At 50.2% G+C, this 115,343-nt stretch carries 81 protein-coding genes and 4 tRNA genes (1 of these 85 running past the window's edge); 45 read left to right on the forward strand and 40 right to left on the reverse strand.

All coding sequences use genetic code 11. The features are described from left to right. Nucleotides 1-17 precede the first annotated feature (17 nt). From EHT25_RS00845 to EHT25_RS00865, 5 genes are all read left to right on the forward strand, one after another. Nucleotides 18-8,219 carry a T9SS type B sorting domain-containing protein gene (locus EHT25_RS00845; RefSeq protein WP_124869215.1) on the forward strand — a complete coding sequence of 2,734 codons (8,202 nt, stop codon included), beginning with the start codon at nt 18-20 and terminating at the stop codon, nt 8,217-8,219. A gap of 4 nt (nt 8,220-8,223) precedes the next feature. Beyond that, entirely contained in the window at nt 8,224-9,213 is a 990-nt protein-coding gene (locus EHT25_RS00850; protein ID WP_124869218.1) for a PorP/SprF family type IX secretion system membrane protein, read from the forward strand. 151 nt (nt 9,214-9,364) lie between these two features. Next, nucleotides 9,365-11,728, forward strand: a complete 2,364-nt coding sequence (locus EHT25_RS00855; protein WP_124869221.1) for an OmpA family protein — start codon at nt 9,365-9,367, stop codon at nt 11,726-11,728. A gap of 39 nt (nt 11,729-11,767) precedes the next feature. Continuing rightward, entirely contained in the window at nt 11,768-12,688 is a 921-nt protein-coding gene (locus tag EHT25_RS00860; RefSeq protein WP_124869224.1) for a PorP/SprF family type IX secretion system membrane protein, read from the forward strand. Between the two features lie 106 nt (nt 12,689-12,794). Beyond that, on the forward strand, nt 12,795-13,667 hold the full coding sequence (locus EHT25_RS00865; RefSeq protein ID WP_124869227.1) for a glycosyltransferase family protein: 873 nt from the start codon (nt 12,795-12,797) through the stop codon (nt 13,665-13,667). A 5-nt stretch (nt 13,668-13,672) separates the two neighbouring features. Here the strand turns inward: EHT25_RS00865 and EHT25_RS00870 are convergent, their stop codons facing one another. Further along, a complete protein-coding gene (locus EHT25_RS00870; RefSeq protein ID WP_124869230.1) occupies nt 13,673-14,152 on the reverse strand; it encodes a low affinity iron permease family protein in 480 nt (159 codons plus the stop codon). Between the two features lie 120 nt (nt 14,153-14,272). Here EHT25_RS00870 and EHT25_RS00875 point away from each other — a divergent pair, with 120 nt between their 5' ends. Continuing rightward, nucleotides 14,273-16,135, forward strand: a complete 1,863-nt coding sequence (locus EHT25_RS00875) for an ABC transporter ATP-binding protein (RefSeq protein WP_124869233.1) — start codon at nt 14,273-14,275, stop codon at nt 16,133-16,135. Between the two features lies 1 nt (nt 16,136). Here the strand turns inward: EHT25_RS00875 and EHT25_RS00880 are convergent, their stop codons facing one another. From EHT25_RS00880 to EHT25_RS00895, 4 genes are all read right to left on the reverse strand, one after another. Further along, nucleotides 16,137-16,748, reverse strand: coding sequence for a Uma2 family endonuclease (locus tag EHT25_RS00880; protein ID WP_124869236.1), 612 nt, complete (start codon nt 16,746-16,748; stop codon nt 16,137-16,139). Between the two features lie 72 nt (nt 16,749-16,820). Further along, nucleotides 16,821-18,032 carry a chromate efflux transporter gene (chrA, locus tag EHT25_RS00885; RefSeq protein ID WP_124869239.1) on the reverse strand — a complete coding sequence of 404 codons (1,212 nt, stop codon included), beginning with the start codon at nt 18,030-18,032 and terminating at the stop codon, nt 16,821-16,823. Between the two features lie 104 nt (nt 18,033-18,136). Continuing rightward, nucleotides 18,137-19,093 (reverse strand): isopenicillin N synthase family dioxygenase, encoded by a 957-nt coding sequence (locus tag EHT25_RS00890; protein WP_124869242.1) that lies wholly within the window; start codon nt 19,091-19,093, stop codon nt 18,137-18,139. A 136-nt stretch (nt 19,094-19,229) separates the two neighbouring features. Beyond that, complete coding sequence (locus tag EHT25_RS00895; RefSeq protein ID WP_124869245.1) at nt 19,230-19,940, reverse strand: superoxide dismutase; 711 nt, start codon at nt 19,938-19,940, stop codon at nt 19,230-19,232. Between the two features lie 201 nt (nt 19,941-20,141). Between EHT25_RS00895 and EHT25_RS00900 the strand changes: the two genes are divergently transcribed. After that, nucleotides 20,142-21,107, forward strand: a complete 966-nt coding sequence (locus tag EHT25_RS00900) for a c-type cytochrome (protein ID WP_229311391.1) — start codon at nt 20,142-20,144, stop codon at nt 21,105-21,107. Between the two features lie 16 nt (nt 21,108-21,123). On the opposite strand, the gene recR is transcribed toward EHT25_RS00900, so the two are convergent. Together recR and EHT25_RS00910 are read right to left on the reverse strand one after the other, a co-directional pair. Next, nucleotides 21,124-21,735, reverse strand: a complete 612-nt coding sequence (recR, locus tag EHT25_RS00905) for a recombination mediator RecR (protein WP_124869248.1) — start codon at nt 21,733-21,735, stop codon at nt 21,124-21,126. An 82-nt stretch (nt 21,736-21,817) separates the two neighbouring features. After that, nucleotides 21,818-22,096 carry an ATP-dependent Clp protease adaptor ClpS gene (locus EHT25_RS00910; RefSeq protein ID WP_124869251.1) on the reverse strand — a complete coding sequence of 93 codons (279 nt, stop codon included), beginning with the start codon at nt 22,094-22,096 and terminating at the stop codon, nt 21,818-21,820. 134 nt (nt 22,097-22,230) lie between these two features. Here EHT25_RS00910 and EHT25_RS00915 point away from each other — a divergent pair, with 134 nt between their 5' ends. Beyond that, nucleotides 22,231-23,694, forward strand: a complete 1,464-nt coding sequence (locus EHT25_RS00915; RefSeq protein ID WP_124869255.1) for a sodium:solute symporter — start codon at nt 22,231-22,233, stop codon at nt 23,692-23,694. A gap of 79 nt (nt 23,695-23,773) precedes the next feature. On the opposite strand, the gene EHT25_RS00920 is transcribed toward EHT25_RS00915, so the two are convergent. After that, nucleotides 23,774-25,120, reverse strand: a complete 1,347-nt coding sequence (locus EHT25_RS00920; protein WP_124869258.1) for a D-arabinono-1,4-lactone oxidase — start codon at nt 25,118-25,120, stop codon at nt 23,774-23,776. 259 nt (nt 25,121-25,379) lie between these two features. Between EHT25_RS00920 and EHT25_RS00925 the strand changes: the two genes are divergently transcribed. The 8 genes from EHT25_RS00925 (at nt 25,380) to EHT25_RS00960 (ending at nt 37,464) form a co-directional block, all read left to right on the forward strand. Beyond that, complete coding sequence (locus EHT25_RS00925; protein ID WP_124869261.1) at nt 25,380-25,562, forward strand: hypothetical protein; 183 nt, start codon at nt 25,380-25,382, stop codon at nt 25,560-25,562. Nucleotides 25,563-25,669: 107 nt separating this feature from the next. After that, nucleotides 25,670-25,951, forward strand: coding sequence for a hypothetical protein (locus tag EHT25_RS00930; protein WP_124869265.1), 282 nt, complete (start codon nt 25,670-25,672; stop codon nt 25,949-25,951). A 536-nt stretch (nt 25,952-26,487) separates the two neighbouring features. Next, complete coding sequence (locus EHT25_RS00935; protein WP_124869268.1) at nt 26,488-26,904, forward strand: helix-turn-helix domain-containing protein; 417 nt, start codon at nt 26,488-26,490, stop codon at nt 26,902-26,904. 545 nt (nt 26,905-27,449) lie between these two features. Then, nucleotides 27,450-28,649 carry a PQQ-dependent sugar dehydrogenase gene (locus EHT25_RS00940; RefSeq protein WP_124869271.1) on the forward strand — a complete coding sequence of 400 codons (1,200 nt, stop codon included), beginning with the start codon at nt 27,450-27,452 and terminating at the stop codon, nt 28,647-28,649. A gap of 350 nt (nt 28,650-28,999) precedes the next feature. Then, nucleotides 29,000-29,203, forward strand: coding sequence for a hypothetical protein (locus EHT25_RS00945; protein ID WP_124869274.1), 204 nt, complete (start codon nt 29,000-29,002; stop codon nt 29,201-29,203). Between the two features lie 310 nt (nt 29,204-29,513). Beyond that, a complete protein-coding gene (locus EHT25_RS00950; RefSeq protein ID WP_124869277.1) occupies nt 29,514-33,524 on the forward strand; it encodes a hybrid sensor histidine kinase/response regulator transcription factor in 4,011 nt (1,336 codons plus the stop codon). A 182-nt stretch (nt 33,525-33,706) separates the two neighbouring features. Then, nucleotides 33,707-36,658 carry an FG-GAP-like repeat-containing protein gene (locus tag EHT25_RS00955; protein WP_124869279.1) on the forward strand — a complete coding sequence of 984 codons (2,952 nt, stop codon included), beginning with the start codon at nt 33,707-33,709 and terminating at the stop codon, nt 36,656-36,658. Between the two features lie 35 nt (nt 36,659-36,693). Beyond that, entirely contained in the window at nt 36,694-37,464 is a 771-nt protein-coding gene (locus EHT25_RS00960) for a hypothetical protein (RefSeq protein ID WP_124869282.1), read from the forward strand. Between the two features lie 14 nt (nt 37,465-37,478). On the opposite strand, the gene EHT25_RS00965 is transcribed toward EHT25_RS00960, so the two are convergent. The 3 genes from EHT25_RS00965 to hflX form a co-directional block, all read right to left on the reverse strand. Next, nucleotides 37,479-38,003: an Arm DNA-binding domain-containing protein gene (locus EHT25_RS00965; protein ID WP_185731247.1), complete on the reverse strand. Its 525-nt coding sequence runs from the start codon at nt 38,001-38,003 to the stop codon at nt 37,479-37,481. Further along, nucleotides 37,995-38,066, reverse strand: a tRNA-Arg gene (locus EHT25_RS00970). The genes EHT25_RS00965 and EHT25_RS00970 overlap by 9 nt, the downstream gene beginning before the upstream one ends. A 76-nt stretch (nt 38,067-38,142) precedes the next feature. Beyond that, the gene (hflX, locus tag EHT25_RS00975) at nt 38,143-39,411 is read right to left on the reverse strand and encodes a GTPase HflX (protein WP_124869290.1); all 1,269 of its coding nucleotides are present in this window, start codon (nt 39,409-39,411) and stop codon (nt 38,143-38,145) included. Nucleotides 39,412-39,858: 447 nt separating this feature from the next. Between hflX and EHT25_RS00980 the strand changes: the two genes are divergently transcribed. Further along, the gene (locus EHT25_RS00980; protein WP_124869294.1) at nt 39,859-41,244 is read left to right on the forward strand and encodes an MATE family efflux transporter; all 1,386 of its coding nucleotides are present in this window, start codon (nt 39,859-39,861) and stop codon (nt 41,242-41,244) included. 255 nt (nt 41,245-41,499) lie between these two features. After that, on the forward strand, nt 41,500-44,961 hold the full coding sequence (locus tag EHT25_RS00985; protein WP_124869297.1) for a pyruvate carboxylase: 3,462 nt from the start codon (nt 41,500-41,502) through the stop codon (nt 44,959-44,961). A 31-nt stretch (nt 44,962-44,992) separates the two neighbouring features. On the opposite strand, the gene EHT25_RS00990 is transcribed toward EHT25_RS00985, so the two are convergent. The 3 genes from EHT25_RS00990 to EHT25_RS01000 all read right to left on the reverse strand — a co-directional run bounded on the left by EHT25_RS00990 (nt 44,993) and on the right by EHT25_RS01000 (nt 46,662). Continuing rightward, nucleotides 44,993-45,271 (reverse strand): Rdx family protein, encoded by a 279-nt coding sequence (locus EHT25_RS00990; RefSeq protein WP_124869300.1) that lies wholly within the window; start codon nt 45,269-45,271, stop codon nt 44,993-44,995. Nucleotides 45,272-45,288: 17 nt separating this feature from the next. Further along, a complete protein-coding gene (locus tag EHT25_RS00995) occupies nt 45,289-46,008 on the reverse strand; it encodes a sterol desaturase family protein (protein ID WP_124869303.1) in 720 nt (239 codons plus the stop codon). 87 nt (nt 46,009-46,095) lie between these two features. Then, nucleotides 46,096-46,662, reverse strand: a complete 567-nt coding sequence (locus EHT25_RS01000) for a Crp/Fnr family transcriptional regulator (RefSeq protein ID WP_124869305.1) — start codon at nt 46,660-46,662, stop codon at nt 46,096-46,098. Between the two features lie 114 nt (nt 46,663-46,776). On the opposite strand from EHT25_RS01000, the gene EHT25_RS01005 reads away from it, so the two are divergent. The 3 genes from EHT25_RS01005 (at nt 46,777) to EHT25_RS01015 (ending at nt 49,299) form a co-directional block, all read left to right on the forward strand. Beyond that, the gene (locus tag EHT25_RS01005; RefSeq protein ID WP_124869308.1) at nt 46,777-47,685 is read left to right on the forward strand and encodes a helix-turn-helix domain-containing protein; all 909 of its coding nucleotides are present in this window, start codon (nt 46,777-46,779) and stop codon (nt 47,683-47,685) included. A 79-nt stretch (nt 47,686-47,764) separates the two neighbouring features. Then, nucleotides 47,765-48,679 (forward strand): oxidoreductase, encoded by a 915-nt coding sequence (locus EHT25_RS01010; protein ID WP_124869311.1) that lies wholly within the window; start codon nt 47,765-47,767, stop codon nt 48,677-48,679. A 224-nt stretch (nt 48,680-48,903) separates the two neighbouring features. After that, nucleotides 48,904-49,299, forward strand: coding sequence for a DUF4870 domain-containing protein (locus tag EHT25_RS01015; protein WP_124869314.1), 396 nt, complete (start codon nt 48,904-48,906; stop codon nt 49,297-49,299). A gap of 34 nt (nt 49,300-49,333) precedes the next feature. Here the strand turns inward: EHT25_RS01015 and EHT25_RS01020 are convergent, their stop codons facing one another. The 7 genes from EHT25_RS01020 to tamL form a co-directional block, all read right to left on the reverse strand. Then, entirely contained in the window at nt 49,334-49,921 is a 588-nt protein-coding gene (locus EHT25_RS01020; protein WP_124869317.1) for a hypothetical protein, read from the reverse strand. Between the two features lie 171 nt (nt 49,922-50,092). Then, nucleotides 50,093-50,464, reverse strand: a complete 372-nt coding sequence (secG, locus tag EHT25_RS01025; protein ID WP_124869321.1) for a preprotein translocase subunit SecG — start codon at nt 50,462-50,464, stop codon at nt 50,093-50,095. Nucleotides 50,465-50,519: 55 nt separating this feature from the next. Beyond that, complete coding sequence (locus tag EHT25_RS01030; RefSeq protein WP_124869326.1) at nt 50,520-51,395, reverse strand: DUF8458 domain-containing protein; 876 nt, start codon at nt 51,393-51,395, stop codon at nt 50,520-50,522. A gap of 128 nt (nt 51,396-51,523) precedes the next feature. Next, complete coding sequence (locus tag EHT25_RS01035; RefSeq protein WP_229311392.1) at nt 51,524-52,048, reverse strand: LptE family protein; 525 nt, start codon at nt 52,046-52,048, stop codon at nt 51,524-51,526. Nucleotides 52,049-52,088: 40 nt separating this feature from the next. After that, nucleotides 52,089-53,390, reverse strand: coding sequence for a sigma-54 interaction domain-containing protein (locus EHT25_RS01040; RefSeq protein ID WP_124869332.1), 1,302 nt, complete (start codon nt 53,388-53,390; stop codon nt 52,089-52,091). A gap of 22 nt (nt 53,391-53,412) precedes the next feature. Then, complete coding sequence (gene miaB, locus EHT25_RS01045) at nt 53,413-54,837, reverse strand: tRNA (N6-isopentenyl adenosine(37)-C2)-methylthiotransferase MiaB (RefSeq protein WP_124869336.1); 1,425 nt, start codon at nt 54,835-54,837, stop codon at nt 53,413-53,415. A 215-nt stretch (nt 54,838-55,052) separates the two neighbouring features. Continuing rightward, entirely contained in the window at nt 55,053-57,716 is a 2,664-nt protein-coding gene (tamL, locus tag EHT25_RS01050) for a translocation and assembly module lipoprotein TamL (RefSeq protein ID WP_229311393.1), read from the reverse strand. On the opposite strand from tamL, the gene EHT25_RS01055 reads away from it, so the two are divergent. From EHT25_RS01055 to EHT25_RS01080, 6 genes are all read left to right on the forward strand, one after another. Next, nucleotides 57,715-58,479: a TrmH family RNA methyltransferase gene (locus EHT25_RS01055; protein WP_124869339.1), complete on the forward strand. Its 765-nt coding sequence runs from the start codon at nt 57,715-57,717 to the stop codon at nt 58,477-58,479. The genes tamL and EHT25_RS01055 overlap by 2 nt on opposite strands. A gap of 180 nt (nt 58,480-58,659) precedes the next feature. Continuing rightward, a complete protein-coding gene (locus EHT25_RS01060) occupies nt 58,660-61,890 on the forward strand; it encodes a ligand-binding sensor domain-containing protein (RefSeq protein ID WP_124869342.1) in 3,231 nt (1,076 codons plus the stop codon). Nucleotides 61,891-62,013: 123 nt separating this feature from the next. After that, the gene (locus tag EHT25_RS01065) at nt 62,014-62,664 is read left to right on the forward strand and encodes a response regulator (protein ID WP_124869346.1); all 651 of its coding nucleotides are present in this window, start codon (nt 62,014-62,016) and stop codon (nt 62,662-62,664) included. Between the two features lie 288 nt (nt 62,665-62,952). Beyond that, nucleotides 62,953-66,153, forward strand: a complete 3,201-nt coding sequence (locus EHT25_RS01070) for a SusC/RagA family TonB-linked outer membrane protein (RefSeq protein ID WP_124869348.1) — start codon at nt 62,953-62,955, stop codon at nt 66,151-66,153. 23 nt (nt 66,154-66,176) lie between these two features. Further along, nucleotides 66,177-67,718 carry a SusD/RagB family nutrient-binding outer membrane lipoprotein gene (locus EHT25_RS01075; RefSeq protein WP_124869351.1) on the forward strand — a complete coding sequence of 514 codons (1,542 nt, stop codon included), beginning with the start codon at nt 66,177-66,179 and terminating at the stop codon, nt 67,716-67,718. A 231-nt stretch (nt 67,719-67,949) separates the two neighbouring features. Then, nucleotides 67,950-68,393, forward strand: coding sequence for a hypothetical protein (locus tag EHT25_RS01080; protein WP_124869354.1), 444 nt, complete (start codon nt 67,950-67,952; stop codon nt 68,391-68,393). 117 nt (nt 68,394-68,510) lie between these two features. Here the strand turns inward: EHT25_RS01080 and EHT25_RS01085 are convergent, their stop codons facing one another. The 6 genes from EHT25_RS01085 to gltB form a co-directional block, all read right to left on the reverse strand. Continuing rightward, nucleotides 68,511-69,383 (reverse strand): YybH family protein, encoded by an 873-nt coding sequence (locus tag EHT25_RS01085; protein WP_124869357.1) that lies wholly within the window; start codon nt 69,381-69,383, stop codon nt 68,511-68,513. A 1-nt stretch (nt 69,384) separates the two neighbouring features. Continuing rightward, the gene (locus EHT25_RS01090; protein ID WP_124869360.1) at nt 69,385-70,170 is read right to left on the reverse strand and encodes a queuosine precursor transporter; all 786 of its coding nucleotides are present in this window, start codon (nt 70,168-70,170) and stop codon (nt 69,385-69,387) included. Between the two features lie 122 nt (nt 70,171-70,292). Next, nucleotides 70,293-71,504, reverse strand: a complete 1,212-nt coding sequence (locus EHT25_RS01095; RefSeq protein WP_124869363.1) for a pyridoxal phosphate-dependent aminotransferase — start codon at nt 71,502-71,504, stop codon at nt 70,293-70,295. A gap of 58 nt (nt 71,505-71,562) precedes the next feature. After that, the gene (locus EHT25_RS01100) at nt 71,563-73,380 is read right to left on the reverse strand and encodes an RNA-directed DNA polymerase (protein WP_124869365.1); all 1,818 of its coding nucleotides are present in this window, start codon (nt 73,378-73,380) and stop codon (nt 71,563-71,565) included. 87 nt (nt 73,381-73,467) lie between these two features. Further along, on the reverse strand, nt 73,468-74,955 hold the full coding sequence (locus tag EHT25_RS01105) for a glutamate synthase subunit beta (protein WP_124869367.1): 1,488 nt from the start codon (nt 74,953-74,955) through the stop codon (nt 73,468-73,470). Nucleotides 74,956-75,053: 98 nt separating this feature from the next. Next, on the reverse strand, nt 75,054-79,625 hold the full coding sequence (gene gltB / locus EHT25_RS01110) for a glutamate synthase large subunit (protein WP_124869370.1): 4,572 nt from the start codon (nt 79,623-79,625) through the stop codon (nt 75,054-75,056). Between the two features lie 36 nt (nt 79,626-79,661). Here gltB and EHT25_RS01115 point away from each other — a divergent pair, with 36 nt between their 5' ends. Beyond that, on the forward strand, nt 79,662-79,868 hold the full coding sequence (locus tag EHT25_RS01115; RefSeq protein WP_124869373.1) for a hypothetical protein: 207 nt from the start codon (nt 79,662-79,664) through the stop codon (nt 79,866-79,868). Between the two features lie 348 nt (nt 79,869-80,216). Here EHT25_RS01115 and EHT25_RS01120 read toward each other — a convergent pair whose 3' ends face one another. The 4 genes from EHT25_RS01120 to EHT25_RS01135 all read right to left on the reverse strand — a co-directional run bounded on the left by EHT25_RS01120 (nt 80,217) and on the right by EHT25_RS01135 (nt 83,557). Continuing rightward, nucleotides 80,217-81,083, reverse strand: coding sequence for an alpha/beta fold hydrolase (locus tag EHT25_RS01120; protein ID WP_124869376.1), 867 nt, complete (start codon nt 81,081-81,083; stop codon nt 80,217-80,219). A gap of 29 nt (nt 81,084-81,112) precedes the next feature. Next, entirely contained in the window at nt 81,113-81,352 is a 240-nt protein-coding gene (locus EHT25_RS32890) for a hypothetical protein (RefSeq protein WP_124869379.1), read from the reverse strand. Continuing rightward, the gene (locus EHT25_RS01130) at nt 81,353-81,703 is read right to left on the reverse strand and encodes a hypothetical protein (RefSeq protein ID WP_124869382.1); all 351 of its coding nucleotides are present in this window, start codon (nt 81,701-81,703) and stop codon (nt 81,353-81,355) included. A 453-nt stretch (nt 81,704-82,156) separates the two neighbouring features. After that, entirely contained in the window at nt 82,157-83,557 is a 1,401-nt protein-coding gene (locus EHT25_RS01135; RefSeq protein WP_124869385.1) for a sensor histidine kinase, read from the reverse strand. A gap of 321 nt (nt 83,558-83,878) precedes the next feature. Between EHT25_RS01135 and EHT25_RS01140 the strand changes: the two genes are divergently transcribed. The 3 genes from EHT25_RS01140 (at nt 83,879) to EHT25_RS01150 (ending at nt 91,342) form a co-directional block, all read left to right on the forward strand. Further along, entirely contained in the window at nt 83,879-87,442 is a 3,564-nt protein-coding gene (locus EHT25_RS01140; RefSeq protein ID WP_124869388.1) for a carboxypeptidase-like regulatory domain-containing protein, read from the forward strand. Nucleotides 87,443-87,722: 280 nt separating this feature from the next. Beyond that, nucleotides 87,723-90,158, forward strand: coding sequence for a TonB-dependent receptor (locus tag EHT25_RS01145; protein WP_124869390.1), 2,436 nt, complete (start codon nt 87,723-87,725; stop codon nt 90,156-90,158). A 221-nt stretch (nt 90,159-90,379) separates the two neighbouring features. Beyond that, nucleotides 90,380-91,342, forward strand: a complete 963-nt coding sequence (locus EHT25_RS01150) for an amidohydrolase family protein (protein WP_124869393.1) — start codon at nt 90,380-90,382, stop codon at nt 91,340-91,342. A 211-nt stretch (nt 91,343-91,553) separates the two neighbouring features. Here EHT25_RS01150 and EHT25_RS01155 read toward each other — a convergent pair whose 3' ends face one another. Next, on the reverse strand, nt 91,554-93,818 hold the full coding sequence (locus tag EHT25_RS01155) for a mechanosensitive ion channel family protein (RefSeq protein ID WP_185731249.1): 2,265 nt from the start codon (nt 93,816-93,818) through the stop codon (nt 91,554-91,556). A 706-nt stretch (nt 93,819-94,524) separates the two neighbouring features. Here EHT25_RS01155 and EHT25_RS33405 point away from each other — a divergent pair. Genes EHT25_RS33405 through EHT25_RS01170 form a run of 4 tightly spaced genes read left to right on the forward strand, consistent with a single transcriptional unit; the run spans nt 94,525 to nt 99,004 of the window. After that, entirely contained in the window at nt 94,525-94,758 is a 234-nt protein-coding gene (locus tag EHT25_RS33405) for a sulfatase-like hydrolase/transferase (RefSeq protein WP_374756153.1), read from the forward strand. Next, nucleotides 94,734-95,213 carry a sulfatase-like hydrolase/transferase gene (locus EHT25_RS32895; RefSeq protein WP_229311395.1) on the forward strand — a complete coding sequence of 160 codons (480 nt, stop codon included), beginning with the start codon at nt 94,734-94,736 and terminating at the stop codon, nt 95,211-95,213. The genes EHT25_RS33405 and EHT25_RS32895 overlap by 25 nt, the downstream gene beginning before the upstream one ends. 52 nt (nt 95,214-95,265) lie before the next feature. Then, a complete protein-coding gene (locus EHT25_RS01165) occupies nt 95,266-95,721 on the forward strand; it encodes an FAD-binding oxidoreductase (protein ID WP_124869399.1) in 456 nt (151 codons plus the stop codon). Nucleotides 95,722-95,752: 31 nt separating this feature from the next. Continuing rightward, nucleotides 95,753-99,004 (forward strand): M4 family metallopeptidase, encoded by a 3,252-nt coding sequence (locus EHT25_RS01170; RefSeq protein ID WP_124869402.1) that lies wholly within the window; start codon nt 95,753-95,755, stop codon nt 99,002-99,004. Between the two features lie 89 nt (nt 99,005-99,093). Here the strand turns inward: EHT25_RS01170 and EHT25_RS01175 are convergent, their stop codons facing one another. After that, nucleotides 99,094-100,005, reverse strand: coding sequence for a ribonuclease Z (locus tag EHT25_RS01175; RefSeq protein WP_124869405.1), 912 nt, complete (start codon nt 100,003-100,005; stop codon nt 99,094-99,096). A gap of 57 nt (nt 100,006-100,062) precedes the next feature. Between EHT25_RS01175 and deoC the strand changes: the two genes are divergently transcribed. From deoC to EHT25_RS01190, 3 genes are all read left to right on the forward strand, one after another. Further along, complete coding sequence (deoC, locus tag EHT25_RS01180) at nt 100,063-100,830, forward strand: deoxyribose-phosphate aldolase (protein ID WP_124869409.1); 768 nt, start codon at nt 100,063-100,065, stop codon at nt 100,828-100,830. Nucleotides 100,831-100,954: 124 nt separating this feature from the next. After that, a complete protein-coding gene (locus EHT25_RS01185; RefSeq protein ID WP_124869412.1) occupies nt 100,955-101,869 on the forward strand; it encodes a sugar phosphate isomerase/epimerase family protein in 915 nt (304 codons plus the stop codon). A gap of 121 nt (nt 101,870-101,990) precedes the next feature. Further along, on the forward strand, nt 101,991-103,013 hold the full coding sequence (locus tag EHT25_RS01190; RefSeq protein ID WP_124869415.1) for a Gfo/Idh/MocA family protein: 1,023 nt from the start codon (nt 101,991-101,993) through the stop codon (nt 103,011-103,013). 64 nt (nt 103,014-103,077) lie between these two features. Here the strand turns inward: EHT25_RS01190 and EHT25_RS01195 are convergent, their stop codons facing one another. The 5 genes from EHT25_RS01195 to EHT25_RS01215 all read right to left on the reverse strand — a co-directional run bounded on the left by EHT25_RS01195 (nt 103,078) and on the right by EHT25_RS01215 (nt 107,589). Next, entirely contained in the window at nt 103,078-103,485 is a 408-nt protein-coding gene (locus EHT25_RS01195) for an STAS domain-containing protein (protein WP_124869419.1), read from the reverse strand. Between the two features lie 27 nt (nt 103,486-103,512). After that, nucleotides 103,513-104,466 (reverse strand): phosphoribosylaminoimidazolesuccinocarboxamide synthase, encoded by a 954-nt coding sequence (locus EHT25_RS01200; protein ID WP_124869422.1) that lies wholly within the window; start codon nt 104,464-104,466, stop codon nt 103,513-103,515. 108 nt (nt 104,467-104,574) lie between these two features. After that, nucleotides 104,575-105,750, reverse strand: a complete 1,176-nt coding sequence (locus EHT25_RS01205) for a thiolase family protein (RefSeq protein ID WP_124869426.1) — start codon at nt 105,748-105,750, stop codon at nt 104,575-104,577. 110 nt (nt 105,751-105,860) lie between these two features. Next, nucleotides 105,861-106,568, reverse strand: coding sequence for a tetratricopeptide repeat protein (locus EHT25_RS01210; protein WP_124869429.1), 708 nt, complete (start codon nt 106,566-106,568; stop codon nt 105,861-105,863). Nucleotides 106,569-106,626: 58 nt separating this feature from the next. Continuing rightward, nucleotides 106,627-107,589, reverse strand: coding sequence for a VWA domain-containing protein (locus tag EHT25_RS01215; RefSeq protein ID WP_124869432.1), 963 nt, complete (start codon nt 107,587-107,589; stop codon nt 106,627-106,629). A gap of 205 nt (nt 107,590-107,794) precedes the next feature. On the opposite strand from EHT25_RS01215, the gene EHT25_RS01220 reads away from it, so the two are divergent. Further along, a tRNA-Ser gene (locus EHT25_RS01220) sits at nt 107,795-107,881 on the forward strand. A gap of 340 nt (nt 107,882-108,221) precedes the next feature. Here EHT25_RS01220 and EHT25_RS01230 read toward each other — a convergent pair. Further along, a complete protein-coding gene (locus EHT25_RS01230; RefSeq protein ID WP_124869436.1) occupies nt 108,222-109,883 on the reverse strand; it encodes a YceI family protein in 1,662 nt (553 codons plus the stop codon). A 776-nt stretch (nt 109,884-110,659) separates the two neighbouring features. Here EHT25_RS01230 and EHT25_RS01235 point away from each other — a divergent pair. The 6 genes from EHT25_RS01235 (at nt 110,660) to EHT25_RS01255 (ending at nt 115,024) form a co-directional block, all read left to right on the forward strand. After that, nucleotides 110,660-110,733 (forward strand) — tRNA-Pro (locus tag EHT25_RS01235). Between the two features lie 369 nt (nt 110,734-111,102). Beyond that, nucleotides 111,103-111,176: transfer RNA gene (locus EHT25_RS01240), tRNA-Arg, on the forward strand. 128 nt (nt 111,177-111,304) lie between these two features. Continuing rightward, nucleotides 111,305-111,541 (forward strand): hypothetical protein, encoded by a 237-nt coding sequence (locus tag EHT25_RS01245; protein ID WP_124869439.1) that lies wholly within the window; start codon nt 111,305-111,307, stop codon nt 111,539-111,541. Between the two features lie 432 nt (nt 111,542-111,973). Continuing rightward, a complete protein-coding gene (locus EHT25_RS32900) occupies nt 111,974-112,120 on the forward strand; it encodes a hypothetical protein (RefSeq protein WP_221622230.1) in 147 nt (48 codons plus the stop codon). Nucleotides 112,121-112,848: 728 nt separating this feature from the next. Then, entirely contained in the window at nt 112,849-113,286 is a 438-nt protein-coding gene (locus EHT25_RS01250) for a hypothetical protein (protein WP_124869442.1), read from the forward strand. Nucleotides 113,287-113,482: 196 nt separating this feature from the next. Then, entirely contained in the window at nt 113,483-115,024 is a 1,542-nt protein-coding gene (locus EHT25_RS01255; RefSeq protein ID WP_124869445.1) for a sensor histidine kinase, read from the forward strand. Between the two features lie 18 nt (nt 115,025-115,042). On the opposite strand, the gene EHT25_RS01260 is transcribed toward EHT25_RS01255, so the two are convergent. Continuing rightward, nucleotides 115,043-115,343 carry the 3' portion of a DUF3037 domain-containing protein gene (locus EHT25_RS01260; RefSeq protein WP_124869447.1) on the reverse strand. It continues 80 nt past the right edge of the window, so the window shows 301 of its 381 coding nt (coding positions 81-381); the start codon falls outside the window, past its right edge; its stop codon occupies nt 115,043-115,045.

A 115,343-nucleotide genomic window follows, 5' to 3' on the forward strand; every position in this document is an offset into this window, starting at 1 on the left:
GCGAGGGGGGCTGTAGTGTGACCAAAACGATCAGTGTGGTGGTCAACCCCTTGCCGGTGGTGAGCAATGTGTCGGCCAGCACGCTGTGCAGCAGTGGGGTGGCGTCGATCCAGCTGACATCCTCGGGGGGTGGCAGCTATGGGTGGAAGGGTCCCAATGGCTACAGCAGCACTCTTCAGAACCCGGTGCTTGCCAATGCCACGAGCTTGAATAGTGGCAGTTATACGGTGGTGGTGACCAACGCCAGCGGGTGCAGTGCCGTGCAGGTAGTGGCGGTGAATGTAGGCACCTGTGGGGTGGGGTGTACTCTGAATGCGAGTGTGGTGTCCTCGGTGAGTGCGGTGTGTGCGGGGGGCAGTGTGACGCTGACGGCCACCCCCTCGGGGAATGTAGGCAGTGTAACGTATCAGTGGAGTGGTCCTAACCTGAGTGGCACCAGCGGCAGCAGTGTGACGGCGGGCAGTCTGAGCACGACCAGCACGTTTACGGTGGTGGTCAGCGAGGGGAGCTGTAGTGTGACCAAAACGATCAGTGTGGTGGTCAACCCCTTGCCGGTGGTGAGCAATGTGTCGGCCAGCACGCTGTGCAGCAGTGGGGTGGCGTCGATCCAGCTGACATCCTCGGGGGGGGGCAGCTATGGGTGGAAGGGTCCCAATGGCTACAGCAGCACTCTTCAGAACCCGGTGATCAGTAATGCCACGAGCTTGAATAGTGGCAGTTATACGGTGGTGGTGACCAACGCCAGCGGGTGCAGTGCCGTGCAGGTAGTGGCGGTGAATGTAGGCACCTGTGGGGTGGGGTGTACTCTGAATGCGAGTGTGGTATCCTCAGTGAGTGCGGTGTGTGCGGGAGGCAGTGTGACGCTGACGGCCACCCCCTCGGGCAATACCGGAGCGGTGAGTTATCAATGGAGTGGTCCTAACCTGAGTGGCACCAGCGGCAGCAGTGTCACGGCGGGCAGTCTGAGCACGACCAGCACGTTTACGGTGGTGGTCAGCGAGGGGAGCTGTAGTGTGACCAAAACGATCAGTGTGGTGGTCAACCCCTTGCCGGTGGTGAGCAATGTATCGGCCAGCACGCTGTGCAGCAGTGGGGTAGCGTCGATCCAGCTGACATCCTCGGGAGGGGGCAGCTATGGGTGGAAGGGCCCCAATGGCTACAGCAGCACTCTTCAGAACCCGGTGCTTGCCAATGCCACGAGCTTGAATAGTGGCAGTTATACGGTGGTGGTGACCAACGCCAGCGGGTGCAGTACGGCTCAGACGACCAGTGTGAATGTGGGGGTTTGTGGGGTGGGGTGTAATCTGAACGCAAGTGTGGTATCCTCGGTGAGTGCGGTGTGTGCGGGAGGCAGTGTGACGCTGACGGCCACCCCCTCGGGGAATGTAGGCAGTGTAACGTATCAGTGGAGTGGTCCTAACCTGAGTGGCACCAGCGGCAGCAGTGTCACGGCGGGCAGTCTGAGCACGACCAGCACGTTCACGGTGGTGGTCAGCGAGGGAGGCTGTAGTGTGACCAAAACGATCAGTGTGGTGGTCAACCCCTTACCGGTGGTGGTGGTTGAAACAACTACAAATCCAACCACCTGTTCCGATAGCAAGGATGGCAGTATTGTTCTTGGAAGTCTTATACCGGATCAGTCTTATGAAATCAGTTATCGTCGAAACAATGGAGAGGTCATAAATCAAACCACCAATGTTGAAGCAAATGGTCAGATTACACTAACCGCGCTTTCATCCGGTTCATATAGTATCACAGTCACTTCGGGTTCATGTAGTGGTAATCCGGTTACTGCAACATTGACAGCCCCTGGTGGGCCAGAAAAACCGCAGCTATCGGTTTCTCCATCCGCAACATCTTGTATTGGAGAAACAATTACCCTGACGGCTAAGGGCGCAGTTGGAGCCACTTTCCACTGGACAGGCGCGGGATTGTCAGAACAAACCGGTTCTGTAGTAACAGTCAAGCCGACTGCCGTGGCTAGCCAATTCTATTCGGTAACGCAAACTGTGAATGGCTGTACGAGTTCGGAATCGGCCAGTGTAATGATAACGGGAGTACAATGTACGACCTGTTCTGCAGAACCGCCGATCCTCTCCTGTACAATAACCGATATCTGTCCAGGTGACGCCGTGGAGTTAACGGCATCGGATTGCGCCGGAATTATTGTTTGGTCTACTAATGCAACCGGACAAAGCATCGTGGTGACTCCCGTTGTTTCGACCACCTATACCGCACAATGTAAATTGGCCAACTGTATTAGCGCACCTTCAAAACCGATTGTCATTAAAGTATCCGATCCAAAACCGCCGACCATCATCGCCAACAGTGCCGACGTCTGCATCGGTGGTACAGTGAGTTTAACAGCTACCGGGTGTGAAGGAAAAATAATCTGGTCAACGGGGGCTACGGGTTCTATTCTTACGGTTACGCCCCAAGGCTCAACCACCTATTATGCAAACTGTCGTATCCATAATTGCATCAGCGGACCGTCTCAGGGTATAACCATTCGAACGGGTCCGATTCCTACGCCCCAGGTTTCGAGTACCAATAATACAATATGTCCGGGCGGCAACAGTACACTGACAGTTTCGACTTGCTCAGGCCAACCTCTTTGGTCGACGGGTGAAACGACGGCAAGCATTGTCGTATCTCCCTCGGAAACAACTTCCTATACCGTTGTTTGTAAACAAGGCGCATGCCTGAGTCCGGTATCGAACCCATATACCATTACAGTCGTGAAACCTCAACCACCTCAGGTTGATAGCAATGCTGACGTGGTCTGTCTGGGTGGATCGGTTCAATTGACGGCAATGGGTTGTTCGGGAACGGTTATCTGGACGCACGGAGCTACGGGTTCAAGCGTTACGGTATCGCCAACCGCGAATACAACGTATCGCGCAACTTGTGTCGTGAACAGTTGTACGAGCGATCCTTCTCAACCGCTTTCTGTAACCGTTGTAAATCCGGCGGCCCCGATTGTTAAATCTACAAAAACGTTGATTTGTGCGGGCGAGCCCGTTACATTGACAGCTGAAGGGTGTGGAAGTGGACAGGTCGTCTGGTCGACCGGAGCGACGGGGAATAGCCTGACGGTAATGCCTGGATCGACGACCGATTATACGGCGCAATGCAGGGAATACAATTGTACCAGCGTAGCTTCCAATAAAATTACCGTCAATGTTACGAACAGCAATGCACCAACACCAACGGTTGTTGCATCGGCTACGTCAATTTGCAAAGATCAACCTGTGACGTTAACCGCAACGGGTTGCGGAGCCGGTATCGTGGTCTGGTCGACGGGTGCGACGGGTAGCAGTCTGGTTGTGAATCCAACCCAGACAACGGAATACCATGCCGCCTGTAAAATGAACGAGCAATGCCACGGCAATCCGGCAAAAGTGACGGTTCAGGTCAATACGCCACCAACCCCGTCAATCCGGGTGTGCAAATGTACGGACGGTCATATTTGTCTGGGCGATGAGATTCGGTTGACGGTAGCGGGTTGTTCGGGTATTCCACAGTGGTCGAACGGAGCCAACTCAACGAGTATTCTGGTTTCGCCAGCGGAGACGACGGTTTATACCGTAACGTGTCAAAATAATCTCTGTACCAGCGCGCCCTCAGAGGCTTATACTGTAGTTGTTAGTACTCCGACTCCGCCGGTTGTTTGGGCGTCGAAAACCGAGATCGAACCGGGAGAAACCGTGACCTTATCGGCAACGGGTTGCACAGGAGGTCAGATTATCTGGTCGACGGGAGCGACAGGCAGCAGTATTGAAGTAAGCCCGACTACAACAACGAGCTATTACGCCCACTGTAAAATTAAAGGGTGTCTGAGTGATCCAACACCGGTTATTGTCAGGATCAAGGGCGAATGCAATGTGCCGGTTCCTGTCGTATCAGCCTCAACATCAGTCGTGTGTTCTGGCGGTTCAGCAACGTTGCAGGCTACCGGGTGTACAGGCGGTACCGTAGTCTGGTCAAATGGAGCCACCGGAAGTAGGATTGTGATCACCAACATCACCGGAAACCGGCCTTACACAGCGACTTGTATCGTAAGCGATGTGTGTGCAAGTAGAGCTTCTGCACCGATCAGCGTATCGGTCATCACGCTCAATCCGCCAACCGTCGCTGCCGACAAACAGGTATTATGTCCCGGTGAAACGGCTCAGTTGACTGCCGTTGGTTGTCCGGGTATGATCACCTGGTCGACCGGCGAAACCGGAACCAACATTTCGATTAAACCAGTTGTGACAACTGACTATTGGGCAACCTGCTCCCTCGGGGATTGCATCAGTGAAAAATCACCGCTCAGCACAGTAAAAATTGGTAGCCCGGTTTCACCAACGATTACGGCCAGCATGACCACCGTCTGTTTCGGTAGCCCCGTTACATTGACTGCCGCCGGTTGTGATGGGTATGTAATCTGGTCAAATAATCAGGTAGGTCCGGAAATCATCATTACCCCGGCGCTGTCGGCTACCTATTCCGCAGTGTGCTGTACTTCAAGCGCCTGTAAGAGTGGTAAATCGAACGATGTGGTTGTAAAGGTTTATCCCAAAGTGAAAAAACCGCTGGTGGTCAATATCACGAATGAATGTCCCTTTGCCACAGCCGATCTGACCAAAGCGTTGAGTAGTTCGGTTGCTCTTACGGGCAGTGTATTTGAATTTTATACCAGTTCAGTTCCCAATTCGGCCCAGAAAGTAGCCAATCCCAAATCCGTTGAAGCCGGAACTTATTACGTAGTTGAAAAAACGGCAACGGGTTGTTACAGTCTGTCCAGCCAGATTATGGTCGTCATTATTAATTGTAATGATGTGATATTGTGTACAACCAATCCAGCAACTGTGTCGGCTGGTCCGGATGCGACCATTTGCGCGGCAAAAGATTACAAACTGAACGGAAGCATTGGCGGAGCTGCTACCAGCGCAGTCTGGACCAGCAGTGGAACAGGAACGTTTGATAATGCTTCATTGCTGGATGCAACCTATAAACCTTCACTGGCTGATGTTCAGGCCGGATTTGTTCACCTGACGTTTACCACGAACGATCCGGACGGAAACGGGCCCTGCAAGGCTGCGCAGGCAAGTTTGAAACTAACCATCGAAGGCATAAAAATTCAGCCGACGATCGGACAGGTCAACCCGGTCTTGTGTCATGGTGATTCGGTGGTGTTGAGTGCGTTACCGGATGGGTACAAATATCTCTGGAACACGAAGGCGACAGCGCAGCGCATTCTGGTAAAAACCACTGGTTTGTATTCAGTTCAACTGGTCGATGAAAAAGGATGTACCTCGATTGCTTCGGAAGCCCTTGCCGTAACGGTCAAGAACCCGATTGAATCGCCGATTGCCCCGATGATGGCCCGCAATGCCTGCCCGGCTCATACTGTCGATTTGACAAAACTGATTGAAAACGATCCGTTTACGCCCGGTGGTGTGTTTGAATTCCACATTGAAGACAATCCGGCTTCACCGATTGTCATGCGGCCGGATTCGGTGGGACATGGTATGTTCTTTGCCTTTGAACGGAGCGGTTCGGGCTGCTACAGTCCTTCAACCATGATCGATGTGGCCATCTTTGATTGTGACAAGGATACCTGCCAGTCAGATTTGTATGTGACTTATTCGGTGGATAAGAAGAATCCGAAAGTAGGTGATACCATTACATTCAGCGTAAAACTGGGGAACAAAGGCGAGTGTACGGCGACTCACAGTGATATTCGGATTATTCTGCCGTCGGGGCTGGAATTAGTATCGCCGGGTAATCTGATAGTCGATGCGCACGGACACCTGGGGGCCTGGATTACCACCCTTGCCAAAAATGAGGAAATATCCTACTATTATACGGCGCGGGTCCTGACCAAAGGACCGATCGTCAATCTGGTAGAAATAACGTACCTCGATCAGACCGATCCGATTTTGTCGAACAACAAAGCCACAGTTACGATCGAAGACAGTACGGTAACGCAATCGATGATGGTCGGGGTGGCGAAAGCACTCAAAGGCGTCCGGCACAAGGAAGAAAGCCTGTTTGAGTTTACCTACGACATTGCCTTAACCAATTACAGTGACCAGGATGCGACCGATGTGCAGGTTTCGGACGATGTGCAGTCGGTGTTTGACCCCCACGTCATCGAGTCAGTTTCGACATCGGTAGGGAAGGCATCAACCCTGAAATTAAATCCGGGCTATTCGGGCTGGGTTGGGAATATCCAGTTGCTTACGGCCGGAAGTGTTTTAAAAGCCGGTATGACGGAACACATTCTGCTGAAGGTCAATGTCCGACTGCATCCGGATGGCAGCCTCACGAAGACGTTCAATAACCAGGCTTATTTGCTGGCTACATTGAATGGTTTGGCAATCAATGATGCCTCGACAAATGGTAGTAAGCCTGATCCGGACAACGACGGTAATCCAAACAACAACAGCGAGCCAACTCCGGCTAAATTCGACTCCGCGCCACCTTCGGAAATTGGTGTCGCCCTGGCAGTAGCGAAGATTGAAGAAAAAGCCGACAGCAGCTACAACGTCACCTTGCAGGTAACGGTTAAAAATTACGGGAAAACCGATCTGAAACAGGTTCAGTTATCGGATAGCCTGGTGGCGGGTCTGGTGGCACCGGTTGCTTACAGCGTTGTCAGTGCACCGGTTGTTGGAACGAACAGCACGCTGAAACCGAATCCCAACTACAACGGAAGCGATTTATCAAGCCTGCTGGATGGCGCCAACAGCTCGTTGGCGGTCGGTGCATCGGATACGGTTTTGGTGACGATCAATGTCAAACCAAACAGCCAGCCCGGGCCTTTCTATACGCAGGTAATCGGAACGGGTATCCACAATGACACCCTTGTGACCGATCTATCGAATAACGGTTTCAACCCGGCTCCGCTGGGCAGCATACCGACCGGTTTCCGATTCGATTTGCCGCCGTCGCTGCTGGGTGTGGCCAAATCGATCAGCAAGCTGGAAGATCTGGGACTGGGGGTATACAACGTTACGTATACAATTAAGGTGAGCAACCTCGGTTCTGATGACCTGAAACAGGTTCAGGTGATGGATAATCTGACTGATACCTTTGGAAACGATGTGTTGATTGGCCCGAACAAACCCGTGTTGACGGCTGATGCCGGTTTGACGGTTGATACGACCTACACAGGCCAGGGTATGCTGACCAATCTGCTGATTGATTCCCTAAGTACCTTGCCCAAATACACCTCACGGAATATCAATCTGACCGTTCGGGTCGATGTACGCAACAGTTCGAAAACCGTCTTCCAGAATAGTGCGATCGGTACGGCCATGACGCTGGATGGCAGTACGATGTTGACCGATACATCGACGGCTGGTTCCAATGTCGATCCGGACAATGACCTCGATCCCCGGAATAACAGCACTCCAACGGGTGTAACGCTGCTTGGTTTGCCGGTGAAACCAAACATTGGGGTGGCTATGGCCGTGAAAGACACGGCTCGCCAGGCGGATGGCAGCTACAACGTGACCTATCAGGTGATTGTTAAAAACTACGGTTTGACCGACTTCTCGAATGTCCAGTTGACCGACAAACTGGCGGAGGTATTCAATGCCACGACGGGGGCCAGCTTTAGCCTGAATGGTACACCGGTTATTTCGGCCGGAAGTCAGCTTCAGATCAGCCCGACGTATAACGGAGATACTGATCCGGAATTACTGGCTGCGGGAAGCAGACTGGCAGCCGGGAAAAGTGACACTTTGGTGCTAACGCTGAATGTGAAAACCGATGGTCGGACCACGCCGTATCTCAGTACCCTGTACGCAAAAGCCACCGCGGGTTCCGATACGGTCAGCGATGTGTCGACGGATGGTTTTGAACCGGATCTGAACGGAAATAACGATCCGACCGAATCCGATGAAAGCGTCGCGACGCCCCTCAGCTTCAACCGAAATGCCGACGACGTAATCATACCGGAAGGGTTCTCGCCCAACGGAGATAACATCAATGATTTATTTATCATCCGTAATACGGGCGGTGCCACAGTAATGCTGGAAGTATTCAATCGGTGGGGAAATACGGTTTACCGCAACCACGATTACAGGAACGACTGGGACGGTACCACCAACACCGGCGTGCGAATCGGTTCCAGTTCCAAAGGACTGCCCGATGGTACTTATTTCTACATCGTCGAGTTGAGCGACGGTCGCAAGTTTATTCGATACATGACAATTAATCGCTAAAAAAATGATACGGAGCAGTACCAGAAAGTTTGGAAAAGTAGCGTTGCTGCTGATCGGGTTGGTCGGTGGGGGACGGGCCTGGGCGCAGCAGGATCACATGTTCTCGCAGTATATGTTCAATATGATGGCGATGAATCCGGCGTATGCCGGAAGTCGGGATGTGCTGAGCATGACGGCTTTGTACCGAAATCAATGGGGCGGTATCGAAGGAGCACCGCAGACCACCACATTTACCATTGACATGCCCGTCAACCGGGAGCGGATCGGGCTTGGGTTGCAACTGTTCAACGACCGGATCGGCGAGTACAATACGACGGGGGCGTATGCTTCCTATGCCTTTCGGATCAAAGTGGGAAGCCGTTCCACGTTGGGGTTGGGCCTGCAGGCCGGCGCCAGCAGTTTCCAGGCCGATCTGCTCAAAGTTCGAACGGATCAGGGCGGTGATCCGGCTTTTTCGCAGAACATTTCCAAAATCCTGCCCAATTTCGGAACCGGTATTTACCTGAGCAACGACAAAACCTACATTGGCATTTCGGTGCCGCAGTTGATCAAGAACAAACTTACTGACTATGACTCGGGCGTTCAACGGGCCACACAACGGCGCCATGCCTACGCGATGGCAGGTTTTGTGGTGCGATTAAGTCCGGTTTTGAAATTGAAACCTTCGACACTGGTGAAATACGTGGAAGGCGCACCCCTGGGAATCGACGGAAATCTAAATTTGTGGATCGCCGATCGGATAGCGGTCGGCGTTTCCTACCGACGTAATCAGTTTAACAGTTACGAAAGTGCCCTGATGAATGGAAAAGTGTACGATCAGGATGCCATTGTCGGCATTGTGGAGGTCCAGTTGTCGGATCAGATTCGTTTGGGTTATGCGTATGATCAGATGCTGAACAAATTGCAGACATTCAAACTGCCATCCCACGAAATCATGCTTCGCTATGAACTGGGCTTTGGTAAAAACAAGATTCTGACACCCCGCTACTTCTGAGTTGTATCGAGAAAACCGTTCCGGTCCGGGGTTAGAAATCCCGGCTCATCGACTGTGGATTTTACCGCGGTTGGTAACGTGATCAGGACCGGTTTTTTGTCGGATCGGGAGAAATCCTGATTCACCATCATCCCAAAATTAAGCCCGAAATATGCGTTACCTATTGTGTTGTCTGGTCATTTTTTTTGCCGGGTTAGCGATGGCGCAATCTATGCTTAAACAGGCGGATCGGCAATTCGATGTTCTGGCTTTCAGCAACGCCATCGACCTGTATGAACAGGCCCTGAACCACACCAAATTATCGGATGAAGAGCGGTTAGCCACACTATCGAAACTGGGGTATAGCTACCGGCAAATCCAGGATACGCAAAATGCAGAACGGGTATATCGGACCATGCTTGGTTCCCTGAAAGAACCTAAAAATGAGTATATCCCCTGTTATCTCTACTTCGCTCAGGCCTTGGCCAGTAACGGAAAATACAAAGAATCGCAGGAAATCTACGAACGCTACAGTAACTACCAGAGCGACGATCAGCGGGGGAAACAATTCTCCCGACTCTACAACGATGTCAGTATTTTGTCGCGCAATTCCGGCAATTACAAAATCGAATTTCTGGAAATCAATACGACAAAAGCCGAATTCAGTCCGATGTATTACAAGGAAGGGTTGGTTTTTGTCTCCAATAAACGACCGGGAAATGCCTTGAAGCGAGTTTTTAGCTGGGATAACTCGGCGTTTCTGGATTTGTATTACATGCCCGATGCCGCCGTAATGGGCGAAACCGTTGCCAGTTTGGGCGGGGCATCGATCAACCGGAAGAAAAAACGGACAAAGTCCCTGCGAACATTAGGCGAAGATGAATATACCGATCCCACGGCCAATGATAGCCGGACCGTAGGGTTTAGCTCGGCCAAAACCGCCTTGAGTGCGGAAGAATCATCGGGTGAAAGTCGAAATTTCGGCCGGTCGCTGAACACCAGGTATCACGAAGGCCCCGTTGCGTTTACCAAAGATGGCGCAAAAGTGTTTTTTACCCGCAATAATTACAATAAAGGGAAATACCGGGAAAGCTCCGATGGAATCAACAAGCTGAAACTGTATGTTGCAGAAGACAAAAAAGGCGTTTGGGGAGATGTGCAGGAATTACCCTTCAACAGCGACGAGTACTCGACCGGGCATCCGGCACTGAGCCCGAACGACAAACTGCTCTTTTTTTCGTCGGACCGACCGGGCGGTTTTGGAGGAACGGACCTGTACGTTTCCGGTTTGAAAGATGGGAAATGGTCGGAACCGGTCAATTTGGGCAGTGCAATCAATACCAAAGGCAACGAGCTGTTCCCGTTTGTCGACGATCGGGGCAATCTGTATTTTTCGTCGGATGGCCATCCCGGGTTAGGCGATCTGGATATTTTTTATGCGCAATTAACCGATAAAACTGTCGTCAGATCCGTGCAGAATATCGGCGAACCGCTCAATTCATCGAAGGACGATTTTGGGATTGTTACCGATGGCGCGCGACTATTGGGATTTATCAGCAGCAATCGATTGAACGGCGGTGCCGATGACGATATTTACCGGTTTCGGCGCGAAGGACCTTTGTATGCGTGCCGGGAGCTGACAATCAACGTGTTCGATTCGGAAACGAAACGGCCCATCGGGAACGCTCAGCTTGACATCGAACAGAAAGACGTGCAGGATGGCCGGCGACAGACTCAAACCGACGCCGAGGGCAACATCCGGATTTGCCTGGACCCCGAAAGTGAATTTCGGATTTCGGCTTCGATGAATGGCTACCTGACCAACCGCCTGGGATTTTCGACCAAAGGGTTGTCCGATGACCAGCCAGTGCGTCTGGAAATTCCGTTGAATGGCGCTCAGGTAATCGCGTCCCAACCAGTGAAGTCGAAAATACGGGGCCGGATTTTAACGCATTCCGAACGGCAGCCCATTGAAGGTGTGGAAGTGATTCTGCGAAATCTGTGCGACAGCACGGTTTTGGAAATGGTGACCGGACCGGAGGGAAATTATGAGTTTTCGGTCGCGCCCGGTTGCGAATACATCGTTGAAGCACTGAAAGACTGCATGGGGACAACCGGTGCCCGCGTTACCCCAGCCGCCGACGGGACCACCGAACTGACCATGTTTCGTGAAGGCGATATTATTGAAATCGATAACATTTACTACGACCTCGATCAGTGGACGATTCGTCCGGACGCTGCGATTGAGCTGGACAAACTGGTGGCTTTAATGAAAAAATATCCCGCCATGCGGATTGAAATGCGGTCGCACACCGACAGCCGGGGGTCAGCCTTGTATAACAAAACGCTATCGACGAAACGAGCCCGGGCCGCAGTTGCTTACCTGGTCAAAGGCGGAATTGTAGCCAAACGAATGAAAGCCGGTGGATACGGGGAAAGTGTATTATTGAACGAATGCAAAGACGGAGTGAAGTGTACCGAAGCCGAACACCAACGCAATCGCCGAACGGAAATTAAGATACTTCAGGTTGAATAGCTTTAATTTGTACCTTCGTACACCCAATTCTGCTACTGAATGATTCGACCGCTTATCTGGAAAATTGCCGGTGTCACTGCCTTGCTGATTGCAGGAAGTCAAATGGCATGGGCGCAGCGCGAAGTACTTTATTCGCAATACCATATTAACCCATTGACAATCAATCCCGCCTATTCCGGTGCCCGGGAGAGTCTGACGATGTCGGCGGTGTTTCGTCGGAAGTGGTTTGGTCTTCAGGGACCCGGTTTTCCAATCACACAAAGTTTTGGTGCCGATGGCGCGGTTGCCGGAGGAAAAGTCGGGATCGGTTTTCAGGCGCTGAACGATCGGATGGGACTTTATTCGGCTACGGCTTTTAACGCGAGCCTGGCCTACCGGATTACGCTTCCGTCAATGGCAAAGCTTTCATTTGGAGCTTCGGGCGGAATCAATGTACTACCTATTTACGACCCGGCCAGCTCCACGAGTATCAATAAGGCCGTCCCCAGTTTTGGGGCCGGGATTTATTACGAAGCCGAGCGGTTCTGGGCCGGGCTTTCCATGCCCGAACTGGTCACTCGTCCGCTGACGCTGACGGGCTCACAAAGTGCTCCGCTTCGTTACCAACGTCCGTTGTTTATTAATTTCGGGGGGCGCTTCAAAGCGGGCGAAAGTATTGATTTCTTGCCTTCTATTTTGTTAACTCACCAGTCCGGATTTCCACTCGGTATCGACCTGAACGGCAAATTGTGGATCGAACAAAAACTGGGTCTGACGCTTTCCTACCGGGCGAATAATGCCACATTCATCAGTACGCAGAATTACTTTGTTGTTATGGCCGAGTATGAACTTTCGAAGAGCATTCGGGTGGGGTATTCCCTCAGCAGCAGACAGGTCGAAAACCCCTTTTATCCCCAGAAAAGCGTTCACGAGGTCATATTCCGATATACACCCAACCCGATTAAGTTTCGATACCAGTAAACGGAAGGGCTATTACGGTTTTCAGTATACGGTTTTCGGTTGTTGACGCACTCGGTTCAAATTTGGGCCAGCAACCGAAAACGGAAAACCGTAAACCGACTCAACTATGAAAGTTTCCGGTTTTAGTTTCATTCGAAATGCGGTCCGCTACGATTATCCCATTGTGGAGGCCATTCAGTCCGTATTACCGCTTTGCGACGAGTTTGTGATTGCGGTCGGTCGCTCCGAGGATGCGACACGCGAACTGATCCAGTCCATCAAATCGGATAAAGTCCGGATTATTGAAACCGTCTGGGATGATGCCCTGCGGGAAGGAGGGCGGGTCTTGGCAGTTGAAACCGATAAGGCATTGGCGGCTGTTTCACCGGATTCGGATTGGGCGTTTTACATTCAGGGCGACGAGGTACTGCCCGAAAAATACCTTCCGGTGGTCCGGGAGGCAATGAATCGGTACAAAGAGGATTCCGGCGTCGAAGGCTTATTGCTCAACTACCTGCATTTTTACGGTTCGTACCGCTACATCGGCGATTCACGTCGGTGGTATCGCCGGGAGGTTCGGATTATTCGAAACACGGGTAACGTTGCTGCTTATCGGGACGCCCAGGGTTTCCGGACCCGCGACAATCAAAAGCTGAATGTCAAGCTAATCGATGCGACAATGTATCACTACGGTTGGGTAAAACCACCGGAAAAACAGGCCGATAAACTCAGTAATTTCGGGCGGTATTGGCACAATGACGAACACATGGCCAAATCGCGCGAAGAGCTGAAAGGGTTTGATTACCGGGAAGTGGATTCGCTGGCTGTGTTCGAAGGGACGCATCCGGCCGTGATGCAGCCCCGCATCGAGCGCATGAACTGGCAATTCGATTTTGATATCCGGCAAAAAAAGCTGTCGTTCAAAAACCGGTTTTTGAAAGCGATTGAAAACCTGACCGGCTGGCGGGTCGGCGAATACCGGAATTACAAATTGCGCTAACAAATTCAGTTGGGATTCTTCGGGTGCCGATTTTTCCCCCGGTCCTTCATTTTTTCTTCGTGGCGCTCCTCCGCTTCTTCAATCGAATGCGACTCGGTTACTTTACTGTCCCGTTTCGCTTTTTCCACCAAAATACCGTAATACCGGTGCAGTGTAATCAGTTCTTTTTCTGATAAATCCTCAATATTCAGTAATCGGTTGCTGGCTTTATTATGAGAAGCAATCAGCTCGTTGAGTTTGAGTTGAATCGCCATGGAGTCTTTGTTCTGCGATTTCTGAATCAGGAAAACCATCAAAAAGGTAATGATGGTAGTACCGGTATTGATAATTAATTGCCAGGTGTCGGAGTAGTTGAAAATCGGGCCGGTCACGAGCCAGATGATGATGGTTGTAAAGGCCAGCAAAAACGCGGTGGAACTGCCGGTGGCTTTGGTGACGACACTGGCAAAGTGTTCAAAAATGGCAACAAATCCCTTTTTTTTCATTTTTAGGAGCAATTTTAAAGGTACATTTTAATTGAAATGGCAATCTGCTTTCTCAGGGCCATCCGGTACGAACTCAGTACACGGTCAGAACCAATTTTGTTCAGGTAATGTATGGTTTATATGGCAAAATCTCCAGTGTCGGGCTTTCCGGGGCACGTAATTGCAAATGAAGAGGGTAAAGCCGAATTATCCTGGAAAGACCGTTTTGCGGCTCTCCGAAATCTGCCGGCTTTTTTCCGGATGATTTGGCAGGCATCTCCCGGTTTATTTCTGGGGAATGCAGCGGTTCGGCTGGTTCGGGCGGCTATGCCTGCGCTGACGCTGTATATTGGAAAACTCATTATTGATGAAGTCGTTCAGTTGTCGAAACAGGCCGGGAGCGGTACGGATTGGCTCTGGACGCTGGTGGCGGCTGAGTTTGGGCTGGCGGTTTTGTCGACGGCTTTGGGTCGGCTGACCAGTTTGATCGACGGTTTACTGGGCGACCTGGTGACCAACCGTACGTCGGTGCGGCTGATGGAGCACGCGGCTACGCTCGATCTCGAACAGTTTGAAGATGCCACGTTTTACGATAAACTCGAACGCGCCCGACGCCAGACCACCGGGCGGTCTTTTTTGCTTTCCGGTGTTTTTGGTCAGGTGCAGGAACTGATTTCGGTCGGTTTCCTGGCGGCCGGTTTGGCCGTATACAATCCCTGGTTGTTGGTTTTGCTGCTTTTGGCCGTCATTCCGGCCTTTATTGGCGACAATTATTTCAACCAGAAAAGCTATTCGCTCTCGCGAAGCTGGACGCCCGAACGCCGGGAACTCGATTACCTGCGGTTTGTTGGCGCGAGTGACGAAACCGCTAAAGAGGTGAAAATCTTTGGCTTATCGAATTTCCTGATCAATCGGTTTCGGGATTTGTCGGGTCAATATTATCGTAAAAACCAGAGTTTATCCATTCGTCGGGCGGCCTGGGGGACCGTTCTCACGATTGTTGGTACGGTTGGTTATTACGGGGCTTACGTCTGGATTGTAGCCCGGGCCATGAATGGCAGCATTTCCATTGGTGATCTTACGTTTCTGGCCGGTTCATTCCGGCAGTTGCGCGGGTCGATGGAAGGCATTTTACTGCAATTCAGCAGTTTGACGCAGGAAGCGGTTTATTTGCAGGATCTATTTGATTTTTTTGAAATAAAACCGCTGATTCATTCGCCGGAAAAATCGCTATTGTTTCCCCAGAAAATTCAGCAAGGATTTGTGTTTGAGAATGTTGGCTTCAAATACACCAACTCCGACCGCTGGGCACTTCGTAACTTGAGTTTCAATCTGACGCCCGGTGAAAAGCTGGCGTTGGTTGGCGAAAATGGCGCCGGGAAAACCACTCTGGTCAAGCTGCTGGCCCGCCTTTATGACCCCGCCGAAGGTCGGATCTTACTCGACGGCCACGACCTCCGTGATTATGATTTGCTCGACCTGCGCCGGAATATCAGCGTGATTTTTCAGGATTACGTTCGTTTCAAGATGTCGGCGGGTGTCAACATAGCGGTGGGTGACATCGATGCCCGGACGAATCAGTCCCGCATCGAAAACTCCGCAGAGCGTAGTCTGGCTGATACGGTTATTGCCAAACTGCCGGGCGGTTATGAACAGCAATTGGGCCGGAGTTTTGGCAAAGGTGTTGAATTGTCGGGTGGCGAATGGCAAAAGGTTGCTTTGGGTCGGGCCTACATGCGGGATGCCGACGTGTTGATTCTGGACGAGCCAACGGCCGCGCTGGATGCCCGGGCCGAGTACGAAGTTTTCCAGCGGTTTTCCCGATTGACCGAGGGCAAAACCGCCGTAATTATTTCACACCGATTCTCAACCGTTCGGATGGCTGATCGGATTCTGGTTTTGGAAAATGGCCGGTTACTGGAAATTGGCAGCCACCAGGAACTGCTTGAAAAAGAGGGGCGGTATGCCGAGTTGTTTCAGCTTCAGGCGCGGGGCTATCAGTAAGTCAAAACACTATCTCTTCTTCTTTCAGGAGACGGGCCATATTTAAAACACAATTTTCCACTACCACTACGTCGGTGTCCCAGTTTTCGGTGAGCCAGGGAGCCGAACGGCTGGCCGTAAATATTTTGCGGGATTTGGTTGTAATCCAGATTACTTTTTCAACCCCGAAATCCAGCATTCGGTCGGTTTTTTCATAGAAATAATCCAACTCCCGTGCCGGAAACTCTTCCAAATCGATCTTAACATCTACCTCAACGACTATTTTAGGTGGTATATCGAAGTATTTGCCTTTAATTATAACCTTCTCCTTATCAAAAATGGCAATATCGTTTGAGAGATTGTTGCCATTGGCAATATGAAGTCCTGATTCGCTCGTTGTCAGTAAATATTTTTTACGATTAATCTTATTAAATAAAAAACCATGCAATACAGAAACTATAATTGCCTGTAAATCAATACTTCCCATAATCTCTTCGGGCGTTTTTAGATTGGCCAATACTTCCTTATAGCCTTTTCGATATAAAGGACGTCCGTTGAGTGTTTCGTAAATGAGAGATGCCGGGATATTGCGAGCCGCGGTTTCAGTTGGCGTAGTCAATGCGGTTTCGGCCATAGTCTCCAAAAATGGTTACAATGAAAACAATGATACGAAAATTTGAGCTGGTATTAAAGGGTAACCTTCAGCTTACACCAGAAAACCGAGGAATAAACCCGCGATGATCAGCAAATAAGGTGGTATTTTGGAGTATTCCAGCAGCAGAATCGTGGCGACAACCAGCAAAACCGATAGGCCATTTTCCGCCATGGGCTGAAACAGCGAAATGGCTGCGGAAGCCGTCAGCCCGGTACTGGCTGCGTTGATGCCTTCCAATGACGCCCGCACCGCGCGGTAGCGTTTCAGTTGGTTCCAAAACCGGTAAACGAAGAAAATCAGAAACGTGCCGGGGAGAAAAATACCGGCGGTGGCGGCAAAACCGCCCAACAACTGACCGCTTAAACCGCCATTGCGCATCGACAACACCCCAATGTAAGAAGCGAAGGAAAAAACCGGTCCCGGAGTAACCTGAACAATGGCCAGGCCCGACAAAAACTCCTGCCGACTCAAGTAATGTTTAAATTCGACAAACTCATTGTACAACATGGGCGTCAATACCTGACCTCCGCCAAAAACAAGACTGCCATTGCGGTAAAAGTTCTCGAATAAACGCAACGGCAACGATTTGGTGATGGCACCCAGCGTCGCGGCACCCACGAGCACGCCGATCCAGAGAAAAAAATTGGCCCAGCGAATCTGGATGGGCGCTTTCTCCATTTTTTCGTGTTTTTCGTAGAGAAAAGCGGTAGCAAATCCACCGGCCACGAGCACAACGGGGGTAATATACGGCGACGGAAAAGCGTAGGACGCAAGAGCCGAAACAATCGCTAAAACCATACCCCGTTGATTCAAAATGACTTTTTTGGCAATCCGGTAACCCGCCACGATCAAAAATCCAACCGCCATCGGCTGGATAAACCGGGTAAAATCGAGCGAAATGGACCGTTGCTGAACATAATAAATCCCAATCGCGACGGATGTCATCACCACCACTCCCGGGAGCGACCAGACGATCAGGGTGAGGTAGGCTAAATTGGGGCCGCCAATTTTAAAGCCCAGTGCGGTAATGGTTTGCGTGGACGTTGGGCCGGGTAAAATCTGACATAATGCATTCAGTTCCAGCAACTCGGCTTCGGTGAGGTAACGGCGTTTCACTACAAACCGATCGAGCATCATCGCCAGGTGGATTTGTGGACCACCAAATGTGGTACAGGCCAGAATAAAGACGTCTTTCAGGAATATAATAAAGCGTATGCGCCTTACCGGAGCGATAGGGGAGAGTGTAGAAAGGTAAGAGGCCATACAGAGGATTCTATATCCTGTCGCATCGTAACCGGATAGAATACAAAAAACGGGTCACGATGCGACAAAAACAAGCGTGTTACGCAAATTAAAGATACAGGACTTCAATTCTTTTTCAAGCCTAATTCCTGCAACCGCTCATCTAAAAAAGCACCGGCGGTCATGTCTTCGTAAATCTTTGGATTCTCGGTCGAAATACAGCTTTCCAGACTCGTCAGATCCATGTCGCCCCGGGGGTGCATAAAGAAAGGAATGGAAAACCGGGGACTGTTCATTTTTTCGCGGGGCGGGTTCACCACGCGGTGGATGGTCGATTTCAGTTTATGGTTAGTCAGCCGGTCGAGCATGTCGCCAACGTTGACAATGATCTGATCGGGTAGAGCGGTTATGGGAATCCATTTGCCGTCGCGACGCAGAACTTCCAGTCCTTCGGCACTGGCCCCCATCAGAAGCGTGATGAGGTTGATATCACCGTGGGCTGCGGCCCGAACGGCTCCGGGTTGCACCAGATCCGGGTTCAGCGGGAAATAATGAATAGCCCGCAGAATGCTGTCGCCATTTTTGACCTTGTCTTCAAAATAGTCTTCGGGTAGTTCCAGATACAAAGCAATGGCCCGTAGCAACGTCCTCCCGGCTTTTTCCAGTGTTTGGTAGGTAATGAGGGTATTTTCTTTGAACGCAGGAAACTCGTCGGGAAAGACATTCTCCGGCATGTCGTTGATGGGTTCCGGCTGGCCAATGTGGTAGAATTCCTTTAAATCGGCCACTTTAAACCCTTTGGCGGTTTCTTTGTTTTTGCCGACATACCCCCGTTGGCCATGTAATTCGGGGAACTCGTATTTCTTTTTAATCGCATCCCCGGCCGAAAAAAACGCTTTGACCGAATCGTAGAGAGTATCGGTCAGTTCATCCGTCAGGCCGTGGTTCCTAATCGAAACAAAACCGATGTTTGTGAACGCGGCTCCCAAATCCCGGACAAATTTTGCCTTTCGTTCCGGACCATCCGCTTTAAAATCGGCCAGATCCAGTGACGGAATTTGGTCGTATAAAATATCGTTCATGTTGTTGATGTGCTCGTTTAGTGCTCTATTAAGTTATTAAAAAAGGCTTTCAGGTATACCGGTTTTTTGCTGGTACCGGGAAGCGAAATTCCCGGATCTACAAAACCGATACGCCTAAAAGCCTGATTGCCTGATTTTAAGCCTTCATGGCGGCATTATACAATTCATTGACTTTTGACCAGTTGACCACATTCCAGAAAGCGGCAACGTAGTCGGGACGGCGGTTCTGGTATTTCAGGTAATAAGCATGTTCCCAAACATCCAGCGCCAGAATGGGCGTACCTTTTTTCTCGGCCAGTGCCATCAGCGGGTTGTCCTGGTTGGGCGTTGAAACAATCTCCAGATCTTTGCCGTTAACGATCAGCCACGCCCAGCCTGAGCCGAAACGACCCGTAGCGGCTTTCAGCCATTCTTCCTTCAGTTTGTCGAATGAACCAAACTTTTTATTGATGGCATCGGCCAGATTACCGGACGGCTGCTTGCCGCCGTTCGCACCGAGGATATTCCAGAAAAAAGTATGGTTCCAGTGACCACCACCGTTGTTGCGAACGGCTGCGGGCGTGCTGCTATCGACTTTTTTCACCAGTTCGTCGATCGACAATGACGCCATCGCTGAGCCCGCAACGGCTTTGTTCAGGTTATCGACGTACGCTTTGTGGTGTTTATCGTGGTGAATTTCCATCGTTTGTTTGTCGATGTGCGGCTCCAGCGATCCCGAATCATAGGGCAAGGGGGCTAATTTAAAGGGACCTTCAGCCTGAAACGATCCGGCAAATGCGGACGATTGGAGGGCTTTCAGGGTTAGGGCGCTACCAAAGGCTAATTTCAAAAACTCACTGCGATTCATATCCAACTGGTTTGAGGTGAGATATTCGGTTTGTTGGAAAACACGCCCGAAAGAGCAATGTTTTCGTAAATCGCAAAGAAAGCGACTTTTTTGCAACAATTGACACCGAATCCAGTTTCCGTTCGCTCAAGAGCCGGAATTAGATGAAGCGGAAACAGGCGCCATTGCGTATTTTTGTCCGACCAGTAAACAACGCCTGAAATGAATCGTTTTTTGTACCTCTTTGCTGCGGTTTGGATGGCCGTGGTTGCGGGCTGTGCTCATCCGAAAGCCTACTCGCCGACATCGGGCCGCATTCGTACCGTTTCGCTGCCCAACGCACCTGCCCAGATCGAGCGCGGTCGCTATTTAGCCACGCACGTGGCGGTTTGTCTGGATTGCCATTCCAAACGCAATTATTCGCGCCTGGCCGGGCCGATTATCCCGGGAACGCTGGGTGGAGGAGGTGAAGAGTTTGGTGAAAATTACGGGTTACCCGGCACCTATTACGCCAAAAACATTACCCCATTTGCGCTGAAAAGCTGGAGCGACACGGAGTTTTTGCTGGCCATGACGGCCGGGGTTTCGAAAGACGGCAAACCGTTATTTCCGTTGATGCCTTATTCGAATTACGGAAAAATGGATGAAAACGATGCCCGGTCGATTCTCGCTTATCTGCGCACGCTCGAACCCATCGAAAATACCGTTCCCGAATCAAAACCGGCAACGCCCATTAAACTGGCCATGAAGATGATGCCGCACAAAGCCCGTTTTCAGGCAATACCTTCGGAAAAAAATAGCGTGGAATACGGACGGTATCTGGTTACGATGGCGGGCTGTGCGGATTGCCATACGCGTCGTGGAATGGGCGGTTTATCGAAAAAAGCCGCTTTTGCGGGCGGAACGGAAATTAAGTTGAACGGTGGACTTCTGAAAACCGCTAATATTACGCCCGATAGAGAAACCGGCATTGGCGCCTGGACGAAGGCCGACTTTATCCGGCGGTTTAAAACCTACGATCCGGCTACTTTCAAAGCACCGGAAGTCGGGAGCGGATTCAATACCGTGATGCCCTGGTCGATGTATGCCGGAATGTCGGAGCAGGATTTGGGGGCGATTTACGACTACCTGAAAACCGTCAAACCCGTGCGGAACAAAGTGGAGATTTTCCGTACCCACAGACTTTAGTCCGTGGGTGCACATTTTATTCGTACGTAATCCGGCTCAGGATGCTGCGTCCGAGTGTAACTTCATCGGCGTATTCAAGATCACCGCCAATCGGGACACCGCGAGCAATGGTGGAAATTTTTACGGGAAACCCTTTGAGTTTTTTCTGCAGGTAAAAAGCCGTCGTGTCGCCTTCCATCGTGGGGCTGAGCGCCAGAATAATTTCCTTTACCGCATCGCTGTCCGGATTTCGAAGCCGCTCAACCAATGAATCGATTTTCAGATCGCTGGGGCCAACGCCTTCGACGGGTGAAATGATGCCTCCCAATACATGGTACATTCCTTTATACTGGGCGGTATTTTCGATAGCCAGCACATCGCGGGTGTCTTCCACGACACAGATTAACGAACGATCGCGTTTGTGACTGGCGCAAATACCGCAGAGGTCGTGGTCCGACAAGTTGTGACACTTCCGGCAGTGTTTCACCTTCGACCGCACGGCGATCAGGGTTTCGGCCAGGCTTTTCGTTTGATCTTCATCCCGCTTCAACAGATGCAACACGAGCCGAAGGGCGGTTTTTTTACCGATACCCGGTAATTTGGATACCTCGTTGACCGCGTCTTCTATTAGTTTGGAAGGAAACTCCATGAAAATTTGAGTGATAGAGTGATTGAGAGGATGAGTGATTGAGTTGTTATTCACTAATTCACTCAATCGCACATTCACTCAATTATTTTAAAACTTCGGCGGATATGCCCCGGCGGCAGATTTCGTTGCGTTTGGGAACCAACTCTTCCCAGGAGCCATTCTTGACCCGGCATTTGCCTTTGTGGTGGATGATGATCGTGCACTGCTCAGCCTGCTCGGGAGTATGTTCGCACACATCAATTAAAGTGTCGATGACGTGATCGAATGTATTCACATCGTCGTTGAAAACCACCAGGTTATACAGGTCGGTATCAATAACTTCTTCCAATACCTCAACGTCATTTTCTTCGAACGGTTGCATTACACGAATTTTCTTGTTTGTTTGCAAATTTACGAAAATTCTGGCTGCTTTTGCCACGTTTTTTCGATCGATTGGAGCAACAAAACCTCCAGAATAGTAACCCATTATTTACTTAAAAAGTTGCCCGATCCGGTATGAATCCCAACATCGCATTAACGATACTGATTGCCTACTTTGCCATGCTGATTGTGGTTTCCTGGTACACCGCCCGAGGAGCCGATACGAATACCTTTTTTACGGCTAACCGGCAGACGCCCTGGTATTTGGTCGCCTTTGCGATGATTGGTACCTCGCTGTCGGGAGTCACCTTTATTTCGGTGCCGGGTTCCGTGGGTGCCAAGGCTTTCTCCTATTTTCAGGTGATTCTCGGCAATATCGTCGGCTATTACGTCATTGCAACGGTTTTGATGCCGCTGTATTACCGGATGAATCTGATTTCCATTTACGGATACCTGGAAAAGCGGTTTGGTTTCTGGTCGTACAAAACCGGTGCGGGTTTCTTTTTACTGGCCCGAACAGTGGGGTCGGCCATTCGCCTATACATTGCGGCCGGGGTGTTGCAAATCGCCATTTTCAACAGTTTTAACATACCGTTCGAAGTCTCGGTGGGCATTACTATCCTGCTGATCTGGCTGTATACGTTCAAAGGCGGGGTTAAGACCATTATCGTGACGGATACGCTACAAACCACTTTTCTGGTGACGGCGGTTATTCTGACAATCATTCTGATCTCGCGGCAGCTCGGCCTTTCGTTCAATGAAATGGTTTCGACGGTTTCGAAAAGCGACTACTCCCAAATCTTTTTTTGGGACGCCAATGATCCGAAAAACTTCTTCAAACAGTTTATTTCCGGGATTTTCATCGCCATTGTCATGACCGGCCTGGATCAGGACCTGATGCAGAAAAACCTGACCTGCAAGAACATTGGCGAAGCGCAGAAAAACATGTTCTGGTTTACCGGAACGTTTGCGGTGGTTGTCTTCCTGTTTCTGTCGCTGGGAGCTTTGCTCTACATTTATGCCAATTCGAAAGGCATTGCCATTCCGGCCAAATCCGACGATTTGTATCCGCTTCTCGCTCTTGACCATTTCGGCGTGGTGGTCGGTATCACGTTTTTGCTGGGAATTACGGCGGCAACCTACGCCAGCTCCGATTCGGCCTTAACCGCCCTGACGACTTCCTTTTGCATCGATTTCATGAACGTAGAAGGGCGGCCGGAAACCGAACGGGCGCGCATCAAACACTGGGTTCACATCGGGTTTTCGGTCTTGTTTTTTCTGGTCATTATTATCTTTAACCGGCTCAACAGTCAGGATGTCGTGACGGCGGTTTTCGATCTGGCGGGCTATACCTACGGTCCGTTGCTGGGCTTGTATGCGTTTGGCTTATTCACAACCCGACCCGTTCGCGACGGCTGGGTGCCGCTGATCTGCCTGGCTTCGCCCTTTGTGACGCTGTTTATCAATAACCACTCCGCCGAATGGTTCAACGGCTACAAGTTCGGCTTTGAGCGGCTGGTTCTCAATGGATTAATAACCTACATCGGTTTGTGGGCCGTTTCGAGAAAAAAGCAGGCTACTGAACAGATGGCAGCTTAAAGCGGTTTTTGGGTACGGTTTTCAGGGTATGGTGCATTTCCCGCCGGGACTGAAAACCGTACCCAAAAACCGTATCTCCCTATTTCCCGAACAAGTTCGTATCCAGGAATGCATTGCGGAATTTGCCTTTGGGGTCGTATTCAGCCATCAGTTTCTTGAATTCGGGGAGTTTTTCGTAGCGCGACTGGAGAACGGCAGGAGCGAGGGTGAACAACTTTCCCCAATGGGGCCGGACGTTGAACGGCGCCAGTTCTTTTTCAATCAAGGGCAGCACTTTTTGAACGGAAGGCCAGTCGGGTTTCCAGGTAAAATGAATGGCCAGGGAGGGTTGTTTATAACACGGACTCATCCAGAAATCATCCGCATCGATCGTCCGGATTTCCGAAATCAGCAAATGCGGGCTGATGTGGTCGCGCAAGCGTTCAACGGCCAGAATGGCGTCGATGGCGTTACGGTATGGCACAAAGAATTCCGATTGCAGCTCCTTGCCGCTGCTGGGGGTGAAACCCATCCGGAAGTGGGGCAACCGCTCATACCACGGCCCCGGAACGCCCTGCTGTTCGGTACAGTGAATGGCCGAAAGTTCGGCAATCGGGTGCAGGTTTTTCGCCGACAATTTGGCACCAAAAAAGTCGGGTTTGGCATCTCCTTTATCGTTTTTCGTGATGCGTTTTTTCAACCACACTTCATTGATGCGCTTTTTCTGCCAGTCCGTGAACAGACTCACGCTATAGGCGCTCGACTCAATGGCTTCGAAATGATTTTTCATTTGTTCCAGCGGCAAATCCTGGTAAACGTACTGTCGCATTTGAAATGTTGGCTGAATATCCAGCGTGATTTTAGTCACTACGCCTAGACCGCCCAAATGCACCACAGCCGCCCGGAACGCTTCGCCATCTTTGGCTCGCGACAAGGTTCGCACTTCGCCAGTAGCCAGCACGATTTCCATCGTGTTCACGGCCGTCGCCAGATTTCCGTTTTTCGTACCGGAGCCATGCGTGGCCGTTGCGCAGGCTCCCGCAATGGAAATGTGCGGCAGTGAAGCCAGATTATGCAGCGCGAAGCCCTTGCTGTCCAGATAGGTAGCGAGGTTTCCGTACTTCATGTTGGCATCGACGGTAACGGTTTTGGCCTTGGTGTCCAGGGCGTGAACCTGCGTCATTTCCACGAGCGAAACCAGGTGGTTGGTGCTGTCGGCAATGCGATTAAAACAGTGACGCGTGCCCAGGATTTTCATTTTTTCATAGCCCTTGACCAGCTTTTGCACCTGTTGCAGCGATTTGGCCTGATCCACCCGGCTGGTGCTGAATTGGAAATTACCCGCCCAATTGCTTAGTTTTTCGTCAAGTATCCTGGTAGCTAAAGCAGGAAGTGCCGGGGTTGCGAGCAGGGTCGAAGACAGCTTGAGAAAAGTTCTTTTTTTCATGAGAATCGGGCTTTTTGTTGAAGCTCAGTGGGTAAATTGAGGCATATGGTCAACAGGACTTCTACAAAAGTCAGCGGAGCGGTTTTCATACTGTCCGGTTATCGGGATTGCTTACCTGCTTTGTCGGGAGAATTCAGGAGTGGCTACCACAAACTAAATGTAGCCAATTAAACGATGAGAATTCGGACCAGGATTCGGGCATTGTGCGCATACTGGCAAAGGTTTTGATTGTAATTAGTGAACGATAATTGTCATACCAATGAAACTAACCCTGGAAACGACGCAAAAAGAAGTAGAAATTGTTCAGACGGCCCAAACCCGACTCGTGAACGAATTGAAAGGAAAGCCCGACGTACTGGCAAAATGGGGTATCAACCAAATTGATCTCGGTCGGATTGAGCGGTTTCGGGATACCCTTCGTTCGGCTCCTTTGACCGAATAAGGCAAACGCTTCTACTAATCAGGTGGATCAGGTTAAATAAACGGTCGTTGGTCATGATAGACAGGAAGTTGATGTGACTTTTGGCGGAATTCTGCGTCTAATTGGGTATGAAGATACTCCTGTTTATCATTCTCCTTCTACCCGGATTAAAACTGGTGGACTATGCCGTTGAGCAGTCGGCCCGGCTGGATGAAAAACCGGCACTTGCGGCAAAGTCCGTGGTCTCCGATCGCTCGGATGTTTACCTCCACTTGCAGCGTGAACAAATCGGCGGTAAGGAACAGTATTTAAAAACCAATGGACGTGGTAAGCTGATTGCCAAAGGCCTGATCGTATCGCTGGTCGTCATTATTTCGATTGGATTGGTTCGCCAACGAAGTATGCGCTAATTGTTTTAATTTTAAATTGCCTGATTATCAACAGAGTTGAAGGAATTCCAGCAGGGAAACTTTGTTAATTTTTTGAAAAAAATCAGGAACATTAATAGCAGGGGCAATAGTAAACATTTTGCAGTTTTCAAAGTAATCGTTTCGTCAACAATCTTGTAATTATTACGTTCGTATTGGCAGGAAGAAATAGCGTTTTATCGGCTTTATAAAAGTGCCAGATATAAACTGCTCAAAGTTTTATTTTTTTATATTGACTGTCTATACTTTACCTGATTAATAACTTTGATAATTGACATAATTTTTATCATTCGACCGTAAAACCGTTTAATTACATTTCTTATTTATGTTCAATTTTTATAAATTTTAAAGATATAATCATTTTTATTTTCAAATCCGTATGCAATAACGGTTATTTATAACGCACTGATTTTTAAGGAAAAAATATTTGCAAAATTCTTTTTTTATAATTTAAATTGGAGCCATCATTACTTGCGATCGAGTGGTATTTTTTCTGTTTAATATACTCTATCAGAACAATGAAAAATATTAAAACATTGACTCCAGACGAAATTGAACAGCTCCATTATTTCAGCCAACAAAAAGAAGATTCCATCGTTAAAAAGCGTTGCCAATGTATTCTCTTCAGTTATTACGGGATGCGGGTAAATGAGTTAATGCACTTTTTTGACGTAGATCGTCGCAGTATTTATAACTGGCTCATTCGGTGGGAGAAGGGGAAGATACAAGCCATGCAGGATAAACCGGGGCGTGGATTGAAACCAAAACTAAGCATTGTTTGTCAGGATCAGGTCGAATGTGTCCAGCAAGCGCTTTACATTCATCCGGAGGACCGCAGCCAGCGGTTGGGACACGTAAATAATTTACTTTCCAAACCCGTTAGCTACGATACCTTACGTCGTTTTGAACAAAAATTGCGGACAATTGGCAGTTGATGATACACAAATCAAATAGATTTAGAATCAGCACTTTACGGGTCGGTTAAGACGTTAACAACAGATAAAGTCGTATTCGGTTTGGTTACTTGTCCGGGTTATCCGAAACGTTTCGCTCCAAAACGGGCATTACACTTTCGTAACTTTTTTGATTTTCCTTCCCTGAATGAATCATTCCCGGTAAAACAAACCCCAGCAAGACTGCTGGGGCTGTCTAATCGAAACGGTATTATAAAGATAGACAGATTGACAGCGCTATCTCTCTGCAAATCTTTAGGTTGCGTTAAAGTAATACCTCCATATTACTTCGTATTGCATAGAGGCAAATGTATCTTGATGCTGTCATCTGTTTTGTAGATAGAAAGCCAATGTTGACCTGGCGGATAAAAAAACGCCTGCGAATTGGCTTTTTCAAAATCCACCTTACGACGAAAAACGACTGGGTAGACCCGGTTAAGCCCGAGCTTTAGGTATCTATATCCGTTCATTAGAGCGGTTAACAAATTTAGATCCGTATGCTAGGGTGGATGTCAGGTAAAAAAAAGATGCCACGAATCGTTCGAAACATACGACAGAATCTGGGCGTTTTCACTGTTCTGACTGGCGGAGCAATGCTCCTGCTGGCGACGGATCATCCGAAAAAAACGAACGCTCCAGACCGGCAGGCGGCCAATTGGAAGCTGGAAAATGCGTTTCCGAATCTGACGTTCAGCCGTCCCGTAGAATTTACACCGGTGGGCGACAACAGCAACCGGATTTGTATAGTGGAACAGGAAGGTCGGATTCTGGTTTTCGAGAATACCACCACCGCAAAAAAGGCAACGGTTTTTCTGGATGTTCGAAACAAAGTTTCTTCCGAAGGAGAAATGGGACTGCTCGGACTGGCTTTTCATCCTGACTTCCGAAACAACGGCTATTTTTATACCTACCACACCAAACGAAAACCGCTGGAAACGGTCATTACGCGGTATAAGGCTTCGACGGCGGGCGAATTGGTGGTGATTCCGTCCAGCGAAACGGTTGTTTTGCGGTTCGACCAACCCTACGACAATCACAATGGTGGAAAAATTGCCTTCGGCCCCGACGGCTATCTTTACATCTCGACCGGCGACGGCGGAGCCTGGGGCGACCCACACGGAAATGCTCAAAACCGATCGTCCTGGCTGGGCAAGATTCTGCGCATCGACGTCAACCGATCGGAAAAAGGGAACTACGGAATTCCGTCCGATAATCCTTTTTCCGGAAACCAGGAAGGACTTCGGGAAGAAATCTATGCCTACGGACTTCGCAATCCCTGGCGGTTTAGTTTTGACCGGAAAACCGGTCAGATGTGGGCCGGTGATGTGGGCCAAAATCAATTTGAAGAGATCGATATCATTACCAAAGGTGGCAACTATGGCTGGCGATTGAAAGAGGCCAGCGTCTGTTATAATCCCCGAAAAGACTGCAATCCGGGTCATTTAATCGAGCCAATCCACCAATATTCGCGGGACGAGGGCGTATCAATCAGCGGGGGTGTGGTTTATCGGGGTACCCGTCATCCGGATTTGTTGGGAAAATACCTGTATGCGGATTACGTCAGCGGCAAAGTCTGGGCATTAAGCCACGAAGCCGGAAAAAAAACCGACAATCAGCTTCTATTGGCCGCTGGCGGTACCATTTCGGCTTTTGGGGAAGATGCAACCGGCGAAGTATACCTGCTTGATCATCAAGGAACCATTCAGCGGCTGGCCAGCCAGAACTAAGAAAAACCAGTTTCAAAGTCAGAAAATACCACATCTAATAATCATTTGGGATGGAGAACCGTAAATGGCCTACCAGATTGTTACATGGTGCAAATGATAGATCATAGTTTGTGCAAACGTAATCAGGATGAAGGTATAAAACAGCACACTGAACTGTGCGGAGCAAGTATGGCCCCGGCTGTCGGTAACGATCTGCATTTTTCGCCATTGGGCATTGCTGGGCAAATGCCCCTGTTCAGGTAGTCGATACGACCGGAATTGACCTGTTGCTGGCGAAAAAACCGTTGTTTACCGGAGCGAAGCACAAGCCCCCCCGCAAAAGGCTCAAATCTTTGTTCCATTTGGCAGCCATGTCTGCGACGCGAGCCAAGGGCGAATTACAGGACTGGTACCGACGCAAAGTGGCCGAGGGAAAAGACAGCGGGGCTGCCCGCGCGGATGCTGGTTCTTATGTTCGCAATAATGGGACTGCCCACGCGGTGATTCATCGTATCTATGCCGTGATCCGCCGGGGCGAAAAATATGACAAAAATTATGCGCTATCTCTTGCATAAACCATAGAAATCGGCTGGCACCCTTCGCCAGTTTAGTTACGCCCCCAGTTGAGTGGGACAATTACTGAAGAAAGTGAAATGGAGTCGGCAGAATCGGAGCGCCAATGCGACCACAAATTAAAGCGCGCCAGCAAAATAGCGTTGAACAATGGCGTAAAGGATGCTTATCCGAAACTGGACGACGTGTGGTTAATTGAAACGAAATGGAGATACCTTCGTTTCCGGATTTAAGTCGTCGATGGCTCCGAATGATTCAATTTTAGTTTAATTGGCACGATTTTATGGGAAGATTACACAAAATCGGGACTCAATGCGATTCTTTTACCTCTTTTTTCTATTGCCTTTTACACTCTTTGCCCAACCGAAAGGCTGGCAGGAAATTACGATTTCTGATGGTCTGTCGCAAGGCATGATCTACGACCTTGAACAGGATCGGAAGGGATTCATTTGGGTGGCGACCAAAGATGGTCTTAACCGCTATGACGGGCATAATTTCAAGGTATTCACCCACGACCCCTATAACGATTTCAGTCTTTCGAACAACCACTGTTCGGCGCTATTGATCGACAGTCACCAGCGGCTTTGGGTGGGTACACTCAATCAGGGACTTAATCTTTTCGATGATCGGACCCAGCGGTTTTACCACATCAACATCAACGATCAGACTACTTCGAATGCGAGAAATTACGAGATACATACGCTGGCCGAAGATCCCGACGGCGCCATCTGGGTGGGCTTTACCAATAAGTTCTTTAAAATCAGTTTGCCACCATCACTCCGAACCAATTTCCCCAATCAAGCTGATTTTACGGGCCAAATCCAGCTTAAATCGATCAAGGCAAACGAGAAAAAGACCGGGGCGTCGTCCCTTTATTTCCATTCCCGACCGGAAGGACAAGGGTTTATGGATGTCACCTCTGGGGTTTTTTCGTTCAACTGGCAGTATCCATCGCAGGCAACCAAACTGGATTTGAACGCTTTCGATGAAAAGGCGCGGCAGAGCTTTTGGTTTGCCACGACCAACGATCACTTAAAAGGCTGGTATAAGGGGATATCGAAGACTATTACGCTACCCTCAAAAAAGCATTTAGGCCTGCAATTGTATGCCTTCGACACCAGGACCATTGCCGTTGCCACCTCTGATCATTTGTGGCTAATGTCACCCGAGCAGCTTTTCCAGCAGGATAGCCTGACTGCCCGCACGGCCTTCGTCGCTTTTCCACCGAATGTTTACAGAATTACCTGTATCCTGAAAGATAAAACTGGTACGATCTGGTTCGGTACCAGCGGCTACGGCCTGCGAAAATTCAATCCGAAAATCAAGCAATTTCATTCGTTTTTAGCCAATACATCGCTTTCAAATCTATACATTGACCGGCAGAAGCGGACCTACGTGCGCGGTGAATTTGCCTATGCGGAACTGGACCGGACCAATGACCGGTTAGTGCCTTTCCTGGACCCGAATCTACCCGAAGCCGACAGGCGGCAACGCTTCCTCATGCAGGATCGGGCTGGTTATTACTGGGTTTCCAACGTTCATTTTGAAACCCATAAAAATTATTTATTCAAATTCTCGCCGGATTGGCAACTGCTCAAAAAATACCCGCTGCCAGAAAACATCACCTTTGGGTATTTTGGAAATCAGACCATGGAGGATCAGACGGGAAATCTCTGGATCGGCGCGACCAACGGCAAACTGCTCCGGTTTAACCCCCGGACCGAAGCGTTTCAGGTGTTCAGTTACCAATTCTTATTGCCACAGAGTGGTGCGGCAGTCGAAACCTACGCGTTGCATGTGGATCGGTCGGGGACGTTCTGGATCGGGACTCAGCAAGGGTTGGTCAAAGCCCGGCAGCCTCAGATTAATCCGGCTTTTTCCATCTATAAAAACACCAAAACCGATCGGCAGAGCCTGAGCAACGATTTTGTTTCGAGCCTGATCGACGACCCCAACCAACCCGACCGCTATCTCTGGGTGGGAACCAAAGGAGGAGGACTTGAGCGGCTGGACAAACAGACGGGGCTGTTCGAACACTTCACCGAAGCCCAAGGATTACCCAATATAGTGGTCTATGGTATTCTGGCCGATAACTCTAAAAGCCTCTGGCTGAGCACCAACCGGGGCCTGAGTCAGTTCAACCCCAGAACCCATCAATTCCACAACTACACCAAAGCCGACGGCTTGCAGGACGATGAATTCAATACCGCTTCGTTCTTTAAAGCCACTTCGGGTGAATTGCTCTTTGGGGGCGTCAATGGTTTGACGGCCTTCCGGCCCAAAGAAGTAAAGAGTACGAGCCAATATAAACCATTGGCCAACATCATCGGGTTAAAAATCAACAACGAAACCATTGAGGTGGGGAGCCCGGGCGGTATTCTCTCCCAGGCCATCGAACACACTCAAACGCTCGAACTGGCGCATGATCAGAACCTGGTCACACTCGAATTTGGGGTAATGAATTACATCAATTCGGCCAAAAACCGCTACCGGTATCGCCTGGAGGGTATCGACCGGGATTGGGTGGAAGCCGGGAATAACCGCTTCGCCAACTACGCCCAACTGCCCGATGGTAATTACCGGTTTGCGATGATGGGGTCGGCCGATGGCGAGGTCTGGAGCAAACCCGTCGAGTTACAGATCCGGGTTCATCCGCCCTTCTACCACACCTGGTGGGCTTATTTCATCTATCTTGTTATTTTGGCAATCATTGGCTGGCAATTTTACCGGTTTCAGATGCAGCGGTTTGTCCTCCAGCAACAGGTTGTTTTTGAGCAGAAAGAAGCCAGTCGTCTGGCCGAACTGGACGCGCTAAAAACGCAGCTTTTTACCAATATTTCCCATGAATTCCGCACGCCGTTGACCCTGATTCTGGGTCCCCTCGAACAGGTGGTTCAGGAATATGCCCAGGATAACCGTTTTCCGCTCATTCAACGGAACGCCAAACGGCTACTGAGTCTGATCAACCAGGTGCTTGATCTGAATAAACTGGAAGCGGGCCAGCTCAAACCCGAAGGGCAATTCGGCGACTTGGCCTCCTTTTTTCGCACGCTGGCCAGTTCGTTCGAATCGCTGGCTGAAAGTCAGGCTATTCAATTTACGTTTGTGCAAAATGCGTCTACCCTGTGGGCCGATTTTGACTCGGATAAAGTCGAAAAAATCGTAACGAACCTCCTGTCGAACGCCTTCAAATTTACACCCTCCGGTCAGGTGGTTCGAATGAACGTACACTACCCGGACCAACCCGGAACTGGTGAACTGATTCTGACCATTCAGGATACAGGTATTGGAATTGCGCCAACGAATCTGGGGCGCATCTTTGAGCGGTTTTACCAAGTCGATGGCAACTCCAACCGGTCTTACGAAGGGAGCGGTATCGGCCTGGCTCTGGTCAGTGAATTGATCCGGGTCCTGAACGGCACCATCGACGCCACCAGTGCCGAAGGGGTTGGTACAACGTTCACGGTGACGCTGCCGCTGATCACGAAAAATGCGGAAGTAGATCCTATCCCGACCCGGTTTCAGGCCAGCGTTGGACAGGAACGACGAAACGACCGAAGTGCCGTTTCCGAACCGAGCCTGCTCATCATCGACGACAACGCGGATATCCGGGCGTATGTGCGTAGTATTTTTGAAACCGATTACAAGATTATTGAAGCCGTCGATGGCCATGAAGGTCTGGAAAAAGCTACGACTATCCTGCCAGACGTTGTCATCTGCGACCTAATGATGCCCCGGCTTGATGGCTTCGGTTTTTGCCGGACGCTGAAAACACAGGAAGCCACCAGCCACATTCCGGTGGTGATGTTAACCGCCCGGGCCACTGTCGAAAACCGCATCGAGGGGTTTGAACTAGGGGCCGACGACTACCTGACCAAGCCTTTCAACCAGATCGAAATTGCGGTCAGGGTACGGAACTTAGTGCAGAAACAGACCCGGCTGCAGGCGTATTTTGGTGGCATGGCACGGGCTATTCTTCCGGGCGATGAGGCAACAAAAACGAAGGAGGAAGCTTTTTTGCTAAAAGCCAAAGCGGTCATCGAACAACACCTGGTCGAAAGTGGGTTCGGCGTTGAACAGCTCAGCGAAGAACTGAATTTGAGCCAGCAGCAACTGGTCCGTAAACTGAAAGCATTGACCGGCCAAACCGCGGTAGAGTTTATTCGGAACCAGCGTCTGGATCACGCGGCTGATCTTCTCCATCGGGGCACTCACACCGTGTCGGAAGTAGCCTATCAGGTGGGCTTTGAGAGTTTGTCTTATTTTACCAAAGTGTTTCAGAATAAATTTGGAGTCGTCCCTTCGGCCTACCGGCAGACCTGAGAAGCGGTCTGTAAATTCGATTAGAAACCCGCCCCGCAAGGGTTTTTTTTGTGCCTGAATAGGTGATTTAATGAAAATGAGCAAAGGAATGAAGAATTTGAGTTAACGAGAATTGGGCATTTGAAATCAACTTTACCCCCGATTTACTTCCGTATTTTTTATTTTTTTTCTCACCCAACTTTATGCGAAACGATTACTTTTTTCGACTTCTTGTTTTGATTCTGGTGCTATCCGGGCGAGTGCTCCCGGCCCAGAATCCCACCCTCACCGCGGTTTCGCCTACGCCCAACTCCCACAACGTGCCGCGTTATAGCCCGGTCGGAGTTACCTTCGACCAATCCCTGGCTCCTGGTTCAGCCGCGGCCCTGAAGGTGTTCAGCAACCAACGGGGTGGCCTGCGCTCCCAGGGCGGCACTCCGGCGACCGTCAATGGCAATCAATTGCAGTTTACACCAAGCAACTACGACTTTAAAGCCGGAGAGCGGGTGGATGTCACCGTAACGACGGCTGTGACGGCTACGGGAGGGGGTACACTGGCCACACCGAAAATCTTCCAGTTTGTGACGGCGACCGGCGGCCTGGGGCAGGGCAACTTTCGGCCTGGGCCAAACGTGAGCGTTTCGGGAAGCTTTCCCAATCATCCCGTGTTGGGCGACCTGGATGGAGACGGTGATCTTGATCTGATCACCGCCCAATTGTCAACCATTTCAAACCGGTCGGTAACGGTTAGCTTCAATGATGGAACAGGGGCTTTTAGCGGTTCGACCGATATTGTCGTTGGCGATTTTATCACCGATGTCGTGCTGGGTGATATTGATAGTGATGGCGATCTGGACTTTTTGACAACCAATGGATATGAGCCGATCAACAGTGTCAGTATACGACTCAATGATGGTACCGGAACTTTTACCGAAGCGCCGAGTCTGGCCCTGGGTACAAATTTATGGAGCCTGACGTTGGGTGACATCGACGGTGATGGCGATCTGGATTTGCTCGCGATGGCATCTGAAGCCTTTGGCAACGCGACCGTATTTGTCCGCTTCAACGACGGCACTGGCACTTTCAGTGGGAGTGACAGCTATATCACCTCATCGGCCACTTCTGATGTCGCCTTTGCCCGGGATATTACCTTATGTGATGTGGATAAAGATGGTGATCTCGATTTTCTGATGCCCAGACAGGCGTATAACGCCGTTTTTGTCTATTTCAACAACGTGAGTGGCGTTTTCAGTCCCGGCTCCCCAGTGAGTGTGGGCAACGATCCCCAGAGCATTGCTACCGGTGATTGGGACGGTGATGGCGACGTAGATCTGGCCACTGCCGACCGCCTGAGCAATTCCATTAGTATTCGAATTAATGACGGGCAAGGCGTCTTTGGCGGTGCAACGGCGCTTCCAGTGGGCGAACAACCCAACACCGTGGTGACGGGGGATATTGATGCCGACGGTGACCTCGACCTGCTTTGTTCGAATAGTAATAGTAGGAATGTATCAGTTTACCTCAACGATGGCTCCGGTACGTTCACGCGCCCGGCTTTCAATCCATCCCCTGGTTCGCCGGGAGAGGGTATCGTGTTGGGCGATCTGGATGGTGATCTGGACCTGGACTTTATCTCGACCAGGCCGGTGTCGGTTCGTTTTAATGAGATGGTACCGGTTGCCCTGACGAATCCTGCCATCAATTCAGGCGTCAGCCAACAGCCTTTTAACCAATCTTTTACGGCTTCCGGAGGCAATGCTCCCTACACCTTCTCGCTCATCGGGGGGACATTGCCAACTGGCCTGACGCTGGCCAGCACCGGCGTCCTATCGGGTACGCCGACGCAAACCGGCAGCTTTACGCTCACCGTCCAGGTGACCGACAAGAACAGCTTTTCAGCGCTGGCCAGTAGCCCTTATGTACTAAGGGTGGTTCCGGCAGTATCGGGCTCGTTCGATGGATTTATTTATGGAGCTGACTGCGCCACGTTCCGTGGGTGGGCCTGGGACCGCAACAAACCGAATAATCCAGTCATCATCGATATTCTTGACGGGGTGACCGTCGTTGCGACCCTTTCTGCGGATGTTTTTCGTCAGGATTTGCTCAGTGCCGAGAAGGGCAACGGGCGGCACGCGTTCTTCTGGCCCATTCCTGATGCGTTGAAAGAAGGTTTGCCACACAGCCTCTCGGCGCGGATCACCGGCAATCCATTTGTTTTGAAGGATTCTCCTAAAGCCCTGATCTGCACGCCCAATTACGAACCCGAATACAACCAGTCGCCCCAACCACCGGTTCCCACCGTGCTGATTGCTCCGTTGGTAGCCCAGGTAGGCGTACCTTTCTCGGGAACCCTGGTAGCCTTCACAGATCCTGAAGGGACCGAACTGACCTATTCCCTGAGTGGTTTGCCCGATGGACTAAGTTTGAGCATGCCGGGTCGGGTTATCAGCGGAACCCCCACGGTGGCGGGTTCCTTTGTGCTGACCTACCAGGCCACCGACGATGATGGGGCCAGCAATAGTGTAAGTTTTGTATTGACGGTCAATTCGGGGGGGGCTACGACGGTTAGCGGGGATTTTGAAGGTTATCTGGACAAGCTCGATTGTGGAGGCATTCGGGGCTGGATCTGGGACCGTAAGAAACCCAACACCCCATTGACCGTGGAGTTCTATCTGGATGGAAGTGGGACGGTTTTAGGAAGTGCCGTTGCCAATATCTACCGGCAGGATTTGAAAGATGCCAACAAAGGCAATGGCGCCCATGCCTACAACTTTACACCACCAGGTAGTGTGGTCAACGGCACGTTGATTCGGGCGCGGGTATTGGGCAGCACATATGACTTAAAAGGATCGCCCAAGGCGTATCAATGTACACAGGCCCGCATGTCGGCAGAAACTGGTTCGTCGATACAGGTGGCCGTGTTGGGCAATCCGGTTTCGAATCAGGTGGCGGTAGAAATTCGGGGAGCGGAAGGCCAGCCGCTCCGGTTGCAGTTGACCGATGCCAGCGGGCGGCTGATCAGCCAGCGATTGATCGAAGTGGCCAAACCGTTCGAGCACCAGACGCTATTGGTGCCGCAACAACCAGCGGGATTGCTCTTTCTGCAGGTCAGCAGTGGATCAAAAACGGTGACGCTAAAAGTACTGAAACAGTAGGGATTGAGTAAAACAGTGCAAACCCGAAAAAGCGCGTGGATATCGGTTTTGCGGATGATGTGCTGAAAGCACCCTGTTTGCTGGATTGGACTTCAAAAGCGGATCCTGGCCACACGAAAACGCCGGAAACCGTCAACCGCTTAGAATTGGGATATGAACTGGATTCTAATGATGCGTTGATGAAGCCGATCCCGCCTTCAATGGATAAGTACATAACCGCCGAAACAGCCGCCAACAAAGGTGGATCCGTACTATCGATTAAATCCCGTTTACCGACGTATTTAAAAAATCCGGTTTCGGGCCTGGCCTTGTGTAGCCAGCCAGGGATCAGCCCGAATAATAAGGATAGCCAGGCCAAAGGCAATCCGAAAGTATTGTTCAGGAATGGAATGATCAGCGGCAAGCCCACGGCCATCCATATAACCGGAAGCCGGAGCTTGATCTGGAACGGATCGAATAACTTGGTGGATTCGGTGTATCGGCGCTTTGAACGCTTTAAGGAAAATACGTTTATGTTAAGTAAGGTGGTATCCTTAACGCCCGCCGACCTGGCCACGTTTTCCTTCAGTAAGGTTCACATTAAAGGCGTAAATTACCTGGTGGGATCGATGAAGCTGGCGCTGGTGAAAGATCAGCGGGTGATTCCGGCCGAACTGGAATTATGGCGGGTGTCAGGCGGGATCCTGGCCACTGGAAAGGCCTGGCTGGAGCGATCCGGCCAGGCTTTCTTATTTGGCGAATTGCGGCAATTAAATGGGCGTTTTTATTTTCTTTTTGGGCGCTTCAGCCTTCCAGAATGCCTTTAGTTTCGTCAAAGTGGCTACGTGGCCATCCCGTATATATTTCGCTTCCATCGCTCGTTTACTTCCGTTAACCAGAACTTCAGAAAGTCATTTTTGGAAGTAAAGGAATGATATACTTCGATCAATTTATCCAGCGAAAGCTTCTTTTCGGCCATTCGATGGGCCTTGAAAATGTCGTTCAATTTTCCCATTTCGGTATCAATGATGATCTTAAAATCATTGAAATCCGGATCGTTTCTTTTTCGGGGTAGGATCTGGCCAGCCTTTTTATCGAGGAAAGCCGGTGGCCAGGAAAGCTTCAATTTGATGCGATCATGTTTGTCATCAATGGCAACATAGAGGTACAGGGCGCTTGTGCCGTCGGTTTTAACGTACTCGTCTGTAATGGTGAGCTTTTTAGAGAAGTCTTGCTCCCATTCTGAAAATATTCTGAAAATGGACAGGGAAAAATGGGTTAAAAAGTCATTCTGAAAATGATTATAAAAAGAAAAAGTGCCAATGCGAGCTTTATTGGCACTTTTCCGATATGTTCGTGGTCCCACCGGGAATCGAACCCAGATCTAAAGTTTAGGAAACTTCTATTCTATCCGTTGAACTATGAGACCAGAAAAAAACTGTCAGGTCGTGACGACCTGACAGGTGTCGTTGAAGGTAATTGGCGCAAAAATGCTTAGAAATCTGTTATTTACCAAAATTGCCGCTATCATCAGCCTGCTCGGCCCAGTCGCCCAACGGAACCTCCAGCCAGTTGGGATAGATGGCGTAATGCTTCTCTTTCACCATGGTATACAACAGGTTACGCAGCTCGTCGAGATTCTCGCGTGTTTCGGCGGAAATAAAAACCACGTGCTCGGCTTTCTGTGTCAGGTACGTTTTTTTCAGATAATCCAGTGCGGTTTGTTTCCGGATGGCCACCGGCAGATCGTCGTCGAAATCATCTTCCGGGTGCATCCATTCGTCGCGGGGTTCAAACTGATCTATTTTGTTGAAAACCAGTACCGTTGGTTTTTCGCCAGCCGGACCACCGACGCCGATTTCCGTTAAAATATCGTTGACAATTCCGATGTGTTCCTCAACCGATGGATGGGAAACATCGACAACGTGCAACAAAATATCGGCTTCGCGTACCTCATCCAGCGTCGATTTAAACGCTTCGATCAGCGTAGTGGGCAGTTTGCGGATAAAACCGACGGTGTCCGTCAGCAGAAACGGGATATTGCCCAACACCACCTTGCGAACCGTCGAATCGACCGTTGCGAACAGCTTGTTTTCGGCAAAGACGTCCGTTTTGGCCAGCGTCCGCATCAAAGTCGATTTGCCAACATTCGTGTAGCCCACCAGTGCCACGCGCACCAGCCGGTCGCGTTCTTTACGACGCGTAAAGCTCTGCTTGTCAATTTTTTCCAGTTTTTCTTTCAGGAACGCGATCCGATCCTGCACAATCCGGCGATCGGTTTCGAGTTCCTTCTCACCCGGTCCCCGTGTTCCCACCCCGGCTTTCATCCGGCTTAAGTGGGTCCACATCCGGGTCAGACGCGGATACATATACTGATACTGTGCCAGTTCAACCTGCAGTTTAGACTGGGCCGTTTGCGCCCGCATCGAAAAGATGTTCAAAATCAACAGGCTGCGATCCAGTACTTTAATATCGGGAAGAGCCGCTTCGAGGTTTCGAACCTGCGAGGGCGTCAAGTCATCGTCGAAAATAACCGTATCGACCGGATTGTCGATCAAAAACGTATGGATTTCTTCTAACTTTCCTTTGCCAACGTAGGTTCGGGTGTCGGGCCGGTCGAGTTTCTGAACAAACGATTTTACGGTAATAACGCCCGACGTTTCGGCCAGAAACGCCAGTTCTTCCAGGTATTCCTGCGTTTTTTCGGCCGACTGCTTTTGCGTCACCAAGGCCACCAGAACTGCGGTTTCGGGCTGTTTATGTGTTTCAATCATATGGAATGGAGTTACAAGGTAGGGAACACGCGAACGGTGGTTTTGGTGCCGGAATGCACGCAAAAGCCCTCCCGGAACGGGTCCAGTTACCTTAATTTACTTACGAGAATAAGGAATACAACCGTTGAATACAAATACGGTTTTTAGCGAAAGCGGAAGGGGCCGAAATCGGCAAACATTTTCATGGGCGTACTACTTTAAGCAATGCAAATTTAACAAACTTTTCTCAAAAAAATAATACCGTTTCCTCAAACTTCCTTTTTCGGAAAAAATCTTTCCGTACATTTGCCGTCTCAAAGCTAAAAGCCGATGACCACTCTCACCCGCTAAGGGTCTTTTCCGCTTCTTATTCAACCGTCCTGTCTGACTGACCGACGGTCTGAAATCCTTTATTCAAGCTGTTTCTTTATTCGGCGATTCGGTCGCCCGTTACTTCTTTTTTCATTCATGACGAAATTTATTCGCCTGTTACTGGACGCATTGCGCGGTACAGAAAGTAATTATACATCCGGTAGCATCAACCGGGCCATTTTCATGCTGTCGGTTCCGATGGTGCTGGAGATGGTCATGGAATCACTTTTTGCGGTTGTCGATGTCTTTTTTGTGGCTAAAATCAGTACCGAAGCCGTTGCCACGGTGGGTCTAACCGAGTCGGTTCTGACGATTGTCTATTCCATTGCCATCGGGTTGAGCACCGCGGCTACGGCCCTGGTTTCGCGTCGGGTGGGCGAAGGAAACGCCCGCGAAGCCGGGAAATCCGTCGCGCAGGTCATTCTGGTCTCCATTGCCGTCGCGCTGCTGATCGGAATTCCGGGGGCGGTTTTTGCCGAAGATATTCTCCGGGCAATGGGCGGTGATGAACCACTCATCAGCCGGGGCTCCGGTTTTACCCGACTCATTTTCGCCAGTTCACCAGCCATCATTCTACTGTATACGTTGAGCGGTTGTTTGCGGGGCGCCGGTGAAGCCTCTACGGCAATGCGCTCACTCTGGATTGCGAATGGCCTTAATATCCTGCTGTGCCCGGTTTTTATTTTCGGCTGGGGACCGGTTCCCGCAATGGGCGTCATCGGGTCGGCCATTGCCACCACGATTGGGCGTTCGGCGGGGGCCATTTACCAGCTATACAGCCTGATGCGAAACGGCCGGGATGTGCAGGTTCGGGGGGCAGATTTCCGGCCCGATTACGGAATTATCCGTAACCTGCTCAGCATTGCTGCCGGTGGAACGGCGCAATTTCTGGTGGGTTCGGCTAGTTGGGTGTTCCTGACGCGTATACTCTCGACGTTTGGCAGCGACGTGGTAGCGGGTTACACCATCGCGATCCGGATCATGATTTTTACGATCATGCCGTCCTGGGGCATGGCCAACGCAGCCGCAACGCTGGTGGGCCAGAATTTAGGCGCCAAAAAACCGGATCGGGCCGAAACCTCCGCGTGGCGGGCGGCTTTTTGCAACATGCTGTTCCTGTTGGGCGTCGGTATTTTATTTTACAGTGCCGCAGCCGAGATTGTCGGCATTTTCAATCGCGAACCGAAAGTGGTGGAAATCGCCGTTAAATGCCTCAAGATCTTTTGCCTGGGCTACGTCTTTTTCGCTTACGGCATGGTAATCAGCCAGGCACTGAACGGAGCGGGGGATACCCGAACGCCAACACTGATCAACGTTGTCTGCTTCTGGCTGATTGAAATTCCGCTGGCCTATCTGCTGGCCAATACGCTCGGCTGGGGACCGGAAGGGGTTTTCTGGTCGGTTGCCTTCAGCGAATCGTTGCTGGCGGTGATTGCGGTTTTGGTGTTCAGAAGAGGCCGGTGGAAACTGGTACAGGTGTAAGTTGATTTATGGAAATTGACCAGAGGACTCCTTTAGCGTGTACTCTGGTCAATTTCATTATGCGATTGAACCTATGGGGGTAACTTTCAAAACCGGGTTTTATAAAGGGGCGAAATCGAATCGATACTGCAATATTTCACGAAAAACCAGTCTTTTCCGATGAACATTCGGTAAATCCTGCTTTTTTCAAACTTTTCCCTAAACTTGCTGTATTGTTCACCAATTTCAAAAACCCATCCTGCATTTTTGGGACTTATGAAAGATTACATTCGCCCGATTAAACGCCTGCTCGTCGCCAACCGGGGCGAAATCGCCATCCGCATCATGCGGGCCGCCACCGAGTTGGGAATTACGACCGTCGCCGTCTACACCTACGAAGACCGCTATTCGCTGCACCGCTACAAAGCGGATGAAGCCTACCAGATTGGTCGCGACGATGAACCCCTGAAACCGTACCTGAATATTGAAGGCATTATTCAACTGGCGAAACACAAGAAAGTGGATGCCATTCACCCCGGTTACGGTTTTTTATCGGAGAATGTGACGCTGGCACGCCGATGCCGGGAAGAAGGTATCATCTTCGTAGGTCCCACGCCGGAAGCGATGGAAGCATTGGGCGATAAAGTACGGGCCAAAAACCTGGCGACTACGGCGGACGTGCCGATGATTCCCGATAGCCGGATCGATATATCAGACTTTTCGGTCGCTATTTCGGAAGCCAAACGGATCGGTTTTCCGGTGATGATCAAAGCCGTGGCCGGTGGCGGTGGGCGTGGAATGCGCGTCGTTCGGCAGGAGGAAGAATTTGAAAAATCATTCAACGAAGCCCGCAACGAAGCCCGCAATGCGTTCGGCGACGATACAATATTTCTGGAAAAATTCGTCGTTGATCCCAAACACATTGAAGTGCAGTTGCTGGGCGATACACACGGTAATATCGTTCACCTGTATGAACGGGATTGCTCGGTACAGCGTCGTTTTCAGAAGGTTGTGGAAGTGGCGCCTTCATTTGGCTTAAAACAGGAAACCAAGAATAAACTCTACGAATACGCCCTGAAAATCGGTCGGCAGGCGAATTATTCCAATGCCGGAACGGTCGAGTTTCTGGTCGATAAACAGGAGAATATTTACTTCATCGAAGTCAATCCGCGGATTCAGGTTGAGCACACGATTACGGAAGAAGTAACCGGGATCGACCTCGTTCGGACGCAGATTTTGATTGCGATGGGGTATAAATTGTCGGACAATGGAATTTACATCAACCACCAGGATGAGATTCCGCTGAACGGGTACGCCATTCAGTGCCGGATTACCACCGAAGACCCGGCCAACGGTTTCCGTCCCGACTTTGGAACCATCATTGCCTACCGCAATGCCGCCGGTTTTGGCATTCGTCTCGATGAAGGCAGTTCGTATCCCGGCGTAAAAATTTCGCCGTATTTCGATTCCATGATTGTGAAGGTGTCGGCGCGGGGACGCACGCTCCGGGGCGCAACCCAACGGCTGAAACGGGCACTGGTCGAATTTCGGATTCGCGGGGTGAAAACCAACATTCCGTTTTTGATGAATGTTATCGATCACCCGATTTTTCAGGCGGGTGATGCGCGGGTTTCTTTTATCGAAAACCATCCCGAACTGTTCGACCTCCGCAAACCGAAAGACCGCTCGACCCGGGCGTTGAATTACCTGGCGGATGTGATTGTCAATGGCAATCCCGAAGTCAAGGTAAAACCGGGTTCCAAAGGGCCGGCCCAAAAATTCCGCACGCCGGTTGTTCCGGTTTTTGATCAATACGGAGCTTATCCCAAAGGAAACAAGGACCGCCTGACGGAACTGGGGCGTGATAAATTTGTCGCGTGGGTGCGGGAGCAGAAACCGGTTTTGTATACCGACACAACTTTCCGCGACGGCCACCAGTCGTTACTGGCTACCCGTGTTCGGACCAAAGATTTGCTGAATGTCGCCGAAGGATTTGCCAAAAACCACCCGGAACTGTTTTCGATGGAAGTTTGGGGGGGAGCTACCTTCGACGTTGCCATGCGGTTTTTGCACGAAAGCCCCTGGACACGGCTGAAGAAATTCCGCGAAGCCATGCCGAACATGCTGCTGCAAATGCTGTTCCGGGGTTCCAACGCGGTGGGTTATTCGGCGTATCCCGATAACCTGATTGAGAAATTCGTTGAAAAATCGTGGGAATCCGGCATCGATGTTTTCCGGATTTTCGACTCGCTGAACTGGGTCGAAGCCATGAAGGTCAGCATCCGGGCCGTGCGCGAACGAACCGATGCGCTTGCCGAAGCCGCGATCTGTTACACCGGCGACATGCTGGCCCCTGATCAGCACAAGTATACGTTGCAGTATTACCTCGACATGGCCCGTCAACTGGAAGACGAAGGTGCTCACCTGCTGGCCATCAAGGACATGGCCGGTTTGCTGAAACCGCTGGCCGCCGAAGTACTGGTACGGGAATTGAAACAGGCCGTCAGTATCCCCATTCACCTGCACACGCACGATACGTCCTCGATTCAGTCGGCAACCTATTTGAAAGCCGTCGATTCGGGCGTTGACATCATCGACTGTGCCCTGGGGGCGTTGTCCGGGTTGACGTCGCAGCCGAACTTTAATTCGGTGGTGGCTATGTTGCAGGGCCATGAGCGCGAAAGTGCGATCGATCTGAACTCGCTGAATGCCTATTCCAACTATTGGGAGGACGTACGGGAATGGTATTATCCGTTTGAGTCGGGTATGAAAGCCGGTAGTGCGGAAGTGTACCAGAACGAGATTCCGGGCGGTCAATATTCGAACCTGAAACCGCAGTCGATTGCGCTCGGTTTGGGTGATAAATTCGAAACCCTCAAGAAGAATTACGTTGTTGTAAATAAGTTGTTTGGGGATATCGTCAAGGTAACTCCTTCGTCGAAAGTAGTGGGCGACATGGCGTTGTTCATGACGTCGAACAACCTGACAGCTGAGGATGTCATCAAACGCGGTGCGTCGCTTTCTTTTCCGGAATCAGTAAAAGGATTTTTCAAAGGTGAATTGGGCCAGCCATACGGTGGTTTTCCGCATGACATTCAGGAGATCGTCCTGAAAGGTGAAAAACCGCTCACCGGGCGTCCGAACGAAAAACTGGCCCCCATCAATTTCGAAGAAGACTTCAAGAAATTTGAAGAACAGTTTCCGCAGAATGAAGGCTTCCTCGATTACCTCTCGTACCAGATGTACCCGAAAGTATACGAGGAGTATTACAAAGCCATTGAAGAACACGGTGACGTCAGCATCATTCCGACTCCGGCCTTTTTATACGGGTTGAAAGAGAACGAAGAGATTCTGATCGAAATCGATGCGGGTAAAAATATTCTGGTGCGCTTACTCTACGTGTCCGAACCCGATGAGCAGGGCATGCGGACGGTTACGTTCGAGCTCAACGGCCAAAGCCGCCAGGTTCAGGTGCGCGACAAATCACAGAAGGTTGATTTTCAGGCCAATGCGAAAGTGAGTAAGGATGGTGACGTTGGCTCGCCTTTGCAGGGACGTTTGACGAAAATCCTGGTAAAACCGGGCGATGTAGTCACCAAAAACCAGCCGTTGTTCGTCATCGAAGCCATGAAAATGGAAAGTATTGTGGCCGCTCCCAAAGCCGGAACCGTCAAGCAGGTGGTTCTGAAAGAAGGCATGGTGGTGGTGCAGGATGACTGGGTAATTGAATTGAGCTAGTAAATCGCGAGGGATCTGAAAACCAGATCCCTCATTTTTTATCCGAATGGCCCAACGGTTTATCCGGATTGACAACATCCCGAATCAGTTGCTTCAATTCTTTGATTTCCGGAAACCGCCCGGCTTCTTTCCGATCGAAGATTTTCTCCCCATCGATGCGGACTGAAAACCGCCCGCTGATTTCGGAAGGTTGCAGCAAAACGCCGTGAATATCATCGGTAAACGTCGTCAAAATCTCCTGCGCCATCCAGGCCGAACGCATCAGCCAGCCGCATTTTGGGCAGTATTCGAGGGTAACGGTGGGTTTCATTTTTTCAGTTTGAGAAATCACGTTTTATGAACATCCTGGAACCGCAACATGTCGTCGAGCCGCTGTTCCTTTTCGTTATCAAAACCACACGATGAATTGAACTCCTGCGGATTCTGATAGGTTCCAAAAAGCATATCCCACCAGACAATATCACCGTAATTGTTGGTGTGTTTGTTGTGTTCGTGGTGAATCCGGTGCATTTCTGGGCGTTGAAAAATATAGCCAATCCAGCGGGGTGTCCGCACATTGGTGTGGTAAAAAAACTCGCCCAATGCCGTACAAAGGGTATAAATACCACCGGCTTCGGGACTCAGTCCCAGCGTCGTATAAACGAGTAAACTGCCGATAATCGAATTAACCGTCATTTCGAGCGGATGTTTGTAAAACGAAGTGATGACTTCGATCCGTTGCGGACTGTGGTGAATCTGATGAAAATGCGTCCATAAAAAAGCGACCGTATGCCGCCAGCGATGCCACCAGTAGAATATAAAAGTAGCCATGAAATAGGCGATTAAACCACCCAGAACTGGATTTACGTAATTGGATAAATAAAACAATGAATAGCTCGACAGCCACTTTTCCCACGTAAAACCGGCTACTACCACCACCAATAATTGGATGAAATTAACCGCCAGAACGCGAATGGTCCAGGTCGGAACAGGTGGTAATTTCCAACCCGGGAAAAAACGCTCGAGCAGAAAACAAAAGGCGAAAGTGATAAAAATGATGGGTAACATACCGGTAGCAGGTTTTGGTTGACAAGCCAAAATAACCCGTTACCAGATCGTGAAAAATTGATAAATATCAAGTTCGCTTCAAATTATTTATTGCTTATTCGCCCGCAAGCGGCTCACGGTTTCGGGTGATAAACCCAGGTGTGAGGCAATGTATTTTAGGGGAACCCGGCGAAAAATCTCCGGGAAATCAGTCAGCAACTGCTCGTATCGTTCCCGAGCCGACTGCATCCGAAGGTTCTGTGCCCGCTGTTCACTTCGCAAATAATACCGCTCTGTCAGCAGGCGTCCTACTTTGTTAAATTCGGGAAAGGTAGCATACAACCGCTGAAGCTGCTCGTATGTAATCGACCACAAAACGCTCTCTTCCAGCAGTTCGACGTATTCCTGAGCGGGCTGGCGGGAATAGAAACTGACGATTGAAATAATAAAATCGGATTCTTTCATAAACCACGACGTTACCTCCCGATCTTCTTTCAGAAAATAGCCGCGAGCGACCCCTTTTTCAATGAAAAAAATCCGTTCGCTGACCTGGCCGGGTATCAACAGCCAGTGCCGACGGGGTAATTCGTGCCGACGGAGCATTTGCCGAAGCATACTTTCAAGCGGTTCAGCAATCGGCTGCAACTGCCTGATCGAGTTTAGTAAGGTTTCCATTTCGTTTAACAAAGATTGCAAAAACCGGTTCAGGGCGTCCTGAAAAACCCGTTATCTCATCCGAATCTACTCAATCTGATTTGCCATTGATTTGATTTTTGTATATTTGAATCGATGGCTGCTTTCGTTGGACTTGACTCGTTTTATAAAAACATTCTGAACCGAACGTCGGAATACCCCAAAAATGAAGTGGGTCATTTCAATATTTTTAAGGTGGAAGACATTCGGCTGCCAACTCACAAACCGGTACATTATACCCGTCGTAATTTTTTTAAGATGACGCTGGTCACCGGTCACAGTAAAATTCATTATGCCGACCAGAGTATCGAAGTGAACGGCAGCGTTCTGGTTTTTACAAACCCGATGATTCCGTATTTCTGGGAAATTATCAGCGAAGAACAGACCGGTTTTATGTGCATTTTTACGGAAGCCTTTTTCAGTCGGTTTGGTAGTATCAGTGAATATCCGGTTTTTCAACACGCTGATTCGGCCGTCATCGCTTTAAATGAGAGCGAAGCTGCCAGTTACAAAGCCCTGTTTGTAAGAATGTTGGATGAATTACAGGGTGATTACGCTTACAAATACGATCTCCTGCGCAACCTGCTGATGGAGGTGGTTCACGGAGCGCAGAAAATGCGACCGCTGGCTGGAGACCGGCACGCTGGATCGAATGCGGCCGAACGCATCACCGGTTTGTTCGCCGAATTGCTGGAGCGGCAATTCCCGATCGAATTGAGCAATCAGGTCATTCAGCTCAATACCCCGGCGGCTTTTGCCCGTCAACTGAATATTCACGTCAATCATTTGAATAAGGCGCTGAAGGAAACAACCGGCCAAACTACTTCGCAATTGATCAGCGATCGGGTGCTACAGGAAGCCAAAGTTCTGCTGAAAAGCACGAACTGGACGATTTCCGAAATCGCCTGGAGCCTGGGGTTTGAAGAGCCGAATCATTTTTCCAGCTTCTTTAAAAACCGGGCAAAACTAACAGCCCAGAAATTCAGAAGCTCGAACACAGATTGATTTTTGTAGTTTTTGATTTCATTCCTGTATCGTCGCTGTCGGCGGTTTTCCGGACCTTTGTTCCATAAAAAATTCTCTTATGTGGACAAAGAAAAATATTTCCGATCAGACCGGTAAAACGGCGATCGTCACCGGTGCCAACGCCGGTATTGGTTTTGAAACCGCTCTGGCCCTGTACGAAGCGGGGGCGCTGGTGATACTCGCCTGCCGCAGTCTGGAAAAGGCCGAAGAAGCCCTCCATCAATTAAAGAAACAGGGAGGAAAAGGTACGCTGGAAATCGGTCTGCTTGATTTGTCAAGTCTGGATTCGGTCCGGCAGTTTGCCGAAACGTTCCGCAAAAACCACTCACAACTTCACTTATTGATCAACAATGCGGGCGTCATGATTCCACCGGCCTCGAAAACCGCCGAAGGGTTTGAGCTGCAATTTGGCGTCAATTTCATCGGACATTTTGCCCTGACCGGATATTTGTATCCGCTACTCCAGTCAACTTCCGGTTCGCGGATTGTAACGGTCAGCAGTGGCGCCTACCGGCGTGGTGCGATCGATTTTGATAACTTACGGTCCGAAAAAGATTACGATCCTACGCGGGAATACGGTCAAAGCAAACTGGCCAATATCCTGTTTGCGCTTGAATTGCAGCGCCGGATCACGGCCATCGGCGACCCGGTTCTTTCGTTGGCGGTTCAACCCGGCGCTAATAAAACCGAACTGTCACGGTATATGACGGAAGATGCTTTTACGGCGGCTATCGAGCGGGTGGGTCCGCTGATGGACCCCTGGCAAGGTGCGCTGCCTTCGTTGTATGCCGCAGTGTCGGACGAGGTGAGGCCGGGCGGTTTTTACGAACCCGATCAGGACAATGGTTATCGGGGATTTCCGGTGCTGTCGATACTGGAACCGCATGCGCAGGATGAAACCGTGGCGAAAAAGCTTTGGAATTTTGCCGAAGAGGTTACCGGCCTGCAATATCCAGTATCATTCCAGTCCTGAGAGCTGCACCGAATAAAAACCGGCGGTTTTCATTTAAAGAAAATCCGCCAGTTTTTTGATTCGGTAAAGCAGAAATGTTCATTCAGTCGTTTCGTGAATTTTCGCGGGAATCCGCTAATCCGTTTCATCGTGACTCCTTCCGATTCTTCTTCCATTCCTGTAACTTATCATTGCAAAAACCATTTCTTTCGGCGTACTTGGTTGCAACTAAATCACTTGCCATCATGGAAAATCAACCGTACAACAATCCGCCACTTCCGCCATCTCCCACCACGTCCCTGAGCCCTTCCGACGAACGGATGTGGGGGTTGCTGGCTCACCTGAGCTCACTGGCCGGTTTCATCATTCCGTTTGGAAATATCATCGGGCCGGTTGTGGTCTGGCAGATTCAGAAAGATAAATCGGCATTCGTGGATTACCACGGCAAAGAAGCCGTGAATTTTCAGATCACGATGGCCATTGCCTACTGCGTGGCCTTTCTGCTGATTATTATCTTTATCGGAATACCAATTCTGATCGTGCTGGGCGTACTTAATATCATTTTTGCCGTTCTCGCCGGAATCAAAGCCAACAACGGCGAATATTACCAGTATCCGTTTGCGATTCGGTTGATAAAGTAGTTTAAAGCTCAATTGCCCGTATTTTCCTTATAAATTAAAACCACGGACGGCGGACTTTGAAGGTTCGTTTCAGGCCACGGATCAGGAGGAAGGCTCCGAGCACACCGAAAATAATGGCCAGTACGGTGATGTGCAGCACCGCAAAAACGATGGCGACACCAATAATGGGGATCGATGCTTTAAGCTGCCAGGGAATCCGTTGCCACCAATTTAGTTTCTTGCGCGGTTTAAGTCCGAGAATTTCGCGCAAGGTTTTCTTCTGACCCGGTTTGGGTCGGGGTTGAGGGAACGTGCTGTTTTCAACAGCGCCGGCCGACGAATGAACCAGCAAACTCGTCGACTGGTGCGGGCGTTGCGTGGCCGAAGGCACCGGGGGAACGACCGCAGCAGATGCGTAAAATTCCGGCATTGGCGGTTTGGGTACCGGAGATTCAGAAACCGTGCCGGCCCATTCGACTACCTCAATGCCCACCGTATCTTCGGGCGAAGCTACCGGTTTTGGTTTTCCGGACGATCGAAACGATTCAACGGGGATAGGCTGGTAGCGTGCGTAGGGTCGATGGCAGGAAACGGCAAACAAACAGCAAACGACGGCAAGGGGAGCAAGGGCACTTTTTCTCATCAGGCTGAACGACGGTTCGGGATGCAAAACCTTCCTTTACAACGAAACCGATCCACCGGTTTATACTTTCTGAACCGGAAATTATGATCAAAAAAAGACCTGTATGGCTGATTAGTCCCTACAGGTCTGAAAGTCAATCGCTTAAAAACGAAGCCTTATGCTTGGAGTCGCTTATTTAGCGGGTGTTCCGCTTTGGGGCGTTGTGGCCGGAGCAGCAGGTGCTTGCTGAGCCGGAGCCTGTACGCCAGCTCCCGGTACGGTTTTCGTCGCGGCTGCGTCAACGTTGGCGCTGTTGATCGTTGCTCCAATCGGGTTCCGATCGGTAGCGATGTAGGTTGCGAGCGTCAATGCCATGATGGCGATGGCAAGTCCCCAGGTCACCTGTTCGAGCAGATCAGTGGTTTTCTTTACACCCATCAACTGGTTAGAACCAAGTCCACCAAATTCACCGGATAAACCGCCCCCCTTGGAGTTTTGAATAAGTACTACCAAAATCAGTAATACGGTACAAATACAAATTAATACAATGATTGCCGTTAGCATTTCGATTCGCCCTTGCGGTTATTTTAGTATGCGTATTGTTATAGAAAGGAGTTATTTACGACTCTTTTGGCCCTTTTAGAGCCTCGATTTTCTCCGCAAAATAAACCTTTTTTTCCGGATTTTTCAACATTAGTTTCACGTAAATGTCAATAGCGCGCTCGGACTTGCCCTGTCGGGCCAGAATTTGCGCGAAAGCCTCCGTAACCGGAACGCCCGAATTGGCTGGCATCCGGCGCGTCAAATCTTCCTGATCGGCCTGTTCGCTGGTATTGAGCCGGGGGCGTTGAATCATCGGTTCCCGTTTGATGAAGTCTTCGATGATCCGCAACTGCCGGTTGCGTTCGGGGTCTGAAGCTTCAACCGCAACGGTTTTTTCCTCCGTCGATTTATGTTGTTCCAGCGTGGTCTGAATCACTTTTTCGGTTAGAATTGCCTCATCAATGATGGGCACAACATCGTTGATCGGTTCAGGACCGGATGCTGGTTCTTCCTTTGGATTATCAACCACCGGAAGTTCTTCGAAAGCAACTGATTTGGCAAAATCGAAGATGGGATTCGAGAGAAATGGATGGTTTTGTTCGGCTTTTCGCTTAAACAATTCGTAGCTTTCTTTTTTGTAGTCGTCGGGAATCGGGACCTGCTTGAGCGACAATTCATTCAGGCGGCTCAGTAGGTTTTCCGACCATTGAAACTCATTCTCGATCAATTTCCGTAACGCATTCCGGCTGAGGGCGTGGGCCGCTGCCTGACGAACGTAATCGACAGCGTGACTTTTCTGGTGAACCGAAGTAGCTTTGGCTGCCAGCAGATACAGCGACTGACAATACGGATAAGCCGCAATGGCTTCCGTTAACGGTTGGATATCAGCAGGTAACAACTCCTCGGGATGGGTAATCCAAAAGGAAAACGTTTCTTTGTCCAATTTGTCCATTGGATTGAGTACGGAAAGGATGGTGTCGCTTTGGTCAAATTTAACAAATAGTTACCAGTTTCCGCTTCCGATACTAGTTATAATTAATGGCGGAGAACGGAGAAGACAAGAGGGTTTATTCCGTGTTTTTACCAGTCTGCGGCCGTTTTATTGAAAATATCCAGCACCAGCTGGTCCTGAATTTTGGGCACCAGGCGACTTTCGCTCTGCGTGAGCGTCTGATTGGCCGGGAAATCCTGGTAAAACGAAAAAGCCTGATCGAAATTCTTCGTCTCGTCTTTCGAATTGGAAAACCGCACCTGAACAGATACCTGCAAACGGTTTTGGGCCGCCTGATCGGAAGCCGTGGCGGCAACCGGCAAGACGTCATAGGCCGTGAACGACCCTTCCAGCACGATGTCGCCATTGTTCGGAACCACCTTCATGTTGGTGTACCGCTGGTAATATTCCTTCAGTTTTTCGGTAAACTGCAACGTCAGGTTCGCCGGTCCACCAGCCGCCGAAGTCGTAAACGTATTGATTGTAATGGTTTTAATATTCGGATCGAGCGTCGTGCCGGTAAACGAATATTTTCCGCAGGAGGAAATAAACAATGCACAATGAACCATGAACAATAAATAGAAAAGAGGAAGACGAAGCAATCGGCGGCCCATAGTGTTCATGGTTAATTGTGCATTGTTCACTGAATCAGAATTAATCTTCTTCATCGATCTGGTATTGTTTAATCTTCCGATATAACGTCCGTTCGGAAATGCCGAGTGCCTGGGCTGCGTATTTTCTTTTGTTGTTGCTGCGCCGTAAGGCCTTGACAATCATTTCTTTTTCTTTTTTCTCCAGCGACAGTGAGTCGTCTTCCTCGGTTTCGTGGGTAATGTCTTCCACCGTTACGTCACCGGTTGCATCAGCCGTGTCGTAATCGTCGGCGTCGATCAGGTTCGCGGGCGGAAGCAAGCGGGGGACGGTTGGCTCCGGCTCCGGAATGAGTTCGCTGGGCTGGAGCGTATCGAACAATTCCTTGTGATTATTCAGGATTTCGTGACCGTTCTTTTCGTTTTTCAACACGTCGAGCACCAGCCTTTTCAGCTCGTTCATATCTCGACGCATATCGAACAGCACCTTATAAAGAAGCTCGCGTTCGGAGAAATTGTTTTCCGAATGCATTCCGGGCAAAACCATCGGCGACTGAGACGCCTGTGACGAAACCGGTGGCAGGTATTTCGCCAGCGTCTCGGCTTCAATCACTTTGTTATTTTCCGACTCCAGAATGGACGTTTGCTCGGCAATGTTTTTCAACTGGCGGATGTTTCCCGGAAACGGATACCGAAGCAGCAACAATTTAGCAGCCTCCGAAAGCTGAATGGGCGGAATTCGGTAGCGTTCGGCAAAATCGGTCGTAAATTTCCGGAACAGAAGCTCGATGTCATCACCGCGTTCGCGCAGGGGCGGTACAAAAATCGGGACGGTATTCAACCGGTAATACAAATCTTCGCGAAACTTTCCCTGTTCGACAGCCGCCAGCAGGTTGACGTTGGTAGCTGCCACCACCCGAACATCGGTTTTCTGTACTTTCGACGAACCGACCCGGATAAACTCGCCGTTTTCGAGCACCCGCAACAGCCGGGCTTGGGTTCCCATCGGCATTTCGCCAATTTCATCCAAAAAAATGGTGCCACCGTTGGTGGTTTCAAAATACCCTTTTCGCTGATCGACAGCACCCGTAAATGACCCTTTTTCGTGACCAAACAGTTCCGAATCGATCGTTCCTTCAGGAATGGCTCCGCAGTTGATGGCAATGAACTGGCCGTGTTTGCGGCTGCTCAGGCTGTGAATGATCTTCGAAAAAGATTCTTTCCCACTTCCGCTCTCGCCCGTAATCAACACGGTCAGATCGGTAGCCGCCACCTGAATGCCCACGTTAATCGCGTAGTTCAGGCCCGTTGCATTGCCGATAATGCCGAATCGCTGCTTGACCGACTGGATTTCTTTTAAATTCATAGATACTGGAAATGGGGAACTCTTAAACCGTAACGCCCCGTAGCGTGGCCGCCGTGCAATCCGTCACTAACACGTTGACATACTGGCCTTTCTGGTAATTACCTTTCGGGAAAACCACCATTTTGTTCTGGTCATTGCGGCCGCTCAGAAAGTCATCGGAACGTTTGGAAAACCCTTCGATCAATACGCGTTGTACCTTGCCAATGTGCCGTTGGTTGCGTTCCAGCGACATATCGCGCTGCAAAGCGATGATCTCGTTCAGGCGACGGAGTTTGACTTCATACGGAACGTCATCGGCGTATTTTTTAGCGGCCGGTGTGCCGGGCCGCTCCGAGTAGGCAAACATGTAACCGTAGTCGTAACGAGCATATTCCATCAACGACAGCGTGTCCTGATGCTCCTCTTCGGTTTCGGAGCAAAAACCGGAAATCATGTCGTGCGAAATGCCGCAGTCTTCTCCCAGAATGGCGCGAATCCGGTCGATTTTCTGGATATACCACTCGCGGTCGTAAGTCCGGTTCATCAGCTTGAGAATCCGGTTGTTACCGCTTTGGGCGGGCAGGTGAATATAGTTGCAGATGTTGTCGTATTTCGCCATCGTGTGCAGCACTTCGTCGGTAATGTCTTTCGGATGTGAAGTCGAAAACCGGATGCGCAACTCGGGGTCAACGAGGGCGACGCGTTCGAGCAACTGGGCAAAATTGACTTTTTCTAACCCATCTTCCGAGGTCCATTTGTAACTGTCGACATTCTGCCCCAGCAACGTAACTTCTTTATAACCAGCCGCAGCCAGATCCTGGGCTTCGCGAACGATCGAATGCGCATCGCGGCTGCGTTCGCGGCCCCGGGTGTAGGGAACGACGCAAAAGCTGCACATGTTGTCGCAACCCCGCATGATCGAAATGAAAGCCGTTACGCCGTTGGAATTCAGGCGGATTGGCGAAATGTCGGCGTAGGTTTCTTCGCGTGACAGAAAAACATTGACGGCTTTCTGCCCCGACTCGGCTTCTTCCACCAGTTTCGGAATATCGCGGTAGGCGTCGGGCCCGGCCACAATATCTACCATTTTTTCTTCTTCCAGCAATTTGGCTTTCAGGCGTTCGGCCATGCAGCCCAGCATGCCGACCAGCAACTCCGGTTTCCGCTTTTTCAGCACATTGAGTTGCTTCAGCCGGTTGCGAACTTTCTGCTCCGCATTGTCACGAATGGCGCAGGTGTTCAGGAAGATAACGTCAGCTTCGTCGGCGGTGGCAGTGGTGGCAAAACCGGCGTTTCGCATCACCGAAGCCACGATTTCGCTGTCCGAAAAATTCATCTGACAACCGTAACTTTCGATGTAAAGCCGTTTTTTTCCGATGGCCAGTTCTTCTTCCAGAACCCGTGGCTCGTCAGCGCTTTCCTTGTCGGCTTCGGTCAGTATGGATAATGTCTCCGTAATGCGTCCCATAAAATATTGTATCAAAAATCGCTTCTGTCGGAGGGTCAGGATTTGCCGTTTCCCGCAGAGAAAATTCTCAGCGCTTCGTTAAAACTTTACAAGCTAAACCCAAAATGACCCCCTTCATTCAAAACCGGTCATTCGTAAACGAAACATCAAAGTTACGAAGATTTTAGGGAACTGTGACAGTTTGTCAGGTAGGAAAGTATCGACGGCAAAAACCGCTAGAACGGATACCCGATTCCGAAGTTGATAACGAGCGGATTGGGTCCTTTGAACATTTTATCAAACCGGAATTTGGGCAAAAAGAAACGTTCATCGATCAGATCGCCGGGGTTTTTACCGGGAACCGTGTAGCCGGTTCCGTCGGGGTTGGGGGAGTAGATGTAGTAGCGGGAAGGATCGTAAACCTTAACCGCCCCGTCGAGCCGAATAATGAAGAATGAAAAATCGATGCGCAATCCAATACCGGAGCCGACGGCAATTTGCCGAATAAATTGGGGAGAAATATTTTCACCCGTTCGATTGACGTTGTTCCGTAATGTCCAGACGTTCCCGGCATCCACGAAAAAAGCCCCGTTGATGTCGCCCCCCAGGTGAAAAAGGTGCGTTCGCAACTCGGCCGATCCTTCCAGAATGATATCGCCGGGTTGTTCGAAATCGTAGCGAAACTGGCCGGGTCGTTTCGGATTAAAGATCGGCACCAGCGGATTGTCGCTTTTGGAATACGGAATCGACGAGCCCGGACCCAGTCGGCGGGGAAGCCAGGCCCGGATGCTGTTGCTGCCACCGGCGAAAAAGAGCTTTTCGTACGGGGCGGTTTTGTTGTCGCCGTAACCAATCACCATGCCCGTGTTGATTCGAAAAGCCAATGTGGTTTTGGAACGGACTGGGATGTAATGCCGGAAATCAACGCTGCCCCGCAGGTATTTGTAATACTGCAAACCGCTTGTGGCAGTGGTTTTGAAAAAGCTTTTAAGTTGCTCGTTACTGAAAAAATTTAAGGTAGTACCACCGGATTCCAGCGATAATCGCAGAAAATTCGCCCGCCGGTTTTGCCCCAGCACGTTCGTGTTGTAGGTATAGGTGAAGCTGATGCTGGAAGCGAAGGCGCTTAAAAAACTTCGTTGAATAGTACTTCCCAACGAATCCTGCGTCTTTAAATAAGCCCGGAAAGCATCGCCATCCTCTCCCGGTTTGATGGACGCTTTTAGGTAATTAACGTCGGCAATCACAAAATTATACTGGTGTTTATTGTTTTTCAGCCAGTTGTACGACAATGCCGTCCGTAAAAGTCGACGGCCATAATCAGGGCGGCTGGTGTAGTTATAGCCTAAACTGACCTGCGTACGTGGACTCAGCCGATTGAACAAAAACCGGGCTTTTCCCGGAAATACAATGTGCGGGAAAATCAGCGACGTATTGATCCCTAATTCCTGGGCAATGCCAACCCCGCTGCCGGACAACGCAAAACCAGTCTGGGCTTCAAAACCGTACCGAACCGCCGTCTCGAACGTGCCCAAACCGCTGAAAATATTATGAACCCGGAACGAAGCCGTGCCGAACGGACCCGGATAGCCCTGTCCCTGGTACAACACGAAAACCCCGCCTTCGCTGGTCAGTTCGTATTTGTCGATCGGAATCAGATTGATACGGGTTCTGAGATGCCCTTTCGTCGTATCCGTAAAGCTGATGTTGGCAAATCGGAACTGGTTCAGCAGAAACAACTGCCGCTGGCTGTCCTGGTAATTTCTGAGACGATACAGGCTATCGGGCCGCAGAAAAATCCGGCTGTCGAGCAAGCGAAGCGAATAATTTTGCTGACCCAGGTAAAACCGCAGGCCATTATACCGCGTGGTGTCGAGCGAAGCCCGGTCTTCGGCCCGCGCCACCCGCACTTCCACTTCGCCGATCCGAAAAACCGGGTGGCGCGGCTGCCCGGGCGGATTGGCAATTTTTACCCAGATGTTGAGGTTACGGAACGCTGAGTCGGTGCTGAGCGACCGCGCCGAATCAACATCGAGCGGCAGCGGAATGTATTGCCGGGTAAAGCTGTAATAACCGTTGTTGCGCAGTAATTCTTCAATCCGGATTCGCTCGGTTTCGATCTTTTCGGCATTGTAACGTTCCCCGGTTTTCAGCGCTGAAGAACGGGCGAGGGTGGGGCGCACAATGGTGTCGACGCGCGGATCGGCGATCTGGTAGGTGATCTTGTTGAGGTGAAACGGAATGTTCTCGGTGATGTTGTAAGTCACGCGTACCCGGCGGCCCAGCGTTCGGTTACTATCGACCGAATACGACGCTTTTCCCAGAAAAAAACCGTTGTTGAACAAAAACCGCTGCATTTTCTGCGCGTTTTCTTTGGCGTCGGTTTCGTAAAAAAAGGCGGGCGGTTCGCCCAGGGAGCGCATGACCCAGTTGCCTTCTTCGGCACGTCGGCGCAATCGGGTGAGTTGGCGGTTGAATCGTTTCTGTTCTTTTCGGTACGATTTGGTCGAATCCGGTTTTTCGGTAAACTGGTCATATTCTTTGCGTTTGGCTTCCAGCTCGCGCTGGGCGGCTGCCTGATCGTAGGTTCGGGAACCCAGTCGATAGAACCAGAGGGCGGGGGTGATGGGCAAACGCAAAATCCGGCGGTTAGGCCGCTGGGGAATGAGTGCTTCGAAATCAGAACTGGGTAATGTCCGGTTTCCGCGAACGGTCTGGCTAAAGAGGAGATACTGGTTTTTTTGTAAATTTTCCGAACTTACGCAACCCGAAAGGCCGGAGAGCAGACCGGCACTTAAAACTAAAAAACTGATCGTACGAACCACGCATTTCGGATTACAGCTTAGGATGCTTCCCCATATTTTGTAATTCGTACGCATTAATCCGTATTTTCTTGCCATGATTTCCAAATCGCTTAGCAAATATATCCAGTCGCTGCATCAGAAAAAATACCGGCAGGAACACGGCGCCTTTTTGGTCGAGGGTGCCATTGATGTACTTGAATTGTGCGCATCAGATTATCAGATGGAATTGCTGTTTGTAACGGAGCCATTTTACAAAGAAAACGCCGGGTTGCTGGATAAACAACGGGTGCGAATGGAAATGGTTTCGGCCGACGATCTGAAACGGGTCGGTACGCTGGTGGTCAACGAAGCGGCCCTAGCCGTAGCTAAAACGAAAGAAAACCGGTTTTTAGTGGCTGAAACTGACGAGTTTGTGCTGGTGCTGGACGACATCCGTGATCCCGGAAACCTCGGTACCATTCTCCGGATTGCCGACTGGTACGGGATTCGGAAACTAATCTGCTCGCAGTCGACCGCCGATGTCTACAACCCCAAAGTCATCTCGGCCAGCAAAGGGTCTTTTACGCGGGTGGAATGGTATTACTGCGATTTGACTACCTACTTAACGGCGGTTTCGAAACCGGTTTTTGGGGCTTTTCTGGCTGGCGAAAACGTGCACTCGCAGGACTTCGGAAAATCGGGTTACCTCGTGATGGGAAATGAAGCAAATGGCATTAGCTTTGAAGTGGAAAAGCTTGTCAGTAAGCGCATTACGATACCGCGCTACGGTCAGGCCGAATCCCTGAATGTGGGCATTGCCACGGCGATCATCTGCGACAACCTGCGCCGGACCGAAACCGCTCAGGGGGGAGCAAAATAAAAGTAGCCCTGTTCAACGCAAGGCTACTTTTACTGCTTTCTTAACCTAAACTAAATGTACATATTGTTTACAAAAATACGACCGGGGGAGGGCTCTACATTTACCCCAAATTGGGGGATTTATTAGAAACCGGAGATGGCGTAAATTTGTGAAACAGGGGGATTTTATCCCCCAGGACTGATGAAAAGAAATCTAAGCGTATTGCTGCTCTGTCTGAGCTGGGTGACGGCGTTCACCCAGGCGATCAAAAGCCTGCCGTCGGGTAGTTCGCTGGAGTCGCGCGGAAGGGTGATAAAATTTCTGGATCAGATTTCGGTTGATAATGGTCTGTCCCAGAGTGGTGTTGACTGTATTTTAAAAGACAGCCGGGGCTATGTTTGGTTCGGGACGCAGGACGGTTTAAACCGCTACGATGGCTACCAGATCACGCATTACAAACACAATCCGTTTGATGCAACGACCATTTCCCACGACCAGATTATGTCGTTGTATGAAGATGCGCACGGGAAAATCTGGGTCGGAACCGTCAATGGATTGAGTGAATACGACCCCGTGACCGGGCGGTTTCGACGTCACCAGAATTTGCTGGAACCCAAACGGCGTCGCTATGGCCTGACCACCATCAACGCCATTACCGCCGACCGCTTCGGCACCTTGTGGCTCGCAACGAGCTGGGGACTCAAACGTCTCGTTTTCAAGAACCCAAAGCAATACGACGTTATTCATTACACCATTGAGAACGAAGACGACCGGCGGGCGCAGGTGATCAATACGCTCCTCATCGACCCGAGCGGAATGCTCTGGATTGGGACCGGAAACGGCCTGGCTGAGCTACATCTCACGAAACCCGGCCCCGTTCAGGCTAAACCGGCCCCCGTTAACGTGGTGGCCTGTACCGAACAGATGACGTATCAATTGCCCGGTGCCTGGGTAAAATCGCTGGCTGCGGATGAGTTTGGAACGATTTGGGTCGGAACCGCCAGCGGAATCGCCCGGATCAATCCGAAGTTGGGGCAATCGGAACTGTATCCGGAAATTGGGGAACAAATTGGCGATCTTCCGATTTCGTCACTTCACATCGATCGGTATAACGTGCTGTGGATCAGTACCCAGAAGCGGGGTATTTACCGGTTTAAGATTGTCAGCGACCAGCACATTCGCTTCATTGACAGCATTCAGGAAGACTTGTTCGCGAAAAAAGGGTTGAAAACCGGGATCATCAACACGATTTACGAAGGTCCTGCTCCACTGGAAGATATTGTCTGGATTGGAACACACGATGCCGGTGTGCAGGTCTACAGCCGGTCGAAAAATACCTTCCGGCAATGGCCCATCATCACGAACCGCATGCAGTCGTCGGCCGCCGGTCTGGTGTTTGCCGTCACGACCGACCACATGGGCAAACTCTGGATCGGAACGCACGAGGGACTGATTCAGATCGACCGCTTAACGTCGGCCATGCAGCGGTTTCGGGGCAACCCGAATGACCCTCACAGTTTGAGCAGCGACAAAATTCAGTGCCTGCGCGAGGACCGGAAAGGCAATCTGTGGGTCGGCACGATGGAAGGCCTGTATCGGTACGACCGGCAGCACAACCGGTTTGACGCCCGGCTGCCGGGCACGGGGAAAGAGTTGACTGCGAGAGGGGGGGAAAAGGGCGATGGTGTGCTGAGTCTGTACGAAGACCGGGCTGGGAATCTGTGGGTTGGCGGGTACTCAAGTCTGCGAAAAATTGACGCAAAAACCGGTCAGGTAAGCTCATATCGCCATGATCCAAAAGATCCGAACAGCTTGCGGGCGTTCATTGTCTATGCCATTCAGGAAGACCGGAACGGGATGATCTGGGTCGGGACCGGTTTTGGGTTGAATAAAATCAACTTGGAAACCGGAAAAATCACCCACTATGAGAACAATCCGAAAGATCCGCACAGCCTGATTGGCGAACAGGTGCTGGGCTTTCTGCGCGACAGCAAAGACCGGTTTTGGGTTTGCAGCAACAAGGGGTTCAGCAAAATGGTGTACGGGAAGAACGGCGAGGAGCGGTTTATTCATTACACCGAACGGCAGGGTTTGCCCAATGAACTCGTTTACGGCGCTTTGGAAGACGCCCATGGACGCATCTGGATGAGCACGAACCTCGGTCTGTCGTGTTTTGACCCGGCACGGGAAAAATTTGAAAACTACGATATCAATGACGGCCTGACGATCAACGAGTTCAATATGAATGCGTACCACCAGGCCGCCGACGGCGAGCTGTTTTTCGGCGGTATCGGCTCGCTGGTGAGTTTTCTGCCCCTGCGTATGGTTAAAAACCGGCACTTGCCGCGGGTGGTGCTGACGTCGTTCAAGAAGTTTGAAAAACCGGTGAATGTCGATAGCCTGCTGGCTAAAACCGGTCGGATCGAGATTCTGCCCGGCGAAAATTTCTTCTCGTTCTCGTTCGCAGCACTGGATTATACGAATTCGCACAAGAATCAATATGCGTATAAGCTGGAGGGTTTCCAGGACGGCTGGATTGAAAGCGGGGTGCGCCGGTACGTCAGTTTTACCAATCTGAAACCGGGTGAATATGTGCTGAAAGTTCGGGGTTCCAACAGCGACGGCGTGTGGAGCGATGCGAATATGCTGCGGATTCCAATTACGGTTTTGCCGCCCTTCTGGCAAACGTGGTGGTTTATGCTGACACTGGTTACGGTCATCGGAGCCGCCACCTGGCTGGTGTACAATTACCGGGTGAAAAAGAAAGTGGAACACCTGCTGGAACTGGAGCGGGTGACGCTGGCCGAAAACGAACGCGTTCGGAAAATGGCTGCGCAGGATTTGCACGATGAATTCGGCAACACGATTACCCGGATTTCGATGCTGACCGAAATCATCAAGAACAAACTGAACGGGCACGGCGCGGAGATTTCACCGTTACTGACCAAAATCAGCGACAACAGCAACCGGCTTTATCAGGGCACCAAGGATTTTATCTGGGCGATCAATCCCGAACACGACAATTTTCTGGAGATTGCCATTCGGTTGAAAGATTTCGGCGACGACGTTTTCGACCGGAGCCGAATCACCTTTGAAGCCACCGGCATTGTCGACGATCTGCGGAAAGCGGTTTTGCCGGTCGGCACGAGCCGCCACCTGATTTTTCTGTTCAAGGAAGCCATGAGCAACACGCTGAAACATTCGCAGGCCACGACATCGCAGATTCATTTTGCAATGCTGAACCGGCGGATCGAGGTGCAATGGAAAGACAACGGCATCGGTATTCAGCCAAGTAACAAATCGTCGGTTGGCAACGGGCTGCACAACATCCGCAGCCGGGCCGAAAAAATTGGCGGAAAAGTAGACATTACATCGGAAATTTTGGAAGGTACCACCGTTACGTTTCGGATGGATATCCCGCACATTGGGTGAAAACCCGAACAACCGCTTCATCGACATTCCTTTCGTAAAGACAATTGCTCCGTTGGTGTAATAACGGGGTTACTTGGCCTAAAAAAGTAGTTACTTACTTTCGCAAACTCTAATGAACACACTATGAATGTAGCTCAACTATTACGCAGTCCGCAGACGATACGGATTTGCATTGTGGAGGATGACAATCTGATTCGCGACGGTTTCGCCCTGCTCATTAACAGCACCTACGGTTTCAAGATCGTAAACACGTATCACCGCTGTGAGGATGCGATCAAAAACCTCCTTTCTGACGCTCCCGACGTCGTTTTGATGGACATTGAGTTGCCGGGCATGAACGGGATCGAGGGGATTGCCCGAATTAAGAAACTCCGCCCGAAAACGAATATCATCGTGGTTTCGGTGTACGAAAATGACGAGCTGGTGTTCAAGGCATTGTGCGCCGGTGCGGGTGGTTATCTGACCAAAAACATGCAGCCGACGCGGCTTCTGGAAGCCATTCGGGACATTCAGGAAGGAGGGGCACCGATGAGTACGAACATCGCCCGCATGGTAGTGGCGTCGTTTCAGAAAAACCGCAACTCACCCCTGACGGCGCGGGAAACCGAAGTGCTGGAGTTGCTGTCGAAAGGGAAAAGTTACACCACCATTGCCGAACAATTGTTCGTGGACAAAGAGACCATCCGGACGCACATCAAGAATATTTACTGGAAACTCGAAGTTCATTCCAAAGCGGAGGCTATTGAAAAAGCGATCAAAGAAAGGTTGATTTAAACGAGAAAATCCCCTTTTCTGGGGTAGAGGGCCACCCACACCTTCCCGTACTTTTGTGGTGTTCGAAGCGTGCGCAGGGCAACTGGCAGTGTGCTGACCGACAAAAAAATGAAGGTTCCGGTAATTCTGAACCTGATCTATGAGATGAACGTAAGCAGAAAAAACCAGCCGTTTCGGCTGGTTTTTTCTGTTAATAAAATCCCCCTCAATGCGGGATTTTAGGACCCGTAAGGTTCTTGACCTTTGTTTAAAAATCATTTTGAAATTTAAACACTGATCAACAAACCGATGAAATTACTACTTCTACGTGTAATTCTGCTGGTACTTCTCAGTTACCAGTATGGGTTAGCCCAATCCAAAACCGTGTCCGGAACGGTGCGGAGTTCTTCCGACAATTTGCCGATGCCCGGTGTCACCATCGGGATCAAAGGCACCACCCAGGGCGCCACCACCGATGGTAGCGGAGATTTCCGGATTTCCAACATCCCGGATAATGCCACCCTGGTTTTTTCATTCATTGGATTTAAAACGCAGGAACTTCCGGTCGGGAACCGCACCACCTTCAACATCGTGCTCCAGGAAAGCGCAGCCATTCTGAACGAGGTTGTCGTGACGGCATCGGCCATCGAGCGGGAGAAAAAAACGCTGGGGTACGCAGTCACGAATGTGAAAGGCGAGGATCTGGTCCGGGCCAATGAGTCAAACATGCTGCGGTCGCTTCAGGGCCGGGTGCCGGGTGTTCAGATTTCGAGTGCATCAGGTGCCGCCGGCGGGGCCACGCGCGTGGTTATTCGTGGAGCGCAATCGTTCAACGGAAATAACCAGCCGCTGTATGTCGTCGATGGAATTATTGTCAGTAACAACAACACAACCACGCAGATTATCAACGGAAATGGAACCAATTCGGCGGCCGGAACCGGTGGCGATTTGAACAACGGTGTGGACATTACCAACCGCGCTGCCGACATCGATCCCAACAACATCGAGTCGGTTTCCATTCTGAAAGGACCAGCTGCGGCTGCCTTATACGGTTCGCAGGCTGCCTCGGGCGTGATTATTATTACGACCAAAAACCGGAGTAAAAACGTGACGGACAAACCGCAGATCAGCCTGAACAGCTCGGTTACGTTCGAAAATCCGTTGCGGTTGCCCCAATTTCAGAATACGTTTGCGGGCGGTTTCGATGGTATTTACGACCTGAACGACGGCGGAAACGTGAGCTGGGGCCCGAAAATTCGGGGGCAGAAAGTGGCCGACTGGCACACCTACGGATTGTATACGCTCGGCCAACTGGATCACCCGGATTCGGTGACACTGATGGCCCGGCCCAACAACGTGCGGAATTTTTTCCAGACCGGCGTCACACTCAACAATTCCTTTTCGGTCCGGAACAACAACGGCACGTCCAACTACATTCTGACAGTTTCCGACGTGAATACCAAATCCATGATTCCGAGTACGACGTACCGCCGGACAGCCGTGAATGTGGGGGCGGGAACCAAGTTTTTCAACAACAAAGTATCGACTAACCTGTCGGCGACCTTCACCCGTTCCGGGGGAGATCGCGGGGTTCAGGGCCAGGGCCGGTCGAATATTCTGCAAACGATTTACAATACACCCCGCGATATTGAAATCACCGACCAGAAAGACATCAATGATCCGAGATACAACCTGGATGGGTATTACCTGGCCGGTTTTCGGAACAATCCGTACTGGTTACTGGAAAATAACCTGCTGAAAGACAACGTAAACCGGTTTTTCGGTAACGCGCAGGTTAGTTACGATCCGGTGCCGTGGCTGAACCTAACCTACCGCATCGGTACGGATATGTACTCGGATATTCGGACGCAGAAATTCGCGTTGGGAACCATCAATACCGTCAGCGGCCGCTATGTCGAAGACAATACGAACTTCCAGAGTCTGCTTTCCGACTTTATCCTGACAGTTAACCGCGACCTGAATTCCGACCTGAATCTGAAGGTAATTCTGGGCCATAACCTGCAGGATTACAATTCGTCACGGGGCGTTTACGACGGCCAGCCGCTGATCGTACCTGGTTTTTACGACCTCAGCAACGCCAGTTCGATTGTTACCACGCGGGTCGATCAGCGTACCCGATTGTACGGTATTTATGGCGATGCGCAATTGTCGTACAAGGATTACCTGTTTCTGGATGTAACCGGCCGGAATGACTATTCCTCGACCCTGCCGAAGAAAAACCGGTCGTTCTTCTATCCCGGTGCCAGCGTCAGTTTCATCCCGACCAGCGCGTTTCTCGATCTGAAGGGTGGTGCGCTGAGTTATACCAAAATTCGGGCGAATATCGCGCAGGTGGGGAAAGTGGCGAATGCGTACCAAATCCTCCCGGTTTTCACGCGGACGTCGATCACGGACGGTTTTCAGGCCCTATATCAGTTTCCACTCAACGGTGTTCCGGGCTTTTCGGTCGGCAACATTCGCGGGAATCCGGATCTGCGGTCGGAGTTGACGACCTCCTGGGAAATTGGCGCTGAAGCCCAGTTTTTCAACAACCGATTAGGATTGGATTTTACGTATTATAATTCGAAAAGCGAGCAGCAGATCGTCAACGTCCCCATTTCAGGTACTTCCGGTTTTCTGGCCCAGACCCTGAATGCCGGTGCCATGACCAACAAAGGTCTCGAGATTTTGCTGACCGGAACGCCGGTCAAAGCCGCATCGGGTTTCCGGTGGGATGTTTCGCTGAACTTTACGAGAAATCGCAACAAGGTGACGGAACTGTATAATCCGCTGGCGCCGGTTGGGCTGGGCGGTTTATCGACACCCGGTTTACAGGCTCGCCTGGGTGAGCCTTATGGAACGTTCTTCGGGAGCAAAATGCTGCGCGATCCGGAAGGCCGAGTGGTGGTGAATCCGACGACAGGTCGCCCGCTGGCCGACCCGGTTTTGCAGGTTCTGGGTAATATTCAGCCCGATTTCTCGGCTGGTTTGAGCAACACGGTTTCGTTTAAAGGACTGACGTTCAATGTGCTGGTCGATACGCGTCAGGGTGGAAAGTTTTTCTCCCAAACCACCAACCTGGGACGCTTCGGCGGTTTTCTGAAAGAAACGACCTTCAATGACCGCGAGCCGTTTGTCTACCCGAATTCCGTCACGCAGAACCAGGATGGCACGTTTACGCCGAACACAACGATCAAAACGAGTGGCGGTTTCGAGTACTGGTCGACGCTGTCGAACTTCGGCGAAAACACCCTGTTCGATGCTTCTTTCGTAAAACTGCGGGAAATGAGCCTGAGTTATGCGCTGCCCAAATCGTTGATTGGCAAAACGCCGTTCTCCACCATCCAGGTATCGCTGATTGGCCGGAATCTGATGCTGTGGACGCCCAAATCGCAGCCCAACGTCGACCCGGAGGTGAGTTCGTTCGGAACCGGCAACAGCCAGGGCTACGAATACCTGGCCTATCCATCGACCCGGAGTTACGGCGCCAGTCTGAAAATTGTGTTATAACCGACCAAGATTTTTCCAGAAATATGAAACGAATAGTCCGGAAAGCCGTGTTGCTGAGCCTGTTTATTGGCCTGAACACCGCCTGTAAAAATGATTACCTAGACATCAATACCGATCCCAATAACCCTTCCGTTGCGGATATAAATCTCTCATTACCAGCGGGACAGGCTCAGGTTGCCTTCATTGTGGGCGGTCAGCTTAACATCGTGGGGAGTATCCTGTCTCAATATTGGACCACCCCGAAAGGCGGAAATCAATACCGGGCCTGGGATCAGTACAACATCACGTCGTCCACGCTCGATGGGCAGGGCGGGCAGTTTGCCACGATGTATTCGGGTGCATTGGAAGATTTCCAATACGTGATCAATCAGGGCAGTACGCAGAACGAGTGGCGGATGGTTGGCATTTCGAAAATTATGAAAGCCTATGCGTTTGGGGTATTGACCGATTTATACGGTGACATTCCATTCTCGGAAGCCCTTGATGCCGACAAGACAATTACGCCCAAATACGATACCCAGAAAGACGTTTATGCGGGATTGCAAGCCCTTTTGGATGACGCCAAAACCGATATTGCCAAAAAACAGGGGCGATTTCCGGGAACAGCGGATATGATTTATCAGGCAGGAACAGAGGCAGCAATGGATCGATGGGTGCGGTTGGCCAACACACTGAAACTCAAATTTTACATGCATTTGAGTCAGGTCGATCCGGCGGGGGCTAAAGCGGGCATTCAGGCGCTTTACACCAGCAGCGGCACGGCTTTCATGCGAACCGGGGAGAGTTTTCAGTTTGCAAACGGAACGGCCACCAATACCGAAAATCCGCTCTGGCAGGCTAATTTCCGGTTATCCAATAATTTGACAGCCACCACGACGATCGGCAATTTGATGACGCCCAACGCCGATCCGCGGATTCCGGTTTTCTTCCTGGACGCCGATTTGCGGACGCCCGAAATCGATTATGTGTTTACGCCAAACGGCACGACGTCAACGAATACCGCCCAGTATACTTCGTATCCGGGCAAGTATTTTATCGGACAGCGGTTTTTGAACGGAACCATCAACGGCACGTCGGCTGCCAGCGGGGTCACGGCTGCCGATGACAATGCTGCCAAGGCGCGTCCGGTGGTGTTGTTATCGTACGAAGAAAGCCTGTTTCTGCGCGCGGAAGCTGTCGCAAGAACCTGGGCCGGAACGACTGCCGATGATGCGGCCAAACTGTACAACGAAGCCATTACGGCGTCGATGACCCGGTTTGGCGTACAACCGGGCGATTACCTGACCAAACCCGGTGTCGATTTTACCAAACAAACCGATAAAATTAAAGCAATTATTACCCAGAAATACCTGGCAATGTACGGCCTGAACGGGGTAGAAGCCTGGACCGAACAGCGCCGGACCGGTTTTCCCGTACCCACCATACCGGTGGTCAATCTGACGGGAAACAAATTTATGAAACGTCTGCCCTATGTCGATTCCGAGTTGCAGCGCAATCCGAGCATAGCGACGACCGGCATCGCACCCGGTGACGTGCTGACCCCCGTTTGGTGGGATGTCGACTAGACCCTTTATTCGGTTATTGAGCGAGGGAAACCAAGATACAGGGATCAAAAACCAGCCTGGATTGGCTGGTTTTTTCTTTATCCCGCCATTCGACCACTCATCATTTGTCCCCTTCCGTTCCGCAATATCACCTCATTTGGGGTAGAGCGTCCCTGTGGCGGAATGGTACTTTTAGGCCATTAAAGGCTTGCTAACAGTGAATCAGTGGTCACTCCATAAACAACAAATACTATGATTCGTACCTTGAAAATGGCCGCACTTGTCCTGATGATGAGTGCCCCGGCGATGGCCGGAATTCCGTCTACGGGGCCGACGCCCGGTGATGAAAAAGATAATTCGTATTCGGCATCGCCCAACGTTACCCGCACCAAAGCCATGGGGGTGGCCATTTACCGGTCAATCAACACCGCCAAGATGAATCTGATGATCGAGAATTACATCGAAGTGCCGATTCAGGTAACCTTGTTGAATGAAAACAACGAGGTGCTTCATTCCGAAAAAGTGAGCAAGCGCCTGAAAAAATACTGGCGGAAATTCGATATGGAAACGATGCAGGACGGTTTGTACACCTTCGAAGTCAGTGATGGCTATACAAAAGTCACGAAAGCATTCCGGTTGGAAACGCAAAAAGTGGAGGTGAAAGAGCCGACGCGGTTTGTGTCCCTGCTGAATTAAGGAAATTATTTCGCGGAGTTAAGCGGAGAAGCGCAGAGTTACGCAGAGAAATGTTTTAAGAAACCTCTGCGTAACTCTGCGCTTCTCCGCTTAACTCCGCGAAATAATTTTTAGTCCTCACTCCGCCGGTTCCAGATTGATGAGATCGATGACAATCTTCCACTGCCCCTGGCTGTCTTTTTTCCAGACGCGTAAGTAATTTCCCATTTGTTTGACGGATTTTCCCGTCACGGTTGCCAGCGTTTGCGCGTTTCCATACACGTACCCCAAATCGCCCGATTCAGCCACAGAAGCATTCAGTGGCAGAAAACTGAGGGTAACCCGCTGTTTTAGAAGCGAGTCAATCGCGGCCGGTTCGAGGTACGGTTGTTGGTTCATCCGGTATAGCCGGGCTTGAGGAGCCAGAAATTGTTTGTAGGTGGCCGCAATACCGGTTTTTTCCAGTGTTTTAATAAACTGATTGTCGAACGCCAGCAGTTCTTCCCGGTTTTTCAGCGAATCCGGACTGGTTACGCTTCGAATTCCGGTGGCTGCCCGAATCATGTTGGCGGGTGGACTGGGCGGGGCCGGATGTGTAATGCCAATATCGAGGACAAGTCGCCAATTGTTATTGGGGAATTTTTTCCAGATGGTAACAAAATGGCCAAACGCGTTAGGCTTGTCCGCCAGCGTCTTCGGACGGGATTCCCACGGACCGGTTGTATAACCCAGGTCGCCGGACGCCGACACATCGGCCGCAACGGGTTGCCAGGTCAGTTTGCCGGGTGATTCAGGACCGGTTTCGAACAACTCCCGGCCGTTGGTTACTTTCCCTTTCGTGAACAAAATACCGTCCGGCGCCAGGTACTGCAAAAAGGCGGTTTTGGTCGTGCTGTCTTTGGCGAGTTGCGCAAATTTCTTTTCCGTATTTACCAGTGTCAGCAACGGGCTCTGCGCCATCGCCGAACCGGTTGTCGACAGGAGCAGAATAGCGAAGAAAACGTTTTTCATACTACATAAACGAACTCATGCTGGATTCGTTTGCCAATTCTTTGGCGTGTTCTTTACCGAGGTAGTTATCGATCAGAAAATGAGCAATATACAGAATTGGCGTCAGTACAACCGCTATGAAAAATTTGTAAATATAGTTAACAATCGCGACGGCGATCACCTGCGAAAACGACCAGTTCCCGAAAATATAAAACGCAATCGTCAGGACGACGAAACTGTCGATGAGCTGCGAAACGAGCGTCGAACCGGTGGCCCGGAGCCAGATTTTGCGGCTGCCGGTGATCTTTTTCAACGATTGAAAAACCGTTGCATCCAGCAGCTGCCCCACCATAAAAGCCGTGATCGAACCGATGATGATGCCTAATCCCTGCCGGAAAATCATGGCAAACGCATTGTTGATGTTCACCGGATTACCCACCGCATCGGTTTTGTTGACATCGAGCCAGAACTGCGCCGGGGGTAATGTGGTCACAAAGAAGATGATCAGGAAACTGTACGCGATAAAACCGGCTGTAATGTAAGAAATCTGTTTAACGCCTTTGATTCCGTAATACTCGTTAATGATATCGGAGGTAATGAACACAAACGGCCAGATGACCACTCCCGCCGTCAGGTTGAAATCCAGCACAAAATCGCCGGGTAAGTGCAGTTGCGCCGGTGCTACTCCTAAAAATGTTTCCGCCGAAAAAATTTTGACACCGATGATTTCAGCCACAATCGCATTGGTCAAAAAAACGGCACTTAAAAAGAGGTATAGATTGGTTTTTTTGCTGGTAAAAGAAGCCATATGGGAGTTAAGAGTTAAGAATTAAGAGTTATGAATTGTGGTTGCATAAGCCTTGAAAGCATACAATAGCAAGATATAACGCATAACTGACAACTCTTAACTCTTCACTCTTAATTCTTAACTCATTTCCTTCGGCTTTCCAGGAATGCTTCGATGCGGTCGATGGCGGGATTCAGGTCGTCGACGCTGGGGAGGCAGACGATGCGGAAATGGTCGTCGTGAACGTAATTAAAACCGGTTCCGGCCACCACCAGCACTTTCTGTTCGTCCAGCAGATCATAGACAAAGTCGTCGTCGCTGGCGATATGGAACTGCGACAGATCAATTTTCGGGAAGATGTACAGCGACCCTTTCGGTTTGACACAACTCAGGCCCGGAATGGCCGTAATCCGGTCATACGCAAGCTGAATCTGCCGGTATAACCGCCCCGTTGGAATGATCAGATCGTTGATACTTTGATAGCCACCCAGCGCGGTTTGGATCGCGTATTGGGTCGGGACGTTGGCACATAACCGCATGCTGGCCAGCAGCGTTAATCCTTCGATGTAGGATTTTGCCCGGTGTTTGGCTCCGCTCAGAATCAGCCATCCGCCCCGAAAACCGGCGGCCCGGTAATTCTTCGACAAACCGCCCATCGAAATGCAGAGCGTGTCTTCCACCATCGTGGCCATTGGGTAATGCACGGCCCCGTCGTACAGGATTTTGTCGTAAATCTCATCCGCAAACAAAATCAACTGGTGTTTTTCCGCCAGCCGGGCGATGCCCTGCAAAATGTGTTTGTCGTAAACCGCTCCCGTTGGATTATTCGGATTGATGACCACAATGGCCCGGGTGCGCGGGGTGATTTTGCTTTCCATGTCTTCCAGATCCGGGTTCCAGCCAGCCTGTTCGTCGCAGAGGTAATGGACCGGTTTTCCGCCCGAAAGCGCCACTGACGTTGTCCAGAGCGGATAATCCGGCGAGGGAACCAGCACTTCATCGCCCTCGTTGATGAGGGCCTGCATTGTCAGCAGAATCAATTCGCTAACGCCGTTGCCGATGAATACATCGTTGATCGCAACGTCCTTGATGCCCAGATTCTGGGTGTAATGCATCACCGCTTTTCGGGCCGCAAACAGACCACGGGAGTCGGAATAGCCCTGCGCGTTGCGGATATTGAGGATAATATCGTGGACAATTTCGTCGGGCGCGTCGAAACCAAACGGTGCCGGATTCCCGATGTTCAGTTTGATAATCGTGTAGCCCTGACTTTCGAGGTCGAGTGCTTTTTCGTAAACCGGTCCACGGATTTCGTAGCGCAAGTCATTGAGCCGGTTGGATTTTAAAAAATTCATACTTGGGTAATTAGAATAAATTGTGTAAAGGTGTGAAAAATAATATATAAAACTTTTTTCAAATTTCATACTGAACATAAAGCCATTTTTTGTAGTATGGGTCAGATATAAGACTTTTTATTCTATTTATTATTGAAGAATTTGTGGCAATATCTGTAGAATTTAAAACGGAACATAAAACTAAAAAACGCGATATTGAATAAGTTGGATTGAAATTTTTGTCTCCAAGTAAATACATTTTTAAAGAATTATCCAACTTAGAGATACCACTGAATTTTATGATTGTGTTAGCTAAAGGGACTGTATTCGAAATGCCTGAATCTATTTGAACTTGAAGTAATTGTTCTGTTTTAGGTTTTTCAGAAGTATAAGTTCTTGTTAATATTGCAGTAACCTGTCTCCTTAAAAATGGTGAATTCTGCCATCTATTCTGAAATTTAGTAACGAATTCTATCAACTTCTTTGGATCATTATACTTAGCTTTAAACCAAAATAGGCAATAATAATCAAAATCTGTATTTCTGTTAAAAGTTAGTTGTGTTAAATTTCTTTCAAAATTATCCAGAAAAATGCTTGATAATCTAGTGATAGGTATTTTCCAATCTACAACTAAATGACTTAATTGACTAAGTGATATGTCATCAAATATTGGTAGTGAATTTAAAATATTTAATATTATTCTTGCTGATTTATTATTATAACCAATACTTTTAAGATAATATAAAAGAGAAGGCCTGAGGACAGGGATTTCAAGATATAGTCTATCAACAGAATTTAATAGTAAAATTGATTTTATTCGAGCTAAATTATTAATTAATCTTTTAGCAACCTTATCCCAATATTTAGGCTGTTGGTCTTTTAAGTGCGATCTCAATAGTGACATTAGATCTTTTCCTATACTTAATCTTTCAGTTTCGTCGGCGGGTTCAATTTTGTCATATGCATCTAAGATTCTGTTTTTATCGATTAATAAATTATAATGACCTTCGTCATGATTGAATATTGCTGTTTTAGCAATATTTAAAGCTAGACCTCGACTTTTTAAAATATCTGAAATACAACTAATTATCTCCGTAGCTTCCTTTTTACTGTCAGCACCTAATGTTATATCATCCATCCATCTTGTAAAACAGTTTGAAGTTTTTTCAGATAATACTTCATCTACTTCAAATAGAAAGCTATGTGCTAGAAGACGAATTGCTTCTGTATCAGAAGTAGGTAGGCCTCTATGTGAATATGGAAGATAATCAGGTTGCCAAGAAATATTCTCTACAACCTTAAATAAAACATCAATTAATGCTTCATCAATTGGGGCAAGAGAGGAAAAATATTTTTTTAATTCACGAATATCTATTGAATCGTAATAATTTGATAGATCTGTTGTTACAATAAATGCTTTACTATTACTGAAATTATAAATCTGTGTTTGCATTTCCTTCCATTGTTCTAAACGATTTAAACCGTAATCGTCAAAATCATGAGGATGTTTTATATTATGTTTGTCTCTTGAATAATAAGCATTTTTTGAAGGCTGTTTTGATAATATTTTTTCAGAAATGTTATCTACAATAGTTTGTACTATAAGTGCATCCACTGGTTGAGGAACGATCATGTGCCTACAAATTCCATACTTCTTCTCTACTCTATAAATCAGCGGATTTGAGACCCGATAATTGCCGCTTAATATTTCATCTCTTATAGCTGAAGCTCGATCATTGATACTATTATTGAAATCGTAGTAATCAAAAATGTCCTTAATATCCGATTTTCTTAATTTGCCCCTAACAATATTTTTCCACGTGTCGGCGATTTTCTTTTTTTCAAAGATGTTGGACAGAGCTTTACGCCTTAGTCTGATAAACCTTTCTGTGAACATTGGATCCTTATTTTAACTAGCAAAGGTACAAAAAAGAAAAAGCCGCCGGTCGTCAAACCGGCGGCTCTATGGTTAGTTTTCCGTGGGTCAGACTGTCGCAAACATCGATTTGGCTTTCGCTTCCAGCTGGCTGTCACCCATCAGGAAGATATCGGCCGCTCGCGCGGCTTCCCGACCTTCTGAAATGGCCCAAACGACCAGTGACTGTCCCCGGCGCATATCCCCGGCAGCAAATACCTTCGGATTGCTTGTTGTCTGATAATTAACGGCTTTCACATTACCGCGTTCGTATTCGAGCTCCAGCGCGTCGAGCAGGCCTTCCTGTTGCGGATTCAAAAAACCGGCAGCCAGCAGCGCCAGTTCGCACGGTACATCACGTTCCGAACCGGGCACTTCCACCATTTTCATTTTGCCGTCCACGGTTTGCCAGTCCAGATCGACGATGCGCAGGGCTTTCAGGTTGCCGTTTTCATCACCGATAAACGCTTTCGTATTGATCGACCATTGCCGTTCGCAACCTTCCTCGTGCGAGGTCGACGTCCGCAGCATCATCGGCCAGTTCGGCCAGGGCGTGCTTTCGGCGCGTTCGGCGGGTGGCATCGGCATCAATTCAATCTGGGTTACGGATTTGGCCCCGTGGCGGTTTGAGGTACCGACGCAGTCAGAACCCGTATCACCCCCGCCAATGACGAAGACATTTTTGCCGGTGGCCAGAATTTCGCCGTTTTCGTATTTTGCGCCCCGGTGGTCGACTACAACCGGACGTTCGGCCACGCGTTTGTTTTGCTGGCTTAGAAATTCCATCGCAAAGTGAACGCCCTTCAGTTCGCGCCCGGGAATAGGCAGGTCGCGCGGAACCGTAGAACCGCCCGTCAGCAAAATGACGTCGAAGTCGGCCAGCAATTCCTTGGCTTTGATGTGTTCACCGACATTGACCCCGGTTTTGAAGGTGATGCCTTCGGCTTCCATCACCGACAGCCGACGGTCGATCACCCATTTTTCCAGCTTGAAATCGGGAATGCCGTAGCGCAGCAAACCGCCAATCTGGTCGGCACGTTCAAAAACCGTGACCGTGTGACCGGCTTTGTTCAACTGCGCAGCCGCAGCCAGTCCGGCCGGCCCCGAGCCCACAATGGCAGCGGTTTTTCCCGTCCGTTTAATGGTTTTTGCCGGTTGAACTATGCCTTTGGCAAAAGCCGCTTCAATGATTGATTTTTCGATGAATTCGATGGCGACGGGCGGTTTATTGATGCCCAGTACGCACGACGATTCGCAGGGGGCGGGGCAGATCCGGCCCGTAAATTCCGGGAAATTGTTGGTCGACGCCAGAATTTCGTAGGCGTATTCCCAGTTCTGTTCGTAAACGGCGTCGTTGAATTCCGGAATGATATTGCCCAGTGGGCAACCGTTGTGGCAGAACGGAATCCCACAATCCATGCAGCGAGCCGCCTGTTTCTGGGTGTCTTCCACCACAAACGGCTGTTCGATTTCCTTGTAATCATGAAGCCGCTGCTGAACGTCGCGCTTTTTAGGCAGTTCGCGGGTGAATTCTAAAAATCCAGTGGGTTTTCCCATGTAGATTAAAGCGTATACGGTTTTTCAAATACTACAGTGAGGCAATGTCAATCCCGTTTTCTTCGTGATTTAGCAAAATTACAAAGAAAACGGGTTGATTAGCCGTGAGCTACATCGACTACGATGTCCTGGTACACCACATTTTTGTCGCGGATCTGATCGGCGAGCGAAATGCCGCGACCGGCCAGGGCCTTGCGGAAATCGCTCGGCATTACCTTCACAAATTGTTTAATAAGGTTGTCCCAATCCTGGATCAGTTGCAGAGCGACGTTGCTGGTCGTATACTGGAAGTGTTTTTCGACAAATTCCTTCACGATCGACACGTCTTCGTCGTCCAGTTTTTCGAGGGTAACCATTTCGCCGTTGACTTTCGAGGCAAAATCACCTTCCTGATCCCAGACGTAAGCGACACCACCGGACATACCGGCCGCGAAATTCCGTCCGACAGAACCCAGAATAACCACCAGACCGCCCGTCATGTATTCCAGGCCGTGATCACCGACGCCTTCGACCACCACTTTGGCTCCGGAATTCCGGACACAGAACCGCTCACCCGCCATACCACGGATGTAAGCTTCACCGGAGGTTGCGCCGTAGAACGATACGTTCCCAACAATGCTGTTTTCTTCCGGTTTGAACGGTGCCATGCGATCGGGATACACGATTAATTGCGCTCCGCAGAGACCTTTGCCGAAATAATCGTTGGCGTCGCCTTCCAGTTCAAGTTTGATACCGTGGGTGTTAAACGCACCGAAGCTCTGACCAGCGGTTCCCCGGAATTTGAAGTGAATCGTACCTTCGGGTAAACCTTTTCCGGCGTATACTTTGGAGATTTCGTTCGATAAAACCGTACCAACCGCCCGGTTCAGGTTGATGATCGGGTATTCGGCATACACCGATTCACCGGTTTCAATCGCTGGTTTACCAACTTTGAGGAGTTCCCAATCCAGAATGTCGGTCATGCCGTGATCCTGATCTTCCTGCTTGTAAAATGCGACGTCCAGGTTGCTGCTGTCTTTGAACAAAACCGCACCCAGATCGACGTGCTCGTATTTCCAGTGCTTGATATCTTTCCGCATTTCGAGCATCTGCGACTGACCAACCATTTCGTTGATTGTCCGGAAACCAAGTTCCGCCATAATCTCGCGCAGTTCGGTCGCCAGGAACGTAAACATATTTACAACGTGTTCCGGTTTTCCGCTGAACAACGCCCGCAGATCCTTGTTCTGGGTCGCAACACCGACCGGGCAGGTATTGAGGTGACATTTCCGCATCATGATACAGCCCACGGTGACCAGCGCAGCCGTAGCCACACCAAATTCTTCGGCCCCCAGCAGTGCGGCAATCGCCAGGTCGCGGCCGGTCCGGATTTGTCCGTCGGTTTGCACCGTTACGCGTCCGCGCAGTTTGTTGCGAACCAGTGTCTGATGTGTTTCGGCCAGCCCAAGTTCCCAGGGCAAACCGGCGTGGCGGATCGAACTCAGCGGTGACGCGCCGGTTCCGCCGTCATGTCCCGAAATCAGGATGTGGTCGGCGTGGGCTTTGGCAACCCCGGCTGCAATCGTTCCAACCCCGGCTTCCGACACCAGTTTGACACTGATGCGGGCCGCCCGGTTGGCATTTTTGAGGTCGAAGATCAACTGCGCCAAATCCTCGATCGAATAAATATCGTGGTGGGGTGGGGGCGAAATCAACCCCACGCCCGGTGTTGAATGGCGGGTACGACCAATCCAGTCGTCGACTTTGTGACCGGGCAACTGACCTCCTTCACCGGGCTTGGCACCCTGCGCCATTTTGATTTGCAGTTCGCGGGCGTTCGTCAAATAATGACTGGTGACACCAAACCGACCCGAAGCCACCTGTTTGATGCCCGAATTCATGTTATCACCGTTGGGCAGCAACGTATAGCGCAGTTCGTCTTCACCCCCTTCGCCAGAATTGCTTTTGCCGCCGATGCGGTTCATGGCAATCGCCAGGGTGGTGTGGGCTTCCCACGAAATCGAACCAAACGACATGGCGCCGGTCGCAAACCGGGTGAAAATACTTTCGATCGGCTCCACCTCTTCAATCGGAACCGGTGTGCCTTTCTTGAATTTCATCAAGCCGCGTAGCGTCAGGGCTTTACGGGTCTGATCGTCGATCAGGTTGGCGTATTTTTTGTAAATCTGGTAGTCGTTCTTCCGCGTTGCCTGCTGGAGCAGGTGAATCGTGTCGGGGGTGAAAATATGCGCTTCCCCGCGTTGTTTCCATTGGTACACCCCACCCACTTCCAGTCGGGGCGTCAGCACGTTGTTTTCGGGGAATGCCCGGCGGTGACGCACCAGAATCTCGCGGCCGATCTGCTCCAGACCCATCCCGCCGATTCGGGAAATCGTACCCGTAAAATAATGATCAACTACCTCCTTGTTCAAACCCAGGCACTCGAAAATCATGGCACCCTGGTACGACTGAAGCGTTGAAATGCCCATTTTCGAGAAGATCTTGAGCAATTCCTTGTTGACCGCTTTGATGTAATTCTGATGCAGTTTTTCGACCGGATAGTCGGATTGAATCAGGCCGTGTTCCTTCATGTCCGTAATGGTTTCGAAGGCCATGTACGGGTTAATACCCGAGGCACCGTAACCAATCAGGGTCGCGTAATGGTGCGTTTCCCACACGTCACCGGCTTCGACCAGAATACCCACTTTTCCGCGCAATCCCTGACGAATCAGGTGATGGTGAATGGCCGAGGTCGCCAGCAGCGATGGAATTGGGGCGTGGTCAGAATCGATGGCCCGGTCGGACAGGATGATGATTTCAAAACCGTCATCGATGGCGTCTTCCGCGTAGCGACAAATGCGCTCCAGTGCACGTTCGAGACTGGTTCCATTGTCGGCCCGGAAATACGTATTGATGGTTTTGGCCTGGAAGTGGTTTTTATCCACAAACCGCAACTTATCGAACTCTTCGATGGTCAGAACCGGTTGCGTCAGCTCAATCTGTCGGCAATGATCCGGTTTTTCTTCGAGCAAATTGCCCGTGGCACCTACGAACGAAATCAGCGACATGATGGCCCGTTCCCGAATCGAGTCAATGGGCGGGTTGGTGACCTGCGCAAACAGTTGCTTGAAGTAATTGGCGAGGTGCTGACTCTGGTCCGACAGAATGGCCAGGGGTGAATCCGTTCCCATTGATCCCAATGCTTCCAGACCGGTTTCGGCCATTGGGGCCAGAATCATCCGCAAATCTTCCGACGTAAATCCAAATGCCTGCTGACGCTGCGTAATGTCCTGTTTCCGCATGTGACTGAACGTGCGGACTGGTTTGGGCAGGTCGGAAATCTTGATTTTATATTCATCCAGCCACTGCTTGTACGGTTGCCGCGAGCAGATGTCGGATTTCACTTCTTCATCACTAATGATGCGGCCCTGCTGCATATCGACCACAAACATGCGGCCCGGTTGCAAGCGGCCTTTTTTAACGACACGTGCCGGATCGATGTCATTCACACCCGCTTCTGACGCCATAATAACCACGTCCTCGTCCGTCACCCAGTAACGGGAAGGACGCAAACCGTTTCGGTCGAGCGTGGCACCGACGATGCGTCCGTCTGTAAACGAAATCGACGCGGGGCCGTCCCAGGGCTCCATAATGGCCGCGTGGTATTCGTAAAAAGCATGCCGCTCGGGGTCCATGCTTTCGTTGCCGTCCCAGGCTTCCGGCACCAGCATCATCATCACGTGCGGCAATGACCGGCCTGACATCACCAGCAGTTCGATGGCGTTGTCGAGGTTGGCCGAATCCGACTGGTTCAGGTTACAGATCGGGCGCAGCATCGCCAGTTCTTCCGGCGTAAACAGCTTGGATTCGAGCATGGCTTCCGCCGTTTTCATCCAGTTGACGTTGCCTTTTACGGTATTGATTTCACCATTGTGGGCGATGTAACGGAACGGCTGCGCCAGTTGCCAGGAAGGAAACGTATTGGTCGAAAATCGGGAGTGCACTACGCCCAGGGCCGAAACCAATTCTTCGCGCTGCAGATCCGGAAAATAATCGCGGAGTTGCTTCGTGGTTAACTGACCCTTATACGTTATGACCCGGCTCGATAGCGAGGAGTAGTAAAAACTGTTGTTCAGACCGGTTACGGTTTCATTAATAATCCGGCTGCTGTAGTTACGGATGATGTAAAGTTTACGCTCAAATTCGTCGGCAGAAAGGGTTTCCGGTTTTTTAATAAAGACTTGTTCCATAATCGGCTCGACCGAGCGGGAACCGTTACCCAGGTCCGACGAGTCGACGGGAACGACCCGGTAGCCAATCAGCTCCAGGTTCAGTTTTTTGATGGTTCGGTTGAGGATATCGCGGCATTCCTTGCGCAAACGGTCGTCTTTGGGCATGTAAATCATCCCAACGCCGTAGTCACCGGCCGATGGCAGGGAGAAACTCAGTTTCCGACACTCATCAACGAACAACTCGTGCGGTATCTGAATCAAAATTCCGGCGCCGTCGCCCGTGTTGGGCTCGTATCCAACCGCACCCCGGTGATCCATGCGCGTCAGCATCGTCAGGGCGTCTTCCACTATCTGGTGAGACTTGCGACCTTTCACGTGCGCGACAAATCCAATTCCACAGGCGTCGTGTTCAAACTCGGACCGGTATAGGCCCTGTTGCGGTGCGTTAGAAGAAGACATCGGCGTAAACTCGTTTGTGGTTTTGTTATTGAAAAAATGGCAAAAAAGTTGCTTTACAAACAACTTAAAGAAAAAGTAGGAATTAGTGTAGATACTACTGTTTTTCCGTTGGAAGTGCAAGTTACATTAAAATATATTTCGCGAAAAGCTGAAAAAGCAAAATTTCATTTGCATGACCAATTTTATGATTTTGGTGCAAAATTGTCTTGGTTAGTGAATAAAATTTATCGTATTTGGGGATAAATTGCACAAATGGAAATAGGTATTTTTATCAGATTTTAACCGTAAGTTAACTACTAAATTTATAGTTATATGGGCGGGTTTGCTATTCCGGTACAAACAATCTGAAATTTCAGTTCGATGTAACCATTCCCAGCGGATAAACCCCTGGAAGGGGGTGAAGGAGAGGATATAGGCTGTTTAAATGAACGCCGACCGAAAAACCAACCGCTTAGGACGGTCCGGGTCGGTGACATTCGTTCGGTGATGCGCCGGGAATGGCCGGGCTGCGTACCCGCCAACAGTCTCCCGATCCGGGAAGAAACCGGGTGGCAGATCGTTGAAGACCTCGTTTCTGACCCGGACAGAGGCCTATTCGAGTTGGGAGAGACCTTTTACTTTTCGAAAGGGGGTTTTGAAAAATTCTCCGACGACCTGGTTGAATTGATCTTTGTACCGGATGAGGGTTGAGTGGCCGGAATTGGGTAAAATCCAGAGTTTCGATTGCGGAAGAGCCTCGGCAATGAGCTGGGTATGTTTGGGTAGAATCACGTCGTTATCTCCTCCGATTACCAGGGTCGGACATTGTACTTTTTTAAGGTCTTCCGTTGAGATGTGCGGATTGAACACCATCAGGTTAAACAGTTTTTTTTGCGCTTTTACATCCGGCGATTGGGTCAATCGGCCCAGACTGTCGTTGGAAGCGACAATCCACTGAAAAATAGTGGGTTCAAGGGCCGTTGTATCTGGCCATAAGTTGGCTCCCGTTATGGCCAGTTTTTTTACTTTTTCGGGATGCCGCATTGCCAGCAGGAGTCCATTGATTCCGCCGTCACTCCAGCCGATAACGTAACATGAATCCACCCGAAGCTTGTTGAGTAACGCATTGATGTCGTCGGTCATCATTTCGTAGGAGAGCGAATCACTTGGGTCGATTGATTTGCCTTGCGCCCGGCTGTCGACCAGAATCAGCTTGTAATTTTTGGCGAAATAGGGAATCTGGTTTTTGAAACTGCTGATGGAACCCCCGTTGCAGTGGATGAAAAGCAGTGGTTTTCCGGTTCCATACACTTCGTAATACATTTTGAAACCCCGGATGTCGGCGTATTTACCTACATTGGGGTTGTTGCCGTACAGGGTTTTGTCGGATTGCGAAGCCGGTAAGCCCGTTTGAGCCACCGCAGCGAACATCCACAGCAATGCCAGCAGGGAAAGTACCGGCGTTTTTAATTTAGTCATGGCAGGTGTTGAAAACGGGTTGTAAGCCGTCACCCGGGCGAGTCATCAGGAAACCGTTTTGAACGGGTTTGAAATTGGTTGAAAAATAATTGAAAATCAAATGGAACCGCCCCTTTTTCCAGCGGATATGACGCTACTAACTTCCCGGTAGTTCTCGGCACTTCGACATTTACCCGGTTTTGGTATTTTGGCTCGCCCGCAGACAGGTCCACTATCTGCACCTGTTTTATTTCGTGAAGTCTTACCGGTTCAATGACGTCCGTTTTCAATCAGGCGGCTAACGGTAGGTCAAACGTCTGATCGCGGGTTGTTGCCTGCGCAATTCCATTGGCTACGGTCTGTATCGCCTGATCTCGTTCTTCAATGGTTTTGTAACGGATTGCGCCGATCAAAAGACAGTCCCTCGCCACAAACAGATTGAACCGGATATTTCCGGGCAAATCCCAGATCGGGTAGTTGTCAACCTCAACACCCGCCCGACGGGTCGCACTGATTGCCATGTGGCAGATTTCTTTGGAAGTAAACAATCTGCTGACCAGAATCGACTCCTTCGCGTTATTCATTAACCGGAACTGGAACTGGTTGTCGAACTGAGGTACATTTTCGATGAGGAAATGCATGTTATTTGCTGTTTAAATGAATGAGTACTAAGTGACCTTTGAGCGTGATTTCCGGTTATTCGGGGAAAATCCGAATTTCATACTACAACTATACGATAGGTAGACGGATTATTTGCAAATTTAATCCAATATTTGTATTATAAAAATGAAGAATTTATGATATTAATGAAAGATTGGCTATCATTGCATACAAAATCATCTTAACAGAAAAATAGTTACACCCGGTTTCGCCTTGAAACCGGGTTGTTTTGTTCATCACTATTATATTTCAAGGTAAGATGCGGCCAGGTGCTTGCCCGCAACGGTGCCGGGTGAAGATAAAGTCCTGTGCGATAGCTGACAACCTGGTCATCTACTTCAGGTAAAATTGAGAGTGTTTAATAAAGAACGAGGAAATAGGCTTTGCCCATAGGTTGAAGAAGCCGGGTCAACAATCGATGTAATAAAAAGACACTACATCATGGGTAGATAAATCTCGACTTTGGTGCCGGTCGGTTCCTGTTCGGCATTTACTTTATCATGAATGATGACCTGGGTAGGCTGGCCGGTTTGCTGGCCAATAAGCTGCAGCCGTTCTTCGGTCACTTTCAGACCCACACTCGTATGCGAGGATACGGTTTTGCTCTTCAGTTCACCCGCCCTTTTCCGTCCGACACCATCATCTTCAACGCTGCAGGCCAGTCCTCGAGTATTGCGCTGGATGCAAACGGTGATGTTACCCCGGCTTTTTTTATACGCGATACCGTGCAGAATCGCATTTTCAATGTAAGGCTGGATAATCATGGGCGGAATCGACACCGGTTCTTTTGAGAGGGTAGGGTCAGCTTCAATGGAAAAATTAAATTTATTCCCGAAGCGAAGTTGCTCTAACTCTAGATACAACTGCAACTGTTCAAGTTCATTGACCAAAGGAACCCACTCTTGCCTTGAATTTTCCAGGATGAGCCGCATGAGCCGTGAAAACTTCACTAAAAACTTGTCTGCATTGTCGCTATCGTTCTGTAAAACAAACAATCGGATGGCATTCAGTGAGTTATAAAAAAAATGGGGGTTCATCTGCGAGCGCAGGGCCTTCATTTGGACAACCGACATTTGCTGCCTTAGTTTTTCGGTCACCAGCTCGACTTCGATCTGTTCCCGCTGGTGCTTCTCGCGTTCGCGGGCCAGTTCCTGTTCAACAATGGCACTCTTGATCGCACCCTGTCGTTGGCTATAGCCGAGAAGCAACGAAAAGCAGATCAGCTCGCCCAGAATGCCAAATTCCAGGTAGGATAATGGCGAAAACAGGAATGAGTCGGGGTTGATCTTATAAAATTGCCCTGTGGTCATGAGCATGGAGGCAATGGCACCAACCAGCAACAAGCTGGAACCCAGTGCTAAATAGCGTGGTATGACGCCCTGCAACCGACTGATTTTGGGAATGGCGTAGGCTGCCAGTCCAATCACCAGCAGGCGAATGAGCGTGTGGGCCGGGTTGTAGACCGCTTCGAACCCATCAGCAAAACAGACAACACTCATTAGAAGTATGTAGCCCAGAATAATGATCCGGGTCCATTCGAATAAGTGCAGCAAGCGGGGAATTGTCCGGCGGAGTTGCAGCAGCGAATCAATAAAGTTGAAGTATACCGCATAGGCAAATATGGGAGCCGTGGCACGTACAAAATTTTGGGTGTTTGCCGATATGGAAGCGTTAAAGCTGTTGATTCGCAGGCTGAAATAAACCAGCCAGGCAAGCATATAGAGCGCATAAAAACCATATACACGCTCACGGTAAATGTTCCACTGAACCAGGTTTAGCAACAAAATTGAACTAACCATACCCGTAAACAGGAGGTTCCAGGTATTGAAATGCATGAAATGAAAATAAATTGATCGAATGACGAATGAATAGAAGGCGAAATATAGGGCCAACTACCTCACAAATGCAATTTCCCGAAGCCCGTAGGAGTCCAAGATAGAAGGGAGATTGCCAACCGGGTTTTGTTTAGACCGACACCAGGACACCCGCAGCCATCCGCTGCTTGCTGGCCGTACCGATGTGATTCTGGCAGTCCTATCTTTCCCATGAACCCTGCCCGTAGGCATTTTTTAGTTAGTAATCGGTTTCATGAAATGGTTTAACCATAAGTATAATTACGTTTCGCAGTTCCTTATAGAGCGGGTAATTGACTAACTATGCGTTGCGCACTCTTCATCGGCTGGATCACTGCCGTTCTGCTTCTAGAATTCCCCCTGCTGGCTCAGGGACAAACAACAGCCGTATTGACCGGCTACGTAACGGATGCTGTAACGGGAAAACCCATGCCCTTAGCCAATGTCTACGTAAATGGATCAACGCGGGGGGCAGTCACCGACGAAAAGGGGTATTATACATTGACCAGCGTGCCACTGGGTACGGTTGAAATAGCCGTTTCATTTGTTGGTTATCAGCCTGCTACGCAGAAAATCCGATTTGATAATACAGCTCCGCAAAAAGCCAATTTTCAGCTGAAAGAAAGTGAACAGATGCTGGACGCCGTAACCGTACGGGCCAATCCGAAAGATTGGGAACGGCATCTGCGTCAATTTAAAAAGCTACTCTTCGGTGAGCCGTTTGGTGGGCAGTGTCAGCTGGTAAACAGCGAAGCTCTCAATTTCAAGGAAGATAAAGATCACCTGTTTGCGACGGCAAGCGAACCGTTAATTATTGATAATCAGGCACTGGGATATCGACTGATTTATGCGTTGCAACATTTCGATGCTGCTTCGTCAGGCAATGTTTTTTCGGCAGGCACGGCCCGTTTTGAAGAATTAAAACCCGAGAATGATCGGCAGGCCAACCGGTTTTGGCGTAACCGGCTGATTGCTTACCAGGGGTCGATCAGGCACTTGATGGCGAGTCTGATTGACAATACATTCAAGGAAGCTGGCTTTCTGGTTTATCAGGAAGATGGCACAAAACCGATGCCCCTCGAACGTCGTTCCATCACACTGGCTGCTGCGGTTAGCGATTATAAGCGTCTGATCCCGGTTCAGGTCTCTACTTTGATTCAACCCGGTCGATTATCGTCCGAACGCCGATTGGTTTCGCCCATGAAACTGATCGTATTCTATACGAATGCGTACTCGGTTTTCTCGCCCTATCCCGATGCTCGTTACGCCTACACAGAAATGAAATTGCCGAGCGGTCAGATGCAGATCACCGTCAACGGGGTGATTACGATGCCTGAAGGAATGGAAGCGAAAGGCTCAATGGGGAATGACCGGCTGTCGACAATGTTGCCCGCCGACTGGAAACCCGACGGTAACGGGAAGGAGTCGGAAAAAGAGTTGCTGCCAAACGGTCCGTTGGCTACTCAGGGGAAACTCGCACCACCTGACGCTTATCTGGAACGTACCAGTGCCGCCTTCAATGAGCGCTTCAAGGTGCTGGCACCTGCCTTGTTTGTGCACATCGATAAACCCGTTTACGCCACCGGTGATCAGCTCTGGATGAGTACATATTTACTCGACGCGGCTAGTTACCAGCGAGCCGCTGGCCAAACAGCCCTGCATGTCGACCTGCTTTCCGCCACGGGGAAACTCGTGCAGCACCAGTGGGTCCGTATCGTTGACGGACGTGGCCAGGGCAATTTCCGTCTGTCGGATACGCTCACAACGGGGACGTATCGCCTTCGTGCTTACACCGATGAAGACGACCTCCAGCGACGCCCGGCTTTCGAGCGGTCTGTGGCGATTTATAATCTGTCGCGGAACGGTTTGTCAATGCCTGCGGATTCGGTCCCTCAGCAGGTAGACATTCAGGTTTTGCCGGAAGGTGGGCGCTGGATTACGGGCTTACCAGCGCGTTTGGGCGTAAAAATAGTACAACCCAACGGACATGGCTTATCCACCCCGGGACGGATTGTCGACGACTTGGGAGCTGAAGTCGTTCGTTTCAAGACCAATGGGCAGGGGATGACTAGTGTGAAGATGGAGCCACAGCCGCAGCGGACGTATTACGCCGAGGTTACGTATAAAAACCAGCCACAACGTGTTTCGCTGCCCAAACCCGAGACCGATGGGCAATTGCTTTCTGTCGATGCAGTCAGCGATACAAACCGGCTGGGATTGACGATCCTGAGTGCTAACCGGGTCGGTATCGACTCGGTTTATATCCTGATTCAACAACACGGTCGGGTAATTGAACAGCGAAAAATCCTCCGGCAAAATGGGGTGGCAAAAATAAGCCTGCCCATCATGAACTGGTTGCCAGGCCTGGCGCAAATCACCCTGTTCGATGCCTTTGGGCAACCGCAGGCCGAGCGATTGGTTTTTGTGCCTGAATTCATGGCGCCGGTTCGGGTGTTGATGGGGTTCAATAAAAAACGGTACCAACCCCGCGAGCAGGTGATGCTCAGCATTAATCTGAGCGATAACGGAGCACCGGCGGTAGCCGCTTTATCGGCGTCGGTTACCGATGCGGGCCAAGTACCCGATGACACCGCCAACGCCACGTTGCGAGCCCACTTGTTGCTAACGGGAGAGCTTCGGGGGCATGTCGAAAATCCCAACCAATACGTAGAGAATCACGCTGCCGAAACCCGTCAGGCACTGGACGACCTGCTGCTGACCCAGGGCTGGCGACGGGTGAGTGGCACGAGCTCGACGGACTCGCTCGGTGGGGTGTCGCTCAGCGGTCGTATTTTGAATGCGAAAAACCAGCCCATACCGGGAGCGCAAATTATGATGGCGTCGACGGCAGCAGGGCAATCGTTTGTAAAATCGGTGGGAGCTGACGAACAGGGGCGGTTTCGGCTAGCGGGGTTGTCCATTACCGATACGGTACAATTAATGACCCAACTCACTGATCGTCGATTAAAAAGTATTTCTGCCCAGGAAGCCTTTCTGGTGCAGGAAGGGCCCGGCAAGGGATGGGAATCGGGTAACCTAATGGGGGCGCCCAATTGGTCGACATTGCGCGCTCAACTGGAAGCGGCCCGCATAAGGCAGGAAGCAAATGCCGATTTTTACCGCGATAAAACGGTGAAAGTGTTGGAAGAAGTAACGGTTCGGGCGCAAAAAAAGGAGGAGAGACCCGAGGATATCCAACGGCGGAGTTTGCATAATAAGGCGGACGCGGTTCTTCTTTTCGATGAGAAATCGCCAACCTACACGAATCTGTATGAAATGATTCAGGGACGATTGGCGGGCGTGACCGTCACGCGCGAAGGAGCTGCGCAGGCGCGTAGCTATAAAGTATTTGTAAGGGGGGTGGGTAGTTTCAAAAGTGGCATGCAACCCTTGTATTTAATGGATGGTGTGCCCATTCAGGATCCTGATGGATCCGCTTTGATGCAATTCAATTCAAGTGATATCGAACGGATCGAATTGCTGAAAAATGGAGGTACGGCTGGAATGTATGGGGTGCGGGGAGGTAATGGCGTAATTGCTTTTTACACCAAAAGCGCACGGTCCAGGCAGGGGAGCGCGAAACCCCAAGCAGGAATGACGCCGGTTCAGTTCATTGGTTTTCCGTCGGTGCAGCGCGAATTTTATGTACCACGCTATGATACGGAAGGAGCGACCGGCACCCTTTCCGGAACCGTCGATTACCGGGACGTATTGTACTGGAAACCAATCATGCAAACCGACGGGCAAGGACATAGCCAGGTACGTTTTCCGCTGTCGGACGTGGTGCGGACATTGCGCGTGGTGATCCAGGGCATTACGACCGATGGTCGTCCGGTATTCGGGGTTCAGCTGGTTCGGGTTCAATAAGGTAGCCGTTCCTGGTCCCGTTCAGGGGCGACGACTCAAAAAGCAATAGACAACCAGCCGTCTAAATATACTACCACTCATCACAAAATCTCATAATTTTATGAAGGTACCTTGCATTGCAAAGTACCTTCTTATACCTTCGTTATGATCATTTGACTGCGGTTTAGTGTTTCCTCGGGTTCGTTACTAGTCTATTTACCAGGGGCTTATTTTAAAAGAGACCAAATCTCTTAACGGGATTTTTATGCCTTTTTGTGTCGGTAAACCTTAAACAACAAATATGAAATCTATACTCCTTCGTCTTCTATCTCTCCTGGCCTGTGGCTTCCTCTGCGCAACCTCAGTTGCCCAATTACCCGCCGGGGGACGAATCAGCGGTATCGTAGCCGATTCGGTCGATAAAAAAGTGATGGACTACATTACGATCAATCTGCTCACTGACCAGAAGGTGGCGGTCAGAGCGGATTTTACCAAGACGGACGGTTCGTTTGTACTCGACCGTTTGAAACCGGGTAACTACGTGGTCGTGTTCGCTGGTGTTGGATATAAGCAGAAAATGATTCCGGTGGATTTGTCCGACACTACCCGACCAGCGGTTAATCTGGGCAAAATCGAACTCGCTCCAGTGACGATTGGCCTGAAAGAAGTGAAAATTACGGCGATTAAACCGATTGTAAAGCAGGAAGTGGACCGCATCACCTACGACATGCAGGCCGATCCCGAAAACAAGGTCTTTAATGCCTTGGAAATGATGCGAAAAGTCCCGCTATTGTCTGTGGATGCGGATAACAACGTTTACCTCAAAGGAAATTCGGATTTCAGGATCCTGATTAATGGGAAACTGTCCAGCATGATGGAGCGAAATTACCGCGACATCCTGCGGACCATGCCAGCATCGTCGATTGAACGGATTGAAGTAATAACAACGCCACCGGCGAAGTACGACGCGGAAGGCCTGGCGGGCATTATCAATATTATTACGCACAAAAATGTCGATAACGGATACAGCGGTACGATTAACGCAAGCGAACGTTTTCCGGTAGGTGGCCCGGGATTAGGCGGCACATTTTCGGCCAAATTCGGCAAACTCGGGATGACCTTCATGACCGGGGGAAATCAGTATCGGACGCCGGATATCCGCACGTCGTCCCAGCGCGATACCAGAGGGACGAATCCGACCCATCTTTTCCAAAACGGCATCACCCGAAACTCGAATTACAGTGGCTACCTGGGCTACGAAATCAGTTACGAAATCGATACGCTCAACCTGGTCAGTGCGCAGTTTAACATCAACGGCAGCAGGGGAAACGGTTTTACCTTCCAGAATTCCCTTCTGAATGCCGACACTGAAATTCTGGAACACTATCAGGTCGATAACCAAAGCCGGGATAATGGCCGCGGAATGGACGCTGCATTGAACTATCAACGGAGTGCGAAAGCGGACAAAAACCGGCTTTTGACGCTATCGTACCGGTATTACGGTTTTACCAATAACCAAAAAGGAAATGTCGCCATGACCGATCGGGTCAATTTCGATCTACCCGATTACCGCCAGTTCAACGACCAGCAATTTTCTGAACAAACCATGCAGGTGGATTATGTGTATCCGGTTAAAAAACTCAACATCGAAGCGGGATTGAAAGCGATCATGCGTGATAACAGCAGTGATTTTCGATTTGAATCGTTTAACTCAGAAAGCACTACGTTCAATCCGGATTTATCCAGAAGCAATCGGTTCACCTATACGCAAAACGTTTTCGGAGCCTATAATACGTATCAGTATACGTTCAAAAAATGGGGGCTGAAAGCAGGAGCCCGGATTGAACAGACCATCGTCCGGGCCGATTTTATTTCCACGGATTCCAAAGTCGATCAGACATATTTCAACGTGGTTCCGTCGCTGGCCATCAACCGTAAACTGAAAAACAATGCGGGGGTCAATTTTGGCTATACCCAGCGTATTCAGCGTCCCGGCATCTACCAGCTCAATCCTTTTGTTGACCGATCAAACCCCAATTTTGAGCGTTCCGGCAGCCCGGCCTTACGCCCCGCTTTTGTGAACGATTTTCAGGTAGGCTATGCGAAGTCGAAAAAAGGCTCCGTGAACGTGGGTATTGGCTATACCAACTTTCGCGATATGATCATGCCGGTAGCGGTTTTTGATCCGGAGACCAACATTACGAGGGCTACTTTCGGAAATACGGGACGTGCGCGGTTGTTCATGGTGCTGCTAACCGCCAATTATCCCATTACCAAAAATTGGAATTTCAGTCTCAACTCCCGGGTTGCCCATGGCCGGGTCTCCGGCGTCGTAAATGGTCAGGCGGTTTCCAATGAGGGCGTGATGTACCAGGCCAATGTATCAACCGGCTACAAACTGCCGAACGGCTGGCGAGTGAATGGAAACCTGACAATGCTGGGTCCGAATATCAACATACAAGGCACAACCAACTCCATGGTAAGCTCCTCATGGAGTGCGAGTAAGGATCTTTTCAAGGACAAAGTGTCTTTCTCGGCGGCCGTCAATAATCCGTTTACCAAATTTCGAAATGCGCGCCGGGAAACCTTCGGCCCGAACTTCAATCAACAGGATATCCGCCGGGATTTTTTCCGCACATTTAACCTCACTCTGAACTACAAATTTGGAAAGTTGAAAGACTCCATCAAGAAAAACAAAAGAGGTATTCGAAATGATGACGTTCAAAACAGTAATTAGAAAAGCGGGTTATTGGGAGGCAGGTATCGGTTCTGAGGATGTGTAAAATAGGGGTAAACCAACCTTCCCAAGTTAAAAACCGTGAACTCTTTACCGGTTTTTAACTTACCTCCTCATCGGCAAACGGATTTAATTGCTACTTTTAATTCGTTTCGATACCTGAAAAATGATTCCGGCCGGTAAGTCATACCGGATCAACCTTTCCCGATCGTTTCTGTACGATGAACCGAAGAAATTTTCTTGCCCTGGCCGCTGGTGCTTCCACTGCGACGGGGCTTTCCTCATTGAGTTGGTCGGCCGAAACCGCCATTCCGATCATTGACACCCACATTCACCTCTTCGACACAACCCGTTCGCAGGGCGTACCCTGGCCGTCAAAAAACGATACATTGCTGTTCCAGCCCGCGCTTCCGGACCGTTACCGCAAGATTGCGGAACCGCTCAACGTGGTAGGCGCTATTGTGGTGGAAGCCAGCCCCTGGCTGGAAGACAACCAGTGGGTCCTTGATATCGCGGCTACGAATAAGGTCATCGTTGGAACCGTGGGCAATCTGGAGCCGGGCCAACCGGTTTTTCGTCAGCAGCTCGAACGTTTTCGGCGCAATCCGCTGTTTCGCGGTATTCGGAACGGAAATCTCTGGGATCATGACCTGCCCGGCAACCTGTCGAATCCCGCGTTTTTTGAGGATCTCGACCTGCTGGCACAAGCGGGACTAACCCTGGACACGGCAAATCCGAATCCTGCTCTGCTGGCGGCCATTGTGCGGGTGACGGATAAAGTCCCGAATCTGCGGATCGTCATCGATCACCTTCCACAATTGACCCCTCCGCCGGAGGCTTCGGCCCGGAAAGCGTACGAAGCTAATCTGAAGGTGTTGGGCCAGAGACCCCAGGTTTATGTGAAGATTTCGGAAGTGTTGCGCCGGGTAGACGGAACGATTCCGCAATCGCCCGGTTTTTACCGGGAACGGCTGGACGAGCTTTTCGGCATCTTTGGTGAAGACCGGTTGCTGTATGGCAGCGATTGGCCAAACAGCGACCATTGGTTGCCGTATCAGGCTGGGTTGAAGCTGGTGAGTGAATACTTCAATGCCAGAGGCCGAACCGTAGCCGAGAAATACTTCTGGAAGAATTCGGTTGCCGCGTATCGCTGGATCAAGCGCAGCCCGTCGCAGCCCGGGTAGAACCGTGCCACAAAATTGGAGGAGAAAACCACCGGTAACCGCGGTTGTCCGAATCAAAACCGCCGGTTCAATCGCCACATCGGCAATCCCGCTCAATTGCCGGCAAGGGAATCCGGCCTTTCTATAATTAATCGGAGAAACGTTCAGACGCTTACACCCGGAAGCCGGAGTTGCGACTCGGGCTTTGATAAGGTTGTCTGTACGAAAATCCTCACATCATTCGAATACCTGCTTCCTTGAACCGGCGGTAGAGGTTCAGCAACATTTCACTCCGAAACTGGTCTTCTTTGTTGACGGAGTTGATCCAGACCCGGACTTTCAGTTCGATGGTGTCGGCGGTAATCGTCGCCAGGAAAATCTCGGGCTGCTGGCGCTTGACGGTCGTCGGATGTTTCGCAATTTCTTCCTTGATCAGCTTTTTCAAGTCGCTGAGTTCGTGTTCGGCATCGGTTTTTATCGTTAGCTCAATGCGTTTGGCTTTGTGGTTGATGGTCCAGTTGATGACCTGACCCGAGAGCAGATCGCCGTTTGGAATAATCACCTCCGAGCCTTCAGTCGTTAGCAGGCGGCTTGAGCGGATGCCAATGTTTTTGACCCGTCCTTTTTTGTTGGCAATCTCAATGAAATCGCCAATCTGGAATGGCTTATCGAAAATGAGAATGATACCCGAAACCAGGTTGTTAACAATGGTTTGCAGACCCAGGCCAATTCCGACACCCAGCGCCCCGACGATGACCGTCACTTTGTCCAGCCCAATACCGGAGGCCACAATGGCGAACAGAAATCCGCCGATGAGCATAAAAAGCCGGATGATCACCAGCCGGGAATCTACTGTATTGATGGCCGATCCAATCTCGTCTTCCGTTTCTCCAAAAAAATACCCGATGTATTTCCGCAAGGCATTGGACAGGTACAACACGATGAAGAACAGCACAATGTTACCCCAGGTAAACTGGGTACTGCCCACTGTTCGTTCCGTGCTCAGAAACCGCTCCACCGCCGAATAGGCGGAATTGTACACGTACAGATTATTGGTAAAAATGATCAGCCAGGCCAGCACAGCAATGAAGCTCAATATCCGGTGCAGCCCAATTTCCAGTTTCGGATAATTAAACCGGGCCGCAATACCCTGTGATAGTTTCCCGCTAACGACCTGAAGCGCAAAAGCTTCTTTGATAATCTGAACCATCGTAAACAAGCCCACGGCCTGGGTTAATCCGTAAATGGATGCTGTCGAGCAGATTTTGGCCAGACTCAGCCGCCCGAAAAGGTTGCAGAAAATGGCCAGCACGTTCAGAATGATGTAGAGGATGGAAACCTGTTTGATAAAACCGGTTAGGGCCAGCGCTTGCCGGATCCGGAACAGAAACAAAAATCCGAACACGACGGAAACGGCATTGAGCAGCAGCAGCCAGAGCCGAAACCAGATGCCGGGATCAATGATGGACGAACGGGTGATGACCACCAGGATATACAACGTAACAATCGCCAGCCAGTACAGAAACAGTTGACGGGGCCAGCTCCGGAAGAAAAGAGCCGTCAGGGCCAGTAACAGGATAAACTGCATCAGCTCAACGTAAACCGCCGGGGGGCGCAGGTCGAAAAATGGGGCAAAATTGAAGACCACGACCAGCACCGAAAAAACCGGAATGGAGTGGAGGTAGCGGAGTTTCAGGTCTTTCCGCACGGTTTCCCGTTGGCCGCGCTGGTCGATGATGTAGAAACTCCGGTAGACCCAGGCAAAAAAAGCAGCTCCGATTAACAGCATGTAAATCCCGTTTCCGGCGCTGCGGTTGAAGTAGTACGCCAGCATGTCGCGCTGGCCTTCATACGAGCGGGTAACGAGGTTGTCCAGGCGATCGTCGGCCCCGGTTGTGGGCGGAATCGCCCAGATAAAGTCGGTTTCCGGCCCGGTTATTTTGACGTTGAATTCCCGAATGCGTTCGTTGACGATGTTGGTCAGTTCACCGGCGGCAAAATAACCGTCCGACACCGTGGCTTGCAGTTGATTGATCCGGGTTAGGTTTTGGTTGGTGGCTTTACTGGCTTCGATCCATTGCTGCCGGAGTTCCTTGAGCGAGTTGAAATACAGCGAACGGTAACTACTGTCGGTGGGTAATACCAGGGTTGAATCGCGCGCCAGGGAAATCAACTGACCGTTCATACCGGATAACTCTTTTTCATATCCCGAAAGGGATGCCCGCCAGTTTTTGAGCTGCGTCTGGATGTCGTCGAGCAGCACCTGAAACATGAGCATGTTCTTCATGTCATGCACTTTGCGATACAGGACCAGATTGGCCCGGATCGACTGGAGGTACGACTGCACTTCCGGCAGATTGTTTTCGATTTGCCAGGTGCTGAATCCCCGGCGGTTCCGATTCCCGATTTCGTTGAGCGCCGTGTGCCCCTTTTCCAGGCGGGCAATGATACTGTCAACCGGGATGCCGGGTTGTGGGATAATCGGCAGACTGTCCACCCGGTTAGCATCACCGGTTTTCTGGGCCTGGAGCGCTGGGGTTAAAACGAGACAGAATAGAAAAATTCTGATAACCAGCCACTTGTTTATTTGCAATGGGTACGCTGAATGGCGTTTATGTAGGCTCATCCGGCAACCTCTTTTCCAATTCTCACTGTTCATTGGGGCATAGACGGTACCTAATAACTACTACGGAACCGCCGAATTGTTCGGATTTCCGAGGTAAGTTGCCTGATGAAAGCCGATGAAAAGACGGAGATTGGCCGTGAAAAATGGAGCGAATTTTGGCAGGATGGAGTCAACTTTGGAGCATTGCCGACCGGTTTTTATCCCTGAAGTTTCCTCTGTTTTCATTTAACCGACATCGAAACGGTCTTCTTAAGCCAACGATGGGTGCATGGTATTCACTACAAATTGTAATTTTTCAAATTTTATTTCTGTACCTGAATTTTGCCTCGCTTGACCGAAAGAATTCAATCATGTGTGAACCGCAAAAGCCAGAGCAACGCTACTCTGGCGCTGTTTTTAAAATTTTAATCTACCTTTGGTATAGATTTATAAAAGATATTTGGTATAAATCTTTTTGCCTTCAATTGCTGCTGCCTCTGAAACCGGTTTTGGTGTAATTGCCGCGTTATCTTCCCCGATTGTGACTGAATAAACTTTCTTTTTCACATCATGTCTACTCGCCATTGTCATTTTTGCGCTGACGGACAATCTGGGCTATTCCGGCCTGAGCGGTTACGGCAAACCCAACATTCGCACGGCCTTCCTGGACCGAATGGCGGCTCTGGGCATTCGGGCGACGAATTATGTCGATACGATGCCGTCCGGCACGCCTTCCCGTGCTTCTCTATTGACGGGGCGGTATCCACCGCGGATGAACCTGTCCGCACCGATTGGCCCCGTTCCAAATTGGGAATTCCGAATCAGAAAGTGACGATCGCCGAAATCTGGAAAACACTGAAAACCAAAGGATTGGCGGGCAATAGATCTTCTTTTCGAGCAACAACGGTCCCTGAAAAAAACGTGTTAGGGCGAAAAGGGCTATGCGTCAACCCTTATCCGCGGTCGACTTATGCCGCCATGACCACGTACATGGACAAAAAAGTGGGCGAGGTGCTGGCGCTGCTGGAAGAACTGAAGCTGGTAGACAACACGCTGATCATCTTTACGTCGGACAACGGCACGACCTTCAACGGCGGCACCGATCCGGATGGGCAACGGGAAGGGCGTAAACGTGGACCTGCGAAAAAACCGATCTGGCGGCTGCGAACCCGGCCATTACGGTCCGGGTTGATGCCATTGTACAAAAAGAACACCAGGCTTCTAGCCGTTTGCTCAATAGACTACACTTCAAGACGGATTTTTGACGACTCATCCGTACGAATGTAGCAATATTACCACCTTGCTTCTACATTCGCTTCCAGTCTGAATTGTCCACACCATGTTGAAAAAAATACTTGTTGGATTTGCGCTTGTAATGGTAGCCGGAACGTCGGAGGCCCAAACCACCGTCTCCGGCTCCCGGTATCCATTTACGTACAAAAACCGCCAGATTGTGGTCGGCAAAGGGGGCGGTTTTACGGGCGCTTCAACTTCATACTATTTACTGGAAAACGGTTACCTGTACGTAAAAACCGATGCCGATTCACTTTTTACCCTAATCGGAAAAAAAACGGCCGCAGCGACCCGGCGCCTTTTCAACGAACTGGAAACCGTCTGCCGCATCAAATCGACCCGGTTTTCGCAACCCGGCAATCGCTATCAGTTTGTCAGCTGGAAAAAGAACCGGCAGGAATATAAAGTAAGCTGGGGCGACCCGCGACAGCCGCCCCCGCCCCGATTTGTTAAATTCTATCAGTCGTTCATGGCGCAGATTCCGGCCTCCAAACGTTCCTGATCCTTCATTTTTACCAACAACAAATACACCCATGAAATCAATTTTATCCACCTTATTTCTGGCGTACACGGTCGGGGCGTTGGCCCAGTCCCCGCAATCCGGTTTTGACCGAAAACTCAAAACACAGGCTCCGACGCCCGGTTTAGCCCAAAAACTGAATGCCGAAGTAGGAACCGCTTCGGTCCGGAAAGGAAGCCCACGGATGGCCGCGGGCGTAACATCCCCGCAGTTCGATGCCCAATCGCTGAAGTTGCGGATTGTGCGCGATACAGCGACCAATCTACCGGTTTATATCGAAAACCATTCACCCGTTTCGGCCAACAAAGGCGCCCGGATGAGCGCCCGCATGTCGGCGTTTTCGTTCATGAATCAGATCAAAGGGCTGCTGAAAATTGAAAAACCGGAAGAGCAATTTGAGATCACTACGACCGAAACCGACCAACTGGGGCAAACCCACATCCGGATGGCGCAGCATTTTCAGGGCATTCCGGTGTACGGCAGTGAACTGGTGGCGCACCTCACCAACGGCACGGTAACACTGCTGAACGGACAGTTTCGACTTGCCAAAAATGCCTCGACAACGCCCCGATTATCATTGAAAGAAGCGACCGACCGGGCGTTTCAGGATGTGGGAAAAGAGTCGATTGTGCGGTCATTCGGGCAGAATATTTTCAATATGAAACCGTCGGAAGGGGCGTTGTGCTTTTATCCGGAAGGTGAAAAAATGACGCTGGCGTATCAACTGACGATTCGTCCGAACATGATCGAACGCTGGCAATACATGATCGACGCACAAACCGGTGCGGTTTTGAACAAATACAACCACACCTGTGGCGTCGACGGACCCGTGAAGGCTTCGGGCAAGGATTTGAACGGCGTGATGCAGACTTTCCAGACGTATCAGTCGGGATCGACGTATTATTTGCTGGATGCGTCGCGCTCGATGTTCGACGCCAAAAAGTCGACGATTCAAAAACCGGTCGGGGCCATTGTCACATACGACGCCCGCAATAAGCAGAATGAAAATGGCAGCTTTTCGATCTACGATGTGACTTCGAAAGACAACAAAACCTGGACGGCGAACGCCATTTCGGCTCATGGCAATGCGGGTTTAGCCTACGAATATTACGAAAAGACGCACAAACGGACGTCGCTGGACGGCAAAGGCGGCACAATGGTTTCGATTGTGAACGTGCTGGAAGATGGCGAACCGATGGACAATGCGTATTGGTCGGGCGAGTTTATGGCGTATGGCAACGGCAATAAATCGTGTAAGCCGTTGGCGGGCGGGCTGGACGTTGCCGGTCACGAAATGACGCACGGTGTGATCGAAAAAACCGCTAACCTGATTTATCAGGATCAATCGGGCGCGATCAACGAATCGATGGCGGACGTTTTCGGCGCGATGGTCGACCGGGACGACTGGCTGATCGGTGACGATATTGTTCTGAAAACCGTATTTCCGACGGGGGCGATGCGCAGTTTCATTAACCCGAATCAGAACGGGAAAGGAACGCGCGGCTACCAGCCCAAGACGATGGCCGAATTTCTGGTGACCAAATCCGATAACGGTGGCGTTCACGGCAACAGCGGCATCACGAACTACGCTTTCTATTTGTTTGCCACCAAAATCGGGAAGGAAAAAGCCGAGCAGGTGTATTACCGCACGCTGACGAAATACCTGACGCTGAAATCACAATTTCTGGATTTGCGGCTGGGTGTCATTCGTTCAGCCACGGACTTATACGGCGAAAACAGCGCGGAAACGAAAGCGGCCAAAGACGCATTCGACGCCGTCGGGATTGTAGAAACGACGCCAAAACCGGACGAACCGAAGGATGTGCCGGCCAACAACGGCCAGGATATGATTCTGCTCTATAGCATTGGCGACCAGAAATTGTACACGGCTCCCCTCAGCACGGGCAACCTGACGGCGCGGATCAAGGCGGAGGTGAAACACCGTCCGAGCATTACCGACGACGGAAAAGGCGCTTATTACGTAACGGCGGATGGTCGGATTCGGGCGGTGACGTTGACCGGCGCAGCCCAGGAAGTGATCATTTCCGACGAACCGATCTGGGACAATGTGGCCATTTCGCGCGATGGAACCAAGATTGCCGCCCTCACCAAAGAAAAAGACAAGTCGATCTGGGTGTACAGTTATGACCTGAAAAAGTGGAAGCAGTTTCCGTTGAGTAACCCGACAACCGCCGAAGGTATTTCGACGGGAGAAGTGGAGTATGCCGATTCGTTCGAGTGGGATTTTGCCGGGGAAGTGCTCATTTATGATGCGTTCAATAAGCTGAAAAGTGGCGACGGCGCCGATATTGAATTCTGGGATGTGGGCATTCTGGACGCCTGGAACAATGACGATAAAGGCTTTGGCAGCGGCCAGATTATCAAGCTTTTCAAGAACCTGGAAGAGGGCGAGAGTGTGGGCAACCCGAGTTTCTCCCGCAACTCGCCGAATATCATTGCCTTCGACTATTACAATTCCATCGACGATAGCTATAAAGTCTGGATCGGCGATTTGAAAACCGGTACGTTGAATACGGTTTTAACGAACACTACTTTGAGTTTTCCGGGCTATTCCCGGCTCGACGACCGGCTTATTTTCAACACATTAAGCGCAAATGGTGACAAGGAACTGGTGGCGTCGCTGGAACTTCAGGCGGATAAAAAGACGTCGAAAGGAGAGGTAAAATCGCTGTACGAAAACGCGAAATGGGCGGTCTGGTATGCGGCCGGAACGCGGGTTGAAACCGGCAAAACCGCCCAGACGATCACGTTCAATGCCATTCCGGATCGGTACGACGGCGACGGCTCGTTCACGCTCTCGGCCACGGCATCCTCCAAACTGGCGGTCAGTTTCGAGATTGTTTCCGGTTCCGCCACGCTTTCGGGAAACCGCCTGACGCCAACCAAACCGGGGGTCGTGACGGTGCGGGCTATTCAGGCCGGAAATGACCAGTTTGCGGCTGCCGCACCGGTGGAACGGAAATTCAATGTGCTGGCTATCACGGGCACTGAACCCACCTGGTCCGATGCGTTGAAACTCTATCCCAATCCGGTCAGCACCTCACTGACCGTCGAATTGCCAATGGGCGAGTATCTTGAAAACCTGACGTTGACAACCGTTTCGGGCGCCACCCTGATTGAGCAGCCGGTTAAAAACCGCACGCACCAATCAACGCTGGATACGAGCCAGTTACCATCCGGTTTTTACGTCCTGAAAGTCCAGACACCTAAAGGTGTTGTACACCGGAAAGTGGTCAAACCCTGATAGCGGTCGGAGACCCTGTCAGCGGTTCAAGAAATTGGAGTTAGGAAAAAAAGTTTAGCCCCTGACAGGGTCGCCGACCGCTGTCAGGGCTAGACTTCCGTCGTTTGTCCTTCAATCGCCAGATACGTTTCCGGGAAAACCGCCCGCGCCTGAACTAGAAACTCATCGGTGACTTTGTAGCGGGACGAAAAATGACCAATCATCAACCGGTTCGCTGCCACCTGTCTGGCTGTGAGAGCCGCCTGGCGCGCGGTAGAATGGAAGTATTTTTCGCTCAGCGCTTCCATATCGTCCAGAAAGGAGGCTTCGTGGTACAGCAAATCGACTCCGCGAATCTGGTCGAACATGGCCTCGTTGTAGCGGGTGTCGGAGCAAAACGCGTAGGAACGGGGTTGGGGCGCGGGCAGCGTGTATTCTTCGGCGCTGTACAAAACCTGCCCCAAATCATCCAAAATATCCTGTCCATCTTTCAACTGCCGGTAAAACGAAACCGGCAGATCGCCGGGTAACTTGTCGGCCATGAGCTTCCGCTTGCGGTTTTTCTCCCGAAACAGAAAACCGGTGCAATCGATGCGGTGTTGCAGTGGAATGGTTTCGACCGTGACGTTCGGATGGTCGAGAATCTGCGTCGGCTGGTGTGGATCGGTTTCCTGAAAATGGATTGGATAATTCAACTTCGTGTCCGAATACCGGAACTGAACCGTAATAATTTCCCATAAGCCGCGCGGGCCGAACAGCCAGAGATCGTCGGTTCGCCCGGCCAGATTCAGGCTGGAGAGAAGCGGAACTAGCCCGAAATAGTGGTCGCCGTGGAGGTGGCTGATAAAAATATATTTGAGCCGACCGGGCCGCAGGTGGTTTTCGATCAGCCGGTACTGCGTGCCTTCCCCGCAGTCGATCAGAAAATAATCCCCCTCAATGGAAAGAATCTGGGCGGTCGTATGGCGATCCGGCACGGGCGTGGCCGAACCACTGCCAAGTATGGTCAGGTTGAATGTCATATTTTTTGTAAACTTGCCGGTAATCCGTTCAGTTTCCAAATTTCAACTTATTCTTTCATGGATACCACATTGATCCACGAGCTGGCCAAAATGATCGATCATTCGTTGCTTCATCCGACGCTGACCGACGACGAATTGCGGGAAGGCTGCGAATTAGCCAAGAAATATGACGTGGCTTCCGTGTGCATCAAACCGTATGCCGTCAAACAGGCCGTTGAACTCCTGGCCGGGAGCGATGTGCTGGTGGGAACGGTGATCGGTTTTCCGCATGGCAACAGCGCGACAACCATTAAAGTGGCCGAAACCCGGCAGGCTTGTCTGGATGGAGCCGTTGAAATTGATATGGTTGTAAATATCGGGAAAGTGTTGAGCAAGGAGTGGGCGTATGTTACCGAAGAAATCCGGGCGGTTCACGACGAATGCATCCGGCACAACGCTATCTTAAAGGTCATTTTTGAAAACGATTTTTTGCCCGAGGATTCCCACAAAATCCGGTTGTGCGAAATCTGCACGGAAGTGGGAGCGGAGTACGTCAAAACCTCGACGGGGTACGGTTTTGTGAAAGGTGCCGACGGGAAGTATTCGTACGAAGGAGCCACCGAACACGATTTAAAACTGATGCTCGATCACGTCGGACCGGGCGTCAAAGTAAAAGCCGCCGGAGGTGTCCGAACGCTCGACGGTTTGCTGAAAGTCCAGGCAATGGGTGTTGCCCGGCTGGGCGCCAGCGCCACGGCGGCCATCCTGGAAGATGCCTACCGCCGGTTTGGCCTCACAAATTCGGACAGCCCGACTGAAGTTATCAACGAATCAAAAGGATATTAATTAAATAGGTTTACGGTTTTTGGTATACGGTTTTCGGTTGGCGGGCCCATTAGTTATACTGTGTGCGTCAGCAACCGAAAACCGTATACCAAAAACCGTAAACGATAAACCATCCAACTAGCTAATGCTGCATCTCGGTTTTGTAAGTGCGATTCTGGCGGATCACGATCTGGAATATGTGTTGAAATTTGCGTCTGAACAGAAGTTCAGGTGTGTGGAGATGATGTGCTGGCCCACGGATAACGCCGATGCAAGGCGGTATGCTGGGGTTTCGCACATTGACGTAGACAATCTGGATGTGCAACACATTCAGAAACTTACGCAAAAATACGGCGTTTATATTTCCGGTTTGGGGTATTATCCCAATCCGCTCGACCCCGATCCGGCCAAGGCGGAATATTACCGGGAGCACATCAGGAAGGTCATTCGGGCGGCTGCGAAGCTGAATGTGCCGGTTGTCAACACGTTTATCGGGCGAAACCCGGGCCTGAATATCACGGAAAATCTGAAGCTGTTCGCCCAACACTGGCCCGAAATAGTAAAAGTGGCCGAAGAAAATAACGTCAAGATCGGCATCGAAAACTGTCCGATGTGGTTTACCGACGACGAGTGGCCGGGAGGCAAAAATCTGGCGACGACGCCCGCCATCTGGGACCGGATGTTCGAGATCATTCCGTCGCGGATTCTGGGGCTAAACTACGATCCGTCGCACCTGATTTTTCAGATCATGGACGAAGTTCGGCCCATTTACGATTACAAAGACCGGCTGCACCACATTCACCTGAAGGATGTAAAACTGTACCGCGAGAAGCTAAACCGGGTCGGAATTATGGCCAATCCGCTGGAGTATCACTCGCCCAAACTGCCCGGTTTGGGCGACGTCCGCTGGCGGGATTTCTTCGCGGCCCTGACCGACGTTCGCTACCGGGGACCGGTGTGCATTGAGGTGGAAGACAAAGCATACGAAGGCAGTGCCGAAGACGTGCAAACCGCCATTCTGACCGCCCGGAATTACCTGAGCCAGTTTCTGGTGCTATAATGATATCGTTTCGGGGAGTTAAGCGGGGGTTATTTGAGGGTAGCGGAGAAAAACTCTGCGTAACTCTGCTCCGCTTAACTCCGCGAAACAACTTAGTTCCCAACTATTCTCCGTAACTCACATGTCGAAATTCAAAGCCGCCCTCATTGGTGGAGGAAGTATTGCCGATAAAAACCACATTCCGGCACTGAAACACTTGTCGGAGCAGGTTGAAATAGTGGCTGTTTGCAGCCGGGATGCCGCGAAAGCCCGCGCGCTGGCCGATCAGCACAGCATTCCGTTTGCGTATTCGGATGCCGGCGAAATGTACCGGGAATGTCATCCGAATCTGGTGGTGATCTGTACGCCCAACAATTTGCATTATCCCTTCGCGATGCAGGCCCTCGAACAGGGCTGCCATGTTTTCTGCGAAAAGCCGCCCGCCATTCGGGCCAGCGAAGCCCGCGAAATGGCGGAGCTGGCCGCTAAAAAAGGACTGGTGCTGGCGTACAACCTGCAACTACGGCAAACCAGTGAGTGGGAGCTGCTGATGAAGTGCAAAGCCAGCGGGCAACTGGGTGAAATTTACCACATTAAAGCCAATTTTCTGCGTCGGCGGGGTATTCCGGGCTGGGGTTATTTTACGAATAAGGAAATGCAGGGCGGTGGCGCTTTGATGGATCTGGGTGTTCACGTTCTCGACCTGGCTTTGTGCGCGCTCGATTATGCGGTCCCGACGGGCATTCTGGCGAATACGTATGATTTCATTGGAAAAACCGGTGGTAAAGGATTGATGGGTTCCTGGGATCCGCAGAAGTTCGAAGTGGAAGATGCCGCGATGGCTTACCTGTCGTTCGCTACCAACGCTTCGATCATGCTTTCGGCTTCATTTGCCCTAAATACGCAAACTGACATTGACCGCAATCTGGAGGTGTTTGGCAGCCGGGGAGGAGCGAAGCTGTTTCCGTTATCCTTGTATACGGAAGTGGCCGGCGAGTTGGCGGATGTTAATTTTCCGTATCTGGAAGCAGTTGATATTCAATTGAAAAACACATCGGCTTTTGTCGATGCCTGCCTTGGAAAACCGTCAAATGTCTGTACGGCGGAGCAGGGAGCGGTTTTGCAGGAAGTCGTGGAGCGGATTTACTTGTCGGCTATTCGGTAGGCGAATCATCCTTGAAACTTATATTCATTATTGATTTCAAGGATGATTCAATTTCGTTTCTATTTTAATCTTCCGCACTCCCCCCAAATTCGTAGCTGTCATCGTCTTCGCTACGGAAATCGTTTTCGAGTTCGTTCATAAAAACCGCATCGATGGCTTCCTCCACCGTGGGCAGAATGGTCAGATCCTGGATTTTAGAGCTGTCCAAAAAACCAATGACGTCCTCACTTTTAGTAACCAGAATCAATAATCCGGATTCATTACTGCACTGCCGGTTAATCTTCCGGATGGTCGGGACGCCTTCCGTTTCAACGTTCTGAACCGGGTTAAAATCGACGATAATATTGCTGTACCCTTCGCGAAAAAGGTTTCGACTGAGCGTTTCGAACGTGGCTGGTACGTCTCCGCCAAATACCGGTTCATTGAGTGTAACGAGCGCATATTGCTCGTTTTTTTCGATGGCGTAATTCATAATAAGGTAAACTTTTCCGTTTCAAAATTAACGAACTGCGAGTGAACGGCGGATATTTTCTTCAATCCGGTTGTAAATATTCTCCGTTTCGGAGCGAACGAAGGGCTGCCCGGTTACGGTTTCGTACAATTCGATGTAGCGGCCGGAAATCTGATCGATCCATTCGTCCGTCATTTCCGGGATCGTTTGCCCTTCTTTTCCCTGAAAGTTATTGGCAATGAGCCATTCCCGCACAAATTCCTTCGACAATTGTTTCTGCTGTAGTCCTTTTTTCTGATTTTCGGCGTAGGAATCCAGGTAAAAATACCGGGATGAATCGGGCGTATGAATCTCATCAATTAAATAAATCTGACCATCCAGCAACCCAAATTCATACTTGGTATCGACCAGGATCAACCCCCGTTCTGCGGCCATTTCCGTCCCGCGGTTGAACAGCGCCAGGGCGTATTTCTCCAGTTGAACATACTCATTTTCAGGGACAATGCCTTGTTTCAGGATTTCCTCCCGCGAAATGTCTTCGTCGTGGCCTTCCTGTGCCTTGGTCGATGGTGTAATGATCGGCTCCGGCAATTTGTCGGCTTCTTTTAATCCGTCGGGCAGTGAAACGCCACAGAGCGTTCGGCGACCCGCGCGGTATTCGCGCCAGGCATGCCCCGCCAGGTAACCGCGAACGACCATCTCGACCGGGTACGACTGGCATTTCAGACCCACACTCACATTCGGGTCGGGAACGTCCAGCAGCCAGTTCGGAACGATATCGGCCGTGGCTTTCAAAAAATGTGCTGCGGTTTGGTTCAAAACCTGCCCTTTGAACGGAATCGGAACGGGTAAAACCACGTCGAAAGCCGAAATCCGGTCGCTGGCCACCATCACCAGGCGGTCGTCAAATTGGTATACATCCCGGACTTTTCCCCGGTAAAAACCGGTTTGTCCGTCGAACTTAAAATTGGTTTCCTTGATGGCTTGTTTCGTTTTCGTCATCTGACTCTGCCCTTGCGTTCAACTTCAACATTCGAAATTCTTCCATTGAAATTGGTTTTCCAACGAAGAAAAATCAATGCAGAAATGGTTGATTAGTTGATAATTAAGTTAAATTTTTTCGATTACGAGCGCCGACGCACCACCTCCGCCATTGCAAATGCCGACGGCTCCGATCTGCCCGTTTTGTTGCTGTAAAATACTCGTCAGTGTCGTCACGATTCGCGCACCGGAAGCGCCCAGTGGATGGCCCAGCGAAACTGCTCCGCCGTATACGTTCAGTTTGTCCTGCGGTATGTCCAGTAATTGACTGCAAGCCAGCGGTACGACCGAAAAAGCCTCGTTGATTTCGTAAAAATCCACATTTTCCGGTTTGACGCCCGCCCGTTTCAATGCCGCCGGTATCGCCAGAACCGGCGCCGTTGTAAATTCGGCCGGTTCGCGCTCGGCATCCGCGTACCCCAGAATCCGGGCGATCGGTTTTAAACCCAGTTCATCCGCTTTTTTCCGGCTCATTACTAACAGGGCCGATGCGCCGTCGTTGATCGTCGAAGCGTTGGCGGCTGTAACGGTTCCGTCGGGTGTAAAAGCCGGTTTGAGCTTTGAAACTTTCTCAAAGATCACATTTTTGAATTCCTCGTCTTCACTGACGGTTTGGATGCCTTTATTCAAAGGTACGTCAACCGAAACAATCTCGGCTCCGAATTTACCCTTTTTCGAAGCTTCGGCAGCCCGTTGATACGACTGGATCGCGAATGCATCCTGCGTTTCACGACTGATGTTGTATTTTTTTGCCGTCAAATCCGCAAAAACGCCCATCGGATGCCGGTCGAAGGGATCGACCAAACCGTCTTTGGCCAGGCCGTCGATCAATTGTCCATCGCCATATTTGTAACCAAAACGAGCTTTCGGAATATAATAAGGAGCATTAGACATGCTTTCCATCCCACCGGCAATGATGACATCGGCCTGCCCCAACTGAATGGTTTGGGCCGCGATCATGATGGCCTTGGTGCCTGACGCGCAGACTTTGTTAACGGTCGTGCAACGGGCGTGAATGGGCAAACCGGCTTTCAAAGCCGCCTGACGCGCCGGAGCCTGACCCAGATTGGCCGAGACGACATTGCCCATGATCACCTCGTCGACCTGTTCGGGTGAAACTCCCGCTTTTTCCAGCGCCCCCCGGATCGCAGTTGCTCCCAGGTCAATCGCCGAAAGGGACGATAAAGCCCCGCCAAAACTACCGATCGGCGTACGAACCGCCGAGACAATCACTACCTCATTCATGTTTAGCGCCTGACTTTTTCGTTTCAGGTTTCTGGTTTAACGGTATTTGGTTTGTTATCAAATGTTTATCTTGGAATTAATAAACCTTAAACCAGTTGCCTTACCTTAAATTAATACGTATTAAATTGTTGACGGTTTTTCGAACCCGTCGTTTGCTTGCGTTGGTGAATGTATTGGACTTCGTTGTCCTGCATGGCATTCAGGATGGACAAAGCCTGTTCTTCCGATAAGTTCAGCGACCGCAACCGACGCAGCAATTCGTCTTTATTGTCGCCCTGTTCCACTTCCGTACCGCTATCCTGACCGGTTTCCATGGCCACTTCCATTTCCTCCGTACGTTGTTGGGGTTTGGGTTTAGGCCGTTGGGAACTGTTGGGAAGGGGTTTGCCAGAATAGGTTTTTTTGATCAGTTCGTAATTGAATTGGGCTGGTTCAAGTGCCGGAACCGTGTTCATTGCCTTCCGAAAGAAGGCCAGCGCGGAGCTTGAATCGCCCTGAATCACCGAAATAACGCCCAGCTGGACTTCGGCTGTTGCAGCCAGATCGGGTTGGTTTACCCTTGCTACCAGGCGGTAATGTTTCTGAGCCTGAGCGTATTGCCGAAGCTGAAAATAGGAGTGAGCCAGGTTCAGACGAGCCGAGGGTTCGACAAAAAGAGCCGAGTTGACCAGCGCAACATACTGCTCGGCTGCGCGTTTGTAATTACCGGACTGATAAGCCCGCAAGCCTTCGATCCGCGCGATGTTATCATGCGAAATTTTATCGAACGAACGATTGTCATACAACCAGAGCAATACCGATAAAATCAGGTAGGTCATGTTGGGTTAATGGGCGTTTCGCAAAAATACGAACTCTTTAGGACAACTGGAACGGGCTTTACAGCTTAAACGTGCGAACCGTCACCAAAAGATCGATGGCAATCAGGACGAGAGCCGCAACCAGAAAATAATAGTATTTATTCGTTGTCACCTCCAGCTTCCGCTGATCGATCAGGCGGTTTTCCAGATTTTGAATGGCTGAAACGAGGGGCGTCAGATCGCCGGACGACGACGCCAGTTCCAGATAGGAGCCCCGCGTGTCTTTCACAAACTGGCGTAAATAGGTCCGGTTTAATTGGGTGTGCACGATATTTCCGTCCTTATCGCGCAAATTGCCTTTGGGTGTCGGAACCGTCGAACCGGTCTCGGTGCCAACACCCACTACAAAAGGCGCAACCCCGTACCGACGCATCTGACCTGCGAGTGCTGGGTCACACTCCCCAAAATCTTCGCCGTCGGTCAGCAACACCAGCACTTTTGTTTGGTTCAGGTCCGAAGTTTCGGCCAGTTGTTTCCGCAGGGCCAGGGCAACCGCCGAACAGATGTTGGTGCCAGATTCGGGTACGAGCCGGGTGGTTAACGACTGAATAAAGAGGGCCAGCGCCCCCTGGTCGGACGTGAGCGGGGCATGCACGTAGGCTTCCGTCGAGAATACCAGTAACCCGAAGCGGTTACCGGGCAGGGCTTCGATGAGCCGTTTTAGCTCGAACTTTACTTTTTCGAGCCGCGTCGGTGGAATATCAGTAGCGTCCATCGATTTCGACAGGTCAACGGCGATATAGATATCTTTTCCTTCCGAAATGAGTTCTTTCTCAACAACTCCGAATGAGGGACCGAGTAGTGCCACCACCAGCAAGGTTAAATAACCGGTTCGGAGAAAAAATTTCGGAATGGTGGCCCAGGCCGATGTGCCCAGCAGGCGGGCTACCCGAAAAATTCGAAAAAAGTAATAGCCGTACAGCAGTACAAAAACCGCCATGAACAGATATTCGGTTTGGGTCAGGCTATGATTCCAGTTCATGCAACCTCCGCAGGATCAGCACATCAACGAACCGACGACCGTCGGGTTGAATTCGTAAAGCTGCGAAATTAGAAGGAAATGACGGGATGCCATGCGGTGGGCTGTAATTTCCGCTGAAACTTTTTGTGTGAAATCTTGGCGAAAAAAGTGGAATAGCTCTATATTTGTGACCCCAATCACCGCAAAACGGGTTGGAGATCGTTTCGGAGAGATGCCTGAGTGGCCGAAAGGAACAGTTTGCTAAACTGTCGTACTGGCAACGGTACCGAGGGTTCGAATCCCTCTCTCTCCGCAAAGGCTTTTGGTAACCTACTTGTTATAAGTAGGTTATTTTGTTTTTAAACGATCGACGAAACTCGCCTTTCGCATGGCGAGCGATACCCGATCCTGACCCATAAAGCAGCGAAAGGCGGGAAAGTCGGCCCGCCGATGCGGAAGCATTGTCACCATTATCACCGGTACAATGGCGGAAACGGTGATCGCTATCCTGCGGAAAATTCTCCAAAAAAAGTTACCGAAATTACGCTGGACATGGCGGGGACTATGGTACTTATTGCCAGGCGCTGTTTTCCATAGGCCACTTTCAACCCAGGAATGGCCAGGATAAGACATGCGGCACTGTACCCCAGATGTTATTTTTTCGCTACGATTTTCATAAACAGTTTAACATCGTCCAAAATGGCATCACCAGTCTGATAAAAGTGCTTTTCTGATCCATAATCGATACCCCAATCGGTTCGATCAATGATCAGCGTGCCATTCAGTTCGACAGTTCCGTCCATGCCGTCCTTAAAATGCATTTTGGCTGGAAAAGTAACGGCCTTCGTGATCCCTTCAAGGGTCAGGTTCCCTGTAACTTTTATATTTCCTTCATTAACTCTTATACTTCCATCAGTTGGAACTTTTGTATTTCCTTCATTCCCTGTTTCAACCTTCGTAATGGCGAACGTAGAAACAGGGAATTTTTTGACATCAAAAAATGGAGGGAATTTATTGTGTGAACGTTGATCAACAAAATTTTCAATTGTATTCATGTCGACTTCAACGGCACCGCCCACCAGATGACGGTTGTCGATCAACAATTCTCCTTTTACTATATCGACGTCCCCTGTATTGGTCCCATCACCGAGAAACTTGGAACCTTCCCATCCACCAAGCAGCCTGGAACCTTTCCAGACGACCGCACTTTGCTTGGTATCGATGCTATATTTTTTCTGCCCCTCTTTATTATAAAAGTCCGTGATGGTTTTTCCATCATACCGATACACGCCGGTCGCATCGCCAAACCATATACTTCCATCGTTCGCTTCCAAAAGCCCCAGAAAAGCCTTTCCTAACCTAATTTCGGTTACAGTTGGCTTATCACTATACAAGGACTTTGCATCATAACGGGAAACTGCCTGGACCGTCGAATTAGCCGGATTTACCGGACCAGTCGTCCAAATGTTTCCTTTTTTATCCTGGATGATCTCATTGGCACCTCTCTCCGATACCTTCGTAAAGATACTGCCGTCATAGCGATAGAGGCCACCGGGCAGACGGCCTCCTCTAAAACCATTGAAACCGCTGAGCCAAATTGTACCTTTTCGATCTTCCAGTATAGCCGAAACGTGGAGAAAGGGTTCCCCTTGATGGGTTAACGTGGTAAATTTTTCCCCGTCATAAACAAAGGCGTCGCCCTGGGTGCCCACCCACAATTTCCCGGTTTTATCTTCAATGATTGTATTAATATCATTATTCAAATGCCCATCTTTATAAAAAAGCGGGGCGTTCGGAGAGGTGAAATTTCGAAACGATTTCCCAACTGCCCGTCTGGGATCGTAACGGCTTAGTCCACTTCCAGTGCCGAACCAGATAATACCGGCTTTATCTTCATAAACAGACGTAACCCGATTATCGGGAAGCCCCTCCGCGGTCGTGAAATGTTGAATGGATTTCCCGTTGTCATAATAAACGCCTGAATCCGTCGAAGCGAACCAAGTATTTCCCCGTCGATCTTCCAGGACATCCCAGAATCGGTGCTGACCTATTTTACTGGTGAGATTCGTAAACGATTTTCCATCTGCCCGTCCGGGATCGTATCGAAAAACATCACCAAAGGATGCGTTGTTCGGGCCAGCCAGCAGAATGGTGCCATTGCTGCCTTTTTTTATAATCCGAACCATTATATTGGGCCCAATGTCTTTAATTTCGGACTTGATGGTATCGTTTGGGAGGTCTGTTTTTTTTTGTCCTCCACAGGAAGTGCAAAAAACAACCATCAATAAAGTACAAATGGATACGAGCTTCGTCATTTCTCTTGTTGTTTTCAGGGATTTCAACAAACCTACACGTCTTTATACGAAGATGTGTTGGGGGGATAGTAAAAGAATGTTAACGAAACGTAAAAGCCGCTTTTACGGACTGCTATGGATTTTAGCTCCTAAGAAGTTGGATCTACTTTACAAAAATACTGCCCATACAACTGTCTTTTAAAAACGCCCATTCGTAAGGCACTTTTAACGTCCATAAAACGACTGGTTCGTGATCGGGATGATTTGCAGACTCAACTCGGCATACAATCGATCGGGCGGCCCCGTTCCATTTCTTTGAGCCGTTTTACCTCCGAGACTTGCAGCCCGTCGTATTTAGCCCGCCACGGGGCCGCCCGCACGGTTGCAAAACATGGACTCGTGAATGCCAGGCGCTCGGGTAATCTGGGTGACGGTTTGGTCACTGTTCTGTTGGTTGAGGATTGCTACAATTTGCGACTCGGTAAATTGTGCGGCCCGTCGATGCGGTTGTTTTCATTCCCTTTTCGATTAGTAATGAAAGTACCCTACTTTTCACTGGCTCACTTTAAAGGGTTCAGGACACCACTGAATCTGGCAAAATTTCCCCTTTGTGAATAACGAAGAATCTGTATATTTGCACCGTAGGAACGGAAATCGTTCCCGCTGCTTCGGTCGAGAGATGGTTATGTTTAATTGCACTTCCTCTCTCTGCAAAATAGATAGTAAGTTCAGGGAATTTAAAGGCATTGATTTTCTTTTTCGAATTTAAATCGTACCTTTGTGCTCTCAAAAGTAATCGGGGTGTAGCGTAGCCCGGTATCGCGCCTGGTTTGGGACCAGGAGGTCGTAGGTTCGAATCCTGCCACCCCGACGCTAAAAACCGCCTAAATCAGCTGATTTGGGCGGTTTTTTAAATAATTGGTAGTTTCACCTCAACGGTCCCGAATTCTTCGATTTCATGACCCGAACATTCTGTTCAAATTGTCCAACTTCGCAGGTCAAGTAGCGGTATTCGAATCGCCTTTTGACGCAATCCACCCTACAATTGTCGTTTTTACACCCATCCGTGTTGCCATCACTCCAGTATCTTTGTTGAAGAGAATTCCCGGTCAACGGGATACCAAACAACATACATGGTATTTATGTCTGAAGAAGGTTGGATAGAAGTGGACAACCCGAAATCGGCAACGTGTTTTCTTGTGGAATTGCGGCCATTGCTGTACTTTTGGGGCCTGAATCAGGTCCCGTAGCTCAGTTGGATAGAGCATCTGATTTCTAATCAGACGGTCTTTGGTTCGAATCCAAACGGGATCACTTGATTTTTAGCGACTTAGCCACTTCAGAAACGGGGTGGCTATTTTTATTGAAGGACGAAAAATACCCCATTTGGGCCAAACGTTAACTGGCAAGGGTGTGCAATTGAGGCACCAACGGACTGAGTCATGACACCGGAAGAAGAACAGGAGTATACGCGAGCCTTCAATCAGATGGTTTCCTGGCTGAATGATCACCTGGATCTGAAGCGGGACGCCATGCTGGAACTGGCCCGATTGAAGGGAACACAGGGATATACCGCCACCCAATACGCGATCATGTCTTTTTCCGGATCGACGGGCTTGTTTCTGAAAGAAGTGTACGAAGGCAAGCACGATTCACCAACCGATAAAAAGGCATCGTGAGCCGATCGGGTGGGGATACAAATTCACTGGCCCCTACTTTATTCTACGATCCCGGCCTACCACCCCGTCGCTATACTAAAGTAACCAAAGTCCATGCTGTCGATCGACCCAGCGCCGATACGATTTCTTACTAATTACAAATTATCGAAAAGCAGGTTGCCGGAACAGTTGATTCGTTCCGTGGATCGAATTGATCGATATCAACCCGTTCGGAAACAATCCGAATTGGTCCATCCCGGCAAAGCAAATAGGTGGTTTTCCGTCGGGGGCCGGCTAAAACACCTTCAACCGGGGCCTATCGTGGCTGTAAAGTCTATCGCGGGTGGCGGTCCAGATGAGCCTCTACGGGTCAATCGAAGGCACAAAGGCCGGTGGCAATCCCTCCTGATCGGTGATGTGCCCGGGTTCGGGTAAGCGAAAGTTCTGAGCCTCATGCAACTGGAGGAAGACAGCAGGGGTTACCAGATGAAAGACAACTACTGGCGAATGCCGGTCTTTCCGGGGAAAACGACAGCACCATTTCACGTTAATCAACCCACTGTAAAAACAGAACCCGGCGAAAAACCGGGCATGTCCTAAACACCAATCTCTATTAATAGCCCTTTTGAGGCTATTAGGTATACTTTCATTTCGCCTGAAAATACTATTCCTTTAAAAAATAATTCGCCAAAATGCGGACTCAAAAGCATCCGCAATAGCAGAACATTTTTGCCGGTCCGGGTTTTAATCGATGGACCTTGGCCTGTGAACCAACTGAATATGCCAGGGTAAGCACGGGATCTTTGGTTGTCAGGGTTCCCGAGATTTTGATAGGAATGGAATCATATCGGGCACCATTGAATGAATAGTAGCTCCCGTTCACTTCGAATGAACCATCCGGAGCCTTTTTGATCAAAGGGAAAACCGCGTAGGCGCAACACATCCCGCTTAAACGATATTCTCCCTGGTAAGGAGCTAATTCGACGCAGCCCTCTGACCATTCCTCCGACGGCATAATCTCGGTACGGGAATGGCAACTTGCCAGAATGAGGACCAGCAGCCACCCGCGAACTCTATTTCCTTTCATAGAAAAACAATTTTTCGGGAAGACCCTAATGGCGCAGGACTGGTTGGAATGACGAACCCGCCGTTTTATCCTCATTCGGGCTTTATGGGCCAAACACACCTCGAGTTGGCAGGCTCTCTGATTCAACTTACAGAATTTAAGGCAGTTGCAGGTGCGGTTTTATTTTTCGCCTACCGTCAAAAAATCCAACCTAAAGGGCTTTTTTGGGGTCATCGTTGAGTAAAAATCAATCGGATGAACGATGAAAAATAGGGTTTTGAGCTTATTGGCGCTCGTGATTCTGGGAATCACAAGTTGTCAGAAATCGGACGAGGTCGGTCCGAAAGACGATCCTAAAAAAGAGTTTACGCAGGATTTGCAGCAAGCGAAGCAATGGTTACCGGGTAAGTGGAAACTGGACAGGGTGTATGCGATGTTACTGAATGCTCCGGTTCCTAACGTAGAACTGGTTATCGATGCAAAACAGATTCGACTGATCCAAAACGGCAATCAGGTTGATGTAGTTGATTATGAGATTGTTAAAGTTAATAATAAACTGCAGATACAAACCAGCGCCCAGCTCAGGGAAACCAATTGGTATGTTCAGAACCCCGGTTTACAAATTAACAGGGATCGCCTGTATTTAGATTTGGCCAGGGCGCAGGAAGGAGCAGGTTATGAATTTAAACGAGTGAACTAGCTTATGAAGTTCCGATCCGGTTTCCGCCGACGAGCGTGCGGTGCGGATGAAGGACGCGTCAATTGACCTTACAGGTCCGGCACGATCCAACGGAAGGTCTGGACAGAACCGTTTGCTATGTATCGACGGGTCGGTTGAATGTATTTATCGGCTGATTATCTATATTGAGCGAAATTTCAAATAAGGCGCACTTTCAATGAATCAACCGTTCGTTGAGGCTTTACTGGTTCTCAATGCACTGCCGGGTAATCATCTCATTCTTTTACCCGATGCTCCCCGCTTTACCATCGTGGCCGCCACCGATGCGTACCTGAGCGTTACCTACACGACTCGGGAAGCTATTCTGGGGAAAGGTATTTTCGAAGCTTTTACCGACGATCATGCCAATCCGGAGGCTACCGGTGTAGTTAACCTTAGCGCTTCGTTACACCAGGCTATTCTCCGGAAGCAGCCCCAGCAAATGGCGGACCAGCGCTACGACGTGTTTAATCCGTTAAAGGGCGGTTTTGAGCAGAAACTGTGGAGGTCCGTTAATAAACCAGTGCTGGATGAATCCGGGGAAATCCAATACATTATTCACACCGCCGAAGACATTACGAATGCGGCCCAACTGGCAGAACTTGTGGAGATCAACGGGTATCTGCAAACCATCATCAACGGCTTTAAAGAACCGTTGCAGGTGCTGGAACCGATCATTGAAAAGGGGCAGGTTGTCGACTTTCGCTTTAAGCTCACCAACCAGGCCTACGCTTCCTACGCCAATACCACGCCCGAGCAGTTGCAGGGGAGACGGGTCGGCGAAGTCTTTCCCGGTTATTTCGAAACAGAGAGCTTTGCCAATCCGGTTTTTACGTTCACCACGGGGGAGCCGCTCACCTTTGAAATTCACTACGACAAAGACGGACTGGATCTTTATAACCTGATGAGTACGTCCAAAATGAATGAATTGGTTGTCATTCATTTTACTGATTTTACCCGCCTGCGCCAGCTGCAGTTGCAACTGGAAAATAAAATTGATGAGCTGAAACGCTCCAATGATAGTTTACAGCAGTTTGCGTACGTGGCCTCCCATGATTTACAGGAACCGTTGCGCAAGATTCAGCAGTTCAGTGGTCTGTTAAAAAGAAGCTATGGGCGGGCGCCGGATTCGGGTGCTGACTACCTGGAGCGGATGCAATTGGCTGCCGAGCGTATGTCGGTGCTGATCAATGACTTGCTAACTTTTGCGCGCATCGATACCCAGAAACCAAACAAACAACCGGTTTTTCTTTCGGCCGTAGTGGCGCAATGTCTGGTCGATTTGGAACTACTCGTGGCGGAAACCGGGGCCGTTATCGAAGTAGGTACACTGCCTGTCGTGTTGGGTGATCGGCTGCAATTGGATCAATTGTTTGGCAATCTGCTCTCCAACGCCCTCAAGTTTCGACGCCAGGGGCATCCGCCGGTTATCAGCGCTACAGCGCGTCAGGTGGAAGCATTACCGGCAGACGTGGAAGTGCGTCGGGAAGCTTCAGCTTATCACCTCATTGAGGTTCGCGATAATGGCATTGGTTTCGACGACAAATATACCGATCGCATCTTTCAGGTTTTCCAGCGGCTGCATAACCGGAGTCAGTATCCGGGTACGGGCATTGGGTTAGCCATTTGTGAAAAAGTAGTGGCAAACCATGGGGGAGCCATTACGGCAATCAGTGAGCCCGGCCAAGGAGCGACGTTTCAGGTATTTTTGCCAGTCTAAAAACGGAGTACGAGGGTTCTACAAAACCAGTTGTTCAAATAGACGGGTCAGCTTGTCGGCGGCATCATCACACAAACCGGTGTGAACGGGTGAGGTTTGTACGATGGTGCTGCGGTTGGCCGTGAGCCACCGAAACCGGCTTGCCATCGGCAGTTGCCCGATGGGGCCGCCTTCCCGACGACCGGCGCCGATTTTCTGAAAAACCTGCAGCCGTTCCTGCAAGCCTGTCAGATCGATTTCGCGGCAAAAAGCAGTAAGGCGGTTTTCATCCAGTTCAAAAATCGTCTGCAAAAAACCTTGCGACGGACAATACAATATG

The sequence above is a fragment of the Larkinella rosea genome (assembly GCF_003858635.1).
In the GTDB taxonomy this organism is placed as follows: Bacteria; Bacteroidota; Bacteroidia; order Cytophagales; family Spirosomataceae; genus Larkinella; species Larkinella rosea.

Excerpts from the sequence above, each read along its gene's own strand:
- EHT25_RS00850 (WP_124869218.1), top strand. The coding sequence starts at position 8,224 with ATGATACGGAGCAGTACCAGAAAGTTTGGAAAAGTAGCGTTGCTGCTG.
- EHT25_RS00855 (WP_124869221.1), top strand. The coding sequence starts at position 9,365 with ATGCGTTACCTATTGTGTTGTCTGGTCATTTTTTTTGCCGGGTTAGCG.
- EHT25_RS00860 (WP_124869224.1), top strand. The coding sequence starts at position 11,768 with ATGATTCGACCGCTTATCTGGAAAATTGCCGGTGTCACTGCCTTGCTG.
- EHT25_RS00865 (WP_124869227.1), top strand. The coding sequence starts at position 12,795 with ATGAAAGTTTCCGGTTTTAGTTTCATTCGAAATGCGGTCCGCTACGAT.
- EHT25_RS00870 (WP_124869230.1), bottom strand. The coding sequence starts at position 14,152 with ATGAAAAAAAAGGGATTTGTTGCCATTTTTGAACACTTTGCCAGTGTC.
- EHT25_RS00875 (WP_124869233.1), top strand. The coding sequence starts at position 14,273 with ATGGCAAAATCTCCAGTGTCGGGCTTTCCGGGGCACGTAATTGCAAAT.
- EHT25_RS00880 (WP_124869236.1), bottom strand. The coding sequence starts at position 16,748 with ATGGCCGAAACCGCATTGACTACGCCAACTGAAACCGCGGCTCGCAAT.
- chrA (WP_124869239.1), bottom strand. The coding sequence starts at position 18,032 with ATGGCCTCTTACCTTTCTACACTCTCCCCTATCGCTCCGGTAAGGCGC.
- EHT25_RS00890 (WP_124869242.1), bottom strand. The coding sequence starts at position 19,093 with ATGAACGATATTTTATACGACCAAATTCCGTCACTGGATCTGGCCGAT.
- EHT25_RS00895 (WP_124869245.1), bottom strand. The coding sequence starts at position 19,940 with ATGAATCGCAGTGAGTTTTTGAAATTAGCCTTTGGTAGCGCCCTAACC.
- EHT25_RS00900 (WP_229311391.1), top strand. The coding sequence starts at position 20,142 with ATGAATCGTTTTTTGTACCTCTTTGCTGCGGTTTGGATGGCCGTGGTT.
- recR (WP_124869248.1), bottom strand. The coding sequence starts at position 21,735 with ATGGAGTTTCCTTCCAAACTAATAGAAGACGCGGTCAACGAGGTATCC.
- EHT25_RS00910 (WP_124869251.1), bottom strand. The coding sequence starts at position 22,096 with ATGCAACCGTTCGAAGAAAATGACGTTGAGGTATTGGAAGAAGTTATT.
- EHT25_RS00915 (WP_124869255.1), top strand. The coding sequence starts at position 22,231 with ATGAATCCCAACATCGCATTAACGATACTGATTGCCTACTTTGCCATG.
- EHT25_RS00920 (WP_124869258.1), bottom strand. The coding sequence starts at position 25,120 with ATGAAAAAAAGAACTTTTCTCAAGCTGTCTTCGACCCTGCTCGCAACC.
- EHT25_RS00925 (WP_124869261.1), top strand. The coding sequence starts at position 25,380 with ATGAAACTAACCCTGGAAACGACGCAAAAAGAAGTAGAAATTGTTCAG.
- EHT25_RS00930 (WP_124869265.1), top strand. The coding sequence starts at position 25,670 with ATGAAGATACTCCTGTTTATCATTCTCCTTCTACCCGGATTAAAACTG.
- EHT25_RS00935 (WP_124869268.1), top strand. The coding sequence starts at position 26,488 with ATGAAAAATATTAAAACATTGACTCCAGACGAAATTGAACAGCTCCAT.
- EHT25_RS00940 (WP_124869271.1), top strand. The coding sequence starts at position 27,450 with ATGCCACGAATCGTTCGAAACATACGACAGAATCTGGGCGTTTTCACT.
- EHT25_RS00945 (WP_124869274.1), top strand. The coding sequence starts at position 29,000 with ATGTCTGCGACGCGAGCCAAGGGCGAATTACAGGACTGGTACCGACGC.
- EHT25_RS00950 (WP_124869277.1), top strand. The coding sequence starts at position 29,514 with ATGCGATTCTTTTACCTCTTTTTTCTATTGCCTTTTACACTCTTTGCC.
- EHT25_RS00955 (WP_124869279.1), top strand. The coding sequence starts at position 33,707 with ATGCGAAACGATTACTTTTTTCGACTTCTTGTTTTGATTCTGGTGCTA.
- hflX (WP_124869290.1), bottom strand. The coding sequence starts at position 39,411 with ATGATTGAAACACATAAACAGCCCGAAACCGCAGTTCTGGTGGCCTTG.
- EHT25_RS00980 (WP_124869294.1), top strand. The coding sequence starts at position 39,859 with ATGACGAAATTTATTCGCCTGTTACTGGACGCATTGCGCGGTACAGAA.
- EHT25_RS00985 (WP_124869297.1), top strand. The coding sequence starts at position 41,500 with ATGAAAGATTACATTCGCCCGATTAAACGCCTGCTCGTCGCCAACCGG.
- EHT25_RS00990 (WP_124869300.1), bottom strand. The coding sequence starts at position 45,271 with ATGAAACCCACCGTTACCCTCGAATACTGCCCAAAATGCGGCTGGCTG.
- EHT25_RS00995 (WP_124869303.1), bottom strand. The coding sequence starts at position 46,008 with ATGTTACCCATCATTTTTATCACTTTCGCCTTTTGTTTTCTGCTCGAG.
- EHT25_RS01000 (WP_124869305.1), bottom strand. The coding sequence starts at position 46,662 with ATGGAAACCTTACTAAACTCGATCAGGCAGTTGCAGCCGATTGCTGAA.
- EHT25_RS01005 (WP_124869308.1), top strand. The coding sequence starts at position 46,777 with ATGGCTGCTTTCGTTGGACTTGACTCGTTTTATAAAAACATTCTGAAC.
- EHT25_RS01010 (WP_124869311.1), top strand. The coding sequence starts at position 47,765 with ATGTGGACAAAGAAAAATATTTCCGATCAGACCGGTAAAACGGCGATC.
- EHT25_RS01015 (WP_124869314.1), top strand. The coding sequence starts at position 48,904 with ATGGAAAATCAACCGTACAACAATCCGCCACTTCCGCCATCTCCCACC.
- EHT25_RS01020 (WP_124869317.1), bottom strand. The coding sequence starts at position 49,921 with ATGAGAAAAAGTGCCCTTGCTCCCCTTGCCGTCGTTTGCTGTTTGTTT.
- secG (WP_124869321.1), bottom strand. The coding sequence starts at position 50,464 with ATGCTAACGGCAATCATTGTATTAATTTGTATTTGTACCGTATTACTG.
- EHT25_RS01030 (WP_124869326.1), bottom strand. The coding sequence starts at position 51,395 with ATGGACAAATTGGACAAAGAAACGTTTTCCTTTTGGATTACCCATCCC.
- EHT25_RS01035 (WP_229311392.1), bottom strand. The coding sequence starts at position 52,048 with ATGGGCCGCCGATTGCTTCGTCTTCCTCTTTTCTATTTATTGTTCATG.
- EHT25_RS01040 (WP_124869332.1), bottom strand. The coding sequence starts at position 53,390 with ATGAATTTAAAAGAAATCCAGTCGGTCAAGCAGCGATTCGGCATTATC.
- miaB (WP_124869336.1), bottom strand. The coding sequence starts at position 54,837 with ATGGGACGCATTACGGAGACATTATCCATACTGACCGAAGCCGACAAG.
- EHT25_RS01055 (WP_124869339.1), top strand. The coding sequence starts at position 57,715 with ATGATTTCCAAATCGCTTAGCAAATATATCCAGTCGCTGCATCAGAAA.
- tamL (WP_229311393.1), bottom strand. The coding sequence starts at position 57,716 with ATGGCAAGAAAATACGGATTAATGCGTACGAATTACAAAATATGGGGA.
- EHT25_RS01060 (WP_124869342.1), top strand. The coding sequence starts at position 58,660 with ATGAAAAGAAATCTAAGCGTATTGCTGCTCTGTCTGAGCTGGGTGACG.
- EHT25_RS01065 (WP_124869346.1), top strand. The coding sequence starts at position 62,014 with ATGAATGTAGCTCAACTATTACGCAGTCCGCAGACGATACGGATTTGC.
- EHT25_RS01070 (WP_124869348.1), top strand. The coding sequence starts at position 62,953 with ATGAAATTACTACTTCTACGTGTAATTCTGCTGGTACTTCTCAGTTAC.
- EHT25_RS01075 (WP_124869351.1), top strand. The coding sequence starts at position 66,177 with ATGAAACGAATAGTCCGGAAAGCCGTGTTGCTGAGCCTGTTTATTGGC.
- EHT25_RS01080 (WP_124869354.1), top strand. The coding sequence starts at position 67,950 with ATGATTCGTACCTTGAAAATGGCCGCACTTGTCCTGATGATGAGTGCC.
- EHT25_RS01085 (WP_124869357.1), bottom strand. The coding sequence starts at position 69,383 with ATGAAAAACGTTTTCTTCGCTATTCTGCTCCTGTCGACAACCGGTTCG.
- EHT25_RS01090 (WP_124869360.1), bottom strand. The coding sequence starts at position 70,170 with ATGGCTTCTTTTACCAGCAAAAAAACCAATCTATACCTCTTTTTAAGT.
- EHT25_RS01095 (WP_124869363.1), bottom strand. The coding sequence starts at position 71,504 with ATGAATTTTTTAAAATCCAACCGGCTCAATGACTTGCGCTACGAAATC.
- EHT25_RS01100 (WP_124869365.1), bottom strand. The coding sequence starts at position 73,380 with ATGTTCACAGAAAGGTTTATCAGACTAAGGCGTAAAGCTCTGTCCAAC.
- EHT25_RS01105 (WP_124869367.1), bottom strand. The coding sequence starts at position 74,955 with ATGGGAAAACCCACTGGATTTTTAGAATTCACCCGCGAACTGCCTAAA.
- gltB (WP_124869370.1), bottom strand. The coding sequence starts at position 79,625 with ATGTCTTCTTCTAACGCACCGCAACAGGGCCTATACCGGTCCGAGTTT.
- EHT25_RS01115 (WP_124869373.1), top strand. The coding sequence starts at position 79,662 with ATGGCAAAAAAGTTGCTTTACAAACAACTTAAAGAAAAAGTAGGAATT.
- EHT25_RS01120 (WP_124869376.1), bottom strand. The coding sequence starts at position 81,083 with ATGACTAAATTAAAAACGCCGGTACTTTCCCTGCTGGCATTGCTGTGG.
- EHT25_RS01130 (WP_124869382.1), bottom strand. The coding sequence starts at position 81,703 with ATGCATTTCCTCATCGAAAATGTACCTCAGTTCGACAACCAGTTCCAG.
- EHT25_RS01135 (WP_124869385.1), bottom strand. The coding sequence starts at position 83,557 with ATGCATTTCAATACCTGGAACCTCCTGTTTACGGGTATGGTTAGTTCA.
- EHT25_RS01140 (WP_124869388.1), top strand. The coding sequence starts at position 83,879 with ATGCGTTGCGCACTCTTCATCGGCTGGATCACTGCCGTTCTGCTTCTA.
- EHT25_RS01145 (WP_124869390.1), top strand. The coding sequence starts at position 87,723 with ATGAAATCTATACTCCTTCGTCTTCTATCTCTCCTGGCCTGTGGCTTC.
- EHT25_RS01150 (WP_124869393.1), top strand. The coding sequence starts at position 90,380 with ATGAACCGAAGAAATTTTCTTGCCCTGGCCGCTGGTGCTTCCACTGCG.
- EHT25_RS01165 (WP_124869399.1), top strand. The coding sequence starts at position 95,266 with ATGTTGAAAAAAATACTTGTTGGATTTGCGCTTGTAATGGTAGCCGGA.
- EHT25_RS01170 (WP_124869402.1), top strand. The coding sequence starts at position 95,753 with ATGAAATCAATTTTATCCACCTTATTTCTGGCGTACACGGTCGGGGCG.
- EHT25_RS01175 (WP_124869405.1), bottom strand. The coding sequence starts at position 100,005 with ATGACATTCAACCTGACCATACTTGGCAGTGGTTCGGCCACGCCCGTG.
- deoC (WP_124869409.1), top strand. The coding sequence starts at position 100,063 with ATGGATACCACATTGATCCACGAGCTGGCCAAAATGATCGATCATTCG.
- EHT25_RS01185 (WP_124869412.1), top strand. The coding sequence starts at position 100,955 with ATGCTGCATCTCGGTTTTGTAAGTGCGATTCTGGCGGATCACGATCTG.
- EHT25_RS01190 (WP_124869415.1), top strand. The coding sequence starts at position 101,991 with ATGTCGAAATTCAAAGCCGCCCTCATTGGTGGAGGAAGTATTGCCGAT.
- EHT25_RS01195 (WP_124869419.1), bottom strand. The coding sequence starts at position 103,485 with ATGAATTACGCCATCGAAAAAAACGAGCAATATGCGCTCGTTACACTC.
- EHT25_RS01200 (WP_124869422.1), bottom strand. The coding sequence starts at position 104,466 with ATGACGAAAACGAAACAAGCCATCAAGGAAACCAATTTTAAGTTCGAC.
- EHT25_RS01205 (WP_124869426.1), bottom strand. The coding sequence starts at position 105,750 with ATGAATGAGGTAGTGATTGTCTCGGCGGTTCGTACGCCGATCGGTAGT.
- EHT25_RS01210 (WP_124869429.1), bottom strand. The coding sequence starts at position 106,568 with ATGACCTACCTGATTTTATCGGTATTGCTCTGGTTGTATGACAATCGT.
- EHT25_RS01215 (WP_124869432.1), bottom strand. The coding sequence starts at position 107,589 with ATGAACTGGAATCATAGCCTGACCCAAACCGAATATCTGTTCATGGCG.
- EHT25_RS01230 (WP_124869436.1), bottom strand. The coding sequence starts at position 109,883 with ATGACGAAGCTCGTATCCATTTGTACTTTATTGATGGTTGTTTTTTGC.
- EHT25_RS01245 (WP_124869439.1), top strand. The coding sequence starts at position 111,305 with ATGACACCGGAAGAAGAACAGGAGTATACGCGAGCCTTCAATCAGATG.
- EHT25_RS32900 (WP_221622230.1), top strand. The coding sequence starts at position 111,974 with ATGCAACTGGAGGAAGACAGCAGGGGTTACCAGATGAAAGACAACTAC.
- EHT25_RS01250 (WP_124869442.1), top strand. The coding sequence starts at position 112,849 with ATGAAAAATAGGGTTTTGAGCTTATTGGCGCTCGTGATTCTGGGAATC.
- EHT25_RS01255 (WP_124869445.1), top strand. The coding sequence starts at position 113,483 with ATGAATCAACCGTTCGTTGAGGCTTTACTGGTTCTCAATGCACTGCCG.